General features: G+C 62.9%; 99 protein-coding genes and 1 pseudogene (1 of these 100 only partly in view). 38 read left to right on the forward strand and 62 right to left on the reverse strand.

All coding sequences use genetic code 11. The features are described from left to right. Positions 1–73: 73 nt before the first annotated feature. Complete coding sequence (locus ACP7BV_RS10520; protein ID WP_426103768.1) at positions 74–2,827, reverse strand: M16 family metallopeptidase; 2,754 nt, start codon at positions 2,825–2,827, stop codon at positions 74–76. A 191-nt stretch (positions 2,828–3,018) separates the two neighbouring features. Here ACP7BV_RS10520 and ACP7BV_RS10525 point away from each other — a divergent pair, with 191 nt between their 5' ends. Continuing rightward, positions 3,019–3,633 carry a hypothetical protein gene (locus ACP7BV_RS10525; RefSeq protein ID WP_426103769.1) on the forward strand — a complete coding sequence of 205 codons (615 nt, stop codon included), beginning with the start codon at positions 3,019–3,021 and terminating at the stop codon, positions 3,631–3,633. A gap of 90 nt (positions 3,634–3,723) precedes the next feature. After that, positions 3,724–4,104: a MerR family transcriptional regulator gene (locus ACP7BV_RS10530; RefSeq protein WP_426103770.1), complete on the forward strand. Its 381-nt coding sequence runs from the start codon at positions 3,724–3,726 to the stop codon at positions 4,102–4,104. A 21-nt stretch (positions 4,105–4,125) separates the two neighbouring features. Here ACP7BV_RS10530 and ACP7BV_RS10535 read toward each other — a convergent pair whose 3' ends face one another. The 13 genes from ACP7BV_RS10535 to ACP7BV_RS10595 form a co-directional block, all read right to left on the reverse strand. Next, positions 4,126–6,288, reverse strand: coding sequence for a putative bifunctional diguanylate cyclase/phosphodiesterase (locus ACP7BV_RS10535; RefSeq protein ID WP_426103927.1), 2,163 nt, complete (start codon positions 6,286–6,288; stop codon positions 4,126–4,128). A gap of 80 nt (positions 6,289–6,368) precedes the next feature. Then, the gene (locus ACP7BV_RS10540; RefSeq protein ID WP_426103771.1) at positions 6,369–8,591 is read right to left on the reverse strand and encodes an HDOD domain-containing protein; all 2,223 of its coding nucleotides are present in this window, start codon (positions 8,589–8,591) and stop codon (positions 6,369–6,371) included. Positions 8,592–8,810: 219 nt separating this feature from the next. Beyond that, positions 8,811–10,091 carry a multidrug effflux MFS transporter gene (locus ACP7BV_RS10545; protein ID WP_426103772.1) on the reverse strand — a complete coding sequence of 427 codons (1,281 nt, stop codon included), beginning with the start codon at positions 10,089–10,091 and terminating at the stop codon, positions 8,811–8,813. 11 nt (positions 10,092–10,102) lie between these two features. Next, the gene (locus tag ACP7BV_RS10550; protein ID WP_426103773.1) at positions 10,103–11,305 is read right to left on the reverse strand and encodes a THUMP domain-containing class I SAM-dependent RNA methyltransferase; all 1,203 of its coding nucleotides are present in this window, start codon (positions 11,303–11,305) and stop codon (positions 10,103–10,105) included. A 68-nt stretch (positions 11,306–11,373) separates the two neighbouring features. Beyond that, positions 11,374–11,973, reverse strand: a complete 600-nt coding sequence (locus ACP7BV_RS10555; protein ID WP_426103774.1) for a 2-hydroxychromene-2-carboxylate isomerase — start codon at positions 11,971–11,973, stop codon at positions 11,374–11,376. An 11-nt stretch (positions 11,974–11,984) separates the two neighbouring features. After that, complete coding sequence (locus ACP7BV_RS10560; protein ID WP_426103775.1) at positions 11,985–12,401, reverse strand: CopD family protein; 417 nt, start codon at positions 12,399–12,401, stop codon at positions 11,985–11,987. Between the two features lie 3 nt (positions 12,402–12,404). Beyond that, complete coding sequence (locus tag ACP7BV_RS10565) at positions 12,405–13,013, reverse strand: hypothetical protein (RefSeq protein WP_426103776.1); 609 nt, start codon at positions 13,011–13,013, stop codon at positions 12,405–12,407. 11 nt (positions 13,014–13,024) lie between these two features. Beyond that, a complete protein-coding gene (locus ACP7BV_RS10570; RefSeq protein ID WP_426103777.1) occupies positions 13,025–14,413 on the reverse strand; it encodes an AAA family ATPase in 1,389 nt (462 codons plus the stop codon). A 13-nt stretch (positions 14,414–14,426) separates the two neighbouring features. Further along, positions 14,427–15,692, reverse strand: coding sequence for a glutamate-5-semialdehyde dehydrogenase (locus ACP7BV_RS10575; RefSeq protein WP_426103778.1), 1,266 nt, complete (start codon positions 15,690–15,692; stop codon positions 14,427–14,429). 208 nt (positions 15,693–15,900) lie between these two features. Next, positions 15,901–16,917 carry a DNA polymerase III subunit delta gene (gene holA, locus ACP7BV_RS10580; RefSeq protein WP_426103779.1) on the reverse strand — a complete coding sequence of 339 codons (1,017 nt, stop codon included), beginning with the start codon at positions 16,915–16,917 and terminating at the stop codon, positions 15,901–15,903. 20 nt (positions 16,918–16,937) lie between these two features. Then, positions 16,938–17,450 (reverse strand): LPS assembly lipoprotein LptE, encoded by a 513-nt coding sequence (gene lptE, locus ACP7BV_RS10585; protein ID WP_426103780.1) that lies wholly within the window; start codon positions 17,448–17,450, stop codon positions 16,938–16,940. Between the two features lie 2 nt (positions 17,451–17,452). Continuing rightward, entirely contained in the window at positions 17,453–20,095 is a 2,643-nt protein-coding gene (leuS, locus tag ACP7BV_RS10590; RefSeq protein WP_426103781.1) for a leucine--tRNA ligase, read from the reverse strand. Positions 20,096–20,313: 218 nt separating this feature from the next. Then, positions 20,314–22,425 carry a carbohydrate-binding module family 20 domain-containing protein gene (locus ACP7BV_RS10595; protein ID WP_426103782.1) on the reverse strand — a complete coding sequence of 704 codons (2,112 nt, stop codon included), beginning with the start codon at positions 22,423–22,425 and terminating at the stop codon, positions 20,314–20,316. A gap of 587 nt (positions 22,426–23,012) precedes the next feature. Between ACP7BV_RS10595 and ACP7BV_RS10600 the strand changes: the two genes are divergently transcribed. Continuing rightward, the gene (locus ACP7BV_RS10600) at positions 23,013–23,378 is read left to right on the forward strand and encodes a VOC family protein (RefSeq protein ID WP_426103783.1); all 366 of its coding nucleotides are present in this window, start codon (positions 23,013–23,015) and stop codon (positions 23,376–23,378) included. A gap of 265 nt (positions 23,379–23,643) precedes the next feature. Here the strand turns inward: ACP7BV_RS10600 and ACP7BV_RS10605 are convergent, their stop codons facing one another. From ACP7BV_RS10605 to ACP7BV_RS10615, 3 genes are read right to left on the reverse strand one after another with little or no spacing between them, the layout of a single operon-like run. After that, positions 23,644–23,970: a barstar family protein gene (locus ACP7BV_RS10605; protein ID WP_426103784.1), complete on the reverse strand. Its 327-nt coding sequence runs from the start codon at positions 23,968–23,970 to the stop codon at positions 23,644–23,646. Further along, positions 23,957–24,355: an ExbD/TolR family protein gene (locus ACP7BV_RS10610; RefSeq protein ID WP_426103785.1), complete on the reverse strand. Its 399-nt coding sequence runs from the start codon at positions 24,353–24,355 to the stop codon at positions 23,957–23,959. Before ACP7BV_RS10610 ends, ACP7BV_RS10605 begins: the two co-directional genes overlap by 14 nt. Before the next feature lie 46 nt (positions 24,356–24,401). Continuing rightward, positions 24,402–25,070: a MotA/TolQ/ExbB proton channel family protein gene (locus tag ACP7BV_RS10615; protein WP_426103786.1), complete on the reverse strand. Its 669-nt coding sequence runs from the start codon at positions 25,068–25,070 to the stop codon at positions 24,402–24,404. A 518-nt stretch (positions 25,071–25,588) separates the two neighbouring features. Here ACP7BV_RS10615 and ACP7BV_RS10620 point away from each other — a divergent pair. Further along, positions 25,589–27,610 carry an acyltransferase family protein gene (locus tag ACP7BV_RS10620; RefSeq protein ID WP_426103787.1) on the forward strand — a complete coding sequence of 674 codons (2,022 nt, stop codon included), beginning with the start codon at positions 25,589–25,591 and terminating at the stop codon, positions 27,608–27,610. Between the two features lie 49 nt (positions 27,611–27,659). Here ACP7BV_RS10620 and dapB read toward each other — a convergent pair whose 3' ends face one another. Continuing rightward, positions 27,660–28,466, reverse strand: a complete 807-nt coding sequence (gene dapB, locus ACP7BV_RS10625; protein WP_426103788.1) for a 4-hydroxy-tetrahydrodipicolinate reductase — start codon at positions 28,464–28,466, stop codon at positions 27,660–27,662. A 14-nt stretch (positions 28,467–28,480) separates the two neighbouring features. Then, positions 28,481–29,041, reverse strand: coding sequence for an outer membrane protein assembly factor BamE (locus ACP7BV_RS10630; RefSeq protein WP_426103789.1), 561 nt, complete (start codon positions 29,039–29,041; stop codon positions 28,481–28,483). Positions 29,042–29,131: 90 nt separating this feature from the next. Between ACP7BV_RS10630 and fur the strand changes: the two genes are divergently transcribed. Continuing rightward, the gene (gene fur, locus ACP7BV_RS10635) at positions 29,132–29,560 is read left to right on the forward strand and encodes a ferric iron uptake transcriptional regulator (protein WP_426103790.1); all 429 of its coding nucleotides are present in this window, start codon (positions 29,132–29,134) and stop codon (positions 29,558–29,560) included. A 38-nt stretch (positions 29,561–29,598) separates the two neighbouring features. Here the strand turns inward: fur and hrcA are convergent, their stop codons facing one another. Beyond that, positions 29,599–30,612 (reverse strand): heat-inducible transcriptional repressor HrcA, encoded by a 1,014-nt coding sequence (hrcA, locus tag ACP7BV_RS10640; protein ID WP_426103791.1) that lies wholly within the window; start codon positions 30,610–30,612, stop codon positions 29,599–29,601. Positions 30,613–30,749: 137 nt separating this feature from the next. Continuing rightward, entirely contained in the window at positions 30,750–31,466 is a 717-nt protein-coding gene (locus ACP7BV_RS10645) for an HAD family hydrolase (protein WP_426103792.1), read from the reverse strand. Between the two features lie 214 nt (positions 31,467–31,680). On the opposite strand from ACP7BV_RS10645, the gene ACP7BV_RS10650 reads away from it, so the two are divergent. Both ACP7BV_RS10650 and ACP7BV_RS10655 read left to right on the forward strand, forming a co-directional pair. Further along, positions 31,681–32,289 (forward strand): hypothetical protein, encoded by a 609-nt coding sequence (locus ACP7BV_RS10650; RefSeq protein ID WP_426103793.1) that lies wholly within the window; start codon positions 31,681–31,683, stop codon positions 32,287–32,289. A gap of 35 nt (positions 32,290–32,324) precedes the next feature. Continuing rightward, a complete protein-coding gene (locus ACP7BV_RS10655) occupies positions 32,325–32,984 on the forward strand; it encodes a hypothetical protein (RefSeq protein WP_426103794.1) in 660 nt (219 codons plus the stop codon). Positions 32,985–33,202: 218 nt separating this feature from the next. Here the strand turns inward: ACP7BV_RS10655 and ACP7BV_RS10660 are convergent, their stop codons facing one another. Genes ACP7BV_RS10660 through ACP7BV_RS10670 form a run of 3 tightly spaced genes read right to left on the reverse strand, consistent with a single transcriptional unit; the run spans position 33,203 to position 36,746 of the window. Continuing rightward, the gene (locus ACP7BV_RS10660) at positions 33,203–33,868 is read right to left on the reverse strand and encodes a hypothetical protein (protein WP_426103795.1); all 666 of its coding nucleotides are present in this window, start codon (positions 33,866–33,868) and stop codon (positions 33,203–33,205) included. A gap of 1 nt (position 33,869) precedes the next feature. Next, positions 33,870–35,267: an alkaline phosphatase gene (locus ACP7BV_RS10665; RefSeq protein ID WP_426103796.1), complete on the reverse strand. Its 1,398-nt coding sequence runs from the start codon at positions 35,265–35,267 to the stop codon at positions 33,870–33,872. Between the two features lie 24 nt (positions 35,268–35,291). Beyond that, positions 35,292–36,746 (reverse strand): alkaline phosphatase, encoded by a 1,455-nt coding sequence (locus ACP7BV_RS10670; RefSeq protein ID WP_426103797.1) that lies wholly within the window; start codon positions 36,744–36,746, stop codon positions 35,292–35,294. A gap of 246 nt (positions 36,747–36,992) precedes the next feature. On the opposite strand from ACP7BV_RS10670, the gene ACP7BV_RS10675 reads away from it, so the two are divergent. After that, positions 36,993–37,598 (forward strand): PEP-CTERM sorting domain-containing protein, encoded by a 606-nt coding sequence (locus ACP7BV_RS10675; RefSeq protein WP_426103798.1) that lies wholly within the window; start codon positions 36,993–36,995, stop codon positions 37,596–37,598. A gap of 102 nt (positions 37,599–37,700) precedes the next feature. On the opposite strand, the gene rsmA is transcribed toward ACP7BV_RS10675, so the two are convergent. The 4 genes from rsmA to ACP7BV_RS10695 are packed head-to-tail and all read right to left on the reverse strand — an operon-like array spanning position 37,701 to position 43,286. Next, positions 37,701–38,489, reverse strand: coding sequence for a 16S rRNA (adenine(1518)-N(6)/adenine(1519)-N(6))-dimethyltransferase RsmA (gene rsmA, locus ACP7BV_RS10680; protein WP_426103799.1), 789 nt, complete (start codon positions 38,487–38,489; stop codon positions 37,701–37,703). Continuing rightward, positions 38,486–39,583: a 4-hydroxythreonine-4-phosphate dehydrogenase PdxA gene (gene pdxA, locus ACP7BV_RS10685; protein ID WP_426103800.1), complete on the reverse strand. Its 1,098-nt coding sequence runs from the start codon at positions 39,581–39,583 to the stop codon at positions 38,486–38,488. Before pdxA ends, rsmA begins: the two co-directional genes overlap by 4 nt. 1 nt (position 39,584) lies before the next feature. Further along, positions 39,585–40,952, reverse strand: a complete 1,368-nt coding sequence (locus ACP7BV_RS10690; protein ID WP_426103801.1) for a peptidylprolyl isomerase — start codon at positions 40,950–40,952, stop codon at positions 39,585–39,587. Between the two features lie 60 nt (positions 40,953–41,012). Further along, positions 41,013–43,286: an LPS-assembly protein LptD gene (locus ACP7BV_RS10695; protein ID WP_426103802.1), complete on the reverse strand. Its 2,274-nt coding sequence runs from the start codon at positions 43,284–43,286 to the stop codon at positions 41,013–41,015. 98 nt (positions 43,287–43,384) lie between these two features. Here ACP7BV_RS10695 and ACP7BV_RS10700 point away from each other — a divergent pair, with 98 nt between their 5' ends. The 5 genes from ACP7BV_RS10700 to ACP7BV_RS10720 all read left to right on the forward strand — a co-directional run bounded on the left by ACP7BV_RS10700 (position 43,385) and on the right by ACP7BV_RS10720 (position 48,750). Beyond that, positions 43,385–44,440 (forward strand): aminoglycoside phosphotransferase family protein, encoded by a 1,056-nt coding sequence (locus tag ACP7BV_RS10700; protein ID WP_426103803.1) that lies wholly within the window; start codon positions 43,385–43,387, stop codon positions 44,438–44,440. 14 nt (positions 44,441–44,454) lie between these two features. Then, positions 44,455–45,177: an N-acetylmuramate alpha-1-phosphate uridylyltransferase MurU gene (murU, locus tag ACP7BV_RS10705; protein ID WP_426103804.1), complete on the forward strand. Its 723-nt coding sequence runs from the start codon at positions 44,455–44,457 to the stop codon at positions 45,175–45,177. Further along, on the forward strand, positions 45,177–46,511 hold the full coding sequence (pepP, locus tag ACP7BV_RS10710) for a Xaa-Pro aminopeptidase (RefSeq protein WP_426103805.1): 1,335 nt from the start codon (positions 45,177–45,179) through the stop codon (positions 46,509–46,511). Before murU ends, pepP begins: the two co-directional genes overlap by 1 nt. Then, positions 46,508–47,650 carry a UbiH/UbiF/VisC/COQ6 family ubiquinone biosynthesis hydroxylase gene (locus tag ACP7BV_RS10715; protein ID WP_426103806.1) on the forward strand — a complete coding sequence of 381 codons (1,143 nt, stop codon included), beginning with the start codon at positions 46,508–46,510 and terminating at the stop codon, positions 47,648–47,650. The genes pepP and ACP7BV_RS10715 overlap by 4 nt, the downstream gene beginning before the upstream one ends. A gap of 185 nt (positions 47,651–47,835) precedes the next feature. Next, positions 47,836–48,750, forward strand: a complete 915-nt coding sequence (locus ACP7BV_RS10720) for a GGDEF domain-containing protein (RefSeq protein ID WP_426103807.1) — start codon at positions 47,836–47,838, stop codon at positions 48,748–48,750. Here the strand turns inward: ACP7BV_RS10720 and ACP7BV_RS10725 are convergent. From ACP7BV_RS10725 to ACP7BV_RS10750, 6 genes are all read right to left on the reverse strand, one after another. Beyond that, positions 48,743–49,699, reverse strand: a complete 957-nt coding sequence (locus ACP7BV_RS10725; protein WP_426103808.1) for a M20/M25/M40 family metallo-hydrolase — start codon at positions 49,697–49,699, stop codon at positions 48,743–48,745. The genes ACP7BV_RS10720 and ACP7BV_RS10725 overlap by 8 nt on opposite strands. 16 nt (positions 49,700–49,715) lie before the next feature. After that, the gene (locus tag ACP7BV_RS10730) at positions 49,716–51,086 is read right to left on the reverse strand and encodes a reverse transcriptase family protein (RefSeq protein ID WP_426103809.1); all 1,371 of its coding nucleotides are present in this window, start codon (positions 51,084–51,086) and stop codon (positions 49,716–49,718) included. 387 nt (positions 51,087–51,473) lie between these two features. Then, positions 51,474–52,937 carry an NAD(P)(+) transhydrogenase (Re/Si-specific) subunit beta gene (locus ACP7BV_RS10735; RefSeq protein ID WP_426103810.1) on the reverse strand — a complete coding sequence of 488 codons (1,464 nt, stop codon included), beginning with the start codon at positions 52,935–52,937 and terminating at the stop codon, positions 51,474–51,476. Continuing rightward, a complete protein-coding gene (locus ACP7BV_RS10740) occupies positions 52,934–53,263 on the reverse strand; it encodes a proton-translocating transhydrogenase family protein (RefSeq protein WP_426103811.1) in 330 nt (109 codons plus the stop codon). The genes ACP7BV_RS10735 and ACP7BV_RS10740 overlap by 4 nt, the downstream gene beginning before the upstream one ends. 36 nt (positions 53,264–53,299) lie before the next feature. Further along, positions 53,300–53,659, reverse strand: coding sequence for an aspartate 1-decarboxylase (gene panD, locus ACP7BV_RS10745; protein WP_426103812.1), 360 nt, complete (start codon positions 53,657–53,659; stop codon positions 53,300–53,302). Positions 53,660–53,727: 68 nt separating this feature from the next. Continuing rightward, positions 53,728–54,840 carry a Re/Si-specific NAD(P)(+) transhydrogenase subunit alpha gene (locus tag ACP7BV_RS10750; protein WP_426103813.1) on the reverse strand — a complete coding sequence of 371 codons (1,113 nt, stop codon included), beginning with the start codon at positions 54,838–54,840 and terminating at the stop codon, positions 53,728–53,730. 221 nt (positions 54,841–55,061) lie between these two features. Between ACP7BV_RS10750 and ACP7BV_RS10755 the strand changes: the two genes are divergently transcribed. The 4 genes from ACP7BV_RS10755 (at position 55,062) to ACP7BV_RS10770 (ending at position 57,651) form a co-directional block, all read left to right on the forward strand. After that, positions 55,062–55,565 (forward strand): NUDIX hydrolase, encoded by a 504-nt coding sequence (locus ACP7BV_RS10755; protein ID WP_426103814.1) that lies wholly within the window; start codon positions 55,062–55,064, stop codon positions 55,563–55,565. A 9-nt stretch (positions 55,566–55,574) separates the two neighbouring features. Further along, a complete protein-coding gene (mnmA, locus tag ACP7BV_RS10760) occupies positions 55,575–56,681 on the forward strand; it encodes a tRNA 2-thiouridine(34) synthase MnmA (protein ID WP_426103815.1) in 1,107 nt (368 codons plus the stop codon). Between the two features lie 122 nt (positions 56,682–56,803). After that, positions 56,804–57,142, forward strand: a complete 339-nt coding sequence (locus ACP7BV_RS10765) for a PadR family transcriptional regulator (RefSeq protein ID WP_426103816.1) — start codon at positions 56,804–56,806, stop codon at positions 57,140–57,142. Next, positions 57,139–57,651, forward strand: a complete 513-nt coding sequence (locus ACP7BV_RS10770; protein WP_426103817.1) for a DUF2812 domain-containing protein — start codon at positions 57,139–57,141, stop codon at positions 57,649–57,651. Before ACP7BV_RS10765 ends, ACP7BV_RS10770 begins: the two co-directional genes overlap by 4 nt. Here the strand turns inward: ACP7BV_RS10770 and ACP7BV_RS10775 are convergent. Genes ACP7BV_RS10775 through ACP7BV_RS10785 form a run of 3 tightly spaced genes read right to left on the reverse strand, consistent with a single transcriptional unit; the run spans position 57,648 to position 59,509 of the window. Then, positions 57,648–58,037 carry a response regulator gene (locus tag ACP7BV_RS10775; protein ID WP_426103818.1) on the reverse strand — a complete coding sequence of 130 codons (390 nt, stop codon included), beginning with the start codon at positions 58,035–58,037 and terminating at the stop codon, positions 57,648–57,650. The two genes, ACP7BV_RS10770 and ACP7BV_RS10775, sit on opposite strands and share 4 nt — an antisense overlap. Positions 58,038–58,053: 16 nt before the next feature. Beyond that, positions 58,054–58,830, reverse strand: coding sequence for a 5'-3' exonuclease (locus ACP7BV_RS10780; protein WP_426103819.1), 777 nt, complete (start codon positions 58,828–58,830; stop codon positions 58,054–58,056). Positions 58,831–58,837: 7 nt separating this feature from the next. Continuing rightward, entirely contained in the window at positions 58,838–59,509 is a 672-nt protein-coding gene (locus tag ACP7BV_RS10785; RefSeq protein WP_426103820.1) for a glutathione S-transferase family protein, read from the reverse strand. Positions 59,510–59,579: 70 nt separating this feature from the next. On the opposite strand from ACP7BV_RS10785, the gene ACP7BV_RS10790 reads away from it, so the two are divergent. From ACP7BV_RS10790 to ACP7BV_RS10800, 3 genes are all read left to right on the forward strand, one after another. Further along, complete coding sequence (locus ACP7BV_RS10790) at positions 59,580–61,202, forward strand: FMN-binding glutamate synthase family protein (protein ID WP_426103821.1); 1,623 nt, start codon at positions 59,580–59,582, stop codon at positions 61,200–61,202. Positions 61,203–61,267: 65 nt separating this feature from the next. Continuing rightward, positions 61,268–63,187 (forward strand): CocE/NonD family hydrolase, encoded by a 1,920-nt coding sequence (locus ACP7BV_RS10795; RefSeq protein WP_426103822.1) that lies wholly within the window; start codon positions 61,268–61,270, stop codon positions 63,185–63,187. A 72-nt stretch (positions 63,188–63,259) separates the two neighbouring features. Further along, positions 63,260–64,159, forward strand: coding sequence for a DUF72 domain-containing protein (locus ACP7BV_RS10800; protein ID WP_426103823.1), 900 nt, complete (start codon positions 63,260–63,262; stop codon positions 64,157–64,159). Positions 64,160–64,335: 176 nt separating this feature from the next. Here ACP7BV_RS10800 and feoB read toward each other — a convergent pair whose 3' ends face one another. Further along, positions 64,336–66,285 (reverse strand): ferrous iron transporter B, encoded by a 1,950-nt coding sequence (feoB, locus tag ACP7BV_RS10805; protein WP_426103824.1) that lies wholly within the window; start codon positions 66,283–66,285, stop codon positions 64,336–64,338. A 4-nt stretch (positions 66,286–66,289) separates the two neighbouring features. Beyond that, positions 66,290–66,556, reverse strand: a complete 267-nt coding sequence (locus ACP7BV_RS10810; protein WP_426103825.1) for a FeoA family protein — start codon at positions 66,554–66,556, stop codon at positions 66,290–66,292. A 235-nt stretch (positions 66,557–66,791) separates the two neighbouring features. On the opposite strand from ACP7BV_RS10810, the gene ACP7BV_RS10815 reads away from it, so the two are divergent. The 3 genes from ACP7BV_RS10815 to bfr all read left to right on the forward strand — a co-directional run bounded on the left by ACP7BV_RS10815 (position 66,792) and on the right by bfr (position 68,324). Continuing rightward, positions 66,792–67,004, forward strand: coding sequence for a (2Fe-2S)-binding protein (locus tag ACP7BV_RS10815; RefSeq protein ID WP_426103826.1), 213 nt, complete (start codon positions 66,792–66,794; stop codon positions 67,002–67,004). 5 nt (positions 67,005–67,009) lie between these two features. After that, positions 67,010–67,762 (forward strand): energy transducer TonB, encoded by a 753-nt coding sequence (locus tag ACP7BV_RS10820; protein ID WP_426103827.1) that lies wholly within the window; start codon positions 67,010–67,012, stop codon positions 67,760–67,762. An 85-nt stretch (positions 67,763–67,847) separates the two neighbouring features. Beyond that, positions 67,848–68,324 carry a bacterioferritin gene (gene bfr, locus ACP7BV_RS10825; RefSeq protein ID WP_426103828.1) on the forward strand — a complete coding sequence of 159 codons (477 nt, stop codon included), beginning with the start codon at positions 67,848–67,850 and terminating at the stop codon, positions 68,322–68,324. 82 nt (positions 68,325–68,406) lie between these two features. Here bfr and ACP7BV_RS10830 read toward each other — a convergent pair whose 3' ends face one another. The 8 genes from ACP7BV_RS10830 to ACP7BV_RS10865 form a co-directional block, all read right to left on the reverse strand. Continuing rightward, positions 68,407–68,862: a nuclear transport factor 2 family protein gene (locus ACP7BV_RS10830; RefSeq protein ID WP_426103829.1), complete on the reverse strand. Its 456-nt coding sequence runs from the start codon at positions 68,860–68,862 to the stop codon at positions 68,407–68,409. Between the two features lie 94 nt (positions 68,863–68,956). After that, positions 68,957–69,892, reverse strand: a complete 936-nt coding sequence (locus ACP7BV_RS10835; RefSeq protein WP_426103830.1) for a PfkB family carbohydrate kinase — start codon at positions 69,890–69,892, stop codon at positions 68,957–68,959. Further along, a complete protein-coding gene (locus tag ACP7BV_RS10840) occupies positions 69,858–71,222 on the reverse strand; it encodes an MFS transporter (protein ID WP_426103831.1) in 1,365 nt (454 codons plus the stop codon). The genes ACP7BV_RS10835 and ACP7BV_RS10840 overlap by 35 nt, the downstream gene beginning before the upstream one ends. 50 nt (positions 71,223–71,272) lie before the next feature. Beyond that, positions 71,273–72,241: a PfkB family carbohydrate kinase gene (locus ACP7BV_RS10845; RefSeq protein ID WP_426103832.1), complete on the reverse strand. Its 969-nt coding sequence runs from the start codon at positions 72,239–72,241 to the stop codon at positions 71,273–71,275. A 16-nt stretch (positions 72,242–72,257) separates the two neighbouring features. After that, the gene (locus tag ACP7BV_RS10850; RefSeq protein ID WP_426103833.1) at positions 72,258–74,090 is read right to left on the reverse strand and encodes an alpha-amylase family glycosyl hydrolase; all 1,833 of its coding nucleotides are present in this window, start codon (positions 74,088–74,090) and stop codon (positions 72,258–72,260) included. A gap of 54 nt (positions 74,091–74,144) precedes the next feature. Continuing rightward, positions 74,145–76,427, reverse strand: a complete 2,283-nt coding sequence (locus ACP7BV_RS10855) for a TonB-dependent siderophore receptor (RefSeq protein ID WP_426103834.1) — start codon at positions 76,425–76,427, stop codon at positions 74,145–74,147. Positions 76,428–76,698: 271 nt separating this feature from the next. Continuing rightward, positions 76,699–77,742, reverse strand: coding sequence for a LacI family DNA-binding transcriptional regulator (locus tag ACP7BV_RS10860; protein WP_426103835.1), 1,044 nt, complete (start codon positions 77,740–77,742; stop codon positions 76,699–76,701). Positions 77,743–77,755: 13 nt separating this feature from the next. Next, positions 77,756–78,364, reverse strand: a complete 609-nt coding sequence (locus tag ACP7BV_RS10865) for a glutathione S-transferase family protein (RefSeq protein WP_426103836.1) — start codon at positions 78,362–78,364, stop codon at positions 77,756–77,758. Positions 78,365–78,541: 177 nt separating this feature from the next. Here ACP7BV_RS10865 and purB point away from each other — a divergent pair, with 177 nt between their 5' ends. Then, entirely contained in the window at positions 78,542–79,921 is a 1,380-nt protein-coding gene (gene purB, locus ACP7BV_RS10870; RefSeq protein ID WP_426103837.1) for an adenylosuccinate lyase, read from the forward strand. 186 nt (positions 79,922–80,107) lie between these two features. Here the strand turns inward: purB and ACP7BV_RS10875 are convergent. Together ACP7BV_RS10875 and ACP7BV_RS10880 are read right to left on the reverse strand one after the other, a co-directional pair. Further along, positions 80,108–81,502 (reverse strand): annotated as a pseudogene (locus tag ACP7BV_RS10875) (TonB-dependent receptor plug domain-containing protein). A gap of 66 nt (positions 81,503–81,568) precedes the next feature. Then, positions 81,569–81,904, reverse strand: a complete 336-nt coding sequence (locus ACP7BV_RS10880; protein WP_426103838.1) for a TonB-dependent receptor plug domain-containing protein — start codon at positions 81,902–81,904, stop codon at positions 81,569–81,571. Between the two features lie 373 nt (positions 81,905–82,277). On the opposite strand from ACP7BV_RS10880, the gene ACP7BV_RS10885 reads away from it, so the two are divergent. Genes ACP7BV_RS10885 through ACP7BV_RS10895 form a run of 3 tightly spaced genes read left to right on the forward strand, consistent with a single transcriptional unit; the run spans position 82,278 to position 83,984 of the window. Beyond that, a complete protein-coding gene (locus ACP7BV_RS10885; RefSeq protein ID WP_426103839.1) occupies positions 82,278–82,808 on the forward strand; it encodes a cytochrome b in 531 nt (176 codons plus the stop codon). 20 nt (positions 82,809–82,828) lie between these two features. Then, the gene (locus tag ACP7BV_RS10890) at positions 82,829–83,383 is read left to right on the forward strand and encodes a YceI family protein (RefSeq protein WP_426103840.1); all 555 of its coding nucleotides are present in this window, start codon (positions 82,829–82,831) and stop codon (positions 83,381–83,383) included. 25 nt (positions 83,384–83,408) lie between these two features. Further along, positions 83,409–83,984: a YceI family protein gene (locus ACP7BV_RS10895; protein WP_426103841.1), complete on the forward strand. Its 576-nt coding sequence runs from the start codon at positions 83,409–83,411 to the stop codon at positions 83,982–83,984. Positions 83,985–84,166: 182 nt separating this feature from the next. On the opposite strand, the gene ACP7BV_RS10900 is transcribed toward ACP7BV_RS10895, so the two are convergent. Beyond that, positions 84,167–85,489 (reverse strand): hypothetical protein, encoded by a 1,323-nt coding sequence (locus ACP7BV_RS10900; protein WP_426103842.1) that lies wholly within the window; start codon positions 85,487–85,489, stop codon positions 84,167–84,169. A 287-nt stretch (positions 85,490–85,776) separates the two neighbouring features. Between ACP7BV_RS10900 and ACP7BV_RS10905 the strand changes: the two genes are divergently transcribed. The 3 genes from ACP7BV_RS10905 to ACP7BV_RS10915 all read left to right on the forward strand — a co-directional run bounded on the left by ACP7BV_RS10905 (position 85,777) and on the right by ACP7BV_RS10915 (position 89,725). Continuing rightward, the gene (locus ACP7BV_RS10905; RefSeq protein ID WP_426103843.1) at positions 85,777–86,046 is read left to right on the forward strand and encodes a GlsB/YeaQ/YmgE family stress response membrane protein; all 270 of its coding nucleotides are present in this window, start codon (positions 85,777–85,779) and stop codon (positions 86,044–86,046) included. A gap of 62 nt (positions 86,047–86,108) precedes the next feature. Further along, positions 86,109–87,386 carry a phospholipase D-like domain-containing protein gene (locus ACP7BV_RS10910; RefSeq protein ID WP_426103844.1) on the forward strand — a complete coding sequence of 426 codons (1,278 nt, stop codon included), beginning with the start codon at positions 86,109–86,111 and terminating at the stop codon, positions 87,384–87,386. 179 nt (positions 87,387–87,565) lie between these two features. Beyond that, positions 87,566–89,725 (forward strand): S46 family peptidase, encoded by a 2,160-nt coding sequence (locus ACP7BV_RS10915; RefSeq protein WP_426103845.1) that lies wholly within the window; start codon positions 87,566–87,568, stop codon positions 89,723–89,725. Between the two features lie 358 nt (positions 89,726–90,083). Here ACP7BV_RS10915 and ACP7BV_RS10920 read toward each other — a convergent pair whose 3' ends face one another. After that, a complete protein-coding gene (locus tag ACP7BV_RS10920; RefSeq protein ID WP_426103846.1) occupies positions 90,084–91,529 on the reverse strand; it encodes an APC family permease in 1,446 nt (481 codons plus the stop codon). A 138-nt stretch (positions 91,530–91,667) separates the two neighbouring features. Next, positions 91,668–92,576: a DUF2167 domain-containing protein gene (locus ACP7BV_RS10925; RefSeq protein WP_426103847.1), complete on the reverse strand. Its 909-nt coding sequence runs from the start codon at positions 92,574–92,576 to the stop codon at positions 91,668–91,670. Between the two features lie 300 nt (positions 92,577–92,876). Here ACP7BV_RS10925 and ACP7BV_RS10930 point away from each other — a divergent pair, with 300 nt between their 5' ends. Then, positions 92,877–94,064: a globin domain-containing protein gene (locus ACP7BV_RS10930; RefSeq protein ID WP_426103848.1), complete on the forward strand. Its 1,188-nt coding sequence runs from the start codon at positions 92,877–92,879 to the stop codon at positions 94,062–94,064. A 31-nt stretch (positions 94,065–94,095) separates the two neighbouring features. Here the strand turns inward: ACP7BV_RS10930 and ACP7BV_RS10935 are convergent, their stop codons facing one another. From ACP7BV_RS10935 to ACP7BV_RS10980, 10 genes are all read right to left on the reverse strand, one after another. Beyond that, a complete protein-coding gene (locus tag ACP7BV_RS10935) occupies positions 94,096–94,968 on the reverse strand; it encodes a head GIN domain-containing protein (RefSeq protein ID WP_426103849.1) in 873 nt (290 codons plus the stop codon). A gap of 119 nt (positions 94,969–95,087) precedes the next feature. Continuing rightward, positions 95,088–96,077: a succinylglutamate desuccinylase gene (locus ACP7BV_RS10940; RefSeq protein ID WP_426103850.1), complete on the reverse strand. Its 990-nt coding sequence runs from the start codon at positions 96,075–96,077 to the stop codon at positions 95,088–95,090. Between the two features lies 1 nt (position 96,078). After that, positions 96,079–100,791, reverse strand: a complete 4,713-nt coding sequence (locus ACP7BV_RS10945) for an NAD-glutamate dehydrogenase domain-containing protein (RefSeq protein ID WP_426103851.1) — start codon at positions 100,789–100,791, stop codon at positions 96,079–96,081. 120 nt (positions 100,792–100,911) lie between these two features. Beyond that, a complete protein-coding gene (gene astB / locus ACP7BV_RS10950; RefSeq protein WP_426103852.1) occupies positions 100,912–102,255 on the reverse strand; it encodes an N-succinylarginine dihydrolase in 1,344 nt (447 codons plus the stop codon). A 20-nt stretch (positions 102,256–102,275) separates the two neighbouring features. Next, positions 102,276–103,745, reverse strand: coding sequence for a succinylglutamate-semialdehyde dehydrogenase (gene astD / locus ACP7BV_RS10955; RefSeq protein ID WP_426103853.1), 1,470 nt, complete (start codon positions 103,743–103,745; stop codon positions 102,276–102,278). After that, a complete protein-coding gene (gene astA, locus ACP7BV_RS10960) occupies positions 103,738–104,772 on the reverse strand; it encodes an arginine N-succinyltransferase (protein ID WP_426103854.1) in 1,035 nt (344 codons plus the stop codon). The genes astD and astA overlap by 8 nt, the downstream gene beginning before the upstream one ends. Before the next feature lie 22 nt (positions 104,773–104,794). Further along, positions 104,795–105,826 carry an arginine N-succinyltransferase gene (locus ACP7BV_RS10965; protein ID WP_426103855.1) on the reverse strand — a complete coding sequence of 344 codons (1,032 nt, stop codon included), beginning with the start codon at positions 105,824–105,826 and terminating at the stop codon, positions 104,795–104,797. Positions 105,827–105,935: 109 nt separating this feature from the next. Continuing rightward, positions 105,936–107,171 (reverse strand): acetylornithine/succinylornithine family transaminase, encoded by a 1,236-nt coding sequence (gene astC, locus ACP7BV_RS10970; RefSeq protein WP_426103856.1) that lies wholly within the window; start codon positions 107,169–107,171, stop codon positions 105,936–105,938. A 336-nt stretch (positions 107,172–107,507) separates the two neighbouring features. Continuing rightward, positions 107,508–108,473, reverse strand: a complete 966-nt coding sequence (locus ACP7BV_RS10975; protein ID WP_426103857.1) for a GlxA family transcriptional regulator — start codon at positions 108,471–108,473, stop codon at positions 107,508–107,510. A 13-nt stretch (positions 108,474–108,486) separates the two neighbouring features. Next, positions 108,487–109,389, reverse strand: coding sequence for a DMT family transporter (locus ACP7BV_RS10980; RefSeq protein ID WP_426103858.1), 903 nt, complete (start codon positions 109,387–109,389; stop codon positions 108,487–108,489). 114 nt (positions 109,390–109,503) lie between these two features. Here ACP7BV_RS10980 and ACP7BV_RS10985 point away from each other — a divergent pair, with 114 nt between their 5' ends. The 7 genes from ACP7BV_RS10985 to ACP7BV_RS11015 all read left to right on the forward strand — a co-directional run. Next, positions 109,504–109,971, forward strand: a complete 468-nt coding sequence (locus tag ACP7BV_RS10985; protein WP_426103859.1) for a MarR family winged helix-turn-helix transcriptional regulator — start codon at positions 109,504–109,506, stop codon at positions 109,969–109,971. Beyond that, positions 109,968–110,249 (forward strand): hypothetical protein, encoded by a 282-nt coding sequence (locus tag ACP7BV_RS10990; RefSeq protein ID WP_426103860.1) that lies wholly within the window; start codon positions 109,968–109,970, stop codon positions 110,247–110,249. The genes ACP7BV_RS10985 and ACP7BV_RS10990 overlap by 4 nt, the downstream gene beginning before the upstream one ends. A 95-nt stretch (positions 110,250–110,344) precedes the next feature. Then, positions 110,345–111,178, forward strand: a complete 834-nt coding sequence (locus ACP7BV_RS10995) for an HDOD domain-containing protein (protein ID WP_426103861.1) — start codon at positions 110,345–110,347, stop codon at positions 111,176–111,178. A 302-nt stretch (positions 111,179–111,480) separates the two neighbouring features. Beyond that, positions 111,481–112,329 carry a transketolase gene (locus ACP7BV_RS11000; protein ID WP_426103862.1) on the forward strand — a complete coding sequence of 283 codons (849 nt, stop codon included), beginning with the start codon at positions 111,481–111,483 and terminating at the stop codon, positions 112,327–112,329. Next, positions 112,326–113,357, forward strand: a complete 1,032-nt coding sequence (locus tag ACP7BV_RS11005) for a transketolase family protein (RefSeq protein WP_426103863.1) — start codon at positions 112,326–112,328, stop codon at positions 113,355–113,357. The genes ACP7BV_RS11000 and ACP7BV_RS11005 overlap by 4 nt, the downstream gene beginning before the upstream one ends. Then, positions 113,354–114,127, forward strand: a complete 774-nt coding sequence (locus tag ACP7BV_RS11010; RefSeq protein WP_426103864.1) for a hypothetical protein — start codon at positions 113,354–113,356, stop codon at positions 114,125–114,127. The genes ACP7BV_RS11005 and ACP7BV_RS11010 overlap by 4 nt, the downstream gene beginning before the upstream one ends. Positions 114,128–114,131: 4 nt before the next feature. Then, a protein-coding gene (locus ACP7BV_RS11015; RefSeq protein WP_426103865.1) for a sterol desaturase family protein crosses the window boundary here: on the forward strand, positions 114,132–114,573 show its start. Its footprint extends 677 nt past the window's final position; only the first 442 of its 1,119 coding nucleotides appear in the window; the start codon lies at positions 114,132–114,134; its stop codon lies off the right edge, out of view.

Here is a 114,573-nt window from a genome sequence, read left to right on the forward strand (position 1 = left end):
GTTGTGTTTCTTGATAACTCCCATTTTATCAATCACTTACGGCATTCTTGCCCTTTTTTATGCAAAATTCAGGCTAGCGCGCTACCGGATCGCCTTCGGCATTGAGCACCGTCACCTCGCCCCAGCCCAGACTGCGTACGCCCGCTTCGATCTTTTTCAGGTCGCCCAGCACCAGCCACACCACTTCGCCGGGATACACGTACTTCGCTGCCGCTGCCGCCAGCTGCGGCTCGCCCAGGGCGCGGATATTGGCCGCGTAGCGCGGCCAGTAGTCGTCCGCCAGGTTCAGGTTAATCGACGTGATGGCGGCCCCCTCCAGCGCGGAGATGGTTTCGAAGCGCCCCCCCAGGCGCGACGTCATGTTGCGCATGATGCTCGCGTATTCGGCGCCGGCCAGGGGCCGGGCGCCGGCCACGCCGCCGATCTCCTTGGCCACTTCCTGCATCGCTTCGCGCGTCTTGTCGGTCTGCACCGGGGCGGTGACGATGAAGGCGCGCTGGCCGCGCACACCCGTTAACTGGCCGTAGGTGCCGTAGCTCCAGTGCTTGTCGAGCCGCAGGTTGCGGTTCAGGCGCGAGGTCGCCATGCCGCCGAAATTTTGCATCACCGGTTCCATCGCCAGGTCTTCCGGCTGGCCCGCCGGCTGCGAGATGTGGGCCGCCATGATGGTCGACTGCGGCGCATCCGGACGGTCGATCAGGAACACGCGCTTGCCTGCCGTGGGCGCGACCGTGACGGCCGGCTTGGCCGGCGCCGCGCCGCCCTTCCAGGCGCCGAAACGCGCTTCCAGGGCCGGCATCACCTTGGCCAGCGTGGTGTCGCCGGTGACCACGATGGTGGCGCTGCCCGGCTTGAACCAGGCGCCGTGCCAGGCCAGCAAGTCCTCGCGCGTGAGCGGGGCGATGCTGGCCTGGGTGCCGGCGGCCGGCTTGCCGTAGGCATGGCCGGCGCCGTACAACAGGGCGGGCATCACGCGCTGGCCCAGGCCGGTCGGGCTGGCCTGGTCTTGCGCGATCTGCGCCAGGCGGCGCTGCTTTTGCTTGCTGAACTGGTCGGCGGCAAACACCGGGTTGAGCGCGGCGTCGGCCAGCAGCGCGATCGACGGCGCCAGATTGGCCGCAGTGGCCTGCAGGCGCACGAAGGACAGGTCGGCGCTGGTGCCGGTCGACAGGCTCGCGCCGAGCGACTCGAGCGCGTCGGACAGCGCGAAGGTGTCGCGCGTTCTGGTGCCCTTGTCGAGCAGGTCCAGCGCCAGCGAGGCTACGCCGCCCTTGCCCGCGTTGTCGGAGGCGGCGCCGGCGTCCAGCGCCAGCGCCACGTTGACAATCGGCGCCGAATGGCGTTCCAGCAGCACCACCTTGACGCCGTTTTTCAGCTGTGCGCGCTGCATGGCCGGGAATGCGACGTCGGGCGCGGCGCCCAGCGCCGGCACCAGCTTGCGGTCGAGCGTGGCGGGGCCGGCCGCCAGCTTGGCAAGCGGGCGCACGGTCATGGTGTAATGCGGCGCGCGCAGCCAGTTCAGGCCGGCCTGCCTGACCTGCGCGGGCGTTGCGGCCTGCATCTGCTCGAGCTGGTCGAGATAGAAGTCCGGCTTGCCGCCGTAGGTCATGCTCTGGGCCAGCACGTCGGAGCGCCCGCCCATGCCGCCCAGGCGCTCGATGGCGCGCGAAAAGCCGGCCAGGGACGACGTTTTTACACGTGCCAGTTCCCCCGCCGTGGGGCCTTTGTCGAGCAGCTCGGCCAGCACCGCATCGAGTTCGCTCTCGACCAGCGCCGGGTCCACGCCCGGCTTGACGGTGGCGGTGAGCATGAAGGTGCTGCCAAGTTCATTGTCGTCGATTCCGGCCGACACCGCCGTGGCCAGGCCTTTTTCGTAGACCAGGCGCCGTTCCAGGCGCGCGCTCTTGGCGCCGGCCAGCACGCCCGACAACAGGCCAAGGCGCTGCAGTTCCGCGTCGCGCGTGGCCGGCGCATGCCAGGCGCGGTAAATGCGCGCCTGCGGCACCTGGTCTTCCATCTCGTCGCGGATATTGCTTTCCAATTTGGGGATCCAGGTGGCCAGCCGCGGCAGCGCCGGGCCGGGGGGAATGGCGCCGAAGTACTTGGTCACCAGCGCAAGCGCCGCCTCCGGCGTCACGTCGCCGGCCAGCACGATGACCGCGTTATTCGGACCGTAAAAGGTGCGGTACCATTCCTTGATGTCGGCCAGCGAGGCCGCGTTCAAGTCGTCCATGGAGCCGATCACGGGCCACGAATACGGATGCGAATACGGATACATCTTGGCGCCGATTTCACCCCACACCTTGCCGTAGGGCTGGTTCTCGCCCTGGCGCTTTTCATTCTGGACCACGCCGCGTTCGCGCTCGAGCATGTCCTTGGAGATATAGTTGGCCAGGTAGCCCATGCGGTCCGACTCGAGAAACAGCGTGCGCTCGAGCGCCGACACGGGCACGTCTTCAAAGAAGTTGGTGCGGTCGTTGTTGGTGGTGCCGTTGCGGTTGTTCGCGCCCAGGTCGTCCATCGCTTCGCGAAAGCCGAAGGGATGGTTTTCGGAGCCATTGAAGAAGAAGTGTTCGAACAGGTGGGCAAAACCGGTCTTGCCGCGCTTTTCGTTGCGCGAACCAACGTGGTACCACAGGTTCACGCCCACGATCGGCACGCTATGGTCTTCGTGCACGATCAGCGTCAGGCCGTTCGAGAGCACGAATTTTTTATGCGCGATGGTGTAGGCATTGCGGTCGAGCGGCACTGGCGCGGGGCTGGCACCGTGTGCCGGAAGGGCCGACACCAGCATGGCGATGGCAAGGGGGACGAGAAGTTTTTTCATGGTGGCCTGGGCGTGGGGTTGACCGCTCATTTTGCCAGAGGCGGGGGGCCCGACCGGCGACCGCGGGAGTTATTTTTGATATGCATGCGTCACGCGTGGCGCGTGTTTTCTGCTTGACCATGACACTAGTGTCAGACCTTACCCTGGCCAGGCGTTAGGCAATCCGGCCTGATGCTACACAAGGCAATCAAATGAACATACTGAGAAACCTCGCAGGCGTCATCCCTGCACGATGGACCGCCCCGCTGTTGTTGCCTGGGTTGCTGCTCGGCTTGCTGAGCGCCTTGCCGGCCGCATGCCGCGCTGAAGACGCAACACGCGCCGAGCAGAGCGCCTGCGGCGCGCAGCGCGCTGACCCCGCCGCGGCAAGCCCAGACAGCTTGGTCAAGGCCCTTTACGACACCGTGTCGGGACCGGCCAACAGCGCGAAGAACTGGGCGCGCCTGGAAGGCTTGCATGCGCCGGGCGCCCTCATTACACCGACCCAGCATCGCCCTGCCCTTGGCTTTGCAGCGGCGCCGCAAACGCTCCCCGCATTCATCGCGCTGAACGAGCGACTGTTCGCCAAGGTAGGTTTCTATGAACGCGAGATTTTTCAGCGCGTTCAACAGTTCGGCCACATTGCACACGTCTGGAGCGGCTACGAAACGCGCGAGCATCCTGGCGGCGTCGTTAACAGCCGCGGGGTCAACAGTTTCCAGCTCTTGCACGATGGGCGGCGCTGGTGCGTTCTATCGGCAACCTGGGACACCGATACCGCGGACCATTCAATGCCTGCGGGCGGCGACGGGGATCCGTTCAAATAAGTGGCGCCGACTAGGCTACACTTTGGCACATTGGAGCGCCCCCCAACAGGGGGATCGCCTTGGCCTTGAAAACGTGATGGAGCAATGTTGATGTTAATTGGTGTGCTGGCGAAGAAAACCCAATGCAGCGTGCGCGTCATTCGTCACTACGAACAGTGTGGCCTGTTGGTGGCCACGCGAAGCAGCAACGGCTATCGCCAGTTTGACGGGGCCGCAGTGGAACACGTCCTGCGCATTCGGGTGCTGCTTCGCAATGGCTTCACCCTCGATGAAATCGGCCCCGTGGCATTGATGCTCGATCCCCGCCCAAGGCAACGCATCTGCGCAGACGTGATCGGTCTTTACCAAAGCAAGGTGGGCGAAATCGAAAGGCGCATTGCCGAACTGTCCGACATTCGCGATCGTGCACAGCGCCGTTTGTATGGCCTGCTTGAACAACGCAATCAGGGTGGACCCGCCGAGCCGGAGTGACCCGTGGCGTGACGGACAGTATCACGCCACGCGCGCAGCCGGGGCGGCGCTGTCGGGCACCGCAAAATGCTCTTCGAGCACGCAGATGAACGACGCCAGCGTCACCGGAAAGTGAAACAGATAGCCCTGCATCGTCACGCAGCCGTGCGACTTGAGGTAGCGCGCCTGCACGTCGGTTTCGACGCCCTCGGCAATCAAATGCAGGCCAAGCCCGCGCGCGATCGAGATGATCGCCAGGATCACCGGATAATGGCCATGCTCGTCGTCGATCTCCCTGACGAAGGACTGGTCGATCTTGATGGTATGGATCGGGAAGCGGTGCAGGTAGGACAGCGACGAGTAACCGGTGCCGAAATCGTCGATCGCCACCGACACGCCCAGCTGGCACAATTTATTGAGCTGCTCGATGGCGTACTGCGGGCTGCGGATACAGATGTTCTCGGTGATTTCAACCTCGATCTGGGCCGGCGAAATCCCGTAGCGCACCAGCGCGCCGCGCATCTTTTCGAAGAAATCACCGCGGTCCAGGTATTGCGGCGACAGGTTCAGCGACAGCCGGATCGACTGCCCGCCGGCCGCATTCCAGATCTGCATGTCGCGGCACAGGGCGCCGAGCATCCAGTCCGAAATGGGCAGCATCAAGCCATTGTCCTCGGCGAACGGCAGGAACTCGCCTGCCGTCAGCAGGCCGCGCTGCGGATGGTTCCAGCGCATCAAGCCTTCGGCGCCCACGATGCGCCCGGTGACCATGTCGATCTGCGGCTGGTAGTACATCTCCAGTTCGTTCTGCTCGAGCGCCTTGCGCAAGCTCTGTTCGAGCGCGATCTTTTGGTGCGACACGTCGAGCATCGAGTCGTGATAAAAACTGTGGCCGTTCTTGCCCAGCGCCTTGACCTGGTACATGGCAATGTCGGCGTGGCGCAGCAGTTCGTCGATCGACTCGCCGTCATGTGGATAGACCGCGATCCCGATCGAGGCCGAGATGTGCACTTCATGGCCGTCAAGGTCGAACGGCTGGTGCAGGCTTTCCAGGAATTTCTGAGCGATGGCGCTGGCGTCCTCGCGCTGCACCAGTTCCGGAAGCACGATGGTAAATTCGTCGCCGCCCTGGCGCGCCAGCGTGTCGCCGCGGCGCAGGCATTCCTTCAGGCGCAGCGCCACCTGCTGGAGCAGTTCGTCGCCCTTGACGTGGCCCAGCGTGTCGTTGACCAGCTTAAAGCGGTCAAGGTCGATGAACATCACGGCCAGCTCGGCGCCCTTGCGCTTGGCCTGGATCACGGCCAGCCCCAGGCGGTCCTTGAACAGCATGCGGTTGGGCAGGTCGGTCAGGATGTCGTGGTAGGCCTGGTACGAGATCACTTCCTCGGCGTGCTTGCGGTCGGTGATGTCGCGCGCCACGCCGTAGGTGCCGAAGAACTCCAGTTTGCGCACATCCTCGTCGGGCACGTGCATGCCGATCGCATTAAGTGAGATCGTCATCAAGGTATTGCTGAAGGTGCGCTCGGCGCCGTGGCCGCTGCCGTTCCTGCATTTCAGGCGCAGTTCGACATTGCGCGAGGCCCGTTCGTCCACCCGCCGCTCATTGAACACGTAGCGCGCGCGCTCCTGGTCTTCGTCGTGCACCAGGATCGTGTAATGCTTGCCGATCAGCTCCTCGCGCGCGATGCCCAGCAGCTGGTAGGCGCGGTCGTTGATGAACGTGAAGCGCCCTTCGTGATTGAGCGTGTAGATAATGTCGGGCGAACTGTCGACCAGGTAGCGGTACAGCTTTTCGGAGTTTTCCAGCTGCGAGGCGATGCGCCGGTTGGCGTGCTGCAGGCGGCGCTGCTGCAGCGCGTTGGTCACCGTCTTGAGCAGCTCCTCGCGGCTGTACGGCTTGCGCAGGTAGCCGTAGGCGCCGCGATTCAAGGCGCCGATGGCCGCCTCGATGCCGACGTCGCCGCTCATCACGATCACGTCGGCGGCAATCGCCTGCTCGTTGATGAAGTCCATGATCGCGTGCCCGCTCATGTCGGGCAGGCGCAGGTCGAGCAGCACCAGGTCGAAGCGCAGGCTGGAGATCAGACCGAGCGCATCCTTGCCGGTGGCGGCCGTATGCAAATGGTAGCCGCGCTCGCGCAGCAGGTCGTGCAGCGAGGCGAGCTGGCGCGGTTCGTCGTCGACCAGCAGCAGGCGCGGCAACATCTCCAGCTCGAACTGGGCCGGCGCGCCGACCGCGTCGTGCAGCAGGGCCGAAGGGTCGATCATGCCCGGGTGACGTGGCGTCATTGGGCGCTAGCCGCGTCGAACGCGGGCGAGGTAAAGGCCACGCTGGCCAGCGCGCTAGCGGCCACCGGCAGCAGCATCTCGAAGACGGTGCCGCCCGGGCCGCTGCGGCAGGCCACCATGCCGCCCACCTTGGTCACCAGGGCGTGCACGATCGACAGGCCAAGGCCGCGCTGCCGGCCACCCTTGGCGCCACCGGCGTTCTTTGTGCTCTTTGTGCTCTTTGTGCTCTTTGTGCTCTTTGTGCTCTTTGTGCCTCCGGTGCCCGCGGCCGTAAACAGCGTGGCCAGCACGTCCGGCGGCAGGCCCGGACCGTCGTCGCTGACCACTAGTTCCACATACAGGCGATGGTCGCGGTTGACATGATTGCGGTCGGCGATCTCGATCTTGCCGCCGTCCGGCATGGCTTCCACCGCGTTCTTGATCAGGTTGACCAGGATCTGCTTGATCACGTCGGCGTCGCACGCGATGTCGCCGCACACGCTGCTCATGGTGGACGTCAGCGCCACCTGTGCCGGCACAAAGCCGGTGGCGTGAAACAGGCGCAGCACATCGTCCACCACGCGCGCCAGGCTGGTGCTGCGCGCGCCGTCTAGCATCGGCACCTCGGTCAGGCCGTTGATCAGGTGGCCGACGCGGTCGATTTCCTCGTTCAGGATCGACATCTCGCCCACCACCGGTTCCTGCCGGTTCAATTTGTCGTCCAGCACGCTCAGGTAATTCTTGATGATCGACAGCGGGTTGTTCACTTCGTGCACCACGCGGCGCGACGCTTCGCGGTATTCCTCGGCCACGTGCGCCAGCTGGCGGCGCGCGTGGCCGCGCCCGGCCATCGCCGTTTCAAGCGCGTTGGCCGCCTGCGCGCCGAACGCGTGCAGGAAGCGCTCGCGATTTTTGCACGCGGCTGCCTGCCATAGCGCGACGCCGCCCACCAACACGCCCAGGCAGCGCGTGCCGGCCAGCAGCGGCACGCACAGCATGGCGTCGGTGCCCAGGATGCGCAGCAGCTGCTGCTCGGCCAGGCCGATCTGATGCGCCTCGCCGGGGATCAAGGCCAGGCGGCGTTCCCGCGCGGCGTCGGCCAGCGCGCCGCCCTTGTCGAGCGGGACCGAGAACTCGGCCACGCGCTGCTGCTGCCCGCTCGGGGTGCCCACCAGCGCATGGCCGCTGGCGTTTTCAAGCAGGATGATGGCGTTGTCGAAGTCGAACAGGATGCGCGCCGAGCGCGTCATCGCTTCGAGCAGCGCGCTTTCGCCCTGCTGGCGCGCAAAGGCCTGGCCCACTTCGGACACCAGCACCAGGCTGCGCACGTCGTCCGACAGGCGTTGCTGAACGGGGTCGCGCAGCGTTGGCGCGTACGCCGGCGGCGGATCGATCTGGTCGGCGCCGGCCAGGTCGATGCCCAGGTCGGCGGCGGCCTTGCCGACTTTTTGCGCGGCGGCGGCGCACATGGCGGCGGCCTGCTCCAGGTCCACCCCGCACAGCGGCAAGCCTTCGGCCACGTCGGCGCCGTCGATACCGTGGGTGGCCAGCAGGTGCGCCACGCGCACGATGCGGATCAAGGGATGGCTGTCGGCCAGCTTGCTGCTCGGCTCGTGGTGGTACAGCACGGCGTCGGCCAGAAAGGAGTCGAGGTGCCAGCGTTCGATCAGCCAGGCGCCCGCCTCGGCGTGCGTGATGTGCAAAGTGCGCTGCTCGACCGCGCACAAGTCTTCGTCGTCGCGGGCGGCAAAGTTAAAGGCGTATTCCTGGGGGGCCGTGGCCAGCAGCGCGAGCCGGCCCACGTTATGCAGCAGGCCGGCCAGGTAGGCTTCCTCGCCCTGCGCGTAGCCGATGTGATCGGCCAGGTCACGCGCGATCATGGCGGCGCACAGCGAGTGCTTCCAGAAGCTGCGCAAATCGGTACTGCCGGAATGGGGGAAATTGCTGAAGGTCTGGAACACCGATTCGCCGATGACCAGCAGCTTGATCATGTCGGTGCCCAGCGTGATCAGGGAGTGTTCCAGGCCGATGGCACGCGCGCTGCGGTGATAGGCTGAACTGTTGGCAACGGCGAGGATCTTGCTGGCCATGCCGGGATCGTTTGACACCAGTGCCGCCAGCGCTTGCATGCCAAGGTCGTCGGCCTGCAAATGCTCGATCAACTTGATCAACATCTGCGGCATAGCCGGCAGACGGGCAATCAGCAACCGATTGCGAATATCATTGTCTGATTGATGCATCGTCTCGAAAAGCCGCCAACGTACGTTATTTTGGAGGTGGCGCCCAACGGCAACGCAGCCACGACAATATTTTTTTATGCAGCCCGGACGCGGCTTGCGGCCCGCGCCTGTGGATTTGGAAAAAACGATATTAGCATAACTACACCAAAGTTAACTCTAAGAATATGCATAAATGCAATCTTGCTCTTTTGTCGATATCGCAGCGGGGTTACAGCGCGGTCACAGTGCCGGATTGCGGGCCAGCGAACGCCGATACAGACGCGACGCGATCCATAGCGCCAGCGCCAGCAGGGCGAAGCAGGCTTGCCCGATAGCCAGCCAGAGCACCGAGTGCGACAGGAAAGGCGCGATCACGCCGGCCACCAGCGCGCCCAGCAAAGTGAGCGCGAACGACTGGCACGAGGCGACAGTGCCGCGGATGTGGGGAAACAGGTCGAGCGTGAGCAGCGTGGCGCCCGGGGCGATGACGGACATGCCAAAGGTGTAGATGAACATCGGCGCGACCGACCAAGGCAGCGCTGGCGGAAACAAACTGTGATAGAGCACGTTGACGGCGCAGGCAAACAGCAAAAAGCCAAAGCCGATGCCGATCTGGCGCGCATACGTGATTTTTCCGGCAATCCGGTTGGCGGCCAGCGCGCCCATGAAAATGCCGCTGACCGACGGAATGAACAGCCAGCCGAACTGGTCCGGCCCCAGGTGCAGATGCACCGGCAGCATCACCGGCGCGGCCGTGATGTACAGGAACAAGCCGGCAAAATTGAGCGCGACCACCCCGGCCTTCATGTGAAACAGCGGCGAACTGAAGATGGCGCTGTAGCTTTGCCACAGAAAACCGGGGTTGAAGGGCTGGCGCTTGTCCGGCGGCAGCGTTTCCGGCAAGCGCTTGTAGCAATAGATAAACAGCAGCACCGTGTAGCCCAGCAAGGCGAGGAAGATCGTGCGCCAGTCGGAATAGGCCACGATCCAGCCCCCCAAAATGGGCGCGATGGCAGGGGCGATGGTGAAGATCATCGTCACCAGCGACAGCAGGCGCACCGCCGCCGCGTCGGCATACAGATCGCGGATGATCGCGCGCCCCACCACCACGCCGGCCCCCGCGGACACGCCCTGCATGATGCGAAAGATCCACAGGTAGTGCACGGAGTGCGAGGCGGCGCAGCCAAAGGTGCCGATGGCGAAGACCACCAGCGACACCAGGATCACGTTGCGGCGCCCGAAAGCATCCGACAGGGCCCCATGCCAGAGCACCATGGCGGCAAAGGCCAGCATGTAGGCCGTCAGGGTTTGCTGGACCTCGATCGGCGTGGCCTTCAGGTCGGCCTGGATGTTGGGAAAGGCCGGCAGGTAGGCGTCGATGGAAAACGGCCCCAGCATCGACAGCCCCGCCAGCAGCGTGGCAAGCATCACCGTTCCCGGCAGCGCCATCTGGTGCACCGGCCGCAGCGGCACCGGGGTGACCGGGTCCGGCGGCAGGTTCGATGGCGGGCTGGGGAACATGACAACGCTCCTTATGGCTGCTTGGGCTTGGCTTCTTCGCGGCGGTTGTAACCGGCCACCATGTCAAACCTGAACAGGCGGCATTCGAGCGCGCCATTGAAAAACGGCGTCTTGCGCGCTTCTTTCAGGCGCAGCAGTTTTGGCAGCGACAGGTCGGCCGTGAACAGGAACACGGTCCAGCCGGCGAAACGCTGCTTGAGCGTGGTGCCCAGCGCCGAGTAGAACGAGACCGACATTTCATCGGCCGGCACCGTGCTGTCGCCGCGCACGCCGATGCGCTCGCCGTAGGGCGGGTTGGTGAGCAGGATGCCCGGCTGCTCGGTGGGCGGCTTGACTTCCTGCGCCTCGATCTGCTTGAGCGGCACCTCGAAGCGGATGCCGGCAATTTTCAGGTTGTGGCGCGTCATTTCGATCATGTCGCCCGAAATATCGCTGCCGAAAATGGTGGGTTCTGCCGGCAGTGCGCTTGGCGCAATGGCGTTCTTCATCTCTTGCCAAGGGCCGGGCACGAAGGTGTTGAACTTTTCAAAGGCAAAGCGGCGGCTCGCGCCTGGCGCAATGCCCTGCACCATTTGCGCCGCTTCGATCAGGATCGTGCCCGAGCCGCACATGGGGTCGAACAGCACCATGCCAGGCTTCCAGCCGGCCACGCGCAGCATGCCCGCAGCCAGGTTTTCGCGCAGCGGCGCGTCGCCCGTTTCTTCGCGCCAGCCGCGCTTGAACAGCGCCTCGCCCGACGTGTCGAGGTACAGCGTGAAATTGCGCGCGTCCAGAAAGCCGACGATGCGCATGTCCGGCTCGCGCGTATTGACTGACGGGCGCTGGTCGAACTGGTCGCGGAAGCGGTCGCAGATCGCATCCTTGATCTTGAGCGTGGTAAATTCCAGGCTGCGCAAGGGGGACTTGACGGCGGTGACGTCGACCCGGATCGTGTGGTCCACGCCGAACCAGTCTTCCCACGGCTGCGCCAGCGCCAGGTCGTAGATGTCGTTCTCGTTCTTGTAGCTCTGGTGGGCGATGCGCATCAGCACACGCGAAGCGATGCGCGAATGCAGGTTGATGCGGTACGAATCGGTGATGTCGCCCGAGCAGTGCACGCCGCCCGGCACTTGATTGTGCACTTTCATGGTGGTGCTGGTGAGCGCGATTTCGCCCAGTTCCTCGGCCAGCGCCGCTTCCATGCCGCGCGGGCAAGGACAAAAATATGAAGCCATGGTGTACCCTTTATCCGTTGTGTAAAAAATGCTGGTATTGCTGGTATTGCTGGTATTGCTCAATTAATTTAGCTTATTGCCCGTTCCACGAAATCAAGCCGGTCCTGGCCCCAGAACGCTTCGCCATCGACCACGTACCATGGCGCGCCGAAGACGTTGGCGCCGATCGCTTCGTCCGTGTTCTTGTCGTACTGTTCCTGCACGCCGGCGGTTGCGGCGGACTTAAGCAGCATGCGCCCGTCCAGGCCGCACAAATCGGCCACCTGCACCAGCGTGGCCTCGTCGGCGATGTTTTTTTCTTCGGCCCACAGGGCGCGCATGATGGCGCCTGCGACCGCCAGCGAAATATCCTCGCCCAGGCTGGTGCGCGCGGCGATGATCATTTTGCCCGCCTGCTCGGGCGGCACCGGGAAAAACTTCGGTTGTACGTTCAGTGGCAAATCAAGCTGCGTGGCCCAGCGCGCCATCTCGGCCAAGCGGTAAGCCTGGCGCTGCGGCGCGCGCTTGGCCAGCGGCAGCCCGCCCGAGACGCTGAACACCTTGCCCAGGTCGAAAGGCTTGATGTCGATCCTGGCGTCATGCATTTTTGCCAGTGCCACCAGGCGTTCATGGCCCAGGTAGGTCCATGGCGACTGCGGTGTCAGATAATAAGTGACGGTCTTGCCCATGCTTGTGCCAATCAGAAAGGTTTGACGACCACCAGGATGACAATGACCAGCAGCAGCACGACCGGCACCTCGTTAAACCAGCGAAACCAGGTGTGCGAGCGCGTATTGACGCCTTTTTCAAACTTTTTAAGGATGGCGCCACAGGCATGATTGTAGCCAATTGCCAGCACCACCAGCGCGATCTTGGCGTGCAGCCAGCCGCCGGTGAAGATTTCGCGCCAGCCCAGCCATAGCGCCACGCCAAGCAATACCGCGGGAATCGACAGGTAGTTGGTAAATTTGTAGAGCTTGCGCGCCATCAGCAGCAGGCGGGCAATGGCGGCCTTGTCGGTTTCCATCGCCAGGTTGACAAAAATGCGCGGCAAGTAGAACAGGCCGGCGAACCAGGACGCGATGAAGACGATGTGCAGAGCTTTAATCCAGAGCATATTTTAGAAATCCATAAGAACGTTGAGCAAGCTTGTTTCGAGCGCGTCAAACGACGCAAGCCCACGCAAGGGTGAAAAATCGGTCGTCCACGCAGCGACCATGGCGCGGGCTTTAGGAAGTGAGAACCTGGCCTGCGCCCGCCGCGTTTTTCCGCTGGCAAGCACCAGTGCATCAAACAGTACTTGTTTGGGATTGATCACTGTTTCCCACTCCCGCTTGGGCGGCAAGTCGAGCCTGACATGGCCATACTTGTTTTCCGCAACGGCGCGGATCGCAATTTCATCGGACAACAACCACGCTTCCGTCATGCGCGCCGGCACCACCGGCACCCAGTGCGAATGCAAGGGCCGCGCCGCCTCGTCAATCTCGCGCACGCGCTCTGCGATAGCGACTCCTTCGGTATCGCGGTGCACGAAAAGCATATCACACGGATATAACGTGAGCGCTGCCGGCAGACGATCCGACAATCGGCTCCCGACCCTGCCGAGATCGCGGGCAAAGCTGCCAGTTACTGCCAGATCGGGCCTGTGAAAAGCAATCAGCCAGTCGATGACGTGCATCGGCAACTGGTCGGAACTGCCGTCGGCGACAAGCGTATAGCGAAGAATCATCAGCCGCTGACCTACGTCGACGGCAAGTGGCGATATGAGCGCAAAACGCTGGCCGGACTGTCCGCCTCGACTGCGTCCCCGTCCCCTGATTCCAGGTAAGAGAGCAAGGCGCCGAACCCCACCGCACTCGGCACGCCGCTCCGGGCGCGCCAGCTACCGGCCAAGGGGCTGAATATGCTAAAGCGCGCGCCATCACGATTATACGTTGCCGCGACCAGCACATCGTCGATACCGGCTGCCTGTACGATATTGGGGGCATGCGTAACAAGCAAAATTTGCCGTAATGGATTATCCGCATCAACCGGGAATCTCGCGTCCACAACCGTCTCGCCGATCAGATTAACGAGCAGGCGCAGCGCGCTCGGGTGCAAGCTGTTTTCCGGCTCTTCGATACAGATCAGACCGTCCGGGTCCGGGTCCATTGCAATCGCGGCAAAGGCGAGCATACGCAGTGTGCCGTCAGAAAGCGAAGCGGCATCGATGCGTCCTTCCCCGACGGTCTCGACATGGAAGGTTTTGCTTCCCGCCAGTTGGTCGATATCGACGGTGATATGGGTCACGCGGGGCACAAGGGCTGCGAGCCGGTAAACCATGGCTTCATCGCAATTGAGCCGTTCCAGTACCGACGGCAAATGCGCGCCATCCGGCGCGAGATAGGGCGAAGCATGCAGGCCATCCGGCCGGCGCAGCGCTGCAACTTCCAGCCGCATGACGCACCAGCGCTGCATCTCGCGCCGGGCCGCAAGCGCCGTTGGGCGCTCGATCGTCTCGCATGTACTAAGGAACGTGCGCGCCGATGCGCCCAGCGCAAAGCGGGTGGGCGGTGCGCCCCGCTCTTCAGCGGCCACCAGCAAGGTACCGGGATGGTCCGCATCCATCGACAGGAAATGCTTACTGCTCGCGCCGGCATGCAGAGACTCAAGAAATGATGGAGCCATGTCAAAGCCGATGTGATCGGCAAGTTCAGCACTGCTGATGCCCTCTAGCGTTTCGGACTCGATCACGATGCCGGCCGGCGCCGCTGCCGCTGCCGTTTTAAGCTGACGCCTCAAGCAGACTTGATAACGCAGCGCGGTAGCGGCGCTCGTTCCCCTGTGCCCCTGATGGTCCGCCACCTGCTGATCGACCAGGAAGTCGGCGGTAAGCGTCATGGTTTCCGCCCGGCCATGGCGCGTCACGGAGAAAATGGAAACCGCATCACGCGACAACGCAGCCGAGGGACGCACGCCGGCCGCCGCATCGGCTACAGATCCATCACACAGCCGCGACAGGAAATTGATCGCATCAAGCACGTTCGACTTGCCCGAATCGTTGGGCCCGACCAGCACGGTCAAGGCGCCAAAACGCAGGTCCACATCTTCAAGACTCTTGAATCCCTTGATGCGAAACCGGATCAGCATGCTCGATACCTCATCAGTTGCGAATTTCGCCGTGGCCGAAGACGACGTACTTCAAGGATGTTAAACCTTCCAGGCCAACCGGGCCGCGCGCGTGCAGCTTGTCGTTCGAAATGCCGATCTCGGCGCCCAGGCCGTATTCAAAACCGTCGGCAAAGCGGGTCGATGCGTTGATCATCACCGAGGCCGAATCGACCTCGCGCAAAAAGCGCATGGCGGCGCTGTAGTCTTCGGTGATGATGGCGTCCGTGTGCTTCGACGACCAGGTGTTGATATGGTCGATCGCTTCGTCCATGTTCTCCACCGTCTTGATCGCCAAAATGGGGCCGAGATACTCGGTGCTCCAGTCCTCGTCGGTGGCCGCAACCAGGTGCGGGTAGCCGGCCAGGAGCGCGAACGCTTCCGGGTCGGCGCGCAGCTCGACTTCCTTGGTCGCGTACAGCGCGGCCAGCTGCGGCAGCACGGCCGGCGCAATCGCGCGCGCCACTAGCAGCGTTTCCATGGTGTTGCAGGTGCCGTAGCGCTGGCACTTGGCATTGAAGGCGATCGCCAGCGCCTTGGCGATCTCGGCCTTGGCGTCGATATACACGTGGCAGATGCCGTCCAGGTGCTTGATCATCGGTACCGTCGCTTCATCGATCAGGCGCGCGATCAAGCCCTTGCCGCCGCGCGGGACAATCACGTCCACGTACTGCGGCATCGTGATCAGCGCGCCCACGGCGGCGCGGTCGGTGGTGTCGACCACCTGCACGCCGTCGGTCGGCAGGCCGGCGCCGAGCAAGCCTTCGGCCACGATTTTGGCCAGCGCCCGGTTGCAGTGGATGGCTTCCGAGCCGCCGCGCAGGATGGTGGCGTTGCCGCTCTTGATGCACAGGCCCGCCGCGTCGACCGTGACGTTGGGGCGCGATTCATAGATGATGCCGATCACGCCGAGCGGCACACGCATCTGGCCGACCTGGATGCCGCTGGGGCGATATTTCAGGTTCGAGATTTCGCCGATGGGGTCGGACAGCGAGACGATCTGGCGCAGGCCTTCGACCATCGTGTTGATGGCCGATTCGGACAGCGCAAGGCGCTCGAGCATGGCGGGGGCCAGGCCGGATGCCCGGGCGGCGTCGAGGTCGAGTTGGTTTGCGGCGCGCAGCAGTGGGGCGTCGCGCACAATGGCGTCGGCGATCAGCAGCAGCGCACGGTTGCGGGTGGCGCTGTCGGCACGGGCCATGGCGCGCGAGGCGACTCGGGCGCGTTGGCCGACGGATTGCATGTATTCGGTAATGTTCATTTGTTTGCTTTTTCTATGTGCTGGCATTGGCGGAATGCGAGGGGAACTCAGAGCCCGAAGCTTTTCCGCCCTACGTTAAGCAGGCGGCAATTTGCGTAGGGCGGAAAAACGCAGTGCATTCCGCCATGCGTCGCCGTGGACGGCGAACCGCAGGGCCGAAAAACGTCGGGCTCGGCTCTGAGTTCAGATGCATTGCCCCAACCGTCGATCAGCCGCGTGCGACCTTCAATGCCAGATGCAGCATCGCATCCCAGACATCGCCCGCAAACGCTTTCGCGCGCAGGCCCTTAATCATCTTGTCCACCTGCGCTGCATCCTGCAGCGCCTTTTCCAGCGCCGCCAGCGAGATACGCCTGAGTGCCGGTTCCATCATGCGCTCCTTCGGGCCCCAGATCCGGGCCTCCTTGAGCAGCAGTCCGAGCGGCCTTCCTTGGGCCATCCCGGATTTCAATTTTAACAGCGTCCTGATTTCCTCGGCGACGGCCCACAAAACCAGCGGCAGCGCCTCGCCCTCGCCTTTCAAACCCTCCAGCATGCGCACCAGGCGCGCCGGGTCACCCGCCAGCATGGCTTCGGACAGCTTGAACACATCGTAGCGCGCCACGTTGAGCACCGCTTCGTGAATCTGCTCGTACGTCAGCTTGCCCGGTTCATGCAACAGTCCCAGCTTCAGGATTTCCTGGTGCGCCGCCAGCAAGTTGCCCTCGACCCGGTCGGCGATGAAGTCCAGCCCCTGGCGCTCGGCGCTTTGCCCCTGCGCCGCCAGGCGCGTACCGATCCAGTTGGGCAGCGCGGCGCGCTCGATGATGGGAATCTCGATGTACACCGCGGCCTGCTGCAAGCTGCCAACCCAGGCCGCCTTGGCAGTTTGCCAGTCCAGCTTGGGCAAGGTGATCAGGGTCACATTGTCGGGGCTGAGCGCCTTGGCGTACGCCTGCAGCGCGGCGCCGCCGTCTTTGCCGGGTTTTCCGGTCGGGATGCGCAGCTCGATCAGTTTTTTGTCGCCGAACAGCGACATTTCCTGGTTGGCCGCCAGCAGCTCGCCCCACTTGAAGCTGCGCTCCACCGTCAGCACATCACGCTCGGAAAAACCGTTGGCGCGCGCGGCGCGGCGGATCTTGTCGGCAGCTTCCAGCGCGAGCAGATGCTCGTCGCTGCTGATCACATACAACGGTGCGATCGCCTTTGCCAGGTGGCCTTCAAGTGCATCAACGCGCAGCTGCATCGTTCGGTCTCAGTCCGGTCTCAGTTCGGTTTGACCGCGGCCAGGCGGCGCATGATCTGCTGGACCAGGTCGGTCTGCATGTCGCGGTACAACAGCGCTTCTTCCGCTTCCTTGGCCAGTACCTGGCTTTCATTGAAGGTCAGCGGGCGCTTGAGTGCGATTTCGGTCGGGGTCAACAGCTCGTCGCCCTTGTTGTCGAGCACCCGGAACACCAGCGTGTAGTTCAGCAGGTATTCGCGCACCCGGCCCTGGGCGTTGAGCGAGAGAATCGACTTGGACCGTTTTTCGGACAGCACCTCGAAGCGCGCCTCGGCCTTGCCGATGTCGCTGACCACATCGACCCGGTCGCCGCCGCGCAGGTTGCGCCCCAGCTCAGTGCCCAGCGCCGATGTCTCGGCAAAGCCCAGGTAGATGCTCTTGAACGGCATGCTGTAGGTGCCGCCCGAGCCGCGCAGCGTAAAGCCGCAGGCCGACAGGCTTGCCAGCATCAGCACTAACAGCGGCACCAGCGCGAACCTGCGAAAGGCGCTCATGCCTAGACCACGATGCTGATCAACTTGCCGGGAACGACGATCACCTTTTTCGGCGGCGTCTCGATGTACTTTTGCACCGCTTCGCAGGCCAGCGCCTGCGCTTCGATCGACGCCTTGTCGGCATCCTTGGCGACCTTAATCGAGCCGCGCAGCTTGCCGTTCACCTGGATCATCATCTCGATCTCGGCCTGCTCCAGCGCTGCCGGGTCAACCTGCGGCCACTGCACGTTGAGGATGTCGCCGTGCACGCCCGCGTAGCCCAGCTCTTCCCACAGCACGTGGGTGATGTGCGGCGCAACCGGGTTGAGCACGCGCAGGAAGATCGACAAGCCTTCGGCGATCACGGCGTCGGTGGCCGGGCCGTCTTCCAGCTTGGCCGACTCCATCGTGTTGAGCATCTTCATGCAGGCTGACACGACGGTGTTGTACTGGATACGTTTCAAGTCGTAGTCCGCCTGCTGCAGCAGCTTGTGCAGTTCGCGGCGCAGCGTCTTGTGGGCTTCGACGCCTTCCCTGGCCTCGCCGGCGACCAGGGCCGCAGTAACGCGCGGCGCCTGCGCAAAGGCAAACGCCCACACGCGGCGCAGGAAGCGCGACGCGCCTTCGACGCCGGTGTCGGACCACTCGAGCGTTTGCTCCGGGGGCGAGGCGAACATCGTAAACAGGCGCGCGGTGTCGGCGCCGTACTGGCCGATCTGCGCCTGCGGATCGATGCCGTTATTCTTCGACTTCGACATCTTCTCGGTGCCGCCGATGCACACCGGATTGCCGTCGGCCTGCAGCACGGCGCCCAGCGGACGGCCCTTGTCGTCCAGCGTCAGGTCGACTTCAGCCGGGTTGTACCAGCTCTTCTTGCCCGCTGCATCGTCGCGATAATAGGTCTCGTTGAGCACCATGCCCTGCGTGAGCAGATTGACAAACGGCTCGTCGAACTTGACCAGGCCCATGTCGCGCATGACCTTGGTGTAAAAGCGCGCATACAGCAGGTGCATGACGGCGTGCTCGATGCCGCCGATGTACTGGTCCATCGGCATCCAGTAGTCGTTGCGCTCGTCGACCATGGCGTTTTTGCTGCCCGGCGATGTATAGCGCATGTAATACCACGACGAATCGACAAAGGTATCCATGGTGTCGGTTTCGCGGCGCGCCGGTTTGCCGCACCGCGGGCAGGCGCACTGCAGGAACGCTTCGTACTTGTTGAGCGGGTTGCCGCTGCCGTCCGGCACGCAGTCTTCCGGCAAAATCACGGGCAAGTCTTTTTCGGGGACCGGGACCACGCCGCAGTCCGCGCAGTGGATCATCGGGATCGGCGTGCCCCAGTAACGCTGGCGCGAAATGCCCCAGTCGCGCAGGCGGAAGGTGACCTTCTTGTCGCCCAGGTTCTTGGTGGCCAGGTCGCCCGAGACGGCGTTGACGGCAGCGATGTGGTCAAGCCCGTCGTAATTGCCCGAGTTGATGCACATGCCGTTTTCCTTGTCGCCGTACCATTCCTGCCAGCCTTCCAGCGAGAAAACCTTGCCTTCGACGGCCACCACCTGCTTGATCGGCAGGTCGTATTTTTTGGCAAAGGCAAAGTCGCGCTCGTCGTGCGCGGGCACGCCCATCACGGCGCCGTCGCCATAGGTGATCAACACGTAGTTGCCGACCCAGACCTGGATCTGCTCGCCGCTGACCGGATGGGTGACGAACAGGCCGGTGGGCATGCCCTTCTTTTCCATGGTCGCCATGTCCGCTTCGATCACGCTGCCAAGCTTGCACTCGGCAATGAACGCGGCCAGTTCAGGATTGGTTTGCGCGGCATGCTGCGCCAGCGCGTGTTCGGGCGCCACGGCGCAAAAGGTCACGCCCATGATGGTGTCGGCGCGGGTGGTAAAGACGTACAGCTTGCCGTCGCTGATCGCCTCGCCATTGGCGGCGGCGATCGTGTGCGGGAACGCAAAGCGCACGCCGACCGACTTGCCGATCCAATTGGCCTGCATGGTGCGCACGCGCTCGGGCCAGCCGGGCAGCTTGTTGTCGACATAGTCGAGCAGTTCGTCCGCGTAGTCGGTGATGCGCGCGTAATACATGGGGATTTCGCGCTTTTCAATCGGCGCGCCGGAACGCCAGCCACGCCCATCGACCACCTGCTCGTTGGCCAGCACGGTCTGGTCGACCGGGTCCCAGTTCACGGTGCCCGTTTTTTTGTAGATGATGCCTTTTTCCAGCATCTTGAGGAACATCCACTGGTTCCACTTGTAGTATTCGGGGGTGCAGGCGGTCATTTCGCGCGACCAGTCGATCGCCAGGCCCATCGACTCCATCTGCTCCTTCATGTGGGCGATGTTCGAGTACGTCCATTGCGCCGGCGGCACCTTGTTCTGCATGGCCGCGTTTTCGGCGGGCATGCCGAACGCATCCCAGCCCATGGGCATGAGCACGTTGTAGCCGTTCATGCGCAGGTAGCGGTACATCACGTCATTGATCGTATAGTTGCGCACGTGGCCCATGTGCAGCTTGCCCGATGGGTAAGGCAGCATCGAGCAGGCGTAATACTTGCCTTTGGGGAAACGTGGGTCGTTTTCCACCGCTTTGTAGGCATCGATCGCCTTCCAGTGGGCTTGGGCGGTTTGTTCGACGTCGGCGGGACTATATTTATCTTGCATGGTGATGGGCGGGCCGGAAATGAATATGAACCGGTGATTATACCGGTTCAGCCTTGCGGCGGGAGGAGCGAGGGAGGCGATTGGCTGGACGACGGGGCAGCGGCGTTCAATGCGATGCCGGGCGGGCGTCGCGACCGCCGATGCCGGCATCGTGACCGCCGATGCCGGTGCCAGCCGCAACCGGTCAGGACAGACCGGAATGCGCATTCATGCTGCTGTTACTGACGGAAGCTGGTCAACGCCACGGTCACCGCTGCGCTGCCACAGGCCGGCACGGCAAGCGCCCGGTTCACGCCCGCTTCCCACTGCAATGCCCGGACACCTTTTTTGAGGTATTTGTATTCATAGGTAGTGCCCGCGTTCAGGTTGCGCGAGACAGTCCAGAGCGGCCAGGCCGCGCCCGACAGTTTGGTTGCCAAATCGGAACTCCAGTTGTTCAGCTCGGCCCCACTGCCGGTCACGTAGACGTCCTGTCCAACCACGGTCGTGTTGTCGCTCACCTGGAAATTGACTTGCACCGTACACACGCTACCAGTCTGGGTCTTCACGGGAAGCGGCGCCGTCAAGGCCGAGCTGTTACCGGCAAGGTCGAGCGCCGAAACCGTATAATTGTACGTCGTGTTGGCCAGGCGACCTGCGTCGACATAGGTGGTGCCCGTGGTGAAGATCGGGGCGCCGTTGTCGCGCACGACGTTATAACCTTTCATGCCGCTGCCGCCCGCATTGTCGCTCGATGCATTCCAGCTCAAGGTCACCGAGCTGCTGGTGCTCGTGCCCGTCAGGCCCGCTGGCACCGACGGCGCGGTGGTGTCGCCCGACGGGCCGATTTTTTGTCCGGCGTGAATGGCGACGGCGGGAATCCCGGTCGCGCTCATCGATGCAATCGTCAGCGTCGCCGTGGTGTCGCTATTGACGGTGACGATATCGCCGCTGCAGGTCGTCTTGTCAGCGCTCAGCGTTCCGTTGATCACGTTGCAATAGCGGCCAGCCGCCATGCCGGTGCGGAAGGTGCGCGACCAGGCATTGCCATCATCCCGGTTAATGGCCAGAAAGCCCCGGTCGTCGCGGTGGAAGGCAATCCGGTCATTGCCGTCGGTAACCCAGTCGTCGATCTGCCATTTGCCCTGTGTCTGGTTGCGAAATTCCACCATGTTGCTGATTTCGCGCCAGCGGTGTTGCTGGTCCCAATTGGTGAAGTTCGGCACGCCGTTGGTGTAGATGTTCCCGCTGGGCACAAGGGTCGCGTCATCAGCCTGATTGCCGGTGAGCTTGAAGCCCGATTGCAACTGGGTCTGGCCGTACGGATAAGCCAGCATGAAAATATTGGCCAAGTTAAACAGTTTGCCGCTGTTGCGCGATGTGAGCGACGCGTTGTGGCGCTCAAGATCGTGATTGCTGACAAAAACGGTAGCATTGCGGCTGGCAAACAGACCGCGCGGATTCGGGCTGGTGTCATTGATCGGCAACAGGGACGCCAGTTGCGAGATCGAGCTGCCGTTGCGGGTGAAGGTATCGCGCATGACTTGCGGATATTTAAATTCGTTCATGCTGCCGAGACCGAAATACACACTGCGCTGGTCCTCGCCAACCGGGCCGAAGCCGCCGAAGATTTCTCCGGTGAGCCATGGCTTGGTCATGCCAAACGCCGACGCCGTGGCGCTGTTGAGTCCCCCGGCCTGGTCAACCATCGACTTCAGGTCGTTGGCGTTCATGTGCTTGGCTGCATCGACGCGGAACCCCGCGATACCCAGGCCCAGCAAGTCCCTCAGATAGGCTGCTCCCGCCTGCCGCACTTTGGCCGAGTCGGTGCGCAAGTCCGGCAAATCGCCGCCCAGCCAGCATTCCTGCACATTCTGGGCGCTGCTGTCATTGACCGTGCAACGCGGGTGAAAATCGGAGCTGAAATAGCCGGGGCCAGGGTAATTGTTGGCGCTGTTGTAGGTCGAACCGGCCTCGCCCGTGCCCGTGCCATTGGCCATGTGATTCAAGACCACGTCGGCGTAGATGGCAATGCCGGCGCTGCGGCAGGTAGCGACCATGTCGGCCAATTGCTGGCGGCTGCCAAGGCGGCCGTCGAGTTTGTAGCTGGCCGGCTGATAGCGTTCCCACCATTGATTGGTGTTCGCCTTCGCCTCTGACGGCACCGAGATTTGCACGGCGCTAAAGCCGGCCGGCTTGAGCGCCTGGTTGCACTCTTGCGCGATGTCGGTGTACTTCCATTCAAACAGGTTGACATAGACCTGGCCTGGGGCGGCGCGGGCAACGGTCGGGCTGGCAAAGCAGGCGGCTACGCTGGCGGCCAGAAGCAACTTCTTGGTTGTGGTGTTCAATCGAATCTCCTTTATGTTTTTATGAAAGCTGCCGTTCAGCTGCGATCGGCAGGGGCGTGACGGTTCAATACGGCCGCAAAGCGGTCGGTGCAATATCGCCAGGGCGCACTTCGCCCGCAACCGACGGAAAGCTCGGTCGCCTGCTCGGTGAAGGCATGCAGGCGAGAAGCCTGCATGCGCGGCGCGTGGCCGTGGCAATACGGGTGCTGCCAAGTGGTGCGAGTTGATGCGATACAAGTCTTGCGGCACGCGACCTGTTGGCATGCTGAAGTCAGTCAGCAGGCGGCGGGCAGCGATGTTGGCAAGGTAAGAACGTCTCCGTGCGGATGCCTCTTTGCGAGGTCATATAAGTCTAGCAACTGTATTTATACTACAGCTATTTTACGGGGCAACTATGCTGTCGCCCTCGTAGGTTTATAAATCTACGCTTAACTGAAAATACTGTCAATACGTAAACAATAAAATCTCGTAGTTTTGCTACATGCACGTCAGTACGTGCTGGTGCGCTTCAGACTTCCTGCCATCTTCCATGTGACACGGGCGGCGTGCAGTGGCACACTCTGGTTTTTGCAAACGAGGAGACCAGCATGATTCACGGAATGCGTACGACGGTGTACCCGGTGGCCGACCTGGCCAAGGCCAAGGACTGGTTCACGCAGGTGTTCGGCAAGGCCCCCTACTTTGACCAGCCGTTTTATGTGGGCTTCGAGATTGGCGGCTTTGAACTGGGCCTGGTGCCGGACGGCGAGCCAGGGACCGCGGGCGCGACGGTGTACTGGGGTGTGGACGATATCGAGGCTGAAACGGCGCGCATTGTCGCTCTTGGCGCAACGGTGCACACAGCAATCCAGGAAGTAGGCGACGCGATCAAGGTGGTGGATCTGCGCGACCCGTTCGGGAACTTGCTGGGACTGATTTACAATCCGCATTTCGACTTGAAGGCAGTGCGATAAGCACGTTTTGCCACGATGTGGCTGCGAAAAAATCGTAACATGTGGTAACGCGAACAACCGACATCGTCCTCGCGCGTGCCCGAGGACGCTGCGACGCTGCTGCAGCCTAGTGTCCCGAGTTGGAAGTTCGTTGTATAAATATTCCGACAATCCCCACGATGCTGCGTCAAAAATGCTCGCAAGGCCTCGGCCTTGCTCCGGTTTTGTTCCTTGCCTCATGGCGATTTCGGAACATTTATGAACAACGAACTTCCAATTCAGGACACTAGCGCAGCACCAGCGCCAGCGCCGGCTTCTCGCCGTAATCCTCGTAGCGCTCGTTGATCCCGGCCACGCAAAACGTGATCTCTTCCAGCAGATCGGGCAAGCGCTCGCGCAGCGCGGCGGCGTCCTTGACGACAATGTCCAGCACTTCATTCGGTTTCAGCCGAAACTTGCTCATGCCATCTTCGTCACGCAGGTAGCTCAGGCAATCGACCCATGCATCCATGGTGTTGCCGTAGGTCTCGGGAAAGCCGAACGCTTGCCGGCATTCGCTGTGGAAGCTATCCCAGCTGATAATCGAAGAGCCGTTCAGTTCAGCGCTGGCCATGTTGTTTCTCCTTGTGTGGTTCTGTGATAAAGCCGATCTTGGTCAAGCCGTGCATCTGGGCCGCCGCCATGACCTGCGCCACTACTTCATAGCGGGTGCTGCGGTCGGCGCGCAACTGCAGCTCGGGCGCCGGCACGGCGGCGCCCGCCAGCGCCATGCGCTCGGCCAGCTGCGCCAGGTCGACCTTGTCTTCGTCCCAGTATACGGCGCCGCCGGCGTCGATGGCGATCATGATGCTCCCTGGCAGCGCGCCCGCTTGGGCCGCCGCCGCCGCCGGCAATTGCAGCTTGACGGCATGCGTGAACATCGGCGCGGCAAGGATGAAGATCACGAGCAGCACCAGCATCACGTCCACCATGGGCGTGACGTTAATGTCGCTTAACATCGACTGCTGCCGCTGCGGATTAAAGCTGCCGAAAGCCATTGCTCGCTTATTTGGTGAAATAGGAATGCAGGTCGTAGGCAAAGCCGTCGAGCTCGGCAAGCACCACCCGGTTCAGCCGGTTAAAGCCGTTAAATGCCAGTACAGAGGGAATGGCCACCACCAGCCCGAAGCCAGTCATGATCAACGCTTCGCCCACCGGGCCGGCCACCTTGTCGATCTGCAGCACGCCCGCGGCCGACACCTTTGCCAGCGCATGGTAAATCCCCCATACGGTGCCAAGCAGGCCGACGAAGGGCGCGGTGGCGCCGATCGAGGCCAGCACCGTCAGCCCGCTTTCAATGCGCTGCGTGGAGCGGGTGATTTGTTGGCGCAGCACGCGCGTGATCTGGTCGCTGCGGCTGACCTGGCCGCCCAGACTGGACGCGCTCGCCGCTTGCGCCAGGGCGCAGGCCGGCAGCGGGGCGAAAACAGCTTCGCTGTCGGCCAGCGCCAGCAGGGTAATACCGTCGGTGACCGTGGGCGCGGCCCAGAACAGGTGGAGCGCGCTCGCCGCGCCGCGCAGGCGCCAACTGCTGTAGGCCCTGGCGAAAATGAAAAACCAGCTCGCCAGCGACATTGCCAGCAGTACGCAAGCCACGAGGTGGCTGACGGCGTCGCCCTGCTCCCAGTAGCGCGCGATGCTGAAATGCTGGTCGGGCGGCAGCATGTCCGGCATGCCTTCGCTTAGCACGTGAGGGCCCGAACAAGCAGCGTGGTGTGCCGTAACCGAACTCTACGGTTTAATCCGCCACAATCAAATTTCCCACTTTCTACAATCACACGGACCCTCTTGTCGGTCAACTTCATTCATCAACACCAGTCAATTTCAGCAATTTTCAACGGCACCGGATTGTATCCATCACATCAACTATGCATCCCCGAACGAAAGCCTACACGCAATCCATAACAACCGGGCTCATGATGCGAGCAGCCAACAGTGGCGTCAGGTCGGGAACTGTTCAATACCGGATTATCCACTACCCGAGCTTTGTCCGCGCGACCTACGCTCGATACTATGAAGCACATTGCTCATGTTGCCAGCCCAGCTTTGCCCGACTGGGGCAGCGTTGCCAGTACGCCGCTCATCCGACGTAAATATCGCCGTGCATTTCGTAGCCACTGTGCAACAATATGACTTTATTGTCGGGCAATCGGGCCACGATTGATACTTCAAGAGGCCAAGGATTATTTCGAGTGAATGCAGGAACATATCCCCACCGACATCTGAAGTACCGACCTGATATAGATGGCCTGAGGGCTCTTGCGATCCTGTCTGTCGTGTTGTATCACGCCTTTCCGACCACCATGCGTGGCGGCTTCATTGGCGTCGACATCTTCTTTGTCATTTCCGGGTATCTGATATCCAGTATTATCTTTAAGGGCTTGCGCGCAGGTGATTTCAGCTTTACTGACTTCTATCAACGTCGTGTCAACAGGATTTTCCCCGCATTGATGCTGGTACTGGTGACCTGCTATGTGGTCGGCTGGTTCACCTTGATTTCAACCGAATTCAAGATGCTGGGCAAGCATCTGGCAGGGAGCGTCGGATTTGTTCAGAATCTGGTTTTGTGTGAAGAAGACGGCTATTTCGATACCGCTTCCGATTTAAAACCGCTTCTGCATCTATGGTCGCTCGGCGTCGAAGAGCAGTTCTATATCTTGTTCCCGCTGGCGGCTTGGGCTTTGTGGCGATGGCGAATTGCCGCTTTGCCCATCATTGTCGGAACTGTCCTGGTTTCTTTTTGTGCCGGTGTCCACATACTGACGGTTAGTCGTTCGGCAGCTTTCTACATGCCGCAATACCGATTTTGGGAGATACTCGTCGGTAGCATTGCCGCTTACCACGGCATCTTTCATGGCATATCTTCATCGCGGATACATAATTCTGCCGCTGCCCGCAACGTATTATCGTTGTCGGGCGGGGTTCTGTTAATTGCATCGGTCGTGGTAATCGACAAAGATAGCGTGTTCCCAGGCTTCTTGGCCCTATTGCCGGTGTCTGGATCAGTGTTAATGATCGTAGCCGGCCCGCAAGCGTGGCTTAACAAGCACGTGATGGCCAACAGAATGCTGGTGTCGACAGGACTGATCAGCTACCCGCTCTATCTTTGGCACTGGGTAGTTATCACGTACATGAGAATCGTCGGAGCCAACGAACTGGACTTTATCGGCGCTATGCTGGCCATATTCATCAGTCTGATTCTCGCCGTGCTTACCTACAAATTTGTAGAATTGCCATTTCGAAAAGCAAGGATCAGAGTGCCGAAGGCTGCACTTTTGCTCGCTTTTGGTGTCACGGTAGGTGCCGCTGGTGTATGGACGTTTGTCCAGAACGGACTCCCTTTTCGGCCCGGCACCGACGTCGATGAGCGGGCCGAGTACGCCCAGTATTTCGAAAACTCCTTGCCTGACTGGGCGTACGCCACCAAGCAGGGGCTTCTTGAAGCTTACCGGATAGAATGCGACTTTTTCGACGTGGAAAGCTACAGGGCAGGCAAGATAACGATGGAACCACGCAAGGCAATCAATACGGATTGCTATATCCCGAAAACCGGTATCAAGGTCATGATCTGGGGAGACTCCCACGCCCAACAGTACAACTTCGGACTGCGCAAAGTGTTACCGACCTCGATCTCCATTCTCCAGGTGGCAAGTTCTGGATGTGTGGCGAATTTTCCGAGCAGCACGCCCGGCAGCCGCAAGTACTGCAACCGATCCAATGCGTTTGCTTTTCAAGTAATGGAAAAAGAAAAGCCGACGGTTCTAGTCATCGGGCAGAGCGAAGGGCACGATACGGCCAACAACCTGACGGCGCTGACCGCGCGCGCGAAATTGCTGGGCGTCAAAGCAGTGATTGTCGTCGGCCCTGTGCCGCACTATGCACCGTTCCTGTATCAGGTGGTTGTTCGCAAATATTGGAACCATACGCCGAAGCGGACCAAGGAAAATCTGATGGTCGCCGCGTCAAGAAGAGATACGGCCTTGCAGCACAAGTATGTTCGCGGTGCGGGTGGTTTTGACTATCTGTCGGCGATGGATGCATTTTGCAACAAGGAAGGCTGCATGATCTACGTCGGCGATGACCGGAAGGCTGGGCTGGTGACGTACGACTACGGCCACTTGACGCCGCCAGCATCCTTGTATTTTGCTCAAACGGCATTAGCGCCGCTGATCATGCGGCACCTCGATCCTCTATTGGCTGGACATCATCCATAGTCGGCAGCCCCCCGTCGTCGCTCCTGCTCTGCGCATCGCACTGCTGCGATTACGACAGATTCAATACATCCTGCATGTCGTACAGCCCGCGCGTTTTGCCGGCCAAAAAGCGCGCGGCGCGCAGGGCGCCGTGGGCGTAAGTGACGCGGCTGCTCGACTTGTGGCTGATCTCGATCCGCTCGCCCGTGCCGGCAAACAGCACGGTATGGTCGCCCACGATGTCGCCGCCGCGGATGGTGGCAAAGCCGATGGTGGACGGGTCGCGCTCGCCGGTGACGCCTTCGCGGCCGTACACGGCGCACGACTTCAGGTCGCGCCCGAGCGCGTCGGCAATCACTTCGCCCATCTTCAGGGCGGTGCCGGATGGCGCGTCGACCTTGTGCCGGTGGTGCGCTTCGATAATTTCGATGTCGTAGCCTTCGGCCAGGCTTTTGGCGGCCATCTCCAGCAGCTTGAGGGTGACGTTCACGCCCACGCTCATGTTTGGCGCGAGCATGATGGCGGTTTTTTCCGCCGCCGCCCGAATTGCCGCCTTGCCTGCCTCGTCAAAACCGGTGGTGCCGATGATCATCTTGATGCCATGCTCGGCGCAATACGCCAGGTGCTTGAGCGTACCTTCGGGACGGGTAAAGTCGATCAGGAAATGCGATTGCGCCAGACCTTGCGCCAGGTCGGCGGCAATCGCCACACCCGTGGGCTTGCCGGAAAACGCCCCGGCGTCCAGGCCCAGGCTGGCCGAACCGGCCATGTCAAGCGCGCCGCTCAGCAGCATGTCGGGCGCCTCGGCGATCGCTTCAATCAGCATCCGCCCCATGCGCCCGTTGGCGCCGGCTACCGCAATTTTCAGTTGGTCCATCGCGCCACCCGCCTTTATTTGTTGATCTTGATGGACGCGGCGCCCACTTCTTCCTGCTTCGGCACGTCTTTTTCGCGTTTCAGCTTGGCCGGACCGGCGATGCGGGCAATGTACTCCTGCTCGCTCGGCAAGTTACCACCTTCGAAACGCTCGACTTTGTCGTCCTTGAAGAAGATGACGACCTTGGCGGAGGTCAGTTCACCATTGCCGCGCGCCATGTAGAACGGATAATCCCAGCGATCCTGGTGGAAGACGTCGGTCAGCAGCGGCGTGCCGAGGATGAACTTGATCTGGTCGCGGGTCTGGCCGACCTGCACCTGGGCCAGCATTTCCTTCGACACAAAGTTGCCCTGCTGAATATCCGGACGATACGGCGAGAAGACCCAGAAGAACTTTTGCAGCTTGGTCGTCGTCACCGTCTGGGCGCCGGCGCTGGGGGGCGTGGCCGGGGCAGCGGGACCGGCGCGCGAGCCGAAAGTGCCGCATCCGGCCAGCGTCAGCGCGGCCAGGGCCAGGGCCGCTGCGCGCGGCGCGCAGATGCGCAAACGGTTCAAAACAACAGTATCGACACGCATAGGTAACCTCAAAACGTTAAACGGAAGGTTGGGCACCTCCGCCAGAAACGCTATATGATAAAGCACTCCGCCAATCTACGAGTAACAAACATGAGTAACAACCCCAGCGACCTGAAAGCCAGCGGCCTCAAAGCGACTTTGCCGCGTCTGAAAATCCTCGAAATTTTCCAGAACAGCGAGGTGCGCCACCTCACGGCCGAGGACGTCTACAAAATGCTGCTGACCGAGAATATGGACGTCGGCCTGGCCACCGTGTACCGCGTGCTGACCCAGTTCGAGCAAGCGGGCTTACTTAACCGCAACCATTTTGAGACGGGCAAGGCAATTTTCGAGCTCAACGCCGGCTCGCACCACGATCACCTGGTGTGTCTCGATTGCGGGCGCGTGGAAGAGTTTTACGATGAAGAAATCGAATCGCGCCAGCACAAGGTGGCCGTCGAGCGCGGCTTTAAAATTGCCGAGCATGCGCTGGCCATTTACGGCAATTGCGTCAAGGAAGAGTGCCCCCACCGCAATTAAGGGCGCGACTGCGCCAGGCCCCTTTGGGCTGTTGCGCTCTACAAGCTCAAGGCATTCGACAACAGCTTGGCCGTAATATCCACAATCGGAATGACCCGCTCGTAGGCCATGCGGGTGGGTCCGATCACGCCCAGCGTTCCCACGATCTTGCCATTGACTTCGTACGGGGCCGTCACCACGCTCATTTCGTCCATCGGCACCAGGTTCGACTCGCCGCCGATGAAAATCTGGACCCCGGTCGCCTTGCTCGACACGTCGAGCAATTGCATCAAGCCCGTCTTTTGCTCGAACATGTCGAACATCTGGCGCAGCGACGTCATGTTCGACGACAGGTCCGACACGCTGAGCAGATTGCGCTCACCCGAGATGACCATGTCGTCCGACTGGTCTTCCATCGCTTCGCTGCCGGCCTCGACCGCAGCCTGCATCAGCCGGCCCATGTCGTCGCGCAACTGGCGCAGTTCGCCCTTCAGGCGCAGGCGCACGTCGTCAAATGACAGGCCGCCGTAATTCTGGTTGATGTAATTGGCCGACACGATCAGCTGGCTGGGCGTGTAGTCGGACTCGGTGAGCAGCAGCCGGTTTTGCACGTCGCCGCGCGGGTCGACAATGACGAGCAAGATGCGCTTTTCGGACAAGCGCAAAAACTCGATCTGCTGGAACACCGACTCGCGCCGGGGACTGAGCACCACGCCGGCGAACTGCGACAGCGACGAGAGCATTTGCGCCGCGTTGGCGATCAGCTTTTGCGGCTGCTGCGACGGCAAGCGCATGCGCGACTGCACCGCGTGCTCGTCGATGTGCTGCACCGTGAGCAGCGTGTCGACAAAGATGCGGTAGCCGCGCGGCGTGGGCACCCGCCCGGCCGACGTATGCGGGCTGGCGACATAGCCCATTTCTTCCAGGTCGGCCATGATGTTGCGAATGGTCGCCGGCGACAGATCGAGCCCGGAAATCTTGGACAGCGCGCGCGAGCCGACCGGCTGGCCGTCGGCGATATAGCGTTCCACCAGTGCCTTGAGCAGCGTTTGAGCCCGGATATCGAGGGACATGATGTTCTAACTAGTGCGCGCGTAGTGTCATGGACATATTATGCACGTTCGCCGCAGCGACGGGGACAAGTTCGCACTCAGCCACGCACTGAGCCACGCACTCATCCACGCACTCATTCACGCACTTATTCACGCAGTTATTCATATTCCCGCTGCAGCCAGTCGAGCAACTCGTCAAAGTTGCCGCAAATGGCGTCCGGCGCGACGCCGTGCGCCAAGTGACCCGTGCTGCCGGTCCGGTTCAGCCAGACCGCGCGCAGGCCGGCCCGCTGCGCAGCCTGGACGTCAAGCAATACGTCATCGCCCACGTACAGCGCCTCGGCCGGCGCCACGCCCAACTGGGCGCAGGCGGCGTGAAAAATGGCGGCGTCAGGCTTGGCGCAGCCGAGCTGGTGGGCCGCGACCGATACCTGGAAGTGGTGCGCCAGCCCGATCGCCTGCAAGTCGGCGTTGCCGTTGGAAATGGAGCCGATCAGCGTGCGGCCCTTCAGGCGCAGCAGGCCCGGCATCACATCGTCATACGGAATGACGGCATTGCGCGCGGCAAAAAAATGCACCATGGCGTGCTCGACCAGGTCCAAATCCTCGCCTGCCTCCTCGAACGCCGAGATCAGGCCGGCGCGGCGCAGCGCTCCCAGGTCGAGGTGGAATTCGGGTTTGCTCGCGAGCAGCGCCAGCCTGGCCAGGCGCAGGTGGTCGATCGAGAAACGCTCGGCCACGCGCGGCGTATGCTGCTGCAGCCACGCGTGCAGCGTTTGCTCGGCTTGCACGATGACGGGCGCGATCGGCCACAGCGTGTCGTCGAGGTCGAACAGGATGGCCTTGGGCCAGGGGCGGCGTGGCGGCGTCGGCATGGTGCTCTTCGGTTGCAGGGAAGTGCCTAGCATAGCGAGCCGCAGGCGGAAAATCAATCCGCCGGGGCCGATGCCTATTCGTCAAGCCGCTTACATGATGAAACAAGCCAATGAGCCGCCATGATACGAAATGCACTAAAATGACGACCAATTCAGTCACGCGGCGCCCGGCGACAGGCTTGCCCGCCCACATCAGTTTGTTTTCGGAGAAGTCATGAAAAAAAGTTACCTGTGTACCGCCCTTGGGTTGGCGTGCGCCCTGGGCCTTGCCGCCTGCGGTGGCAGCGGTCAAGGCGAATTGCAAATCTCGATGGGACTCAGTGGCGTCACCCGCGACGGCCTGAAGATCAGCAATATGGGCCGCCCGGCCGTCGCCGTCCCGCCCGGGGCCCTGTACATCTTCCCCGACCTGGTGCCGATCGACAGCGACTATGACATCGTCATTATCGACCGTCCGCCCAACGTCGACTCGTGCACGGTCCTGAACGGCAAGGGCAATACCGGCGCCGTCAGCCCGGGACGCATTTTCATCGGCTGCGTGGTCACCACGTTCCCGCTGGGCGGCACCGTGAAGGGGCTAACTGGCGAACTGATCATTAACAATGGCAGCCAGAAGGTGACGATTCCCGCCGGCGCGACCACCTTCAGCATGACCGCCCCGACGGTTGACAACCCCAAGTTCGGCCAGGTGGCCGAAGGCACGCCATACGGGCTGACCGTTCTCCAGCAGCCGCCAGGCAGCACCTGCACGATCGACAAGTCGGCCGGCACTATGCCCAAGGCGGCGGTCAATGACATTGCCATCAGCTGCAAGCCGAATTGAGCGCGACCGCCACTCACCATAATACTGGAGAACACATGACATCATCTTTTTTGCGCCCCGCCATCCTCATCGCGCTGGCTGCGGCCAGCCTGGCAGCTTGCGGCGGCAAGGCCACGTTCGACATCACCGGCCAGATCTCGAACCTGCGCTACGACAGCCTGGTGCTGGTCGAGACCGTGAGCGGCCAGACTGTTACGGTTGGCAAGAACGCGACCACGTTCGCATTTCCCAACACCATTGAATACGGTGCGCAGTTCAAGGTGGCGGTGCGCGAAACGCCAAGCGGCCAGCCGCCGCACCAGACCTGCACGCCCAACTTCCTGGCCACCGGTACGGCCGGCCAGCGCGCCTCGATCACCATGGGCATCGTTTGCACCGACAATCCGCACACAGTGACTGGCAGCATCACCGCCAGCGGCACCGGCGCCAGCTATGTTGGCTTGAAGCTGATCAACGGCAGCAATGACCTGGCCCCGTTCACCGTTACCGACGCCGTCGCACAGACCGCCTATTCGTATCCAAATATCACGTATGGCACGTCATACGGCATTACCATCCTCCAGCAGCCAACCGACCTGGTCACCATGTGCAAGCTGGTGCCCAAGGTGGCAACCCCCGGCGCCCTGCCGACCATGGTGGCCGGCGACATGGGCGACGTCGATATCGTCATTGATGTCGTGTGCGCGAAACCTTGATTGACGGAGATATTTGCTGCGAAGATATCTGATATTCCAAATATAAATTAGATTTATATTTTGCGCTGCAGCATACTGTACTTGTCTCCTCCAACTCTCCTCAAAAGAATTGGATTTCAAGCCCGCTTCTAGCGGGCTTTTTTTTGGCCGCAAAATTCTGGCCGCAAAAAAGCCCGGTGCGCGCACCGGGCTGTTGGCGTGGCATGCGGAGCGGCGTGCTAGTCGAGGAAGTCGGCATACTCCTTGTGCGCGTAACCGGCCAGCGTGGTCCATGGCAGGACCGGCGCTAAGCCCGGCTGCACCGTCACCTGCACCCGCTTGAACACCGTGGCGGCCTTGTCGCCACTCTCGATGACCAGCGCCAGCTCGCGCGCCGCATCCCACAGCACGCGCTCGAACATGCCGTCGCGCTCCCGTTCGCGCCACTGCGCCCCGGCCACCGGCGACGGCCGCGCCGACAACGGCAGCGACATCACGCGGCGCGGATCGAGCAGCGAGGCCGCATTCTCCCACGAACCATCAAAGCCGACGTTGGCGTATTCCGCCGGCGGCACCGCCACGCGCTCGCGCCCCCGCCGATCGACAAACTCGACACTGACCTTGCCCTGCTGGAGCATCACATGCCGCGCCAGCAGCACCGGATTGAATTCGGCGTGGGCCGGCCGGGCCGGCGCGGGACCGGCCGGCAGCACCCGCGTGACCCAGACGTGGCCGGGCCGGCGCAGCATGCTGTCCTGGTAGCGCGCCTCGCGCGTGACCCCTTCCGGGGTGGTCACGCGGCTGTAGTAGGCGATCGACAAATCGAGCGGCGGGGCCGCCTGCGCCGCCTGGCAGCAGGCGCCCGACAGCATAGCGGCGCCGAGCAGTAGCTGGACGGCGCGCACTTTAGAATCCAAAGGCGGTTTTGAGCAGGCCAAACACGGTCGTGTTGTCGAGCGTGCCCTTGAATGCCTTGGCGCCGGCGCCCGTGGCCAGCAGCTTGACGTCGCCGCCGCCATGGGTTTCGCTGGCCAGGCGCACACCGGTTTCCTGCAGGTAGTTGTCGCCCATGACGGTGTTGCTGTCCAGGCTAGCGCGCACGGCGGGCCGGTTCGGTCCATTGCCAAACACCAGCGTGGTGTAGGTGTTGCCGTCGGCATCCTTGCTCGGCTGGCCATCCTTGTAGTTGCGCGTGACGTCCAGCACCGAACTGCCGCGCTTGCCGTAACCGTTAAAGGCGAGCGTGTGGTCATGGTCGGCAGTGACGACGATCAGCGTGTTGGCCAGCGTCGGGTCGGTCAGCTTGGCCTTGTCCAGCGCCGCCTTGATGGCGTCGTCGAAAGCGATGGTGTCGGTCAGCGCGCGCTTGGCATTGGTGCCGTGCAGCGCATGGTCGATGCGCCCGCCTTCGACCATCAGGAAGTAACCGTTCGTATTTTGCGACAGCAAGTCCATGGCCTTGACCGTCATCTCGGCCAGGCTCGGCTGGCTGGCGCCCTCGCCCAGCGGCACTGCCGCGCTGCGGTCGAGTTCATATTCCAGGTGGCTCTTGCTGCTGTACAGGCCGATGAATTTCTTGCCCGCTGGCGCTGCCGCCATGTCCGCCTTGGTGGCGGCCACGGTATAGCCCTTGGCCGCCAGTTCGGTCAGCAGGTTGCGCCCGTCGGCGCGCCCGGCCTTGTTGGCGACGGCGTCAAACGGCGTGAAATGGTTGCGCCCGCCACCCATCAGGACGTCCACCCCGTCACCGAGCGCGGCATTGTAGCCGGCGCCGCCCGGCACGGCCTGGGCCGCGATCGCATACTGGGCGTTGCGGTTGCAGATGTGCGAAAACGTCGTGGCCGGCGTGGCATGGGTCAGTTCGGTGGTGGTGATGGCGCCCACGGCCTTGCCCTTGGCCTTGGCCAGTTCCAGGATGCTGGGCACGGCCACGCCGTTGCCGCTGGCGGCGCAGTTGTTCACGCCCAGGTTGCCGTTGGCGTCTTTGCCCGGCGGCGTCGCCTGGGTGGCCGCCGACATCGAAATCACCTCGTTGTTCATTTTCACGCCCGTCATGTAGGCGGCCATCGACGGTGCGCTGTCGGTGGTCTGGGCGTCGTTCGAGTACGTCTTGATGCGCGCGCTGCGTTCCAGCTTGTCCATGGTGAGCGAGCCATCCTCGCCGTACTTGTAGATGCGCGAAGCGGTGACGGTGGTCGGCCCCATGCCGTCGCCCAGGAAAAAGATCACGTTTTTCGCTTCGCCGGCCGCTTGCGCAGCGCCAAAGGAGAGCAGCAAGGCCGCCGATAACAGGGTGCGTTTCATGTGTAGGTTCCTTTGCATAATCAGTTACAGACCGGCCGCGGTCTTGACCAGGCCGAATACTTTGGTGTTGTCGATGGTGCCGCTGAAGGTGTCGGCGCCCTTGCCCACCGCGCCCAGGAAGACGTCAGCGCCGCCGTGGGTTTCGCTGCCCACCGCCATGCGCACCACGGCTTCCTGGTGATAGGTGGCCGCGCCGGTCACGCTCTCGTCCATGGCTGTCACGGCAGCGCGGCTGGACTGGGTCCGGTTCTCGCCATTGCCAAAGCCGATGATCGAATACGGCGCGCCATCGAGGTCTTTTTCAACGGCGCCGCTGACGTAGTTCTTGACCACGCCCAGCACGCCCGGATTGCCGGCCGCGGTCTTGCCGGTGCGTTTGGCGTAGCCGTTGAGCACCAGCGTATGGTCATGGTCGGCGGTAACGACCAGCAGCGTATTTTTCAATTCAGGGTCAGTCACGCGCGCCTTGGCCAGCGCCGCCTTGATGGCGTTATCGAACGCAACGGTGTCTTGCAGTGCCTTTTTTGCCGTGGTTTCGTGCAGCGCATGGTCGATGCGTCCGCCTTCGACCATCAGGAAGTAACCCTTGCCATTCTTTTGCAGCACGTCCATCGCCTTGGTCGTCATCTCGGCCAGGCTCGGTTCCTTGGCCGGGTCGCGGTCCAGGTCATAGCTCATGTGGCTGGAAGTGAACAGCGCCAGTACGCGCTCGGCCTTGGCCGGGTCAATCGCCGTGAACTCGGTGCTGTTACTGGCATACGCGTAGTTTTTCGCCTTCATCTCGGCCACCAGGTCGCGCCCGTCGGCGCGCTTGCCGCCATCTTTGAAGGGGAGGAAGAACTGGCGTCCGCCGCCGATCAGCACGTCCAGGCCGGTGCTGCCGAGCGCGGCGTTGTAGCCGGTCCCGCCGGGAACGGCAGCGGCGGCGATATCGTTTTCCAGGTCGCGGTGGCAAATATGCGCATAGGTCGCCGCCGGCGTGGCGTGGGTCACGCGCGCGGTGCTCACCACGCCGGTCGACAAGCCCTTGGCCTTGGCCAGTTCGAGCAGCGTGGTCACGGGCGTGCCGTTCTTGCTGCCGCAGTTGTTCGTCAGTTTGTTGCCGTTGGCGTCAGGCAGCGGGTCCAGCGCGAGCGTGTCGGCCGACATCGACAGCACTTCATTGTTCATCTTCACGCCGGTCATGTAGGCGGCCATCGACGGGGCGCTGTCGGTGACCTGGGCGTCGTTCGAGAACGTCTTGACGAAGGCGGTTTCCGGCAGCGTGTCCATGGTCAGCTCGCCATCTTCGCCCACGGCGTAGATGCGCGCGGCCGTCATGGTCGTCATGCCCATGCCGTCGCCGAGGAAGAAGATGACATTCTTGGGGGGAGCGACGGCGACAGGCGGGGCCTGGGGTGCATCGTTTGGCGAACAGGCGCCCAGCAGGGCTGCGGTTGCCGCGCCGACGGCGGCGATGAGAAGTCCATTGCGTAACATGTTGTCAGTCCCGGAGTTGAAAACCGGGAGTCTGACAAGGCTATGTTACGGGCTGATGAAACGCAGCTGCGCACGCGCGGCTGCCTGCCGCAGGCTGGCCGAGACGCGGGATGCTGTCGGAAAACTTTACATATGGGACCGGCAAATTATTGCCGCTTGGCCCAAGCCGTTGATTTTTCGAAACAATTTTTAACCGGCACGTTAATTGCTTATAGTAAATTATCTTTATCTATCCTGGAGCATCACATGTTGTTGAAAAGTCTGTTCGCCGCTCTGAGCCTTACCGCTGCCGTTGGCGCGACCGCCGCACCGATCGTGAACGGCGACTTTGAAGCCGGCCTTGCCGGCTGGACCACCACCGGCAATGTGGCGCAGGCTTACCAGGTCGGCGGCGCCTTCTGGTTCGGCGCGGGCAGCAGTGCCCAGAACGGTAACTTTGCAGTGGCGTTCAATGCAGGCGACCAAGCCCCGAACGGCACGCTTGCGCAAAGCTTTGCCACCAACAGCGGCGCCACCTACGTGGTCAAGTTCGACTTTGGCGCGAGCAACTGCGGCGCGTACAGCTGCGGTCAATCGCTGCGCGCGTCGGCCCTCGGCAACGACGGCGTTGCCCTGCTGTCGTCGATGACGGCGGTCGGCGCGTCGGCAGGTCCACTGGCGTCGTACACCTTTGATTTTGTTGCCAACGGCGCCACGACCACCCTGCGCTTTTCAGACATTGCCGGCAACGACACCGTCTGGCTCGACGGCGTTCTGGACAACGTCAACGTGCAAGCAGTACCGGAACCGGGATCGCTGGCCTTGCTGGGCCTGGGTCTGTTCGCCATTGCTGCCCGCCGTCGCCGCAAGTAAGTAAGTAAGTAAGCAGAACGCAAGGCCGGCGCTTGCGCGCCGCGACAAAAAACCCCATGGCCCGCCAAGGACCATGGGGTTTTTTTATCGCCCGCGCTGCGACTAAGGTGCAGGTTGCACCGGCTTGAGCAGGTTCGCCAGCGCCACGTACTGCGCCAGAGCCACCGTCTCGGGCCGGGTCGACGGATCGACGCCGCAGTCCGTCAGCTGCTGCTCGGTGAACATCCCGGCCAGGCAGTTGCGGATCACCTTGCGGCGCTGCGAGAAAGCTTTCATCACCACCGCCGCCAGCGTGGGTCCGTCGCACGCCATGCGGGTCGCGACCGGGATCATGCGCACGACGGCCGACTCCACCTGCGGCGGCGGATCGAACGCGGTGGGCGGCACGATGAACATCAACGTCATGTCGTAGCGCCACTGCAGCATCACCGACAGCCGCCCGTACGTCTTGCTGCCCGGCGCGGCCACCATGCGTTCGACCACTTCCTTTTGCAGCATGAAGTACTGGTCTTCGATCAGGTGCGCAAAGTCCGCCAGGTGAAACAACAGCGGGCTCGAGATGTTGTACGGCAGGTTGCCCACCACGCGCAACTTTTGCCCCGCCGGTACGGGAATCAGGCCGTAGTCGAACTTGAGCGCGTCGCCCGAGTGGATGGTCAGCTTCTCGGCCGGGAACTGCTGCTGCAGGCGCGCCACCAGGTCGCGGTCCAGCTCGACAACGTGCATGTGGCCCAGATGCTTGAGCAGCAGCGCCGTCATGGCCGCCAGGCCCGGGCCGATTTCAACCATGGTCTGGCCGCTGTGCGGTCCGATGGCGTCGATGATATCGTTGAGGACCATTTTATCGGTCAAAAAATTCTGGCCAAAACGCTTGCGTGCTACGTGTTTCATGATGTGCTTTTCTTGGTGCTGCTTTTGATGTTCAGGGCCATGGCAAGCGCGGTGCGGATCGCTTCTTCCATGCTGGTGCAGTCGGCCAGGCCAAAGCCGCGGGCGGCCAGGTCAAGCGCGGTGCCATGGTCGACCGAGGTGCGCACCAGCGGCAAGCCAAGCGTGATGTTCACGCCGCGCCCGAAGGTGGCGTGCTTGAGCACCGGCAGTCCCTGGTCGTGGTACATGGCCAGCACGCAGTCGGCGTCCTCCAGGTACTTGGGCTGGAACAGCGTGTCGGCCGGGTACGGGCCGCGCGCATCGATGCCGCGCGCGCGCGCCGCATCGATCGCCGGCCCGATGGTGTCGATCTCCTCGCGTCCCAGGTAACCGTGCTCGCCCGCGTGCGGGTTCAGGCCCGTGACCAGGATGCGCGGCGCGCCAATCCCGAACTTGGTCTTGAGGTCGGCGTCGATGATGTCGAGCACGCGCCCCAGGCCATCCCGGGTGATCGCCGCCGGCACATCCTTGAGCGCCAGGTGGGTGGTGGCCAGCGCCACGCGCAAAGGCGGCAGGCCGGGAGCCGGGGCGCCGGCCAGCATCATCACCACTTGCGCGGCGGCGGTCTTCTCGGCCAGGTATTCGGTATGCCCTGAAAACGCGACGCCGGCGTCGTTGATGGTGCTCTTTTGCAGCGGCGCGGTGACGATGGCGTCGAACCAGCCGGCGCGCGCGCCTTCGATGGCCACGTCGAGCGTGGCCAGCACGCTGCGCCCGTTCTCGGCATTCAAGGTGCCGGGCACCACGTGCGCGGCTAGCGGCACGTCGACCACGGCTACGCGCTTGGCGCCGAAATGCGGCAAGCCATTGTTGCGCAGCGCCTGCACCGACAGCGCCACCAGTTGTATGGCGGGGTCGATCAGGCTGGCCGTGAGCGCCAGGAAGGCGGCGTCGCCCACCAGCACGCAATTGACCTGCTCGCGCAGCGCCCACGCGGCCACGATCGAGATTTCAGGCCCGATGCCGGCCGGTTCGCCAACGGTGACGGCGATTGCAGGACGCAGGACAGGCCGCAGTGCGGGTGCAGCCACCGTAGTGGCCACTGGGGTGGCCACCTTATTTCTCGTCGCGGAACTCGACGTAGGCGCGGTCGCGCACCTGGCGCTGCCACTCTTCGGTCGCTTCGGCCAGCTTGCGGTCGCGAATGACCTGGCGCGCGGCATTGCGTTTCTTTTCCTTGGACTGGTCTTCGCTCTTGCGCTCGAGTACTTCGATCAAGTGGATGCCGTACGGCGTTTCCACCACGCCGGATATTTCACCCGGCTTGAGCGCAGCCATGGCCGTTTCAAATTCCGGCACGGCGTCGCCGGGGAACAGCCAGCCCAAATCGCCCCCCTTGGTGGCCGAGGCGTCGTTGGAAAACTGGCGCGCCAGGTCTTCGAACTTGGCGGCCTTGTTGTCGAGGCGCTCTTTGAGCTCGGTCAGCTTTTTCTTGGCCGCTTCGGCCGTCATGGTCGGCGACACCTTGAACATGATGTGGCGTACGTGCGTTTGCTGCACGATGGTCTTTTCGTCGGACGCGGCCAGGCTGCGCTTGTCGACCAGCTTGAGGATGTGAAAGCCGGCCGTGCTCTTGATCACCGGCGTGCTCTGGCCGGGCTTGAGCTTGGAGAGCGCTTCGGCGAAGATCGGCGGCAGGCGGTCCGGATCGCGCCAGCCGATGGCGCCGCCGGCCAGCGCGTCGGGCGCATCGGAATAGGTGCCGGCGATCTTGGCAAAGTCGCCGCCCACGCGCAGCTGGCGCGACACTTCATCGGCGCGCGCCTTGCGCGCGGCAATCTGTTCGGGCGATGAATTCTCGGGGATGCGCACCAGGATCTGCGCGATATTAACCTCGACCTTGTCGACCGCGGCGGCCTGCTCGGCGGCCAGATAGGTATCGACTTCGGCGTCCGAAATCTGGATCTTGTTGTCCACTTCATGTTCGCGCAGGCGCTGCATGGTGATCTCGTTGCGGATCTCTTCGCGGAAGGCGGCGAACGGCATGCCATCTTTTTCCATCGCATTGCGCATGTCCTGGACCGACAACTTCTGCTGCTCGGCGATGCGGGTGATGGCGCGGTCAAGTTGGCTGTCGTCGACCGCGCGCACGCCCATCTCCTTGGCCAGCTGGAACTGGGCGCGCTCGACGATCATCGCCTCAACCACCTGGCGCTGCAGGTCGGCCGCCTCGGGCATCTGCGCATTCTGGCCCTTCATGCGCTGTTCGATGCTGCGCACGCGGGCGGCCACTTCGTTGCGGGTGATGACTTCGTCGTTGACGACAACGGCGATCGAATCGATCACATTGCCGTCGGCAGACGCCGGCGGAATGGAGCCGGCCGACGGCGCCGCCTTGGCGGGGGCAGGCTTGGCCTGGGCGGCAGCCTGGCCGGCGGCAGTAGCGGCGCACAACACGAAAGCGGCGATCTTAACTTGGTGCATACTGATTTTACGCATAATCTGGGAAGCACTTATTCAGGTGAATAAAAATGAAAATCTTGGCTAGCGGCCGGCGCCAGGGTTCAGGCGGGAATAGCCGGGGATACTCTTGTAGAACGATTCCAGCGGGCTGCCTGTGCCCAGCTTGGACAGGCCGTTCAACTCCAGTTCAAAGAAAATCGGGGTCGATGCGTCGCGCGTGGTGACGACGAAACGCTGCGCCCCCATGCGAAACACCCAGCAATCAGCCTTGTATTCCAGGCCGATCAAGCTTTCCAGCGTCTTGTGCTGGCTGAGCGAATAACTGACCCGACCCACGCCATACCAGCGCCGCCCGATCGGCCACTGCGCCGACAGGTCAAGGTTCTTGACCTGGTCGCGCACGAAACGGTATTCGGCGTTGATGACTTTTTGTTTGCCCGGAATCCATTGCACGCCATAGTTCGAGCTCACCACGCTGCTGGTGTTCGCATTGTATTGTACTGCGCTGTCCACGCTCCAGGTTTCGGAAACGCGCCCGCTGGCGGCCAGCAGCACGTCGGAACGGCTGTCGGCGCCGGGCGAATTGCCCAGCAATTGCACGCGCTGGTCGGACAGGTAAAAGCGCTGGCCCAGCGACAGGCGCAAGCGCTCGGCGCCATTCGACTCCAGGAAGCGCGAGACCACCGCGGCCGTCACCTGGTTCGCGTCGGACACGCGGTCCGAGCCGATAAAACGGTTTTCGGTAAAGATTTGGGCGAAATTGAAACCCGGCTCGGCCGTGTCGAACAGCGGGAACCGGCTCTGGTCCTTGTACGGCGTGTAGACGTAGAACAGGCGCGGCTCCAGCGTTTGCGTGACGGCGCGCCCGAACAGGCGGGCACGCCGCTCGAACACCAGGCCGCTGTCGACCGAGAAGGTGGGCAGCACGCGCGAGAGCGAACCGGGGGTGCCGGGCACGCTGCCGTCGCGCTGACTGCCGAGCGCGCTATCGGGCTTGCTGTCGGGCTTGCTGTCAAGCTGATACGCGCTGGCATGCAGCAGCAGCTTGGGCGTTACGTAATAGCCGGGGCGCACCACCGGGTAACTTACCTGGGGCGTCACCACCGCGCGGTTGCCGCTGATCAGGTCCGGATGCGAAAAGCGCGTCGCCTCGGCATTCACGGCCCAATCGAAGCCGCCCACGTCGTAGCGCCCGGCGCGCAGCAGGATTTCGGGTAGCCGGTTGTACGGACGCGGCACGAACAGCGCCGGGTTGGTCAGCGCCGCCGGGTCTTGCAGCACCTGGTAGTTTTGCACGCGCGCCGTCAGGCTCCAGTACTTGCCGTACAGGTCGGTGCGCACTTCGCGCAGCAGTTGCCGTTCGGCGCTGCTCGAGACCGACTTCGAAAAGTCGCTCGGGTACTCGTCGTCGGAGGCGGCGTTCAGATTCCAGCCGAACGACCAGTTGCGCCGCAATGCCTGGGCGTGGGTCGACTTGACCAGCCAGCGGTCCGACTTGGTGATCTGGTCATGGAACAGCGCCTCGAGGTGGGTCTGGCCGGCATAGGTTCCGGCGTCGGTCTCGCCCAGGTAGCGCCCGGTGGCGCCCAGTTGCAGGCCGCGCCCGATCATCATGCGCGGAAACACGGTCAAGTCGCGGTTCGGTGCGATGTTGACATAGTAGGGCACCATCACTTCGGCGCGGCCCTTGGCGCCCAGGCCGATCGACGGCGGCAGCCAGCCCGAACGACGCGCGCCCGACAGCGAGAACGACATGCCGGGCGCGCCCATAATCGGCACGCCCTTGAAATAAACGATCGTCTTGCCGGCCACGCCCACATCGCGCCCGGCGTCCAGGCGCAGCGTGGACGACTTGAGATACCAGTCGGGATTGGGGCCTTCGCAGGTGCTGTAGGTGCCGTTGGTGATGAGCGCTTCGTCTTCGCTGATGAAATCAAGGCGCGCGGCGCGGCCCTGCGCATTGTTCAATTCCATCTTGTATTCGGGGCGCAAGACCCAGCCCTTGCCCGAGGCCAGGTTCAGCTGCAGTTCGTCGCCCTTGTAGCGGTCGCCAAAGCGCGCCATGTTGACGTGGCCTTGCGCGGTCACTTCATTTTCCACTTGCTTGAAGCAGGCGACGTCGGCCGTGAGGCGGGTTTCGCCGCGGATCAGTTCGACATTGCGCTTGAGCGTGACGTCGCGATCGGGCCGCCCGTCGATCTCTTCGGCTTCCACATACACGGTGGGATTGCTTTCCTCGATCCGCAATTTGTTTTGGGGAGGCTGGGCGAACGCCGGCACCGCGGAGGCGGTCACGAGCGCCGTCAGGGCATAGGCCCAACGCTGCGAAGGAGGAGAAGCTGCAAACCAGCTCATGAAAAGACGGGGAGAAACGCCATGGAAAGCGATTTTTTGAGTTGAATCCCTTATTATATGGGAATTGTCACCTTTCACCGGATTCCACGGCTCGCAACATGTCATCAATATCAATAACTCCCCCCATCGCCACCCCAGAGCAACGCGTAGATCAGCTCACCAACTGGCTGGGCTCGCTTGGCCTGGTCGACGTGGCTTCGCGCCGCCCGGCCTCGGCCGACGCCAGCTTTCGGCGCTATTTCCGGCTCGACGTCGCCCCAGCGCTGCGCGCCAGGCTGGGCGACACCCTGATCGCCATGGACGCCCCGCCCGAGCGTGAAAACGTGCCGGCCTTTCTCCACGTGCAAGGCTTGCTGATGGCAGCGGGCGTGACGGTGCCGGCCATCGTCGCCCAGGACGTGCCCAACGGCTTCTTGCTGCTGGGCGACCTTGGCAGCACCACTTATCTGCAGCGCCTGACGGTCGACAACGCGCCCATAATGTATTCCGACGCCGTCGATACACTGATCAAGTTTCAGCTCAGCAGCGAACCGGGCAAGCTGCCGGAATACGATCGCGCCTTCATCATGCGCGAATTAAATTTATTCCCTGAATGGTTTATCGGCAAGCACCTGGGCATCACCATGACCGACGCCCAGACGGCCACGCTGAACGGCGTGTTCGACGCCATCGCCAGCAACTGCCTGGCGCAGTCGCAAGTGTTCATGCACCGCGATTTTCACTCGCGCAACCTGATGTTCGTCGAGCAGGGCAACCCTGGCGTGCTCGACTTCCAGGATGCCGTGTTCGGCCCCGTCACCTATGACCTCGGTTCGCTGCTGCGCGACGCCTATGTGCAGTGGGACGAAGAAATCGTGCTCGACTGGGTGGTGCGCTACTGGCAGCGCGCCAAGCAGGTGGGTTTGCCGGTCAACCCGGACATCGACGCCTTTTACCGCGATTTTGAATTCATGGCGCTGCAGCGTCACTTGAAAATCCTGGGCATTTTCTGCCGCCTGAATTACCGCGACGGCAAGAGCCACTACCTGGGCGACCTGGCCACCGTGAGCAGCTACGTGCGCAAGACGGCCGGGCGCTACGGCATCCTCAAGCCGCTGGTGCGCCTGCTCGACACCTTCGAAGACACCGCGCCGACCGTGGGCTACACCTTTTAATTCAAGGCTCGAACATGAAAGCAATGATTCTGGCCGCAGGCCGCGGCGAGCGCATGCGCCCGCTGACCGACACCTGTCCCAAGCCCCTGCTCAAGGTCCGCGGGCGTCCGCTGATCGTCTGGCATATTCTGAACCTGGTGCGCGCCGGGATCACCGAAATCGTCATCAACCACGCGCACCTTGGCCACATGATCGAGGAAGAACTGGGCGACGGCAGCAAGTACGGCGCGACCATCGCCTATTCGGCCGAAGCGGTGGCGCTGGAAACGGCGGGCGGCATCGCCAACGCGCTGCACCTGCTGGGCGAGGAGCCCTTCCTGGTGCTGTCGGGCGACATCTACTGCCCCTACTTCGACTTCGAGCAAGTCAAGGATGTTTTGCACGACAAGGACGTACTGGGCAACGCTTACACGAGCGAGCAGCGTGACGCCTGCTGGCTTTACCTGACCCCCAACCCGTGGCACAACACCAAGGGCGACTTTGCGCTCAACATGTTCTCGGTCGCGAACGACGGCGAGCCGAAATGGAATTTCTCGAACATCGGCGTGTACCGCGCCGAGATGTTCAAGGCGATTGAACCGGGCCAGCGCGCCGGCCTGGGCTTGTTGATCCGCGCGTACGCGGCCAAAGGCCTGGTGGGCGGCGAACTGTATGAAGGGCCGTGGGTCAACGTGGGCACCGTGCAGCAGCTCGAGGAACTGAACGCCCCGCTGTCGGGCAAGGTCAAGGGCGCCTGATGACATCTTTCAGCGCGCGCCGCGCGCGCCTGTGCCAACGGATGGCCCCGGGCGCAGTGGCGATCCTGCCGACGGCGCCTGAAGTCAGCCGCAACAGCGACAGCGACTACCCGTACCGGCACGACAGCTATTTCTATTACCTGACCGGCTTTACCGAGCCAGGCAGCGTGCTGGTGCTGGTCGCCGCGCGCGGCAGCGCACCCGCGCAGGCGGTCCTGTTCTGCCGCCAGAAAAACGCCGAACGCGAAGTCTGGGATGGCTTTCGGCACGGGCCGGACGGCGCGAAAGCAGCCTTCGGATTTGACGCCGCCTTCCCCATCGACGAACTCGACACCGAAATGGCGCGCCTGCTGGCCAACGCGCCGGCCACCTACCATGCGCTGGGCCACAGCGCCGCGCTCGACCTGCAAATGAAGACGTGGCTGGGCAGCGTGCGGCGCCAGGCGCGCAGCGGCGTGACCGCGCCCACCGTGGCGCATGACCTGCTCGCGCTGCTCGACGAAATGCGCCTGTTCAAGGACGACGGCGAACAGGCGCTCATGCTGCGCGCGGCGACCATCTCGGGCCAGGCGCACGCACGGGCCATGCGCGCCTCGCGCGCCGGCATGTTCGAGTACGAAATCGAGGCTGAACTGCTACACGAGTTTCGCCGTAACGGCGCCCAGTTCCCCGCTTACACGCCAATCGTGGCGGCCGGCGCGAATGCCTGCGTGCTGCACTATACCGTCAACAATGCGCAAAGCCGCGACGGCGACCTGATCCTGATCGACGCCGGCTGTGAACTGGACAGCTACGCCGCCGACATCACGCGCACCTACCCGGTCAACGGCCGCTTTACGGAGCCGCAGAAAATATTGTACGAACTGGTGCTGGCGGCGCAAGCGGCCGCGCTGGAGCAGGTCCGCCCCGGCACCATCTACACCGCCATCCACGACGCGGCCGTGCGCGTGCTGGCGCAGGGCATGCTCGACACGGGCTTACTCGCCAAGCAAAAGTTCGGCAGCGTCGACGACGTCATCGCCGAACGCGCGTACCAGCAGTTTTACATGCACGGCACCGGCCACTGGCTGGGACTGGACGTGCACGACACCGGCGCCTACCGCGACGTGCATGCCGAAGGCAAGCCGTCGCGCGCGCTGCAGCCTGGCATGGTGCTGACGGTGGAACCGGGCATCTACGTGCGTCCCGCACAAGGCGTGCCGGAACAGTTCTGGCATATCGGCATCCGCGTCGAAGACGACGTACTCGTCACCGCCGCCGGCCACGCCATTCTCAGCGAGGCGGCGCCCAAAACCGTGGCCGCCATCGAACAGACCATGCGGCGCGCCCCATGACGAACACCACCTTTGATGTCGCCATCTGCGGCGCCGGCCCGGTGGGCATGGCGCTGGCCGCCCTGCTGGCCCGGCGCGGCATGCCCGCCCGGCGCATTGGCCTGATCGACGCCAAGTCGCTCGGTGCGGCGATGACGGACCCGCGCTCGATCGCACTGTCGTACGGCAGCCGCTTGCTGCTCGAAGAAATCGGCGCCTGGCCGATTGCCGCCACCGCGATCCACGAGATCCACATCTCGCGCCGCGGCCACTTTGGCCGCAGCGTGATCGAGCGCAGCGAACACGCTGTGCCGGCGCTCGGCTACGTGACGCGCTACGGCGAGCTGGTCACCGCCTTGTCGCTGGCCTGCGAGCGCGCCGGTGTCGGTGTGATCCGGCCGGCGCGCGTGACCGGGCAGCTCGAGCACGCCGACGGCGTGGGGATCAAGCTTGACGACGGGCGCGACCTCGACACCTTGCTGATGGTACAGGCCGAAGGCGGCCTGTTCGGCGCCCAGGACGACAAGGCCGTCACCCGCGACTACGGGCAGACGGCGGTGATTGCGCGCGTGAGCGCCAGCGCGCCCATTGCGCACCGCGCCTATGAACGCTTCACCGATGAAGGGCCGCTGGCGCTGCTGCCGCAAGAAGGCGACGACCACCGCCAGTACGCGCTGGTGTGGTGCGTACGTCCGGAAACGGCCGCGGCGCTGCTGGCGCTGGACGACGCAGCCTTTCTGGCGCGCCTGGGCGAAGCATTCGGGACCCGGCTGGGGCGTTTTACAGCGACCGGCGCGCGCGCGGCCTATCCGCTCGGCTTGAATGCGGGTGCGGCCGGAACGGCGCGCACGGTGGCGATCGGCAATGCAGCGCAGACGCTGCATCCGGTGGCCGGCCAGGGCTTTAACCTGGGGCTACGCGACGCGGCCGTGTTGGCGCGCTTGCTGGCGTACGAAGCCACGCCGGCGGCGCTTGGCAAGTTTGCGCTGGAGCGCAGCGCCGACCGCCAGCTGGTCGTGGGCCTGACCGACGCCATGGCGCGCGCGTTTGCCGGCGCGGGGCCGGTACAGGCGCTGCTCGCTCTGTCGCTGGGCGTGCTCGACACGGTGGCGCCGGCGCGCACGCTGCTGGCCGAGCTGATGATGTTCGGACGGCGCTGAAACACCACACCGGCGTCCTCGCTGGCGCTGGTGCCGCTAAAGGGGCGACGGTGCAGCAGCGTTACATCGTCCTCGCGAAACGCGGGGACGATGTTGGTCAAGGGCAGTAAATCAATTGCCCGTGCGGCGCCATTTCTGAACTGGTGGGACAATACCGTCATCTCCATCAATGAGTCTCCCGCCACATGCTCGGTACCCTCCCCGCCGCCATCGTCTCGCGCCTGATCGAGGAGTCCCTCGATGCGGTGCTCGTGGTCGATGCAAGCGGCGCCATCCGCTACATGAACGCGGCCATGCAGGCGCTGTCCGGCTATTCTCCCGCCGAAGCGATCGGCCAGCCGCTGGCCGGCTTGCTGCCTGAATCGTTCGGCGATGGGCATCCCGGCTCGGTTGCCAGTCTCCTCAAAAAAAACGACTGCGACGCGCTGCTGCGCGCACCGCGCGAATTTGTGATCCGGCACCGTACCGGCGACATGATCCCCATCGAAATGAAGGCGCTCGACCTGGGCGTGGTCGACACAGTGCGCTATTTCGGCGCCTTCATGAGCGACTTGCGCGCGCGCCGCCAGGCCGAAGCGAAAAACGCCGCCCTGCTCGACCAGCTCGAGCGGCAGGCCATGAGCGACACGCTGACCGGCCTGCCCAACCGGCGCGCGTTCGAAGCCGAAGCGACGCGCATGGTGGCACGCGCAAAGCGCGGCGGGTCGGTCATTACGGTCGGGGTAGCCGACATCGACCACTTCAAAAAGGTCAACGATCAACACGGCCATGCGGTGGGCGACGAGGTGCTCGGCGCCGTCAGCGCCGTGATCGCGCAAGCGGCCCGCGCGACCGACTTCGTGGCGCGCATCGGCGGCGAAGAATTCGGTCTGCTGTTCCCGGACGCCATGCCCGATACCGCGCGCGCCGTGGCCGAACGCATGCGCCACGCGGTGGCCGACTTCCCGGTCTTTACGTCCAATGGCGAGCAGCTGCACGTCACGATCAGCATTGGCTTGGCGCCATTTGAGGGAGAGCTGACCGCAGCGCTGTCCAAGGCCGACAGCGCCCTGTACGCGGCCAAGAACGGCGGGCGCAACCGGGTCGAACAGGCTACTTGAGCGTGTCCAGATTCTGGTCCAGGATCGCGGCGGCCGACACCAGAAGGCGCGCCACCTCGGCAAAGAAGGTCGGATCGATTTTCTCGAAAGAGTCGCTCGGCTGATGGTAGTCGGCGTGATCTTCGACACCAAAATACAGGAAGGCAATGCCGGCCTCGTGGAACACGGCGTGATCGGACTGGCCGGTCCAGTCGTCGTCCGGCGGCGCGCCAGGGACCTTGCTGTCATGCCCGAGCCTCACCTTCACGCTGCTGCTCGCGGCCGCCTTGGCGACCAGCGGCTTGAGCGACGGCGTGTAGCGCGTGCCGGCTGCGTAAATCTCGTTCTTGTCGTTGCGGCTGACCATGTCGAAATTCAGGTTCAGGGCCACTTTCGCGATCGGAAAAGGGGCCGCCTTGACCAGCGCGCGCGCCCCATGATGGCCGAGTTCTTCAGCATCAAAGGCGGCGAAGACAATGGTGTTTTGCGGCGGGTTCTGCTTGAAATAGGCCGCCACGGCCAGCATCGCAGCAACTCCGGACGCGTTGTCGTCGGCTCCCAGGTAGGCGGCGCCCTTCTGGACGCCCAGGTGATCGTAGTGCGCCGACACCACCATGTAGCGTTCTGGATGGACGCTGCCACGGATATGGCCGACCAGGTTGAGCGCTGCCGGATACTCCGTCTTGACCTGGCCGCGCAGGCTGGTAAAGGCAAACGGCATCGCGTAGTTTGCGCCAAACGGCTTGATGCCGATCTGTTCGAAACGGCGCGCGATGTAGACCTGCGCCATCTTGCTGCCCTCGCTTCCCGTGCGGCGGCCAGCCAACTCGGGTGCGGACAGGGTGCGTACGTCGGCGAGCAAGGTTGCGCTGTCGAGTGGTGCGGCGCCGGCGAGCGGTGTGGCGCTGGCGGCGAAAGCACCCGGGGCGAATAACGAGATGAGACCGATGAGCGCCAGCAGATTTTTCATGAACGCGACTTCCTATTTACACGATGGATAGCTGCCCTGCCGCCCAGTCAATGGACTGAAACAGCCGCTGCAGCTTGCTTGCCCGGTGCGGGTTCACCATCATCACATAAGATATCTTGCCCGCCAAGTAATCGCGATAGTTAGATCGATTCTCGTGGTTTTGCGACATGGGCCCGTGCCGCACGCAGTTGGTCAGCGTGGCCTTGAGAATGTCGTACTCGTCGCGCGCGATATTCGAATGGCGGTTCACCACCACGCCGGTGACCTGCTGGCGCACGCCTTCGCGCATCACGCGCGTCTTGCGGGTATTGACCCGGAAGCCTTCTTCGATGGCGATGGCCGCCACTTGCACATGGAAGCGCTCGGCGGCGCGTTCGAGGTCGGGCCCGCCGGAAAACACCAGATCGTCGGCATACCGGCTGTAGGTCGCGCCGAGCGCGCCCGCCAAGGCTTCGAGGCGGATGTCGAGGCGGTAGGCGCACAGGTTGGCCAGCGCCGGGGAGCTTGGGGAACCTTGCGGCAAGTGTGGCGTTTTCAGGGCCTGGCGTTCGGCCCACGGCAGCGAGCCGCCGGTGTGCCGGTCACTGAAGGCGCCGGCCGGCGTGCGGTTGACGCAGATGCGCGCCAGCGTTGCGGCGACGCCTGGCGGGTAACCGAGTTTTTCAAATAGCCCATGGATGCGGGACACCTGGATGCTCGGAAAAAAATCCTTGAGGTCCATTCGAATGACGACGCGCCGGCACGCATGCAGCGCCGCGTGCGTGACGCTGGAGCGACCGCGCCGAAAGCCGTGCGCGGCCGCGTGCGGCGGCACCAGGTCGAGGATCTGGCGCAAGATCTCTTGCTGGATCAGGCGCAGGCGCGACTTGGGTATCTCGATCAGGCGCCAGCCGCAACTGCGCTTTGGCAGCCAGCGATAGTGGTAGTGCTGCAGCGGCGAAGATGCGTCGGACCCGGGACGCCATTGGTCGGCAAACCAGTCGACGGCGCCGACGGGTTCACCAAGCCACGCGGCCAGTTCGCCAATTGTCGGCAAGCCGGGCAAGCCGAGTGCTGCCAGCCATGCAGGTGCGGGCGGTCGCAGCGGGGGCGCGATGCAGTAGCGCCGCACTGCGGGCAGTGCGATCCAGGGAGCGGCCGGGACGTCGTCGGGCGTGGCGTGGCCGCCCCTGCCGACAAGTTCGAGGAGAATGGCGGCCAGCTCATGGCGGCTGAAGTAGTGGAAATTGTCGCTAGTGCGCGCCAGGAGCGCCGCGCACACCCCTGGGGCCCAAGGCAGCGCGGCATCGAAGACGTGCGCGACGCACGCAACCAGGCTAACCAGGCTGGCGTCTGTGGCCAGCATGGTGTCGGCAAGCGCCAGCGCAGCGTGTTGGTCAAGGTTCATGAGCGGCAAGGGGGCGCAGAGCCTTCAACGAGTCTCGTGATGCGTGAGCAAACGTACGCGCAAGCGCACTGCCGCTCATGCGGTGGAAGTGCTGAACACTGAATTTCCCACGGGGTAACCCCGTAGAGGCAGTCTTTACACGAGGCAAAGACCAACCGGCTTGAAGGATCCGCCCCGGGGAACACAGTAGGCGAATTTTAAGGAAAGGTCAATATGAGCAAAAACATAAATCCCCCTTCGCGTTTGATCGTGTCGCAAAAGCTCCACAGGAGCAGGCTTTGGCCGGCGGTCGGAAAAGCCCCGCGCTTTTTCCACAGGCAGCTTGCAGGCCGCAGCATAAAAAAACGCACGGGCAAGCCGTGCGTTGTTGGCGACAATGAACCGGACTTAGTCGACAGCCTTGACCATCGATTCAATCACTTTCTTCGCGTCGCCAAACACCATCATGGTATTGGCCTGGTAAAACAAATCATTATCCAGACCCGCGTAACCGGACGCCATCGAGCGCTTGTTGACGATGATGCTCTTGGCCTTGTACGCCTCCAGGATCGGCATGCCGGCAATGGCCGACTTCGGATCCTTGGCCGCCGGATTGACGACGTCGTTCGCGCCCAGCACCAGCACCACGTCGGTCTGGCCGAATTCGCCATTGATGTCTTCCATCTCGAACACCTGGTCGTACGGCACTTCGGCTTCGGCCAGCAACACGTTCATGTGGCCGGGCATGCGCCCTGCCACCGGGTGGATCGCATACTTGACGATCACGCCCTTGTGGGTCAGCTTCTCGACCAGTTCCTTGAGCGAGTGCTGGGCACGCGCCACGGCCAGGCCGTAGCCGGGAACGATGATGACGGTTTCCGCATTGCTCATGATGAAGGCCGCGTCTTCCGCTGAACCTGCCTTCACCGGACGCTGCTCGGCAGAACCGGCCGTCGCCGTCGCCGCCGCATCGCCGCCAAAGCCGCCCAGAATCACGTTGAAGAACGAACGGTTCATCGCCTTGCACATGATGTACGACAGGATGGCGCCGGACGAACCGACCAGGGAACCGGCGATGATCAGCATCGAATTATTCAGCGAAAAACCAATGCCGGCCGCCGCCCAGCCCGAATAGCTGTTGAGCATCGACACCACCACCGGCATGTCGGCGCCGCCGATCGGGATGATGATCAGCACGCCCAGGATAAAGGCCAGCACCGTCATGATGATGAACGGCGTCCATGCCGGTTCAACGGCATCGGAAAAACAGAACACCAGGCCCAGAGCAACCAGCGCCACGGCGATGACCAGGTTGACCAGGTGCTGGCCGGGGAAGCTGACCGGCGCGCCCTGGAACAGGCGGAATTTGTATTTGCCCGACAGCTTGCCGAACGCGATGACCGAACCTGAAAAGGTAACGGCGCCGACAAAGGTACCGATGAACAGTTCAAGACGGTTCCCGAAAGGCAGCTTCATGCCCGCTTCGGCGATGTGGAAAGCGGACGGCTCCGACACCGCGGCGACCGCGATGCACACTGCCGCCAGGCCGATCAGCGAGTGCATCGCCGCGACCAGTTCGGGCATCTTGGTCATCTCGACCGTCTTGGCGGCAAAGGTGCCGATGGCGCCACCGACCACAACGCCGATCAGCACCAGGCCGTAGCCGAGCGAATTGCTGCCGTCCGTTTGCAAGCCCTTGATCTTGAGGATCATCAGCAGCGTCGTCACGGCCGCAATGGCCATGCCGATCATGCCAAAGGCATTGCCCTTGCGCGCCGTGGCGGGCGAGGACAAGCCCTTGAGCGCCTGGATGAAGCACACCGACGCGATCAGGTAGAACATGGTGACCATGTTCATGGTGATGTAACTCATGCGTGCTCTCCCGTCTTTGGAGCGGCAGCCTTGGGCGCCTTCTTCTTGAACATTTCGAGCATGCGCTGCGTGACCAGGAAGCCGCCAAACACGTTGACGGCCGCCAGTGCCACGGCCAGCGTGCCGCTGACCTGGCCGACCAGGGTCGTGGTGAGGCCCGCGGCGAGCATGGCGCCGACGATGATGATCGCCGAAATCGCATTGGTGACCGCCATCAGCGGCGTATGCAGTGCCGGCGTCACGGTCCATACGACGTGGTAGCCGACGTAAATTGCCAGCACGAAGATGATCAGGTTGATGATGGTGTGGCTGACTTCAAATTCCATGTTGCCTCCCTCTTTTCAATTTTTTTGGGCGAAGAATTACTTCTTCGTTGAAGTGATTTTATTGTTCGCGTCGACGAAAACCAGCTTGGGGGTGTGCTCCCGCGCCGCCTCTTCGCTCATCGGCGCGTAGGTGCAGATGATCAGCAGGTCGCCCAGCTGGGCCTTGCGGGCCGCCGCACCATTGAGCGAGATGCAGCCGCTGCCACGCAGGCCTTCGATTGCATAGGTCGCAAACCGTTCACCATTGTTGATGTTGTACAGTTCGATTTTTTCGTTCACCAAGATATCGGCCGCTTCCAGCAGATCCACATCGATCCCGCACGAGCCTTCATAGTGCAGGTCGGCCTGGGTGACGGTGACGCGGTGGAGTTTGGAGCGCAGCATTACTCGTTGCATGGACATCGTCTACATCTTTCCTAAAGTTGGTACTCAAGTTGGTATTCGGTTCGCTTGACCTGCAGGCGCTACTTGCGCAGCACTTCGCCGCCGGCGCAGACCAGGGTCGGCTTGAGGATCTCGTCCTCGCGGTCGATCACCAGGTTCTCGTCCTTGTCGATGATCAGCTTGAGAAAATCGAGCACGTTGCGCGCATACAGCGCCGACGCGTCGGCCGCCACCAGCGTGGCCAGGTCAGGCTCGCCCACAATGTGCACGCCGTGCTTGATGACGGTCTTGTTCAATTCCGACAGCGGGCAGTTGCCGCCCTGCGACACAGCCAGGTCGACGATCACCGAGCCGGGCTTCATGGCCTTGACGGTTTCCTCGGAAATGAGAATCGGCGCGGCGCGGCCGGGAATGAGCGCGGTGGTGATGATGATGTCGGCCAGCTTGGCGCGTTCGTGCACCAGTTCGGCCTGGCGCCGCATCCAGTCCGGCGGCATCGACTTGGCGTAGCCGCCCGAACCCTTGGCGATTTCCTTTTCTTCGTCCGTCAGGTACGGCACGTCGATGAACTTGGCGCCGAGCGACTCGACCTGCTCCTTGACGGGCGGTCGCACGTCGGACGCTTCGATGACGGCGCCCAAGCGCTTGGCCGTGGCGATCGCCTGCAAGCCGGCCACGCCCACGCCCATGATCAGCACGCGCGCCGCTTTCACCGTGCCGGCGGCCGTCATCAGCATCGGCATGAAGCGCTGGTAAGTATTGGCGGCCACCATGACGGCCTTGTAGCCGGCGATGTTGGCCTGCGACGACAGTACATCCATCGACTGCGCGCGCGTGATACGCGGCACCGCTTCGAGGGAAAACGCCTGCAGGCCGGATGCGGCCATGGCGGCGATGTTTTCAAGGTCGAAAGGATTGAGCATGCCGATCAGGACTGCGCCCTGCTTCATCAGTGCGCGTTCGTCGGCGCTCGGCGCGCGTACCTTGAGCACGACGTCGCAGCCGAAAGCGTCGGCGGCGGTGCCGACGGTGGCGCCGGCGGCGGCGTACGCTGCATCGATCACGGAGGCATTAATGCCCGCGCCCGACTGCACTACCACTTGATGCTTGGCTGCGAGCTTCTTGACTGTTTCAGGCGTTGCTGCAACACGGGTTTCACCCGGCCGCGTTTCGGCCGGTATGCCTATTCTCATGACGCCTCCTAAATTATTAAACTGGCTGGAATCTTACACGGAAACCTCAAAATAGAACTATCGTTCTTTTTTTCTAGACTCAATCCTCGATTTTCAAACCGGTTATGCTACAAACCTAGCGTTATTCGCAGTTTCTTTGTATCAGATCAATGTGGCTTTCCGGCACATCGGCATGGCCCGCAACACCAAGGTAAAATGGCGGCACTTTTTCGAGGAGTCGCATGCCGCACATCTGGAAGCCGTCCGTAACCGTTGCCGCCATCATCGAACGCGATGGCCGCTACCTGCTGGTGGAAGAAGAAACCAGCGAAGGCATCCGGCTCAACCAGCCGGCCGGCCACCTCGATCCGCTCGAAACGCTCGAGCAGGCGGTGGTGCGCGAAGTGATGGAAGAAACGGCGCATGACTTCACCCCGACCGCGCTGGTGGGCATGTACATGTCGCGCTACAGTTCCAAGCGGCGCGGCACCGACGTGACGTACCTGCGCTTCACCTTTTGCGGCACGCCGGGCAGACAGTACGACCAGCCGCTCGATCACGGCATCTTGCGCACGCTGTGGATGACGCGCGAGGAACTGGCCGCCTGCCCCGAACGCCACCGCAGCCCGATCGTGCTGCAATGCGTGGACGATTACCTGGCCGGCAAGCGCGCGCCTTTGGAGCTGCTGCATACCCACTCGTCGGTGTTCGAGGGTGGGCTCACATTGAAAACGGATGTCACGTAATGACGAATTATGAGTAAGCAGCGAGTCGTGATCGGCATGTCGGGCGGAGTCGACTCCTCGGTCGCGGCGTGGATGCTCAAGGAACAGGGATACGAAGTGATCGGCCTGTTCATGAAGAACTGGGAAGACGACGACGACTCCGAATTCTGCTCGTCGCGCCAGGACTGGATCGATGCGGCCAGCGTGGCCGACGTGGTGGGCGTGGATATTGAAGCGGTCAACTTCGCGTCCGAATACAAAGACCGGGTGTTCGCCGAATTTTTGCGCGAGTACCAGGCCGGGCGCACGCCGAACCCGGATGTGCTGTGCAATGCCGAGATCAAGTTCAAGTCTTTTCTGGACCATGCGATGCACCTTGGCGCCGACCTGATCGCCACCGGCCACTACGCGCGCGTGCGCAAGAATGAGGCGGCCGGCAAATTCGAGCTGCTCAAGGCCTTCGACCATACCAAGGACCAGAGCTATTTTTTGCACCGGCTGAACCAGGCGCAGTTGTCCAAGACGCTGTTCCCGCTGGGCGAAATTCCCAAGACCGACGTGCGCCGGATTGCCGAAAAACTGGCGCTGCCCAATGCCGCCAAAAAGGATTCGACCGGGATCTGCTTCATCGGCGAGCGGCCGTTCCGCGACTTTTTGAACCGCTACCTGTCGTACAAGCCGGGGCCGATGAAGACCGACGACGGCACCGTGGTGGGCGAGCACGTGGGCCTGTCGTTCTACACGCTGGGCCAGCGCAAGGGCATCGGCGTGGGCGGCATGAAGAAGTACAGGAACGACGACGGCAGCAGCGACGCCTGGTACGTGGCGCGCAAGGATATTGAGAACAATACGCTGTACATCGTGCAGGGGCATGACCATCCGTGGCTGCTGTCAAGCACCCTGGTGGCGGCGCAGGCGAGCTGGGTGGCGGGCGCGCCGCCCGAGGCGCGCGAGCTGGCCGCCAAGACGCGCTACCGGCAGGCTGACGTGGCCTGCCGCGTGGACCCGAGCTCCATGAGCGCCTTTGCGCTCGACTTCACCGATCCGCAATGGGCAGTCACGCCCGGGCAGTCGGCCGTGCTGTATGACGGCGACGTATGCCTGGGCGGCGGCATCATCGACAGCTCCAAAGCATAAGAGAAATGTAGGGCGCAATGCGCTGTCGCTGTTGCGCCCTACGTTTCGGTTGACGCGTCCATCAATTCGCCCTACTATATCGACTGTCGATATACCGACTAACGATGCAAAAGGAGCCAGGGTTGGACATCAACTATTCAAAATTCCTGCCGCTGTCCGAGGCCACGTTTTACGTGATGCTCGCGCTCGACGAGCCGCTGCACGGCTACGCCGTCATGCAGAAAGTCGAGACCATCAGCGAGGGCAACGTCGTCATCGGACCGGGCACTTTGTACGGCGCCTTCACGACGCTGGAAAAACAGGGCCTGATCGAAAAAATCAGCGAGGAAGAGCGCCGCAAGACTTACGCGCTGACCGCCAAGGGAAGGCTGGTACTGGCCGAACACGTGCGGCGCCTTGCCATCATGGTGCGCAATGGTCAGGCGGCACTTAACTATCTTTCGAAGGGAAACGCAACGTGAGCGAAATCACCGTCACCAAATACAAATGGTTTTGGGCCGACCAGGACCTCGAACAAGAACAATGGCTGCGCGAGATGGCCCGCAACGGCCTGCACCTGACAGGGGTTGCCATGATCCGCTGGACGTTCGTGAAAGGCGAGCCGTCCGACGTCGTCTACCGGGTCGACTACAGCAGCAAAGGGCGCCATTCGGACTACAACCGCCTAATCGAAGACGCGGGCTGGGAATGTGCGGCGACGGCGGCCGGTTGGCATTACTGGCGCAAGCGGGTCGTTGCGGGGCAGGCGCCGGAGATTTTCACCGATAACGAATCGAAAATCGCAAGATTTCGCCTGCTGCTGGCCGTATTCGTGATGCTGAGCATGCCCTCGGTGATGATGCTGGGGACCGGAAATTCGACGCTCCAACCGCGCGACCTTGTCTGGCTCGTCGGCTTCGTCGCATTTTTCCTGTATTCGGCCGTGCGCCTGCTGCTGCGGATCCGCCGGCTGCACAACGCAGGCTGCTAAGTCTGCGCGCTCTGCTGCTGCTTGATCATGGCGATCACGGTGGCGCGAATGGTGCGCAGCACCTTGTCGGCGTTGAACGGCTTGACGATAAAGCCGGACACGCCGCGCGCCAGGGCCTTTTGCAGCGTGGGCGCGTCGAGCGCGCCGGACATCATGAAGACCAGCGTTTTGGGATGATTGGCGCGGATCTGTTCGACGACATCGGCGCCGTCATCGACCTGCTCGAGGGCGATGCAAAACACATGCGGTCGGTACTTCTGCACCATCAGGTAGCCCAGCGCCGCCGTGTGCGTGATGCCCGCCACGCTGTAGCCGCCTTCGGTCAGCACGGTGTTCAGCAGGCCGCGTGAAAGCGCACTGGGGTCGACGATCACTGCCTTTAGCATGGCGCTATCCTTCACGCTAAAACGTCTCGTAAGCGAGCATATTCCAGGTGACGCCGAGCTTGACGTCGCACTTGAGTTGCACCAACTGGCGCGACAGGTACAGCACGTCGCGCTCGGCGCGCAGGCGCTCGCCGACCGGCGTCTTGAGGATGCCGGCACCGGCCATCACCGCATCGAGATTGCCATAGGCGTTGAGCAGCTTGGCGGCGGTCTTCATGCCGACCTTGGAGACGCCCGGCACGCCGTCGGTCACGTCGCCCATCAGCGCCAGCAGGTCGACCAGCAGCTCGGGCGCCACGCCGAATTTGGCGCGCACCCAGGCGTCGTCATGCCACTCGCCCTTGAAATGATCCCACACCAGGGCGCCGTTGGCGACCAGTCCGTGCAAATCCTTGTCGGTGCTCGCGACGATCGCCGCGCCGCGCCCTTCGGCCAGCCAGCGCAGCACGGCCGTGCCGATGACGTCGTCGGCCTCGACTTCCGGGATACTGAGTACGTGCAGTCCTTCGGCGGCGAGTTTGCCGTAGAAGGCGGGCAGCGCGTCGCGCAGGTGCGACGGCATGGGCGCGCGCTGTTCGCGGTAGCGCGGATACAGCGCATGGCGCCAGGTCGGGCCGCCATAGTCGAACGCGGGCAGCACGTGGGTCGGCGCATGGGTGGCCAGCAGCTTGCGAAACGACGAGAACGCGTTGCGCAGCGCCGTCTCGGCCTTGTCGGGCGAGTCGTCCTCGGGACTGGCCTCGTAGACGCGCCGGACAATATTGAGGCCATCGATTGCAAGCAGTTTGCCCATGCCGCGCTTACTTGATCAGCGCATACGGGCCGCCGCGTTCAAGGCCGCGCTGGTACGCCGGGCGCGCGTGGATACGCTTGAGAAAATCAAACAGCTTGGGATATCTGTCGCCCAGGCCGCCGCGCGCGGACGCCGCTTCAAGCACGAAGCTGACCTGGATGTCGGCGCCGGAAAATTGTTCGCCGGCGAACCAGGTGCGCGTGGCCAGCTCTGACTCAAGATACTGCAAGTGCTGCACGATCTGCGGCATGATGTAGCTTTTCTTGACCTTTTGCGCGATGCCCCTGGCGATCGGCTTGGCGAAGAACGGCATGGGACTGGTCTCGACCTTGTCGAACACCAGCTTCATCAGCAGCGGCGTCATGGCCGAGCCTTCGGCATAATGCATGAAGTAGGTGTAGCGCAGCTTGTCTGCGGTGCCGGCGGCGGGAATGAACTGGCCCTTGCCGTAGCGCTCAATCAAGTACTCGATAATCGCGCCCGACTCGGCTACCATGGTGTCGCCGTCGGTGATGACGGGCGATTTGCCCAGCGGATGAATGGCGCGCAGCTCGGGCGGCGCCAGCATGGTCTTGGGGTCGCGCTGGTATTTCTTGATCTCGTAGTCCAGGCCCAGTTCTTCAAGCAGCCACAAGATGCGCTGGGAACGGGAATTATTCAAATGGTGGACAATGATCATTGGGTTCTTTCGCCGGTAAGTAATCGGCGTTAGCTTAGCATTGTTGAAGGCGATTCGCCACGGAGTGAACTTGAGACTATACGCCCCCCGCTACCTGCCGCTGATCGTGTCGGCCGTGGTCTTTCCGCTGTCGGCCTATCAGGCCTACAACCACGAGGGCCCCGGCTGGTGGCTGGTGGCCATCAGCGGCGCGCTGACCGCGGTGGGCATCGGCGACCTGCTGCAAACCCGGCATGCGCTGCGGCGCAACTACCCGCTGCTGGCGCACTTCCGCTTTTTCTTTGAATCGATCCGCCCCGAGATCCGCCAGTACTTCCTCGAAGACGACATGCAGGCCGCGCCCTTTTCGCGCAACCAGCGCAGCATCGTCTACCAGCGCGCCAAGCAGGAGACCGACAAGCGCCCCTTCGGCACCCAGCTCAATGTCTACGAAACCGGCTACGAGTGGATCAACCACTCGATTGCGCCAGTCAAAATCACCGACACCAATTTCCGCATCGAGATCGGCAACCACCCCGATTGCCCGCGCGCCCAACCCTACCGCGCCAGCGTCTTCAATATATCGGCCATGAGTTTCGGCTCGCTGTCGGCCAACGCCATCTTGGCGCTGAACGGCGGGGCCAAGCTGGGCGGCTTCATGCACGACACCGGCGAAGGCAGCATCAGCCGCTATCACCGCGAAAACGGCGGCGACCTGGTATGGGAAATCGGCTCGGGTTACTTCGGCTGCCGCACGGCCGAAGGCACGTTCTCGGAAGAGAAATTCGTCGCCAACGCGGCCCTGGCTCAAGTCAAGATGATCGAACTGAAAATGTCGCAGGGCGCCAAGCCCGGCCAGGGCGGGATCCTGCCGGCGGCCAAGGTGACGATCGAGATCGCCTCGGCACGCGGGGTGCCGGTGGGCCGGGACTGCCTGTCGCCGTCGTCCCATTCGGCGTTTTCGACCCCGATCGAGATGATGCACTTCATCGAACGCCTACGCACGCTCTCGGGCGGCAAGCCGACCGGCTTCAAGCTGGCGATCGGCCATCCTTGGGAATTTTTCGGGATCGTCAAGGCGATGCTGCTAACCGGGATCACGCCCGACTTTATCGTCGTCGACGGCGGCGAAGGCGGCACGGGCGCGGCGCCCGTGGAGTTTTCGGACCACGTGGGCGCGCCGCTGCAGGAGGCACTGCTGTTGGTGCATAACACGCTGGTGGGCGCCAACCTGCGCGAAAAAATCAAGATCGGCGCATCCGGGAAAATCATCACCGCGTTCGACGTGGCGCGCACCATCGCGCTGGGCGCGGACTGGTGCAACAGCGCGCGCGGCTTCATGTTTGCGCTGGGCTGCATCCAGTCGCAGACCTGTCACACCGACCGCTGCCCGACCGGCGTGGCCACCCAGGACGAGCTGCGCCAAAAGGCCCTCGACGTGCCCGACAAAACCACGCGCGTGGCGCATTTTCATAAAAATACCGTCAAGGCGCTGGGTGACTTGATTGCGGCGGCGGGGCTGTCGCATCCGTCCGAACTTAAACCCCATCACATCGTGCGGCGCGTCTCGCCCAACCAGGTGAAGCTGGCGTCGGCGCTGCTGCCCTACCTGGAGCCGGGCGAATTGCTCGATCCTGGCCAGCTCGATCGGCTGCCCCCGGTGTATGGCCTGTACTGGCCGGTGGCGCAGGCCGAGTCGTTTCATCAGCTTTGAAATTGCGCGCCGCGCACCCTGCTCGGGTAACCTTAACCTGCACCGACAACACCGTGGAGAAACCAATGTCGCGTACCACCTTTCCGCTTTTTTCCGCACTCTCCGTGCTGCTTGCAGCCTTGCACACCCCGGCTTGCGGCCAGACCGCCGCGATGGCCCCGGATATCGGCGCTGCCAAGTTCGAAGCGGTGATGCCGGGCGCGGACTACGAAAAACGCGTGGTGATGATTCCGATGCGCGACGGCGTCAAGCTGTACACGGTGATCGTGCTGCCCAAAGGCGCGCAGCGCGCGCCCATCATGCTCACCCGCACACCCTACAACGCCGCCACCCGCGCGCAGCGCAGCGTCAGCCCGCGCATGGCGTCCATCCTGCCCGAGGGCGACGACGGCTTTGTCGCCAATGGTTACATCCGCGTGTTTCAGGACGTGCGCGGCAAGCATGGCTCGCAAGGCGACTACGTCATGACGCGTCCTTTGCGCGGCAAGCTCAATGACAGCAAGGTCGATCACGCCACCGACGCCTGGGACACCATCGAGTACCTGGTCAAGCATACGCCGGAAAGCAATGGCAGGGTCGGCATGGTGGGCTCTTCCTACGAAGGCTTTACCGTGCTGATGGCGCTGGCCGACCCGCACCCGGCGCTCAAGGCCGCCGTCCCGATGAGCGCGATGGTAGACGGCTGGCGCGGCGACGACTGGTTCCACAACGGCGCCTTCCGCCTGCCCAACCTGAGCTACTTCGCGGGCCAGACCGGTGCGCGCGGTCCCGGCCCGGCGCTGGCAACCGGCGTGTACGACGACTACGATTTCGCGCTGCGTGCCGGTTCGACCGCCGACTACGCCAAGTTGTTCGGGGTCGACCAGCTCACCTACACCAAAAAGATTTTCGAGCATCCGGCTTACGACAGCTACTGGCAAGAGCAGGCGCTCGACCGCATCCTGGGCGCGCGAGCGCTCAAGGTGCCGACCATGCACGTGGTGGGGCGCTGGGACCAGGAAGACATTTACGGCCCCTACGCCGCGTACGCCGCGACCGAAAAGCGCGACACGCAAAACAATATGAACCACCTGGTGGTGGGCCCGTGGCGCCACAGCGGCGTCAATTACAACGGCTCCAGCCTGGGTCCGCTGCGCTTTAACGGCGACACGGCAGCGCAATTTCGCAGTGAAGTGATGCTGCCATTTTTCAACCAGCACTTGCGCGACGATGCGCCCCAGGCTGCCACGCCGCCGGTCTGGTCGTACCGCACGGGGGCGGACAAATGGCAGCGCCTGGACAAGTGGCCGCTGGCGCAGTCGCTGCAGCCGATCTACCTGAAGGAAGGCTTCAAGCTTGGTTTCGACAAGCCGCTCGCCGGGGCCGCGTTCGAGGAATACGTATCCGACCCGGCCAAGCCGGTGCCGTTCGTGCCGCGCCCGGTGCGCGCGCATGAAGGCAATGTCTGGAAACCGTGGCTGGTGAGCGACCAGCGCGGCTACTCGGACCGCCCCGATGTGCTGACCTATGTCACCGAGCCCTTGACGGCGCCGCTGCAAATTTCCGGCCAGCCGATGGTCAACCTGTATGCGTCCACCAGTGGCAGCGATGCCGACTGGGTCGTCAAACTGATCGACGTGTATCCGGACGAGATGGCGTCGCAGCCTGAAATGGGCGGCTACCAGCTTGGCATCGCCATGGATATTTTCCGCGGGCGCTACCGGCATGACTTGAGCCAACCAAGCGCGATTCCAGCGGACAGCGTGGAGCGCTACCGGTTCGCACTGCCGAATGCCGATCACGTGTTTTTGCCGGGCCACCGCGTCATGGTGCAGATTCAATCGAGCTGGTTCCCGCTGTACGACCGCAACCCGCAGACCTACGTGCCGAATATTTTCTTTGCCAAGGCGGGGGACTACCGCAAGGCGACCCAGAAAATCTATCATGCGCCGGACATGGAAAGCGCGATTGAGCTGCCGGTCGTGAAGTCAATTGAGGTGAAGTGATCTGAGCTGGATCAAGGCGCCAGCGTTGGATACCGAACAGAGCGTCGCCACGGTCGGCCGTATCGTCGCTGCATGGGCACAATCCACATCGGCATTTCCGGCTGGCGCTACGAACCGTGGCGTGGTGTTTTTTATCCTGACGATCTGAGGCAGGATGACGAACTTGCGTTCGCCTCGCGCGCGCTCTCGTCGATTGAACTGAACGGCTCGTTTTACGCACTGCAAAAGCCGGAAAGCTACGCGCAGTGGTACCAGGCGACGCCGAAGGGGTTTGTCTTCAGCGTCAAGGGCAATCGTTTCATTACCCATGTCAGGCGGCTCAACGACATTGACGGTCCGCTCGCCAACGTGCTGGCGTCCGGCGTTTTTAACTTGCGCGAAAAGCTCGGGCCTTTCCTGTGGCAGTTCCCACCCAACTTCAAGTTCGAGCCGGATCGGATGGAGCATTTTTTGAGCCTGCTGCCGCACGACACCGATGAAGGCCTGGCGCGCGCCCGCCAGTACGAGGCGCGCATGGAGGGCAAGGTGGCGCTGGACGTGGACAAAAAGCGCAAGCTGCGCCACGCCGTGGAGATCCGGCACGACAGTTTTATCGACGAGGCCTTCATTGCGCTGCTGCGCAAGTACAAGGTGGCGCTGGTGGTGGCCGACACGGCGCGCAGCTGGCCGTATTACGAAGACGTGTGCGCCGACTTCATGTACCTGCGTCTGCATGGCGACAAGGAGCTGTATGCCAGCGGGTACTCCGACGAAGCGCTGGACAGGTGGGCGGAGCGGAGCGGCGCGTGGAGCGCTGGTGCGCAGCCGGACGATGCGCGCCTAATATCGGGCAAGGCCGGGCCGAAGAAAGCGAGCCGCGATGTGTTCTGCTATTTTGACAATGACGTCAAGGTCAGGGCGCCGTTCGATGCTCAGCGGCTGATTGAAAAGCTGCGCTTACTGAGCGGCACTACGACTGCACGTGAATCCTGATCACCCGCTGCTTGGGCAGCTCCACCGGCGTACTGGGCTCACTGCACGCAGTGCACGTGTCGCACCCGCTGCCCGAGCCGCTGCCGCAGCCAGCCTTTTTCCCGGGCCGATACCTGGCCCACGCCGACCATCCGGCCGCAAGCACAATCAATGCAACAATCAGATTTTCAATCATCTCAAACTCCGATCAGGGCCAGCGAAATGCGGTACGTCAGGAACGACGCCACATACGCCAGCGCAAACATATACCCGGCCATCAGCAGCGGATAGCGCCAGCCGTTGGTCTCGCGCTTGACCACCGACAGCGTGGACAGGCACTGCGGTGCGAACACATACCAGGCCAGCAGCGACAGCGCGGTCGGCAAACTCCACGAAGCGGCAATGATCGGCGTGAGCGACGTGGCCAGCTCGTCGCCCGTTTGCGACAGCGCATACACCGTCCCCAGCGCACCGACCGCCACTTCGCGCGCCGCCATGCCCGGCACCAGCGCAATGCAGATCTGCCAGCCAAAGCCGATGGGCGCAAACACCACTTCCAGCGCGCGGCCCAGCAGGCCGGCGATGCTGTAATAGATCGGCGGATGGGTGGCGCCTTCCGGCGCGCCCGGAAAACTCGACAGGAACCACAGCAGCACCATCAGCGTCAGGATGATGGTGCCCACGCGCGACAGGAAAATTTTGGCCCGCTCCCACAGGCCGATAGCCAGGTTGCCCAGGTGCGGCCAGTGATAGCTTGGCAGCTCGAGCATCAGCGGCTGGTTGCGGCTGGCCGACATTGAACGCTTCATCACCCACGCTACCGCCATGGCCGAGGCGATCCCGGCAAAATAGAGCACGAACAGCACCAGCCCCTGCAGATTCATCAAGCCCCACACCTCGCGGTTGGGAATGAAGGCGGCGATGATCAGCGCATACACCGGCAGGCGCGCCGAACAGGTCATCAGGGGCGCGATCATGATCGTCACCAGGCGGTCGCGCGGATTCTGGATGGTGCGCGCGGCCATGATGCCGGGGATGGCGCAGGCAAAGCTGGACAGCAGCGGAATAAAGGCGCGCCCGGACAGGCCCACCCCGCCCATCAGGCGGTCGAGCAGGAAGGCCGCGCGCGGCAGGTAGCCGCAGTCTTCCAGCGCCAGGATAAAGAAGAACAGGATCAGGATCTGGGGCAGGAACACCAGCACGCTGCCCACGCCGCCGAAGATGCCTTCGACCAGCAGCGAACGCAGCAAGCCGGCGCCCATGTGCGAGGTGACCCAGGCGCCCGCCGCTTCGACGGCGCCGGTGATCAGTTCCATGGGCACTGCGGCCCAGCTGAACACGGCCTGGAACACCAGGAACATGATCGCCGCCAGCAGCAGCGGCCCGACCAACGGGTGGAGCACGACTTCGTCGATTTTTTCGGTCAGGTTGCCGGTGTCGTTGGCGTAGCTGATGCACAGCGCCAGGATGCGGCGCACTTCGCGCTGGGTGTCTTCGACCGATACCGCGTCGATCACCGACAGCGGCAGCGACTTGAAGGTTTGATGGCGCGGCATGCGGTCGAGCGCTTCGAGCAGGGCCACTTCGCCGCCGCTTTCCACCGCCACCGTCTCGATGACGGGCATGCCAAGTTCGCGCGCCATCTGCGCGCTGTCGATCTCGATGCCGCGCTTGCGGGCCACGTCAACCATGTTCAGCGCCAGCACCATCGGCAGGCCAAGGCGCTTGATTTCGAGGACCAGGCGCAGGTTCAGGCGCAGGTTGACGGCGCTGACCACGCACACGATGGTGTCGGGCGCCTCTTCGCCTTCGCGCAGGCCGGCCACCACGTCGCGCGTGATCGCTTCGTCGGGCGTGGTGGCCGCCAGGCTGTAGGCGCCCGGCAGGTCCAGTACTTTATAAGGATGCCCGGCGGGCGAGGTGAAGCTGCCTTCCTTGCGCTCGATGGTCACGCCGGCGTAATTGGCGACCTTCTGGCGCGCGCCCGTGAGACGGTTGAACAGGGCCGTCTTGCCGCAATTGGGGTTGCCCAGCAAGGCGATCAGCGGCGTGCGCGCGGCACCCTGGCCCGGCGTTGCGACGCTCGTGGGCTTGAGGCTCGTGGGCTTGAGGCTCGTGGGCTTGAGGCTCGTGGGCTTGGTGCTCATCGGCTTATTCCGGCCGGATCGAGATCAAGGCCGCCTCGAAACGACGCAACGCGAAGGTCGATTCGCCCACCCGCACGGCCAGCGGATCGCCGCCCGGCATGCCGCGCCTGAGCATGCGGATGCTCTCGCCCGGGACAAAGCCGAGTTCCATCAGGCGGCGCGAAACGTCCACGCCGGCATCGGCCTGGTCGCCGGGCGCGAGGTGGATCACGATGCCGCTCTGGCCTACCGGTAAGGCGTCAAGCGTTGTGAGGGTCGGAGCTAAGGTCATGATCGGCTTCAGTCACTAATGGAAGAAATGGGACGAGATGGGAAGAGATGTTTCGTGTTGGATATTAGCATCATAAACGCAAATGCGAACTATTTGTATTCAGGTTTTGCTTAAATCGCTTGCAATCGTCGTCGAGTTCCGACAAAATATGAATCTAAGTGATAATGATTCTTATTATAGAACGAGCGGTCGGCAAAATGCTGACTTCACACAAATTTACCTGGAAGGTGTATCAATGATTGTTTGTGTCTGCAATAACATCTCCGACAGGGAAATCCGCCAGGCAGTCGATCTTGGCCTCTCGTCCATGGCAGAACTGCGCCGCGATCTGGGCGTGGCTACCTGCTGCGGCAAGTGCGCCAGCTGCGCGAAGGAAGTGCTCAATGCCCACCTGGAGCGCAAAATCCAGGTCACCGAACTGTCGTTCCGCTCGGTCCAGGCGGCCTGAGCATCATGAACACGCTCGCTTACTCCTGCGCGCCGGACCTGGGCCAAGCCCGTAGCGCCATGGACAAGCTGCGCGCCCAATGCGGCCCGGTGACCATGGTAGTGGCGGTGCATGCGGTGCTGTTCTATTTCGCTTACAGCGGGATGATGAGCCGCATGGTCGACGCTGCGCTGCCGCAGGCGGTGCTGGTCAGCTTTGTCGCCCAGGTGCCTGAAGCGCCGCCGCCGGCCGCACCGACGCTGGTGCCGTTGGTGCCGTTGGTGCCGTTGGTGCCGTTGGTGCCGTTGGTGCCGCCGGTGCCGGTGGTGCAGCCGCTCCCGCCCGTGGTACTGCCCACGGTGCCGGCGCCGGTGCCGCAGATCGCAACGCAGCCACATAGCGTCACGGTCGAGCAAACGTCGGTGCCGGCCGAGCCAGGCCAGGTCGCCGCCGTCGCAGCGCCGTCCGCGCCGCCGGCTGCTGCCTCCGGCACGCCCAAAACCATCACCAGCGGCGTTGAGTACATCCAGGCGCCGCAGCCGATCTACCCGCAAATGTCCAAGCGCATGGGCGAGCAGGGCCGCGTCATGCTGCGCATCCTGGTCAATGAAAAAGGCATGCCCGACCAGGTTGTGGTGCAGACGTCGTCCGGTTCGGCGCGGCTTGACGAAGCGGGCCGCCAGGCCGCGCTGCGCGCGCAGTTCAAGCCGCACATGGAAGACGGCCACGCAGTTGCCGTGTATGTCATCGTTCCGCTTAACTTCCAGCTGTCCAGCTGAATTAGCCCACGCCAGCCGCAACATTGAGCATGGCGCCGCAAGCGATGTAAAATGACACGCTACCACCACTCTAGAAAGAACACCCATGAAGGGCGATAAGAACGTCATCCGGCTGCTCAATGCGCAGCTGACCAATGAACTCTCCGCGATCAACCAGTACTTTTTGCACGCGCGCATGTATCGTCACTGGGGTCTGGAAAAGCTGGCCAAGAAGGAATATGAAGAGTCGATCGGCGAAATGAAGCACGCCGACAAGCTTATCGACCGCATCCTCACGCTCGACGGCCTGCCCAACCTGCAGGCGCTGCACAAGTTGCTGATTGGCGAGTCGACCCAGGAAATGCTGGAATGCGACCTGAAGCTGGAACAGGCGGCGCAGGTGACGGTAAAGGAAGGCATTGCCGCTGCTGAAATCGCCGCCGATTATGTGTCGCGCGATTTGCTTTTGTTCATTCTGGAAGATACTGAAGAGCATATCGACTGGCTGGAAACCCAGCTTGACCTGATCGTCAAGGTCGGAATCCAGAACTATCTGCAGAGCCAGATGGGAACTGCCGGGTAAGAAAGAAGCACTGGCTGCGAGCATTGGCTGGGAGCATTGACTGGAAGATGGTTCGCGGTTACGGAACGCCCTTTTGCTCGGGCTAGGGCGGCCGTACCCCGGTGTACTGCGCCGACACCATCTTCCACTCGCCGCCGCGCCGGTGCGCCACGAGCGTAGCGCGCAGCGACATCTTGCGCTGCTCGCCACCGGCCATCATGGTGTAGGTCAGCTTGACCGTTTGAATGCCCACATCGCCAAAGACCCGCGTCAGTTCATTGTCGACCGTCAGGGGCGGCGCCTGCGTCTTTTTTTCAGGCGCATAGAAGCCCAGCATTTTCTCGCGGTCATCAAGCTCCCCGGCCGGCGACACCTCCACATAATTTTCGGCAGTCAGTGCGCGGATCGCGGGCAGGTCAAAACTGCGCTGCGCTTCCAGGAACTTGCCGGCAAGCGCGGCAACCGCCGCCCCCGCATCGTCGCGCGCCGCTGCGCCCCCGGCCATGGACAGCAACGAGAGCAAAGACAGCGAAACAAGCACAGCACGGAACGGCAACATGAGAGACCTCCGGAAAATGGCAAAAGTTCAATGTAAGCCACGTCGCGCCGGCAAGTCAACTTTGTGCATACATCCGGCGCCAGCGCCGTGCTGCCTAAGCGCGCCAGAGGCTTTCCCATTTGTCGTAGAACGCCAGGTCGCGCGGCACGGCGCCGGGCACGGCGCAGATGGCGCCGGCAAACTCGTTGGCGCGCGCCAGCGTGCGCTCGAGCGGCCAGCCGCGCGAGCGCCCCAGCAAGAAAATAGCCGCAAAGGCATCGCCCGCCCCGACGCTGTCAATCACAAAAGGCGGCGCCGGATTGTCGCGGTTGGCGACGATATCGCCATCGGCGCCAAAGTACACCGAGCCGCGGTGCCCGAGCGTGACGATCAACCCTTGCAGCGCAAACATCTGCACCAGGGCTGCGCAAGCGGCACGGACCTCACCGGCCGGCATCGGCGTCGCGCTCGTCGCGCTCGTCGCGGGCCGCACATCGACATACCAGCCGAACAGATGTTGCAATTCTTCTTCGTTGACCTTGGCAATATCGGCCGCGTGCAGCGAGTGGAAGACGCAGCGTTCGTCGAATTGCCCTGCACGCAGATTGAGGTCGAGAAAGCGGGTGGCGTCGGTGGCATCGAGCAAGGCGTGCAAGGTGTCGCGCGAGCGCGGCCCGCGCTGCGCCAACGTGCCGAAGTACAGTGCTGCCGGCTCGACCATGTCGATCGCGGACAATGCCTGTTCCGGATTGATGAAGTCGTACGCTTGCCCCGGCAAAATCGTGAAGCGGTGCCCGCGCGTGCCGCGCTCGACAATGACGCGTCCAGTCTCTTCCATTTTATCGATCTGCAAGCCCGCGTCCGACATGGCAAAGCGCTCGAATTGGGCATGCACCACCGCGCCGTTCCTGTCGTTGCCGATGCGCGTGATCATCAGCTGCGGCGACAGGAACGCGGCCAGGTGGCGCGCCACGTTGAAAGGCGCGCCGCCGACCACTTGTTCGGTCACGAAATCGTCAACCAGCGCTTCTCCGAATACCACGGTTGTCATCAGCATGCTCCCCGGCGTCGCTACCACTTTGCCCTTTGACCTTCACGCGCAGGACGGCCAGCGCCGCGCACAGCATGAGGACTCCGGCGAGCATTATAACGTTCCCCGGTTGACCGCCAAGCAGACTGCGATAGTAGAGCGGCAGCGTGAAAATCTGGATGATCATCGGGATCACGATGAACATATTGAAGATGCCCATGTAGACGCCCGTACGCTCGGCAGGAATGCTCCCGGCCAGCATCACGTACGGGTTGCCCATGATACTGGCCCACGCCAGCCCGATGCCGATCATCGGCACAAACAGCAGCGCACTGCTATGGATGTGCGGAATCCAGAGCATGCCCAGACCGGCCAGCGCCAAACACACGCTATGCATGTACTTGGGGCCGTAGCGACGGGTGAACGGCACCAGTGCAAAAGCGGCAATGAAGGCGACAAAGTTATAGAAGGCGCCGATCTGCCCGTTGAGCAGTCCCGCGTCGCGAAAGCCGTCGGTGGCCGGATCGGTGGTGCCGTAGATGGTGCTCGCCACCGACAACGAGATGTATTGCCAGTAGCAGAACATGGCGTACCACTGGAACAGTTTGACCAGCGCCAGCTGGCGCATCGTCGGCGGCATTTCGCGCACGGCGCTGGCGATGTCGCCAAGGGTGTGGCGCCATCCCGGCGGCTTGGCCTTGATGGTGGCAATTTCCCGTGCCGACAAGGGATGCTCGGCCGTCGTTTTGAGCGTCCACAGCACGGTGGTAATCGAGAACACCGCGCCGATGATAAAGGCCGCGATCACAATGTGCGGTATGTTGCTGGCGTTGACCGCGTGCTGGCTCATCCCGCACAGCACCAGCAGCGAGGGCGTCAGGTAAGCGAGCGTCTGCCCAAGACCGGTAAAGGCGCTTTGCGTGAGAAAGCCCAGCGAATGCTGGTCCGGAGCCAGCTTGTCGCTGACAAAAGCGCGGTACGGCTCCATCGTCACATTATTGGCCGCGTCGAGTATCCACAGCAGGCTGGCGGCCATCCACAAGGTGGAGCTGAACGGCATGAACAGCAGCCCGATACTGCACAAAATGGCGCCGATCAAAAAGTACGGCGTGCGCCGCCCCCAGCGCGTGAGCGTGCGGTCGCTCATGGCGCCGATGATCGGCTGCACGATCAGCCCCGTCACCGGCCCGGCCAGCCACAGGTACGGCAAGCTTGCCTCATCCGCGCCAAGGTATTTGTAGATCGGACTCATGCTGCTTTGCTGCAGGCCAAAGCTGAACTGGATCCCGAAAAATCCGATGTTCATGTTGACTATCTGCCAGAACGTGAGGTGCGGCTTGTGAAGCGCCATGATGTGCTTTCGAAGGTTCAGCGAAGGTTCAGCGAAGGTTCAGCGAAGGTTCAATCAACAAGCCAGCGCGACAGCCACGGCTCATAGAATGCCAGATCGGCCGGGACCGCGCCACGGATGCCGCACACCGCGCCGGCAAATGCATTGGCGCGCGTCAGCGTGGTGTCCAGCGGCCAGCCGCGCGCCTGCCCAAGCAGGAATACGGCAGAAAACGCGTCGCCCGCGCCGACCGTGTCGACCAGGCGAGCCGGCCCCGCAGTGTCGTGCGCGGTGACGACGGCGCCGTCGGCGCCAAAGTACACCGCGCCGCGCGGGCCGAGCGTGACGATCAAGCCTTGCAGCGAAAACGTGCGGATCAGCGTGGCGCATGCGCTGCGTACTGCCACGCTGTCCATATGCTGCGTGGCGTGGCGGGTATGCGTGTACCAGCCGAACAGGTTGCGCAACTCGTCCTCGTTGACCTTGACAATGTCGGCCAGGTGCAGGGACTCGAACACGCAGCGCTCCGTCACCTGCCCTTCGCGCACATTCAGGTCAAGGTAGCAGCTCGCCGTGCTCGCTGCCAGCAGCGCGCGCAGCGCACCGCGCGAAGTCTCACAGCGCTGTGCCAAGGTACCAAAGTAAATGGTGGCGGGCGGCGGCCCGGCAACGGCGGCCAGTGCGGCTGCCGCGTCGATATGGTCGTACGCCTGGTTGGGGAGAATGACAAAGCGGTGCTCGCCGTGCGCGCGCTCGACCAGCACGCGCCCGGTCGGCTCGGCCGCGTCAAGCTGGAGGCCATCCTGGCGCATGCCGAAGCGCGCGAACTCGGCGCGCACCAGCGCGCCGGCCGGGTCATTGCCGGTGCGGGTAATGAGCAGCGGCGCCAGGCCGAAGGCGGCAAGGCTGCGCGCCACATTGAAGGGGGCGCCGCCCACCACTTGCTCGGTGACGAAGTCGTCAACCAGCGCTTCGCCAAATACCAGCAACGGCCCCGTGTCCGCTTTGACGCCAGGCGTCGGGGTAAGTGAATTTGTCATCGATGCGCGCCTCAGGTTAGCGTTCGAGCCACAGCATGGCCCACGGTTGCAGCACCACCTGATCGGCGTAGCCGGGCCAGGCGCCGGCCTGCAGAGCGGCGAGGCTGACCACGAGCGGCAGGCCGGAAAAGTTGGACAAGCTCAGGAAGCGCTCGCCGCGCGCCAGCGCCAGCAAGGCCGGGTCCGCGGCCGCCAGCACGCTGCGCGGCGCGTCGGCCGCCAGCGCGGGCAGGCGACGGCGGGCGGCGATCAGTTCGCCCAGGCGCCGGTACAGCTCACCCGTCACAGCGCTGGCGTCGGCGCGTTCGGCAAAAAGCCGTTCGTCAAAAGGGGCGCGCTGGACCCAGCGCGTGTCGTGCGCACGCGAGGCGTCCAGAAGATAGGTGTGGTCGTTCTGCATGCCCAGTTCGTCGCCCATGTACAGCACCGGCAGGCCGCCGAACGACAGCGCCAGAGCGTACAGCAGTAGCAGACGGCGCACGCCCAGTTCACGCTGTTCGGCGTTGATCGCGGTCTCGATGCCGGCCAGCGCCGCGGCGCTGCCGTTGGTGCCGTGCACGGCGCGCGTGCCGCTGGTCTGAAAGGCGACACCGGCGGCGAAACTGTCGCCGTCGGCATAAAAGCGTGCGATGGACGCCAGGCGCGCATCGTCACCGGCTTCCGCGCGCAGCACGTTCCAGCCAATATCGTCATGGCAGCGTACATAGGTCAGCCAGCTCGCCCCCGGCGGCAGCGCCGGGGTGGCGTCGATCACCGCTTGCAGCAGCGCGGTGTCCTGCTCGGCCAGCGCCGCCCAGCCGGCCGTCATCAGGGTGCTGTGGTACGCCAGGTGGCACTCGCGCTGCGCGCCGCTCCCGAAGTAGGCCGGCAGCGCGCGCGTGGGGACAATGGCTTCCGCCTTGAGCAGCACGCCCGGCGCGGCAATGTCGACCAGCGCGCGTATCACTTGCAGCAACTGATGCGCCTCGGGCTGATTCATGCAGCTGCTGCCTTCCCGCTTCCAGAGAAAGGCGGTGGAATCGAGCCGAAACACTTCCACGCCGCGGTTGGCAAGGCGCAGCAAGGCGAGCACCATCTCGCCCAGCACAGCCGGGTTGGCGTAGTTCAGGTCCCACTGGAACGGATAGAAGGTAGTCCAGACCCAGCCTTGGACGGCGTCGACATACGTGAAATTGCCGGGGGCAGCTTGCGGGAAGACTTGGCCGAGCACCTGTTCGTAACGCTCAGGGACGCTCTGGTCGGGAAATATATGAAAGAACTGGCGCAGCGCCGGATCGCCGGCTGCAGCGCCCAGCGCCCACGGATGGTCGTCGGCCACGTGGTTGAGCACCAGATCCGAGCACAGGCTGATGCCCGCTTCGCGCAACGCCGCAGTGAGCGCCAGCAAGTCGTCGGTGCTGCCCAGCGCCGGATCGACCTCATCGAAGCTGGCGACGGCAAAACCGCCATCGTTCTCGCCGGCGCGCGGGCGCAGGAAGGGCAGCAAGTGCAGGTAGGTCACACCGAGTTCGCGCAGGTGTTCGATGCGGCCGATCACGCCGCTCAAGGTGCCGCCGAACTGCGGCACGTAGGCGCTGTAGCCAAGCATGCTCTGGCGGGTGAACCAGCCAGGTTCGGCGCTGCGCGCCGCGTCCAGCGCGTGCAGCGCGGCGGGACGCTGCCCGTGCAGGCGTCCGATCGTCTCCATCAAGGTGCTGAACCAGGCGTCGAGCGCGGGATCTGCTCCGTACAGCGCTGCCAGGTGCTCGCGCAAGGCTTCCTCACGCTCGGAAAAACGCTGCGAGGCGGCCGCGCGAAGGCGCTCGGGCAGCGCGCTGAGCATGCGCGCGTGTGCATTGGATAGTGTCATGGAAAAATCGCATCAGGTAAGGCACGGCCGCGCGCGGCGGCCGTGCGGGTCGGATTAAAACGAGTACTTCAGCGTCGCCTTGACCGAACGGCCGCCAATCGAACGCGCCGCATGGCCGTCGCCTTCAACCTCGGTATAGCCGGTCTGGTTGAACAGGTTGTTCGCGCTGAATGCCACCAGCACGCGCTGCGAGAACTGATAATTCAGGTAGCCGTTGACGGCGGCGTAGGCGCGCATATTGATGGTATGGGCGTCGTCGGCCCACGCCTTGCCGGTGCCAATCACCGACGCGCCGAAGCTGACGTCCCCGATCGTGTAGCTTGGCGAGACCTGGTACACGGTTTTTGCCTGGCGCCGCGGCGTGTTGCCGATGACCGCTTCGGCGCCGGGCGCGGTAGCGGTGATCTCGGCGTCGGTGAGGGTCACGCCGCCCATGATCCGCAGCGGTCCCGCGTTGTACGCCGCCTCGATCTCCACGCCCTTGGCGCGGTAGCTGTTGGCCGTCGTTTTCTGGGTCGTCGCTTCGAAGTTGGTTTCCTTGGTCCGGGCCTGGAACAGCGTCACAAAACTGCTGATGCCACCGCGCCGCCACTTCACGCCGCCTTCAAGCTGGCGCACGGTGTTCAGACTGATCGGCACGCTGCCGTCGAGCGGGGTACCGAACAGGATGCGGTCGGCGTTGAACGAGACGCCGTCGCTGACGCGGGCGAACAGCGCCACGCTTGGCGAAACACGGTAGTTGCCGCCGACCGAATACGAGGTGTGACCGAGCTCATAATCCACCGACTGCAGCGTGGCCGGATCGTAGCGAATGCCCCGCGTTGCAATATTGGCCGTGCCGGAGGCGCTTTGGCGGTCGTGCCGCACGCTGGCGTCGACATTGACCGGACCCTGCTCGAAGCCGACGTTGACGTAGGGCGAAAGCAGCTTGTACTGCATGTCGACGGCGCGCGAGCAGCAGCCGCCGAAGGCTGGCCCCACCAGGCCAGGCGTGCTGCTGGCAGTTTGCAGCAAGGCTGGCCGGTCGCCGCTGGCCTGCATCAGGTACTCATTGAAGTTCCAGGTCAGCGCGAGGTTTTGGGTGGAGGCGTACAGGCCGCCGGTGGCAGTGACCTTGGCGCTGCCGGCAGCGAACGTCTTGGCCAGCTTGGCATCGTTGAAGGTAGCGCCGGCGTCGTCGATCGCGGTATTGAACACAACGGCGGAAAAAGCGCGGCCGTTATAGGCTTGACCTGCGTTCGGTCCGGTAGCAAATTTGTAGCTGCCGACGGCGCCGTTATTGCCCGGGAATACACCGACGAAGCGGCCCGAATTGTTGGCGTGGCGGAAGTTTTCGCTCAAGGTCCAGCCCTCGCCAAAGCGCAGCGACGCTTCCAGGCCGATGGTGTTGCTCTTGACCGCTAGGCCGTCGTTGACGTCGCTCGTGACGGCGTTGTTGCCCTTGCCGAGCGAGACGTCGCGCACCCAGTACGGCGAATAGAACGTGGCGGTGCGCGGATCGATGCCGGGCAATGCCGACACCTGTTGATTGGTCACGCTGACCGGCACCGGCAAGGCAGTCGGGGTCTGGTCGTTGAGGTGTTTGAGCGACAGGCGTACAAAGCCGTTTTCGAATTCATGGGTGATATTGGCGCGGATCTGGCCACCTTTTTCGGTGTGCATGCCGGTGTTGCGCACGCCTTCGCCGCTGCGGTAAAAGCCGGCCACGAAATAGCGGGTCTTGGCCGACAGTGCGCCGCCAAAGTCGGCGTCAAAACGCGTGGAATGGTAGTCGAGACCTGTGGTGATGCCGACGCTGCCGCCCTTTTCAGCGCCATTTTTGCTGATGAAGTTGATGATGCCGCCCGGCGAATTGCTGGCCAGGGTGGAGGCCGAACCGCCGCGCACCACTTCCAGGCGGTCGAGACCGCCGTCGATCTTGACATACGCATCCGGCGTAATGAAGTTGAAGTCGCCCGACTGCAACACCGGCAGCCCATCTTCCTGGATCTGTACATAGCGCGCGCCGCCGGCCGAGATTGGCACGCCGCGCACCGTGATGTTGGCGTTGCCTTCACCGCCCGACGACTCCGAGCGCACGCCCGGGATGGAGCGCAGCACTTCCGCAGCGCTGGTCGGCGCACCGTTCTGGATCGACTCCAGACTCATTGTGCTCAGCGAGACGCTCGACTTCATCTTGGAAGTGCCGCCGGTGCTGCCGGTGACGACGATGCGCTCCATGTTCAGTCCGTCCGCGACCGGCGCGTCGGTTGTAGGGGCTTGCTGGGCAGCGGCGCCGCCCATATGCAACAGTGCGACGGACACTGCCGCCGCCATGCGTTTGACTGGGAAATTCATGTGCTCTCCTCCGGTGGGTTGCCGCCGTACTGCATGTCGGCGGTTATAGTTGGTTTAGGTACAAGACGAATCAAGTATGGAACAGATGCGCGGCTTATGCAATCGATTGCATCTTTTTTGCTAAAATGAGAATTTGAGGTCAAAAAGAGGGCGACAAAAGAGGAAAATCAGGCTAACGCGCGCGAATTGGCGTCGGCGCGCCGGCAGTGCAAGAAAAATGAGATGAGCCGAGGAACGAATTGCAACCGATTTCAGCGCGCCAAAAAGCTATTTAATCGCCGGCAGTGGCGCGCACGATTAATTCGGTTGGAAGCTGGCGCGAACCAGGCGCTTGCCCGTCGACCAGCGCCAGCAGTGCGTCGACCAGCGCATGCCCGGCCGCGCGGATCGGCTGGCGAATCGTGGTCAAGGGAGGATGGAAGTACGTCGACAGTTCGATATCGTCATAGCCGACCACGGCAACGTCGCGCGGCACGCTTTTACCCACTTCACGCAGGGCGTTAATAGCCGTCATGGCCAGCAGATCGCTGCAGGCGAAGATGGCGTCGTATCCGAGCGCGCGGCGCTCGATTTCCTGGACGGCATGCGCGCCACTTTCCGGCAGAAAAGACACCGATACGCACAGTTGTGGATCGACCTGCAGTCCATGCTTGCCCAGCGCATCGCTGTAGCCGCGGTAACGCTGGGCCACTTCTGGCAAGTTGATGTCGCCGAAAAAAGCAATCCGCTTGCGCCCCTGCTTGAGCAAGTGTTCGGTGGCAAGCATGCCGCCGCTGACGTTGTCGCCGCCGACAGTGACGTACAGTTGTTGCGCCAATTGTGCGCCCCACACCACGATCGGCACATGGCGCGCGGCCAGCTGGTTGAGTTGGTCATGCTGGCGCCACTGGCCGATCAGGATAATACCGATCACGCGCCCGGTGTCGAACGGTTGCGCCGCAGCGTCAATCTGGCGCGCATCGACGCGCGAGAGCAGCATGTCGAAACCGCGCTCGGTGAGCGCGTCCGCCAGGCTGCCGAGCATGCTGAGGAAAAACGGGTCAGACAAATGCTGGCGCGTGGCGGAATCAAACGGCACGACCACGCCGACGGTGCGGTTTTGCTTGAGGCGCAGGTTTTGCGCGCCGATATTGATGGTGTACTTGAGCGAAGCGGCCAGCTCCAGGATGCGGGTGCGCGTTTCGTCGTTGACCAGGGGACTGTGGTTGAGCGCGCGCGACACGGTGGCCTTCGAGACCCCGGCAAGACGCGCGATATCGGCCATCTGCAGGCGTTTTTGTGCCGCCCCGCCGGTGCTTTCCTCAGAACTGCCCATCGCCGCGACCGCCTTACTGGGGCACAGTATCTTTGAACGACTGGCGCTCGGACAGTTTGTCGTACAGCTTGGCCAAATTGGCGTAGTCGTCGCGCCAGGCAATGTCGGGGAAGCGGAAATCGAGCCAGCCCAGGCAGCAACCGACAGCGATGTCGGCCAGCGTGTAATGGTTGCCCTTGCAAAAAGGCGACTCGCGCAAATTGGCCGACATGACGGCCAGCCCCGCGTGAACCTTGCCCATTTGACGCTCGATCCAGGCCGGGCTTTGCTGCTCGTCGGGGCGCAGCGTGGTTTCCAGGCGCACCAGCACTGCAGCGTCGAGCACGCCGTCGGCCAATGCTTCCCAGACCTTGATGTCGGCGCGGTCACGCGCATTTGGCAGCAGCAATTTGCACACGGGCGTGAGCGTATCGAGGTACTCGACGATCACGCGCGAATCGTACATGCTGCTGCCGTCTTCCATCAGCAGGCAAGGAACCTTGCCCAGCGGATTCGAAAGATGAATTTTTGTTTCGGCGCCCCACACATTTTCGATTTCATAGCCGTAATCGAGCTTTTTTTCGGCCAGTACCACACGAACTTTGCGCACGTACGGGCTGGCCAGGGAACCGATGAGTTTCATAGACGCTTTGAATAGAAGATTGGATCACAGTATAGCATCGCGTTTCGCGCCCATGGAGGGCAAGCAGGCTGCTGCTGTGCGGCCACAACATCGGCTTGACATTGGCGCCGGTGGTAAAATTGCGCTCTCTGCGGCACGCGCGCGACATTTTTTCCCCTCTTCATAAAAGCCCTCTCCATGACCTCTACCGTCCCCTACTCCACGCTGTCGGCCCTGTCTCCACTGGACGGCCGCTACGCTGCCAAGACCGACAAGCTGCGCCCGATCCTGTCCGAATCGGGCTTCATGCATCACCGCGTCAAGGTCGAGATTTCGTGGCTACAAGCGTTGTCCCAGGCCGGCTTTGCCGAGATCAAGCCATTCTCCGCAGAAGCGACCGCCTTGCTGGAGCGCATGGCAGCCGATTTTTCCGAGAACGATGCAGCGCGCATCAAGGCGATCGAAGCGGTCACCAACCATGACGTCAAAGCGGTCGAGTACTGGCTCAAGGAGCAGGTCAAGGACGTGCCGGAATTGCTCTCGGCAACCGAGTTCATTCATTTCGCGTGCACCTCGGAAGACATCAACAACACCTCGCACGGCATGATGCTCAAGGCGGCGCGCGACACGGTGATGTTGCCGGCCCTGCAGGGCCTGGTCGAGAAGCTGACCCAGATCGCGCGCGACAACGCTGCCGTTCCGATGCTCTCGCGCACCCACGGCCAGACCGCCAGCCCGACCACGCTGGGCAAGGAAATGGCCAACGTCGTCGCGCGCCTCAAGCGCGCCATCGAGCGCATTGCCGCCGTTGAGATCATGGGCAAAATGAATGGCGCCGTCGGCAACTACAATGCCCACCTGTCGGCCTACCCGGGTTTCGACTGGGCGAATTTTTCCAAGAACGTGATCGAGCAGCGCCTGGGCCTGACGTTCAATCCGTACACGATCCAGATCGAGCCGCACGATTACATGGCCGAACTGTTCGACGCCTTCGCGCGCACCAACACCATCTTGCTGGACTTGAACCGCGATATCTGGGCGTATATTTCGCTCGGTTACTTCAAGCAGACGACCAAGGCCGGCGAAATCGGTTCCTCGACCATGCCGCACAAGGTCAACCCGATCGACTTTGAAAACTCCGAAGGCAACCTGGGCCTGGCCAATGCCGTGCTCAAGCACATGTCCGAAAAATTGCCGGTTTCGCGCATGCAGCGCGACCTGACCGACTCGACCGTGCTGCGCAACATTGGCGTGGGCCTGGGCTACGCCTTGCTGGCTTACGACAGCTGCCTGCGCGGCTTGAACAAGCTGGAAGTGAACCGCGCGCGCCTGGAACAAGACCTCGATGCGAACTGGGAAGTGCTGGCCGAGCCGGTGCAAACCGTGATGCGCCGTTACGGCATTGAAAACCCGTACGAACAGTTGAAAGAACTGACGCGCGGCAAGGGCATTTCAAAAGATGCGCTGCGTGAATTCGTCACCACGCTGGCCATTCCCCAGGATGCGAAAGACTTGCTGCTGGCGATGACGCCGGCAAATTACCTGGGCATTGCCGAAAAGCTCGCGCGCGAGATTTGATGGTCTAGGGAAGCACTGATTTATTCTGAGGGATGGAATCGGCCAGTGAAAAAGGCGGCCGGTAAGGCGCAAATTCGCAGGGCGTCTTTTTTCATGGCCGAGTCCGCCCTCATGAATTAATCAGTGCTTCCCTAGCGGCATCTCGGACTGATCGGCGCCAGTGGCGCCGGCTATCCTGCTGTTGCCTTACCTCTGCCACACCAGCTTGACGCCCAGCGCGCGCCCCACGTGCGTCCTGGTCGCCAGCGGCCCGTACTCCCCTTGCGCGCCGTTCAAATTCTGCCCGAACACCGACAACTCCACCGCGCGCCGCAAGCGCCAGCCAAAGCGCGCGTCGAGCGCCGTATAGCCGGGCACGTCCGGTTCGCTCAGCGCACCGACCTTGCGCAGCATGAGGTCAAACTCTTTGTCGTCGCCCAGGTTGAAACTCGATCGCAGCTGGAGCGTATGGGACGGGTCTTTGCCCACCGTGCCCGGCCCGGCCGCGTCATTGCTGAGCGCCGTCAAGGTCATGCTCTCGTGCAGCGCCATCAAGCCTGCGCTCAGGCGCCATGCCGGCGTGGCTTGGTAATTGCCCCACATTTCGATGCCGTCCGCCTTGCCTTGCATCAGATTGCCAAAGGTGACAAAGGTGCCGCCGGGATCGACTTCCTGCGTGCGCAAATGATCGTAATCATGGTGAAACACCGTCATCGAATACGACAGCTTGGCCAGCGGCTGGCCGCGGTAGCCCAGTTAGAACACGGTGGCCACTTCGGAACGGATCCGCGGGCCGCCGCGCAGCAAGTACGGCGGCTTGCCGGGGATAAAGGCGTCGGCGTCTAGCCTGGACGGCGCGCGCACCGTGCGCGAGGCGCTGGCCCACAGCGTGTGCGCCGGCGCCATGGTCCACGCCAAGCGCAGCGTGGGTAAAAATTCCGTGCCCGTGTACCCATTGCGCTCAATACGCGCGCCAGTCACCGGGCGCAATGACTTGCCCAGCGTAACTTCGTCCTGCGCAAACAGGCTGGACCAGTTCTGGTTGGTCTTGGCGGGCAGAAAGGCAATGTAGTCGCTGTTGCGCACATCATCCCAGGTACGGCGATAGTTCGCGCCCCACACCAAAGCATGCGCGCCGATCGCCGCCAACGCATGCTGGAACTGCAGGTCGGCAATATCGAGCGACTCGCCAAAGGTGGGCGGCACGTCGCGCCGCGTATGGTCCAGATAGCCTTGCAGGCTGACGCCGGCGCCCTCGCCCAGCAGATAGTTCCAGCGTCCGGTCAGGTTCACGCCCGCCGTATCGATCGGCCCAAGCGCGAGCGGCACGCCGGTTTGCAGTGCGCCCGGTTCCGGCTGGTCGGCCTGGCCGCGGTAGGCGTTGCCGTGCACGCTGAACTGGTGGGGGCCGCGCTCCCAGTCGGCGCGAAAGCCGCGCTGGGCTTGCTGGCGCGCGTCGTTGACCACTTGGACGCTCGCCAGTTGCGTGCGCCGTTCCTCAAGATACTTGCCGTAGGCGCGCCAGTGGCCGCCGCCGGCCAGCGCGCCGCCCTGGCGAAACGCCACGTCGTAGCCGCGCTCGCCAGCCGTCACAACGCCCATCGCGCCCTGGATGTCGCGCGCCGACCGGGTGGTAATATTGATCACGCCATTGACCGCGTTGGCACCTCACAGCGTGCCGCCGGGTCCGCTGATGACTTCGATGCGCGCGATATCGTCGAGCATCAAGTCCTGCGCATCCCAGAACACACCCGAAAACAGGGGCGCATACACCGAGCGCCCGTCCACCAGCACTTGCAGCTTGTTCGGTGCGCTGTCGTTGCTGCCGTTCAGGCCGCGCGCGGTGATGGCGTAGCCCCCGTTGGCGCCCTGCGCCACTTGCAGGCTGGGCGCCAGGTGCAACACGTCGGCCAGGTTTTGGAAGTTTGAACGCCGGATATCGTCGGCAGTGATGACGAACACCGAGGCGGCGGCGCCCGATAGTGTCTCGGCTTTTTTGGACACCGAGTAGATCTGGATGTTGGCCAGTTCCTCGATTGACAGGTCGGCGATCTCGGGCGACGCCGGTTCGCCCGCGCGGGGCAGGCAGCGCCAGCAGTGGCAACAGCGGCAACAGCGGCAACAGCGGCAACAGCGGCAGCAGCGGCAACAGCGGCAACAGCGGCAGCAGCGGCAACATTACGGCCAGGCGCAGGATTGCTGTTTTCATGAGAGTCTCCCGGCAAACGTCACTGCATGGTTAGTATGATCAGATCGCTTACCGATTTTTACAATAGCAGACCCGTTGGCCCGTTTTCAACCGTGTTACTCTCGCGGCAAGCACAAGCAGGTTTTTTTTGGTATATTGGTTCTAACACGTACTAATTTAGAGGCGTCAATGCAACAGCGCTACACCAACGTCGCGATCATCTTCCACTGGCTGGTTGCGCTGATGATCATCGGCGCGTTCAGCATGGGACTGTTCATGACTGATATGGCCGTGTCGCCCGCCAAGCTTAAATATTACTCCTGGCACAAATGGACCGGGGTCACGATCCTTGCGCTCGCCACATTGCGCCTGTTGTGGCGCCTCGGCCATCCCGCGCCCGCCTATCCCGCCAGCATGCCCGCGTGGCAAAAATCGAGCGCCAATATCTTGCATGGCATGCTGTATGTGCTGATGTTTGCGGTGCCCGTGTCCGGCTATTTCTACACGCTGGCGGCAGGCTACCCGGTGGTTTATTTCGGCTTGTTCAAGCTGCCTGTGCTGATCGAGAAAAACGCAGAACTCAAGCCGGTGCTGCAAGCGGTGCATTTCTGGCTCAACATGACGCTGGCCGGCGCGGTCGGCGTCCACATTGCCGCTGCACTGAAGCACCAATTTATCGACCGCGACGGCGTGCTCAAGCGCATGCTGCCCAAGGCGTAATTTCACCTCCCGGAGAATGTATGAAACGAAACAGTGGCACATTGTTTGCAGCGTTGCTTGGCGTTAGCCTCGTTGCCGGGGCCGTTCCGCTCAAGACCGATCCGGCCAAGAGCCGCGTCTCGGCCGTCTTCAAGCAGATGAACGTGCCGGTTGAGGCCCCCTTCAAAAAGTTCGCGGCGGCGATCGACTATGATGCCGCCAAACCGGAACTGGCCAAGGCCAGCGTCGAGATCGATACGGCCAGCCTCGATGTGGGGGACGCCGACATGAACAAGGAAGTGGCCAAGAAAGACTGGTTCAATTCCGCCCAATATCCAAAGGCGAGCTTCGTGTCCTCGGCGATCAAGCCGGCCGGCGCCGGCAAGCTCAGTGTCATCGGCAAGCTGACGATCAAGGGCAAGAGTACCGAGGTAAATTTCCCCTTGACGGTCAAGACCGAGGCCGGCAAGCAAGTGTTCGAAGGCGCGCTGCCGATCAAGCGGCTGGCCTACAACATCGGTGAAGGCGACTGGAAGGATACGGGCATAGTCGCCGACGAGGTCGTCATCAAATTCCGCGTCACTGCGGCGCAGTAACATCCATTCGAAAAAAAGGAATTCCATGAAACTGAAGCAACTGTTTATTGCACTGCTGGCCTCCGGCGTTGCCGCCACCGCCTTTGCTGCCGCCGATACGTACAACATCGACCCGAACCACACCTTCCCGAGCTTTGAAGCTGATCACATGGGCCTGTCAGTCTGGCGCGGCAAGTACAAGAAGACCAGCGGCACCGTGACGCTCGACCGCGCGGCCAAGACGGGGTCGATCGACATCCTGATCGATGCCGCCTCGATCGACTTCGGCCTCGACGCAATGAACACGCACGCAAAAAAGGACGACATTTTCGACGTCGCCAAATTTCCGAACGTGACTTACCAGTCGAAGACGATCACCTTCACGGGCGACACGCCGACGTCGATCGCTGGCGAGTTGACCTTGCACGGCGTCACCAAGCCAGTCACGCTGACGATCAATAAATTCAAGTGCGTGATGCACCCGATGCTCAAGAAGGAAGTGTGCGGCGCCGATGCCAGTGCCACCTTCAACCGCGGCGACTTTGGCGTGACCAAAGGCTTGCCGATGTTCTCGCCGGAAGTCAAACTGGCGATCCAGGTCGAAGCCGTCAAAAGCAACTGATCGCAATCACTATAATGAAAGCCCCGCTGCCGCAAGGCACGGGGCTCTTTTCATACCGTAACCATCTCCCCCGGGGGAGGTTTTGGAAACATTTTGGTGGGAGATGAAGAAAGCCCCGCTTTCCTTAAGGAAGCGGGGCTTTTTGGGGCTGCGATGGCAGCGTTGCTGCCAGGCGGTGCTGGTTAGCGGCCGTCGCGGTCGAAGTCGCCAGGCATGGCGCGCTCAACCTTGTCCCACGCCGCACGCGAAGCGGACTTGGCTTGCTGCCAGTTCAGGCGCGAGCTGCCTTTGACGCGATCCCATTCGGTTCCCAGGTCGTTTTCTACTGAATCGAACTGCTGGCCAACATAACGGCCGCGGCTGTTGTAGCCCAGTTCGTAGGCAGGACCGTAGTCGTCGTAGGTGTAGCCTGGCGAATAGTACGGAGCCGTCTGGTACGAAGAACGCCAGTAAGCCGACTCTTCCTCTGGGTTGACCAGCGATCCAGCGGCGTGACCTGCCATGCCGCCCGCAACGGCGCCAATACCTGCGCCCACGGCCATGCCGACCGGACCGCCTACGGCGCCAACGGCGGCGCCCATTGCCGCGCCGCTGCCGGCGCCCACGCCTTTGGCGAGGTGGTGATCATGCAAGTCGTCGCCCGGGGTCGGGTTGACGACTTCGCCTGCACCCTTGCCTGCCAAGCCACCAGCCAAGCCGCCGATGGCAGCGCCCGCCGCCATGCCGATAGGACCGGCAACGGTACCGGCCATGGCGCCCGCTGCCGCGCCGCTACCTGCACCCATGCCTTTGGCAAAGTGGTGTTCGGGCAGTTCGTCGCCTGCCTTGGGATTGATAACTTCGCCCACACCCTTGCCTGCCAGGCCGCCGGCGATACCGCCGATTGCAGCACCTGCCACAGTACCGATAGGACCGGCGACCGAACCGATGGCCGCACCGGTCATGGCGCCGCCTGCGGCGCCCACGCCGGTACCGATGATGTGCTCGCCGGCATTGTCGGTCCAGCTGCGCTCGATATGCATGGCATCGTCGTCGCTGCGTGGATTTACGCCCATCAGGATGCCGCCGCTCTTGATGCCTTCTTCGTAGTGCACGACGCGCTCTTCAGGAATGCCGGCGCCGATCAGCGCGCCAACCAGGCCGCCTGCCAGACCGCCGGCGCCGGCGCCGGCCAGTGCCGCTGCGATTGGACCGGCCACAACCAGGCCAATGCCTGGCAGTACCAGCGTGGTGCCGACGGCGGCGATGCCGGCCAGCACTGCGCCAATGGTGCCGCCGATGCCGGCGCCGACGCCTGCGCCTTCGGCAGCTTTGCTGCCCAGCTCCGTGTCGGTATCGTTGAAATGGGTCTTGCGGGTGTCGTCAGACATCATCAAGGTGACGTCGTCACGGCTGTAGCCGCGGTCTGCCACGGCGTTGTAAGCGCGCTCGGCGCTTTGGCGGTCACGGAACAGGCCAGTAACCATACGATCGTTTTTTTGGGTGGTGGTGTCGTAGTTGCTCATTGGAATTTCCTTTCGAATTTTATTCATGTTCATGTGCGGGGCTCGCAGATAAACCTGGAAATATTTTGCCAGTGGTGCAACGATAAATCGACCGTAGAGCACCTTCCGTACGGTGACGCACGTTAACTTATACATTCTCCGAGGTAACAAAAAAATAATAAAAACACAATGCGTTTTTTGGTACGTTGCCGCACCGACCATGAAACGAGCGACCCTTAATCTGCTTCCACGGCCCAGCAATCGGCAATGCGCTCGGGGTCTTTTTTAACTAATAGGAGGAATCAATCATGTTATTCATCATCTGGATCGTGGTAGGTGGTATTTTGGGTTGGCTGGCAAGCATGGTCATGAAGACGGACGCTGAACAAGGCATGATCCTGAACGTTGTCGTCGGTATCGTCGGCGCCTTCCTGGGCGGCTGGCTGCTCTCGCCGCTGTTTGGCACCGGCACCATCAATCGCGATGACTTCAGTATCACGTCACTGCTGGTGTCGTTCCTCGGCGCCGTGATTCTGTTGGCCATCGTAAATCTCTTGCGTCGCGGAAAAGCGCGTTAATATGCTTTACCCCAACTAACCAACGCCCTGGGCGTTGGTTTTTTTTTGCCCGAAAGTTAGTCATGAGAACGAAATCCCTCAAGGCCGCCCTGATCGCCACCGCGTTAACGCTGCTTGCCGTCTTTCTGACGTTTAACTTCATGCCAAGCGAGAAGAAAATTGAACGGCAATTGCAGCGCCTTTACAACGTGGACGACCCCCAATTTCGTCGCTCCATGGGTGTCTTGCTCGGTCCGCCGATCATTGAAGGAAACCAGGTGGAGGTGCTGCTCAACGGCGACCAGATTTTCCCTTCCATGCTCAAGGCGATCCGCGAAGCGAAACAGACGATCACGTTCGAAACCTATATCTACTGGTCGGAAACGATCGGGAAGGAATTTTCCGACGCACTGATTGAACGCGCGCGCGCGGGCGTCAAGGTGCATGTGCTGCTCGACTTTATCGGAAGCATGAAGATGGACGATGCGGCGATGGACGCGATGAAATCGGCCGGCGTCAAATTCCATCGTTATCACAAGCCGGTCTGGTGGAAATTTACAAAATTGAACAACCGCACGCACCGCAAAGTGCTGGTGGTTGATGGAAAAATCGGCTTTACGGGCGGCGTCGGCATTGCCGACCAGTGGCGTGGCAATGGCCAGGACAAGGAACACTGGCGCGACACCCACTTCCGGATCGAGGGTCCGGTAGTGGGCCAAATGCAAGCCGTGTTTGCTGAAAACTGGACCAAGGCCACCGGCGTCGTGCTCGACGGCCAGCCGTACTTTCCCGCGCTGGCGGCGAAAGGAAGCCACGCTGCGCAAATGTTCAGCAGTTCACCCAGCGGCGGCAGCGAAAGCATGCTGTTGATGTACCTAATGTCGATCACCGCAGCCCAAAGCACGATTGAACTGTCGAGTTCTTACTTTGTGCCGGACGAGCTGACCATCAAAGCACTCGTTGCCGCAGCAAAACGCGGCGTAAAAGTGCGCATCATCACGCCCGGTGACACAATTGACTCGCGCATCGTCCGTGCGGCATCCCACGACACGTGGGGGCCGCTGCTTGCCGCCGGTATTCAAATTGCTGAATACCAGCCGACCATGTACCACGTGAAGGCGCTCGTTGTCGACTCACTGATGGTTTCAGTAGGTTCGACCAATTTCGACAACCGATCGTTCAGTTTAAATGATGAAGCAAACCTGAATATTATCGATGCAGTCTTCGCCAAGGAACAGGTTGCGGTGTTCAACAACGATTGGAAGCTGGCCAAGCCGATCACCTACGGCGCCTGGCTGGACCGGCCGTTCCTCGACAAGGCGGCCGGCAAGCTCGCCGCGCTGGTGGGCGACCAGTTGTGAGTTGCGCCGTCGGGACGCCGCCGCGCAGCGTCCATACAACATGCATATATTGCACATAAATCGCGCTTCAACGCTGCCATGGTCAAAATCTGATTGACTAAAATATGGGCGCTGCGGATACTCTAGGGCGCTCAAAAGGCGTGCCCTGTTCCGACTGACCATAATGAGACGAAACGCGAATGAAAAAGACCCTGATCACGCTCGCTATCCTTAGCAGCGCAAGCGCCCATGCCGACGAAGGTATGTGGATGCCGCAACAGCTGCCGCAAATTGCCAAGCAGCTCAAAGCCGCCGGCTTGAAACTCGACCCGGCAACGCTGACCAAGCTGACCGAATTCCCGATGAACGCGATTGTGAGCCTGGGCGGATGCTCGGCTTCCTTCGTCTCGCCGATGGGACTCGTTGCCACCAATCACCACTGCGTGTACAACAGCGTGGCCGTCAACTCGACGCCTGAACGCGACCTGCTGGCCAACGGTTTCCTGGCCAAGACACTGGCCGAAGAATTGCCGGCTTCGCCTGGCAGCCGCATCTATGTCACCAAGGGCGTGACCAACGTCAGCGACAAAATCATCAGCGCCGACGTTGCCAAGCTGAGCGGCAAGGCACGGGTTGACGCGATTGAAAAGGCCCAGAAGAGCCTGGTTGCCGAGTGCGAAAAAGACGCCGGCCACCGCTGCACGGTCTCGAGCTTTTACGGCGGCCTGGAGTTCTACCTGATCAAGCAACTGGAAATTCGCGACGTGCGCCTGGTGCATGCGCCGCCGGCGGGCGTGGGCAAGTTTGGTGGCGACACCGACAACTGGATGTGGCCGCGCCACACCGGCGACTACGGCTTTTATCGCGCCTATGTCAGCAAGGATGGCAAGGCTGCCGATTTTTCCAAGGACAACGTCCCCTACCAGCCGGCTACGCACTTGAAAATTGCCAAGGAAGGCGTCAAGGAAGGCGACTTCATCATGGCTTTGGGGTATCCGGGCGCCACCAACCGCCACCGCCTGCCGTCCGAAGTGGCCAACACCTTCGGTTGGAACTATCCCGCGTTCGTGCAACGTTCGGCTGAAACGCTGGCCACCATCGAGAGCGAGACCAAGACCAATCCTGATGCCAAGCTCAAGTACGCGGGCCAGGTTGCCGGCGTCAACAATTACTACAAAAACCGCAAGGGCATGCTGACCAGCTACGCCGGCAGCGACTTCCTGGCGCGCAAGACGCAGGAGCACAAGGATCTGAAAGCCTGGGTGAATGCCAATCCAACCCGCAAGGCGCAGTACGCCAACGACATCGAGCAAGCCGAACAATTGATCGCGCTGCGCGACGCCAAGGCCAAGCGCGACTTCTACCTCGGCACGTCAGCGCCGCGCCTGCTCAACAGCGCGCGCGTGATGTACCGCCTGGCCAATGAGAGCGTGAAGCCGAATGCCGAGCGGCGTGCCGGCTTCCAGGAACGCGACCTCAAGCGCTTCCAGGCAAGCGTGGCCGGCATCGACCGCACCTACGACGAAAAAGTCGACAAGGCGCTGGTCATGAACAGCCTCGTCAAATACGCCGCGCAGCCGAAAGACCAGCGCGACGCCGGCTTCGACAGCGCCATGGGCATTCGCGACGGCATGACCGCGACCGAACTGCGCGCCTTGCTCGACACCCTGTACGCCGGCTCCAAACTCGGCGTTGCACCCGAGCGCGCCGCGTGGCTGGGCAAGAAGCCGGAAGACTTCAAGACCAGCAACGACAGCTTCATCAAGGTAGCCGTTGCCATGTACGAACAAGGCTTGAAGGATGAAGCGGAAGAAGAGGAACTTGGCGGCAAGATCCAGCAATCCTACGCCAACTATATGAAAGCGAAGATTGCCTACATGACCAGCAAGGGCCGCGCCGTCTACCCGGACGCCAACGGCACCTTGCGCGTCACCTACGGCAACATTGCAGGTCGTCCATATGGCGCCGATGGCACCGGATCCTGGACCGCCTTCACCACCGTCAAGGGCGTGGTGGCGAAAGCGACGGGCGAAGGCGAATTCAACGCACCGCAAGCGCAGCTGGCCGCGATCCAGTCCAAGGATTTTGGCAAGTATGTCGATGCCAAGCTCAAGACGGTGCCGGTCAACTACCTGGCCACGTTGGACATCACGGGCGGCAACTCCGGTTCGGCAGCGCTCAACGCCAAGGGTGAATTCATCGGCTTGGCATTTGACGGCACGCTCGACTCGATCATCTCCGACTGGGACTTCAACAAGACCAACACGCGCGACATCCAGGTCGACGTGCGCTACATTCTGTGGAACATGAAGCATGTCGACAAAGCCGACAACCTGCTCAAAGAAATGAACGTGGAATAAGCAGCGCAGCCACAACCGAACGCCACGTCGCCGCAAGGCCGCGTGGCTTTTTTTCGTCCCAACAATGTTTTTTAATTGGGGTCAGACCTCGTCATTAAAATTGTTTTTTAATTGGGGTCAGACCTCCGTTTTGGAGCAACAAATTGCCGGCATCCACGAATACCTTCCGCATTGGCAGAGAAATCGCCCTGAATCATTCCTATAATAAAAAGAACGGGTTCAAAAAAGACGTGACGGCAATTTTTACGGCGAAAAGCAATGCAAAATCGGGGTCAGACCTCAGCGATGCAACTATTGCATCACTGTGGTCTGACCCCGAAGTGGGGGGGTCGCGGATGGGGTAGTTTGCTGGGGAAACTCAGGCGTCGTTCAGTTTGGAGTGGTGGATGCTGTACAGGAAGTAGGTGGCCAGCGCCAGACCCATCACGACAGCAAACACGGTGTAGGTGGTGCGCGACAGACCGTGCATGATGTACAGGCAGGCGGCGATGCTCATGCCCGGCACCAGGTAGGGACCGAACGGTACGCGAAAGCCCTTGGTCAGCGCTTCGCCTTCGCGCGCGCGCAGCACCGGTACGGCAACCGATACCGCAATGAAAGCGGTGAGCGTTCCCATACTGACCATGTCCCACAGAAAGCTCGAATCGACCAGCGCCGCCACCAGCCCCACCACCAGGCAGACAATGACGGTGTTGCTGACGGGCGCCTGGGTGCGCGCGCTAACGTGCTGGAATGTTTTCGGAATCAGCCCGTCGCGGCTGATGGCGTACAGGATCCTGGTCTGTCCGTAAATCGTTACCAGCGTCACGCTAAATACGGAAATGACGGCTCCGGCCGACAGCACCAGCGCCGGCCATGCCTTGCCGGTCACGTTTTGCAGAATCACCGACAAGCCCGCCTCCTGGCCCTCGAACATGGACGCCTTTTGCGCGCCGATCGCCGCGAACGCAACGAGCATGTAGAACACTGTCACGATGCCCAGTGCGGCCAGGATTCCGATCGGAACGTTGCGCGTCGGATTTTTCACTTCCTCGCCGGCGGTGGCCACGGTATCGAGCCCGATGAACGAGAAAAAGACCAAGCCGGCGCCGGCGGCCACGCCCGCCATGCCGCCCATCCCCTTGCTGTCATCGGTATTGAAAAAAGGCGTGAAGTGCGACGCGTCAAAACCGGAAAACGCGATGACGACGAAAAACAGCAAGATCGCCAGCTTGATCAGCACCATCACCGCGTTGGTCGTGGCCGATTCCTTGGTGCCCCGGATCAGCAGGAAGCCACACAAGATGACCAGCAGCACGGGCGGCAAGTTGATGTGCCAGGCGTGAATTTCCAGCCCATACTTGCCGGCGACAAACAATGGCGTGCGCAAGGCTTCCATGATTTGCAGGCCGAAGGCATTTTCCAGGAAATTGTTCAGGTAAGAGGACCAGCCGATTGCCGTGGCGCTTGCCGCCAGGCCGTACTCGAGCAGCAAACAGGCGGCCATGATGAAGGCGGCGAATTCGCCCAGCGTTGCGTAGGCGAACGAATAAGACGAGCCCGAGGCGGGGATGCGGAACGCCAGCTCGGCGTAGCACAGCGCCGTGAGGCCGGCCGTCAGCGCGGCGATCAGGAACGACAACACGACCGCCGGGCCCGCCTTGGGCACCGCTTCCACCATCGTGAAGAAAATCCCGGTGCCAATGGTCGCCCCCACGCCAATCATTGTCAGCGGGAACAGCCCCATGGTGCGGGCAAGGCCGCCTTCGTGATGCTTGCTTGCCGTTTTGGTGCGGAACAGCTTCTGGCCCAATGTCTGATTCACGGATCAATCCTTAATATGGTGCAATGGTCAATGGCAGCAGCGATTATAGGTGCTAATGCCATTTACTTATACACATCTTTGAGGACGGAAACGGGGCTGACTCTTGCCCGCAACGCCATGCCGCACGCACCCTTGTGCTTACTTCTCGAGATTGACTTTCGCTTCCGATTTGCCCTTGAAAAAGCGCGCAATCGCCACGCCGATGCCGCCCACGCCGAGGATGATCAGTTTCTTAAATGCCAGCAAGAGCGCGAACAGCTTGCCGAACAAACCCAGCTTGGCGGCAACGCCACCGGCCACCAGTGCCGCCAGCCCGTATTCAGCTGTCTTGTCCGTCGATGCGTTGAAATCAGCGTAGCGGTTGCCGGGCGTGAAGTCGGTAAACGCCGTGACGTGCTTCATTTCCTGTTTGATGGCCGCGATCTGCTGCATGTTAGCAATGGCATTGAGGACCAGCACGCCCTGGCGGCCGAGCACGCGGATGTTGTAGTTGAGGTCAGTCCCGGTGCTGCCTGCACTCTTGAATTCCTTGGCCCAGTACATTTTCTTGTGAACCTTGTCGTAGCTCGGCGCTTCCGCCCAGCCCACCAGCGTCATCGCCGCATAGCCCTGCTCCTTGCGGGCGACATTATTTTCCACTACCTCGGCCTGCATATCCTTGAGCAATTCGTCGTACTTGATGGTGTCCGCATCGCTATCGGCGACATGGCCGTCGCCTTCGTAAGTAATCAAGACGCCCCACCCGGCCTGGCTCAGCGGGCTGGCATTGGCTGGCACGATCATGCCCAGCGTCTTGTCGTTGTCGGGCGGATTGCCCCATCCCTGCACCAGCACGCGGTCGGCGTCAGCCGGGCTCAGGTAGCGAAAGCCGGCCGGCAAATCCAGCGTGGCCAAGCCGCCGGGCAGCGCGATCTTGCCGGTCTTGTAGGTCAGCGACGCTTCGACTTGCTCCGCTGTCATCACGGCTGCCTCCGATTCCTGCGCGAAAGCCGTGCCGGTGCAGCCGAGGACCAGCAACAGCAGGGAAAGTTTGAGGGCGTTGAACATGATGGACGGTCGGTAGTTGGGGGAAGCAATCATTCTACCGGGAATTGTTGCACATATCTTAATTAATTAATGCATCAGCCACATGTTGGCCGCGCCCGCAGGCGAGCGGCGCGCGCCGGTCCAAGGTGCAAGCTGAGCAACAGGCGCACGGTTCACCCAACGATATGTTGCATGTTAAATGCATCTTTTGATAGAATTCTTTTTCTTTCGGGTTCGCCGTCGCGCCCTTCACGTCTTTTGCCGAAGCTGAACATGCAGGCAAGCGCCAATAGATCTGCACCAATATAGGACACAACCACAATGATTTCCCCAGCCTCCCGCGTCTATATCGACGCCAGCGTGCCGGTGCTGCGCGAGCACGGCGTTGCCATCACCACGACTTTTTACAAGAATATCTTCGCCGAAATTCCGACGCTGACCAACCTGTTTAACATGGGCAACCAGGCCAATGGCTCGCAGCAGCAGTCGCTCGCCTCGGCCGTATTCGCCTACGCCGCCAACATCGGCAGCCCCGACAAGCTCGGCCCCGTGATCGAGCGCATCGTGCACAAGCATGTCTCGGTGGGCGTACGCGCCGAGCACTATCCGATCGTGGGGCGCCACCTGCTCGGCGCCATCGCCCACACGCTCGGTGAGGCGGCCACGCCGGAGCTGCTCGCTGCATGGGCCGAAGCCTACGGCGCCCTGGCCAATATATTCATCGCCGCCGAACAGAAAATGTATGCCGCCGCCGGCATCGAACCCGGGCAACAGCGCGCCATGCGCGTAACGAGCGTGGTGCGCGAAAGCGAGGACGTGCTGGCGATCCGCATGACGCCGGTGGACGGCGGATCGGCGAGCGCATTTCACGCCGGGCAGTATCTGAGCGTGTCCGTTCCCCTGGCCGATGGCCGCAGCCAGATTCGCCAGTACAGCCTGTCGGACGCGCCAGCCACCGACAGCCTGCGCATCTCGGTCAAGCGCGAACACGGCAGCGGCACGCCGGCCGGCGAGGTATCGCAGTGGATTCATCAGAATGTGCGCGAAGGCAGCGTGCTACAGGTCTCGCCCCCATGCGGGGACTTTGCCATCGATACCGAGTCCGACCAGCCGCTGGTGCTGCTGTCGGCCGGCGTGGGCATCACACCGATGATCGCCGCCCTGAACCGGATTGCGCAGCACAATCCGCAGCGCCGCGTGATCTTCGCCCACGCCGCCCGCAGCCAGGCGCACCACGCGCACCAGGCCGACCTGCTGGCAGCCGGCGCGCTGATGCCGCATCTGCAAGTAATAACCTTCTATGAGGAAGGCGGCGGCGCGCTCGAAGGCCGGATGGAAGTCGCGCGCCTGCCCGCGTGGGAGCGCACCGGGACCGATGTTTTCCTGTGCGGACCGCTGCCGTTCATGCAGGCGCAGTGGCAGGCGCTGCTCGCCTGCGGGGTGCCGGTCGCGCGTCTGCATCGCGAAGTGTTCGGCCCGGAAGCGCTTGAGCATATCCTCACGCAGTAAGTCCGCGGGTACGACGGGCCTTGTCGCTCGCCTAGTTCGCCACCACGTGAACATGCTTGCCGCTGATGCTGCGCTGGGCCGGATCGCCATACACGGTGATGCTGCCCGAGCCATTGGTCTGGGCCACCAGCGCCTGCCTCACGCGCGCGCTGATGTCGCCCGAGCCGTTGGTGCTCAAGTCGGCGCGCTCGCTGGCCAGCGCCATCAGGTTCACGCCGCCGGATCCGAATACGCGCGCATTGACGTTGGTCGCCGCGCCGCTGGCGAGCATGTCGCCCGAGCCATGCACCTTGACGTTGAGCGCATCGGCCCTGACCTCGCCCATGGTCAGGCGCCCGGAGCCGTTCAGTTCAAGATTGGCGTTCCCGCTTTGCAGGGCGCTCGCATTGACGCTGCCCGAGCCGCTCAGCGCCATGTTCAGGCTTCCCACTTTCCCCGACAGCTGGCTCTCGCCGGAACCCGATTTGGTCAGCGTCAGCGCGCCGCCGTTAAAGCCGCTAGCCACCAGGCGCCCGGAGCCCGACGCCCGGATCTGGCCCAGTTGCGGCGTGGTGTAGATGATGCGCAGGCTGTTATTGGTGCGCACGCCGCCCTGCACCCAGACCCGCATCGCAGCGCCCGTGTTTTCGGTGCGGATCAGCGGCAGCAGGTTGCTGTCCGCTTCCACTTGCAGCGACGGCGCCGGGCCCACCCGCAGCTCGACCTGCAGCGGTCCGCTCATGTCAAATTCGGTCAGGCCGGCTGACGCCGCGCGGCGCTCCAGCATCACCTTGCCGTCGCCAACCACGGCATCCTTGCCGAAGACGGTATGCAGCGAGACGTCGCCGTCATTGGGCGCAACGATGATGGCGCAGCCGGCCAGGGCGGCGGCGGCAACTAAAGTGAGGGCGAGCAGTGGACGCATGATGTGCCTTTGTTGAGGTGGGAAAATCGACGCCGTTGCGTCAGTGGTCTCACCTTAACAAAATGCCTATGTAGCGCCCCCCGCAATGCGACGAACTGCATAAAACGGGCAATGAGCCGTCAGCTGCGCACCACCATCAAGCCGGCGCGCAGGCCAACCCGCACGTCCGGATTGGGAAACACGACCAGTTCTTCGGCGTGTTGGACGCGATAGACGGTCTCGCCGTCGGTGGCAATCACGTCGCCTTGCTGCAGCGCGGTAAAGTTTTGCGTGCTGCGGTCGAAGGCCATCTGAAAACCGCTTGATAGCTTCATGATTTCCTGCGCCACCTTGAAGACATGCGGCTCCACCTTTGGCGCGGCCGGCGCAGCGCCGCGCAGCAGGTCTTCAAGCGCCGCCTGGACGTCGGCAAACAGCGACAAGTCGTTCTGTCCCAGCGTACCAACGCGCCCCAGCTCCACCGTGCTGGCGGCAGCGCCATGAAACTCGGCCGAATAATAGCTGTAGGTGCCGGCCGACTGCGGATTCATGATGATGGCGCCGATCGCCGCCTGCCCCAGCCACCCAATCAGCGCGCTCTTGGCGCCGGCGGCGATCAGGTCGGGCACGATGGCAAAGGTTGGATAGACGGACGGCCGAATCGCCGTATGCAGGTCCAGGTGCCAGCGCTTTGGGCCGGCGCCGTCGAAAAACGCGTCGGTGGCGGCGATCATCGCGTCCGCCCGCCCCGCTTCCGCCGCGTCGGCCAGCGCGCCGCGCACCGGACGGAACATCCGATTCAGGTCCGCATCAATAAAGCGCTTGCCGGCCGCGATGGCGTCGATATTGCCAACGCAAACCATCAGGTCCACCGCCAACGCATGCGGCTCCTGCGACAGGGCCTCGAGCACCTGGGCCACCACTTCGATCGGCCCCGTTTCATCCCCATGCACGCCGACCGACAGCACCACGGCGGCGCGCGCCGCCGCAGCATCGCCCTTGATGCTCAGGATGCCCTTGGCGCTCTGGAGCACGGTGAAACCGGCGGCGACAAAGCGCTGCGCGACGGCGCCGAAATCAGCTTCGGCCAGTGCGCGCACGGCCTCTGGCAATGCTCCCGGGGTAGGCATCTTATGCCGCCACCGGGACCGACGTGGTGGCCTCGGACAGCGCCCACACGTCCAGCATCGCCTGCTCCAGTTCGAGCGCAGGCGCGTAGCCGGCCAGGCCCATGCTGTTGGTGACCAATTCCACCGCTTCCATGGCGTCGCCGCCGCTCGACGAGCGGCCCAGCACCTGCAGCAACAAGCGCTGCTGCGTGCGGCGCAGCGCTTGCGTGGCGTAGCTGCGCAACTGTTCCTGCGACTTGGAGTGGGCGGCCAGCTTCAGGCCGCGCTCCAGCGTGTCGATGCCGGCCTGGCCGCGCAGCGCCATGCCAACTTGCAGGAACTGGGCCAGCGACATGCCGGCCGGGCGCTGCACCGACACCGCCGCAAACAGGAATGTGGCGACCGCTTCGATCGCATCCACCGCTTTCCACGCCTGGGTGAACGAAGACGCCAGCGCCGGGTATTCGTCCGCCTCGGCCTTGAACGGCATCAGCTGGCGCAGCATTTCCGGCTCGGCAAACAGGCGTGACAGTTCTTGCATGCCGCCGGCGCCGCGCTGCAAATCCACGGGAACCGACAGCACGCCTTCGATGATGGCCTTGAACAGTACGCGGGTGCGGGCGTCGACCTTGATCGACACTGCCCGCGGCACGTTGAGCGCGTCCGCGTCGAGCGCGGCGAACACCGGCGCCAGGTGCAGCGCCGACCACGACTGGCCCCAGGCCTTGACCACATCCGACTCGTCCACCGAATGCTCCACGGCCAGGTCGCGGATCATCAAAGGGCCGCAGCGGTTGACCGCTTCATTGGCCAGCACCGTGGCCAGGATGGTATTGGCCAGCGGATGCGCCAGCGCGTTGCGGGTGGCCACCAGCTGGGTCGGGAAATAAGGCTTGAGCACCGACTCGGCCCATGGCAGTTCGGTCAAAGGCAAGGTCGCCATGATGCGCTTGAAACGGTTCTTGACGTTGGCAATGACGACCGCCAGTTCCGGCGCCGTCAGACCAATGCCGCCCGCCTTGCGGCGCTGCAGTTCGGCGTCGCTTGGCAGCTGTTCCAGTTCGCGCGAGAGCGCACCCTCCGCTTCAAGGCTGGCGATCAGCGCCGCGTAGCCATCCACCACTTCAGGATGCACCTGCGATTGCACTTCGCGCGTGAGCAAGTGGGTCTGCTGCTTGTTGTCGCGCAGGACCAGCTCTTCGATCTCGCTGGTCATGTCGTTGAGGATGCGGTTGCGGTCCACTTCCGGCAACTGGCCGGCGTTCACTTCGGTGTCGAGCCAGATCTTGACGTTCACTTCATGGTCAGAGCAATCCACGCCGGCCGAATTGTCGATCGCGTCGGTGAAGATACGGCCACCGGCCAGCGCAAACTCGATCCGGCCGTTCTGCGTGGCGCCCAGGTTGCCGCCTTCGGACACCACCTTGCAGCGCAGCGCGTTGCCATTGACCCGGATATGGTCGTTGGCGCGGTCCTTGACCTGCGCGTTGGTTTCGGTCGAGGCCTTGATATAGGTGCCGATGCCGCCGTTGTAGAACAGGTCGACGGGCGCGAGCACGATGCGGTGCATCAGTTCTTCCGGCGTGAGCACGCTCTCTTCGATGTCGAGCGCGGCGCGCACCTGGGGCGTCAGTTCAATCGAACGGGCGGTGCGCGGAAATACGCCGCCGCCCTGCGAGATCAGCGCCTTGTTGTAGTCTTCCCACGAAGAGCGTGGCAGCGCGAACATGCGCTCGCGCTCGGCGAACGAGACGGCGACGTCCGGCGCCGGGTCAAGGAAGATATGCCGATGGTCGAACGCGGCCAGCACCTTCAGCTGGCGGCACAGCAGAACGCCGTTGCCGAACACGTCGCCCGACATGTCGCCCACGCCGACCATGGTGATCGGGGTGGTGTTCATGTCATGGTCCATCTCGTAGAAGTGGCGCTTGACCGCTTCGAACGCGCCCTTGGCGGTGATGCCCATTTTTTTATGGTCGTAGCCGTTCGAGCCGCCCGACGCAAACGCGTCACCCAGCCAGAAGCCGCGCTTGACGGCGATGCTGTTGGCAATGTCGGAGAACGTTGCCGTGCCCTTGTCGGCGGCCACCACCAGGTATGGATCGTCCTGGTCGTAGCGCACGGTGTCCTGCGGCGGCACAATCTCGCCGCGCACGCGGTTGTCGGTCACTTCCAGCAGGCTGGAGATGAACAGGCGGTAGACGGCCTCGCCTTCAGCCGCGATGGTTTCACGCACCGCGTCTTTCGGCATCTGCTTGCAGACAAAGCCGCCCTTGGAACCGGCCGGCACGATGACCGCGTTCTTGACCATCTGCGCTTTGACCAGGCCCAGTACTTCGGTGCGGTAGTCTTCCATCCGGTCCGACCAGCGCAGGCCGCCGCGGGCGACCGGGCCGCCGCGCAGGTGCAGGCCTTCGAAGCGGCGCGAGAACACGTAGATTTCGCGGTACGGACGCGGCTCGGACACCAGCGCCAGCTTGCTGGTGTCGAACTTGAAGATGATCTTGTCGCCCTGCTGGTCGTTCTGGAAGTAGTTGGTGCGCACGGTGGCGAGCATCAGGTCGACCAGCGCGGCCAGGATTTCCTCGGTGTCGGCATGGTTGACCGCGGCCAGGCGCTTCTTGACGGACCGGATCTTGTCGGCCGTGGCGACGCGCTCGGCTTCAGGCAGCGATGGGTCGAAGCGGGCGATGAAGTATTCCACCAGCTCCTTGACCATGCCCGGCTGGCGGCGCAGCGTGTCGGCCATGTAGCGCACCGAAAACTTGCTGCCGGTCTGGCGCCAGTAACCGATGTAGGCGCGCACCAGCTGCACTTCACGCGTCGACAGCCCGCCTTCGATGACCAGGCCATTCAAGCGCCCGTCTTCGGCTTCATCGTTGAACAGCGACGCAAACAGCTCCTGCGCCACTTCCACAATGTTCGGCCTGGCCAGCTTCGCCGCGCTGTCGGCATCCACCGCCAGGCTGGTGACAAAGCGCCTGGAACCGTCGGCCAGCACGATCGAGTAGGTCTGCTCGCGGTCGATCGCCACGCCGGCATTTTGCAATGCCGGCAGGATGCGCGAGAGCGACGGCACAGCGCCCACCGAATACAGGCGCACGGTGGCGCTGCCGGCGTCGTCGGCCAGCACGCGCACGGCAACGTGGCCTTCATGGCCGTTGTGCAGCAGCGCGTTCAGGTCGTGGAAGGCCACTTCCGGCGCGGTCGCGGTGACATAATTGACCGGCAGCGTGGAGCACAGTTTGCGCAGGCTGCTGCGGGTGCCCATGTCGAACACATTGTCGGTCAGCGCGGCGAACTTGTCGTGCCAGCCGTCGAGCACCGACAGCAGCGGGCGCTGGATGTCCGTTTCCAGGTCGAGCGGGTAGCGCGCGGCGTGGGCGATCAGGTAGACGCGGGCCAGCGGGCCGTCGGCCACCAGGGTCTGCGAACGCACGTCCAGCGCGCCCGAGCTTTCCTTCAGGGCGCTGGCCAGGGCGGCGGCCACGGCGGCGCTGTAGCGCTCGCGCGGCAGGTAGACCAGCACGTTCAGGTGGCGCGCATACACGTCGCGCCGCGCGAACACCTTGGCGCGCGGTTGCTTGTACAGCGACACGACCGAGCTGCACACTTGCGAGAGCCATTCGGGATCGGACTCCAGCGCTTCGGTGCGCGGCAGCGATTCGAGAATTTCGAGGAATTTTTCGGCGCGAAAGCCTTCCTGGCGCACGCCGGCCAGGCTCAGGACCTTGGCCACGCGGCCGCGCGCAAACGGCAGGCGCGCCAGCGGCGTTGCGGTGGCGGCGCGGGTGAACAGGCCGACAAAGCAATGCTCGCCGCGGATATTGCCCTGGGCGTCGGTGTCGCGCACGCCGATAAAGTCGAGCGGCTGGTCGCGGTGCAGCGTGCCTTCGACGTCGGCCTTGACGATCGAGAGCGTGTCGGCGCGCTTGGACAGGGTTTCAAAGTCGCCCGGGATGTTGGCGATGCAGGTCCCGTAGACCGGGTGCGCCGTGTCTTGCAAGACGCCGATGCGGCTCGGGATGTCGCGCTCAAGTTCGCGCACGCCCGGCTTGACGACGTAATACGCGTAGCCGAACAGCTCGAAGCCTTCATTTTTAGCCCACTCGAGAAACGCCGCCGCTTCCTGGCCTTCGGTGCCGTTCATGGCGGCCGCTGCGGCCACGGAGGTCAGGCGGTCAGCCATGGCCACCGCATCGCGGCGCACGACAGCCGCGTCGCGCGCGACCATCTGCAGGCGCGCGACCAGCGCGGCCAGTTCGTCGGCCAGCAAGTCTTCGGCCAGCAGGCACAATACATACGATTCCAGCGGTGCGCCGGCTTCACCGACGGCCACTGCAGCGCCCGCCGCATCGCGCCGCACGGCCAGCACGGAATTCATGACGCCGGTGACAGCCACGCGCTGCTTGCGCATTGCCATGACGATCGAATCGACCAGGTAAGGCATGTCGTCGTTCAGGATGAGCAAGGCAGTAGCCATGCCGCCGCGGCCATCGGAGTGGCGCAACTGGGCGATCTGGCAGCCCTGGACGGTGCGCCCGGCCGCCTGCGTGAAGCCGTCGTGCAGCACCGGCGCGAGCGCGTCGGGGGAGGTGCCGGACAGGTCTTCATCGTCCAGCGATGCAAGCCAGGCGCCGATCAGGGCTGCGACCGGGCTGCCGTCTGCGGCGCCATGGTTGGCGTTGATCAGGTCAAGCGTCTGTTTGCGCAAATCTTGTGGCATCTGTTTCATCTTGCATCTCCAATACTTGGTTGTATTCGTCGCATGCGCGCCTGCTTGTGGCGGTACGTTTGCGCATTTATTGGCGAACGGGGTTGGCCCGTCCAGTCATAATTTTCGAGTGGGCGTATTCTACGTCAGGTCGTAAAGTCCAGGCAGCGCGAGAATGCGCATCAGTTCCTCCAGCGCCAGCTGGCATTCGATCGCCAGCTGCGGGTCGGCCAGGTCCTTGGGGTCGAGCTGGTCGCGGTAGTATTTGCCGACCCACTCGACCAGCGTGGCGTACAGCGCCTCGGTCATGATCACGTTCTGGTGCATGGCGCCCGCTTCCAGTTCGGTAAGCGCCACGCGCAAGCGCAGGCACGCCGGTCCGCCGCCGTTGCGCATGCTCTGGCGCAGGTCGAAGTGAATCAGTTCATCGATCGGACCGTCGCTGGCGACGAGCTGCTCGAGGTAGCGCGCCACGGCCAGGTTTTCCTCGCACTCCTGGGGAATGACCAGTGCCATCTTGCCATCCGGCTTGGTGAGCAACTGGCTGTTGAACAGGTAACTGGCCACCGCGTCGCCGACCGACACCACGCGCGTATCGACGCGAATCGGGTTGAGTTGCGCGCCCACGCCGTCCAGCGCCGCGCGCAGTTTATTGAGCACGGCCGCTTCATCGTGAAACGCCTGCTCGTGATAAAACAGCACGTTGCCGTTGCCGACCGCGATGACGTCATTGTGGAACACGCCCTGGTCGATCACATCCGGATTCTGGGACGCGAACACGGTGCGCGCCGCATCCAGGCCATGCAGGCGCGCGATGGCTTGCGACGCTTCCATGGTCTGGCGTGCCGGGTATTTTTTCGGGCTTGGTGCGGACGGGTCGAATTCGACCTTCCCGTAGGTGAAAAATTCGACACCCCTGGCGCCATGTTCGGCACACAAGCGGGTGTGGTTGGCCGCGCCTTCATCGCCGAACGCCGGCGTCGACGGCAGCGGCGCGTGCACCGCAAAGTGCTTTTCGTCGCTGAACAAGGCGCGCAGCGTGCGACTCGACTGGGCATGCTCGTCGGCGCGGTGCAGCTTGTTGTTCAGGTTGGCGGCGGTGAAGTGGGTGCGTCCATCGAAGGTGTCGGCGGACGGGCTGACGGTTGCCGCGTTGGCGGTCCACATGGGCGAAGCAGAGTAGGCGCAGGCCAGGATCACGGGTGCCTCGCGGTAGGCGCGCGCCAGCACGTCGGCGTCGGTGCCGCCAAAGCCGATCGAGCGCAGCAGGCGAAAGTTGGGACGCGACTGCGGCGGCAGCAGCGCCTGGGCAAAGCCACGCGCGGCCAGCGCGCGCATCTTGGCCAGGCCCTGCAAGGCGGCCTGCCTTGGATTGGACGCGCTTTTCACGTTGGAGAACGAGGCCACGTTACCGAACGACAGGCCGGCGTAGTTGTGGCTGGGGCCGACAAGGCCGTCGAAGTTGTATTCGCGTGCTGATGGCATGATGGTGTTGTCCTGTAGTCCTAGAACGTGAGGCCTGGAGACAGCTTGGCCGGCATTTCGAGTTCACTCGTTTCGATCGACGCGACCGGATACGCGCAGTAGTCGGCCGCATAGTAAGCGCTGGGACGGTGGTTGCCCGATTTGCCCACGCCGCCAAACGGCGCGCTGCTGGCCGCACCGGTCGTCGGCCGGTTCCAGTTGATGATGCCGGCGCGCGCCTGCACCGCGAACTGCTTCCACAATGCCTCGTCGTTCGACAGCAGCGCCGCGGCCAGGCCGAATTCGGTGTTGTTGGCGACCTTGATCGCGGCGTCAAAGTCGGCCACGCGCACGATCTGCAGCAGCGGGCCGAACCACTCTTCGTCAGGGATGCCCTTGGCGTTGGTGACGTCGACGATGCCGGCCGTGACAAAGCCCGCCTTTGGATCGCGCTGCGTCATTTGTAGCAGCACCTTGCCGCCCTTGGCGGCCATGTCGGCCTGGGCTTGCACCAGGCGCGCGGCCACTGCTGCCGAGACGACCGGGCCCATGAAAGGCTGCGGTTCGGCGTTCGAGGCGCCAACGCTGAGCGTCGCCGCCACTTCGACCAGGCGCTCGATGAAGGCGTCGCCTTCTTCGGTATCGGCCACCACCAGCCGGCGCGCGCAGGTGCAGCGTTGGCCGGCCGAGATAAACGCCGACATGATGGCGTGGTGGACGGCGGCGTCGATATCGCGCACGTCCCACACCACCAGCGGATTATTGCCGCCCATTTCCAGCGCCAGCATCTTGCCGGGCTGGCCGCCGAACTGCTTGTGCAGCGCCACGCCGGTCTGGCAGCTGCCGGTGAACAGCACGCCGTCGAGCCCATCGTTTTTGCCCAGCGCGATGCCGGTGTCGCGCCCGCCGTTGACCAGGTTGATCACGCCGGCAGGCAGGCCGGCCTGTTGCCACAGCTGCACCGTCTTGATCGCGGTGCGCGGCGCGTATTCGCTGGGCTTGAAGACCACCGTGTTCCCGGCGATCAGGGCCGGCACGATATGCCCGTTGGGCAGGTGGCCGGGGAAGTTGTAGGGACCGAAGACGCCGAACACGCCGTGCGGGCGGTGGCGCAGCACGGCATTGCCGTCGGCGACCTTGGCCGCCACTTCGCCGGTGCGCGCGCCGTAGGCCTGGATCGAGATGTCGACCTTGTTGGCCATGATCGCCGCTTCGCTGCGCGCTTCCCACAATGGTTTGCCCACTTCCTCGGCAATGGTCTGCGCCAGCTCTTCCGCGTTTTCCTTGAGCAGGTCGCGATAGCGCGTGCACACGGCGATGCGCTCTTCCAGGGGCGTCAAGGCCCAGGCATCGAACGCTGCGCGCGCTCCCTGCACCGCGCTCTGCACGTCCTGCGCGGTGGACTCGTTGCTTGACCAGGTCTGCGCGCCGGTCGATGGATCGATCGTCACCAGTTCCTGGCCGGTCCCGGCCAGCCATGCGCCGTTGATGAAATTGCTGAGGTTAGACATGTACATTCTTCCTTACGCTAAGTGACAGCGTGCGAATCGAATCGCCGCTTTGGCAGTGCAGTAATGCCAGCTCCGACGCCGTCAAGGCGATCTTGCCGGCGACGGGATTGGCGTGGGTGACGATCATGCGGAAGTCTTCCAGCCTGGTGTTCGACACCAGCAGCGGCTCGGCATCAGTTGACACTGCAGATGGGTCGGCAATCGCCACCGTGCTGTCGCGCAGTGCGCGCAGCTCGGACACGCGCGCCTGCAGCACCGGGCCGGCGTCAAAAATATCGACGTAGCCTTCAAAGTGCATGCCTTCCTGTTCCAGCAACCGGCGCGCGGGCGCCGTCGAACGGTGCACCTTGCCGATCACTTCCTGGGCGTCGTCCGGCAGGTATGCCACGTACATCGGCTGGCGCGGCATCAGCTCGGCGATGAAGGACTTCTTGCCTATCGCCGTCAAATGGTCGACATGGTTGAAATCCATCTTGAAGAAGTGGCGGCCCAGGCCTTCGTAGAAAGGCGAGCGGCCGTCTTCTTCCTGGTAGCCGCGCATTTCGGCGATCAGCTTTTCGGTGAACAGATGCGGGAACTGGGCGATGAACAGGAACCGGCTTTTCGAGAGCCACTTGCCGTTGTTGCCGCTGCGGTAATCGGGGTGCAAAAACAGCGAGCACAGTTCGGTCGCGCCGGTCAGGTCGTTGGACAGGTAGAGCGTGTCCATCCGGCTGAACACGTTCAGCTCGTGGCTGGAATGGACCAGGGTGCCGATGCGGTAGTTATAAAACGGCTCATCCAGGCCCACCGCGCCCTTGATCGCGCAGATGCCGGCCAGGCGGCCACTGGAAGTGTCTTCCATCACGAACATGTAATCGCGCTGCTCGGGCGGGATGGTGCCTGCGAACGAAGCCACGGCTACCGTCACGCGGTCGCCCAGCATCTTGCGGTCCGGCTTGAGGGTGGTCATGCCGCTGCCGACCTGCTTCGCCAAGTCGATCAGCGGGTCCAGGTCCGCTGCGGTGATTGCGCGTACAACTAGCATAGGGTTCTCTCTTTTTTCTCTGTCAGATTCTGACGCAGATGACGTTTTCGCCCGGCACCACCATCAGCGCGTCCTGGACTTCCTGGGTCAGGCTGACGGTCTCGCCGCTGTCGGCGGCCGGACACGACGCGGTGACGGCGCGGAAGTTTTCCTCGCAGCTGGCGGCAATCGCATAGGTGACCATCAAGTCCGACGAATTGCCAGGTTCGGCATGCAGCACGCGGCGCAGCATGGAGCCGGAGAACGAGCGCAGGCTGTTTTTGTGGGCTTGCAGGATCGGGCCGCCGTCGAAAATGTCGACGTAGTCGTCAGCTTCGAAACCTTCCTCGGTCAGCAGGCTGAAGGCAAGTTCACCGTCGGCATGGATCTGGCCCATGGCGGCCTGGGCGTCGCCAGGCAGCAGCGGCACATAGACCGGATAGTGCGGCATCAGTTCGACGATCAGGGTGCGGTTGCGCGCCCCGCCGATGACTTTTTCAGCATCTAGAAAATCCATCTTGAAGAACTTGCGGCCCAGCGCCTCCCAGAACGGCGACTGGCCGTTGGCGTCGGTGACGCCTGCCAGCGGCACGAAAAAGCGGTCGCCAAAGCGGTGCGGCGCGAGCACCGCGAACAGCAAGCGCGCGCGAGAGAGCAGGCCCGCTTCAAGGCCGGCGTGGGCGCGGTCATTGAGGTAAAAACCGGACAGCTGCGAATACGCGGTCAGCTCCGAACAGAGCGTGAGCGCATGCACGCTGTGGCTGATATTGAGGTCGCGCGAGACTTGCTGGATGACGTCGTTGCGAAACGAAAAATAGGTGCCGTTGGAACCGGCCGACGCGAAAATGGCGGCGGTGCCGACGATGGCGCCGCTCGACTGCTGTTCCAGCACGAAGACGTACGACTCTTCGCTTGGAATGTCGACATGGGCGGCAAACGATGCGATGGAGCGCTCGACCGCGACGGCGATTTTCTCGCGCGTCCTGGGGAGCGTGTGCACGCCGCGCGTGGCCCCGGCCAGCAGCGTTTCGAGGGCGTCGATATCCGTAAGTTCAACCGGACGAACAACAAACATGGGAGCTCCCTAAAGGACTAGCGACTTGCTTGAACTTGCTTGAACCAGCTTGAACGACCAGCCCCGCGCGTGCGGGGCAGGCCAGTTGGGCTTACTTGGCAGGCGCCGTTTACAGCATGCCGGCGACGGCGGCGCGCATGATGCGGTCCGCTTCGTCAATTTGCGCGTCGGTGACGATCAGGGCGGGCGCCAGGCGCACCACATCGGGGCCGGCGATCAAGAGCATCAGGCCCATCGCTTCGCACGCCTTGGTGATGTCCTTGGCGCGGCCCTTGAACGGCTCGGCGACCGGCAGACCAATGAGCAGGCCCGAACCGCGCACTTGGCCGAACACCTGCGGAAAGTCGACCGCGAGCTGGGTGAGGTTGGCAAAGATCTTGGCCGACGCTTCTTTTACGCGCGCCAGGAAAGCTGGCTGGTTGATCATGTCGATCACGTTCAGCGCCACGGTGGCGGCCAGCGGATTGCCGCCGTAGGTGGTGCCGTGCGAACCGACGCCGAAGTGCGCGGCGATCTCGTTGGTGGTCAGCATGGCGCCGATCGGGTAGCCGTTGCCGAGGGCCTTGGCGGTAGTCAGGATGTCGGGCGTGACGCCCTTGTCCATGTACGCGTACAGCGCGCCGGTGCGGCCCACGCCTGACTGGACTTCGTCGAAAATGAGCAGCGCGCCGACCTTGTCGCAGCATTCGCGCAGCGCCTGCAGGTATTCCGGATTGCCCGGAATGACGCCGCCTTCGCCCTGGATCGGTTCCACGATCACGGCGCAGACATCGTCGCCAATGGCGGCGCGCGCAGCGTCGATATCGTTGTAGGGAATGTGGTGAATTTCTTGCGGCAGCGGCTCGAAGCCCTCGGTGTACTTGGGCTGGCCGCCGACGGACACGGTAAACAGCGTGCGGCCGTGGAACGACGACAGGCACGAAATGATGCGCGACTTGTGGGGGCCGAACTTGGTGTGGGCGTACTTGCGCGCCAGCTTCAAGGCGCCTTCGTTCGCTTCCGCGCCCGAGTTGCAAAAGAAAGCGCGGTCGGCAAAAGTGGCTTCGGTGAGCGCGAGCGCCAGGCGCAGGACCGGCTCATTGGTGTAGCCGTTACCGAGGTGCCACAGGCTGTTGATCTGCTGGGTCAGCGCGGCGACCAGGGTCGGGTTGCAATGGCCGAGCGACGAGACAGCGATGCCGGACGTGAAGTCGAGGTAATGCTTGCCATTTTGATCCCACAGGTCGAGTCCGGCGGCGCGCACGGGCACCATCGCGGCGGGCGCGTAGGTTGGCACGAGGACGTCGTCGAAAGTCTGCCTGGTAACAGGGCGGGTTGTCGTAGCGGAATCAAGCTTAGCGTTCATGGCAATCCTCATCCAATGTTAGGGGGGCGCATCCGGCCGAAACCGCTGGATGCATCGACCCATTATAAGAACGCCGGCCCCAAACATCTTTTGAATACGCGACAAGCATTTTCATTTTTGCCCACCACCAACAGCCCCCCCCCCCCGGGGTCAGACCTCGATTAAAGAATTTCTTCAAACTGGAGGTCTGTCCCCATTGTTTTTATTGTTTGATCGCGACCGGCCGACATTCGCATTTCCAGACACGCCATTGATCTCCGAAGACGAACAACGAAGCCCATTTTTCGCCAAATTCGTTGCTTAATTGGTGTCAGACCTCCAATTTCAGGAAATTTATTAATTGAGGTCTGACCCCGATGGGGGGGTGGCGAGTTTGCGCTGGCGCTCTTCGCGGGGGGTGTGGCCGAACAAGGCGCCAAATGCGGTCGAGAAATGCGAGCCGCTCGAGAAGCCACACATCAGCCCCACCTGGACGATTGAATAGTGGGTGTCAAGTAGCAACTGGCGGGACCTTTGCAGTCGCAGCTCCAAGTAGTAGCGCGACGGCAGGCTGCCAAGATATTGTTTGAACAGGCGTTCAAGTTGGCGCCGGGAAATGCCGACCAGGTTGGCAATGTCATCCGTCGATAGCGGCTCTTCAATGTTCGACTCCATCAGCGTCACCGCTTCCGTCAGCTTCGGTTGCAAGGCGCCAAACCGCGCCTGCAGTGCCACCCGCTGCCGCTCTTCCTTCCCGCGCACCCGGTCCACGCACAGCGTTTCCTTGATCTGGGCCTGCACGCCGGCGCCAAACAGCGTTTCCACCAGCGTCAAGGCAAAGTCGATGCTGGCCGCGCCGCCGCAGCAGGTCAGCCGGTGCTCGTCCACTTCATACAGATGCGGTGTAAACAGCGCATGGTCGGCGATGCTGTCGACATCCACATACAAGGCCCACGGCAGCGCCGTGCGCACGCCGTTGAGCACGCCCGCGTCGGCCAGCCACAGCACGCCCGCCCCCACCCCGCCCCAAAACGGCGCGGCGCGGCAGCGCTCGATCAGCTTGCGGCTGTTGGCCGGTTTCAGCGATGCCTGCGCTTCGTCAGCCACCAGCAACACCAGGTGCCAGTGCGACTGGTCGCCGCCGACAAATTTATCGGGGCTGCGCACGTCCACGTGCAGCCGCTCGGGGCCGACAATCTTGGCGGCCAGGCGCAGCGGCTGGTACAGGCCCGACCAGGTCAGCGTGTCCGGCTCGCCGGCGTTAATCAGCAGCACGCGCAGCGGCTTTTCCTGGGCAAGGCGGGAGAGTTTGGTAAGTGGCATGCGGCTTGTCGGCTTACTCGGGCACCAGCGCGCCGGCAGGACGCCGTTCGCTGTTCCATTGACTCACTATCATACCGGAGATCAACAACGCCGCGCCGATCCAGCCGCGCGCCGTCATCGTTTCGCCGAGCCAGAAAAACGCGAAAAACGCGGCGGCCGCCGGCTCGAAGGCATAGATCACGGCCGCTTCATTGGCGCTGCTGTGACTCTGCCCCCAGGTCTGCAGCGAGATGATGGCCGCCGTGGCCACCACGCCGAGGTAGACAATATTGTAGGCGCCGCCCTCGAGCGCCGTAGCAATGTTTTGCGCGTAGACGTCAAAGGCGGGCCTTGCAAACGGTACTTCGGTCGCCAGCAGCCACAGCGCCGCGCAGGCGGCCACGGTGGCAATCTGCATCGCGGTGATGGTCATCAGGCGCGTGGCGGCGCGGGTGTGCACTTCCATCATCTTGACGTACAGCCCGAAGCACAGCGCCGCGCCCAGCGCGAGGGTGTCGCCAAAGCCCCACGCGCCGCCATCCCACGACAGCGCGCCCAGCCCGGCCACGGCCAGCGCCAGCGCAATCCAGATGCGCGGCTCGGGAGCGCGCCCGGCCACGATGCCCAGCAGCGGGACGATGAGTACATTGAGCCCGCAAATAAAGGCGTTGCGGTTCGAGCTGGTCAGGTTCAAGCCTTCGACCTGGAACACGTAGCAAAAAAACAGCAACAAGCCCAGCAGCAGGCCGGAACGCAGGTCGGCGCGCGCGCCGCGCACCAGAAAGGGCGCGAGCAGCAGCGCCGCCAATGCAAAGCGGGTGAACACGATCCAGGCCGGCGAGACGGCCGCCGTCAGCGCTTTCATGGCGGGAAAGGTGGTGCCCCAGACCAGGGTGACGACCAGCAGGGCCAGAATGCCCCGCAACTGGTAACTCATGTGCTTCCTTTTGACGATTGGCGCGTGGAATCAGGGCGCTATGGTACCTGTCCACCGGGCAAAACGCGAATGTGGCCGGGGCAAATTCGGCGTAGCCAGCTATAATCAATGCCTATGGGGGAACGTTATCTAAAGAGTGTGCGCTTGCTGGCGGAATGCCTGCAAGGCTTCGAGCGGTTTTCCGGCGAGGCGGTGCGCCGCTGCGGCCTGACGCATGCACAGTTCGACATTATCGCCACGCTGGGCAATACGCCCGGGATGACGTATAAGGAGCTGGGCGACAAGACATTGATCACCAAGGGCACGCTGACGGGCGTCATCGAGCGCCTCGACAGCAAGGGTTTGGTGGAAAGAATCCGCTCGAGCGAAGACAAGCGTTCTTTTTCGGTGCGCCTGACGGTGCAAGGCGAAAAAATCTTTGCCGACGTCTTTCCGACCGTCGTCGCCCAGGGCAAGGCGCTGTTCGCGCCCTATTCCGATGCCGATTTCGATGCCATGGACCACACGCTGCGCAAGCTCAAGCAACTCCTGGCCGAGCGTTCCACCTGCCCCACAACACAACAACAGAAGGAAGAATTTTGAAAACCACCCTGCTCGAAGGCCAGACTCCCGCCAAATTTGACAAGAACATCATTGGCAACTTGCTATTGAACGTGGCCACGCCCGACGAAGTGCGCCAGGAAAAAATGCTGATCGGCGTGCGCAACGAAGAGGGCGACATTTACCGCCTGATCGGCGCGACCAAGGTCAACAGTTTCATGAATGCGGTGGAGGAACTTTTCGACCTGGGCCTGGTCGATGAGCTGAAGGATACGGAAGCACCGCAAGATGGCTACGACGCCATTTTCAGCGAGCCTTAATCTGCTGCACAAACGCGCAGCACAGGCGTAGAATAATGCTTCGAAGCACTCTTTGGCGGCAAGTTTTGACCAACTTATAGGGGTATAAATTTCTCATGGACAGACTTGAAGCCTTCAAGAGCATTGCTGCTCAAGCAAGCCGCGGCGAGCTTACCTTTCCCACCAACGTGGATGCCACGCTCAAGCTGCAACGGGCGCTGAACGATCCCGATTGCCATGCCGAGGTCGCCGCGCGCCTGGTGCAGTCCGAGCCGCTGCTGGCCGCGCGCACCGTCGCCATCGCCAACTCGGTCGCCTACAACCGCTCCGGCAACGAAATCACCAATGTGCGCAATGCCGTGCAGCGGGTGGGTTTTCGCACGCTCAATGCGCTGGCGGCGGCCGTCATCGTGCGCCAGCTCGACAGCAAGATCACCCAGCCCGCCCTGCGCGCCAAGGCCGATCAGTTGTGGAAACATTCGGCGCACGTGGCTGCGCTCTCGCAGGTGATCGCCAAACGGGTGGCGCACCTCGACCCTGAAACGGCGCTGTTTGCCGGCATCGTGCACGAAGTGGGCGGCTTTTACCTGTTGTCGCGCGTGGAAGAGTTTCCGGGCCTGTTGGACGGCGACCCGGAGGAATGGGTCGAGTACGGCGAAGTGCAGATTGGCCGCTGTGTGTTGCAAAAATTGAATGTGCCTGCGGCTGTCATGCAAGCCATTGAAGGCTTGTGGGCGGGCATGCGCGCCTTGCCGCCGGAAACCTTGGGCGACACCCTGTTGCTGGCCAACGATCTTTCGCCGATCGCCTCCCCGCTGCATGAGCGCGCGGGCGCGACCAGCATGCAGTCTGCTTCGACGATCGACTTCGTGATTGGCGAAGGCACCTTGAACAGCATCCTCGAAGAGTCGGCCGAAGAGGTCAAGACGCTCACGGCGGCACTGCTGTAAAAGCGCTGGACAAAAAAACGCCCGCTGGTAAGAGCGGGCCAAGTCCAAAACTAGGGATGTCCTGAAAGAGACAACTGAACTATAGTTCCTCGTGTATTTTCTTTCTGTGCGTTGCCACACACAAGCAAAAGATTCCACGAGGAAATACGAATTAATTGATTTCCAGCACGTTTGGAAGCTTCATCATGCGCTTTTTTTCCCTCTTCGGTACCTGACAACGAGACTAGTTGCCACCGCGCTGCGCACGTATTAGTATCGCAAACTTAGCGATTACCTAATTCGAAAGCCCGGATGCCGACTTCATGTCAAACAGCGTGCTGACCGCCGCCGAGCGTACCAGCCTGCGCGACGCCTCCATGCGCGTGCGCGAAAGCATCCTCCAGATTGTCTACGACGCCGGTTCCGGCCACGTGGGCGGCGCCCTGAGCCAGACCGACATCCTGGTCGCCCTGTATCACCGGGTGCTGCGCTTCGACCTTGCGCGGCCCGACTGGGCGCAGCGCGACCGCTTCATCCTGTCCAAGGGCCACGGCGGGCTTGGACTGGCTGCGGTGCTGGCCGATTGCGGCCTGCTCGAACCTGCGCTGCTGTCCAACTTTGGCGACACCGGCAGCGCGCTGGGCATGCACATGGACCACCGCCAGGTCAGCGCGATCGAGACGGCCACCGGTTCGCTCGGCCACGGCCTGGGCATCGCCACCGGCATGGCGCTCGGCGCGCGCCTGCACCGCTGGCCTTCGCGCACCGTGTGCCTGCTGTCGGACGGCGAATGCTACGAAGGCTCGACCTGGGAAGCGGCGATCGCGGCCTCCAGCCAGCGCCTGAACAAGCTGATCGCCATTGTCGACCGCAACCGGCTGACGATGGATGGCTTCACCGAACAGGAAGTGCCGCTCGAACCGCTGGCGCAGAAATGGCAGTCGTTCGGCTGGCGCGCCGTCACCTGCGACGGCCACGACCACGACGCGCTGGCCGACGCGCTCGCGCAGGCGTGCGCGCCGTGCGAAGCGCCCAGCGTGATCATCGCCGACACCGTCAAGGGCAAGGGCGTGGCCTTCATGGAGGACCAGGCGCGCTGGCACTACGGCGCGCTCGACTCGCAGATGCTGGCCGTGGCGCTGGCGTCGGTGCGCGCGGGAGCGCCGGCATGAGCACGAGCCACGCAAGCGCCAAGATCCAGGGCTTCACCTGGACCGTCGAAGACGTCAACCTGATCAGCGAGGCCGAAACCTGGGGCGAGGTGCTGGTCAAGGCCGGGCATGCCGATCACCTCATCGTCGCCCTCACCGCCGACCTGGGCAACTCGACCAAGATCGGCCGCTTCAAGGCGGCCTTCCCCGAGCGCTATTTCAATGTCGGCATCGCCGAGCAAAACCTGATGGCGGTGGCGGCCGGCCTGGCCGCGACCGGCTTTACGCCCGTGGTGTGCAGCTACGCGACGTTTGCCACGCTGCGCGCGGCCGAATTCGTGCGCACCGATATCGGCTACGGCGCGCGCAACGTCAAGATCATCGGCACGCTGGCGGGCGTGGCCTACGGCCAGGGCGGGCCGACCCACCACGCCGTCGAGGACCTGGCCATCATGCGCGGCATTCCCGGGATGGTGGTGCTGGCCCCCGCCGACGGCCATGAAATGGGCGCCGCGCTGCTGGCCGCGCTGGCGCACGCGGGGCCGGTCTACCTGCGCCTGGGGCGCGGCGTGGAACCCGACCTGCCGGCCCTGCACGGCCTGCCCTTTGAAATCGGCAAGGCGCGCGAACTGGCGCCTGGCTCCGACGTGGCGCTGTTGGCCATCGGCCCGTGCGTGCACGAAGCCTTGCGCGCCGCGCGCCGGGCCGCGCGCCACGGCGTGAGCGTGCGGGTGCTGAACGTGGCATCGGTCAAACCGCTCGACCGCGCCGCCGTGCTGGCCGCCGTGCTCGAGGTGGGGCGGGTGATCACGGTCGAAGACCATTCCATCGTCGGCGGCCTGGGAACCGCGGTGGCCGAAGTGATCGCCGAATCGGGCCAGGGCTGCAGTTTCCGGCGCCTGGGCCATCTGGACACTTTCCTGCCGATGGGCGTGCCCGAAGACCTGATGCATATCGGAGGCTTCGATGAAGACGCGATCCTGGCCGCCATCGCCGCCATGATGGGCGCCGACTTTACCGAGCGTGTCGATTGGGAGAACGCCCCGTGAGCGCGCGCGAGGAACTGCGCGCGCGCGTCTTCCTGCGCGCCCTGGTGCCGCTGCTGGAACTGGTGGTGCGCGACCTTCCCTCCATGGCCGGCGCGTTCGCCAAGGTGGAGGCGAGCGTGCAGATCGCGGTAGCGAATTCGCCGCTGGCCGCGCGCCTGGTGTTTGCCGGCGGCGCGCTGCAGGTCACCCACGACATTGGCCCGGCCGAACTGGAGTTCACGTTCAAGGATGTCGCCGCCCTCAACGCGTTTTTCGGTGGGGCGCTGGTGCTGCCATCGGTGTCAGGCGCTCTGCGCCATCCGGTGCTGTTCACGCGCGTGGCGCGCCTGTTCGCCACGCTCAACATGCTGCAGCCGCAAGCGGCGCCGCTCGAACCTGCACAACGCAGCTTGCGCGTGACGCTGCTGCTGCAGCTTGTCACGCGCGCGCTGGCCGAGCTGCAGCATGGCGCTCACCCCGGCATGACGGCGCTCACCGCGGCAAGCCCCGACCGGCTGTACCAGTGGACCGTGGCGCGCGAAGGCATCGTGTGCTGGCTGCGCATGAAGGAAGGCAAAGTACTGACCGGGCGCGGCGCCTGCACCGCTCGCGAGCCGTTCGTGCATTTCGTGTTCCCCGATGTGGACGCCGCGCTGGCGGTGCTGACCGCCACCGGCAGCCAGATGGACGGCGTGCGCGGCGGCGCGGTCGAAGTGATCGGCAGCCCCGAGTACAGCCGCAAAATCAGCCTGCTGATGCAGCAGGTCGACCAGCTGCTGGTGGAGGGTTGATTGCATGAAGGCGATGGAGACGACTGCGTATTATTCGTTCGGGGTGCCGCTGTATTTCCTGCTGATCTGGCTTGAAGCACGGCGCGCAAAAAAGCGCGGGATGCCCGCCATCACGCTGCCCGTATCGATCAACAATCTGTCCACCGGCCTTGGCACGATGGTCATCGGCCTGTTTCTGGGTCCCGCGCTGATCCTCCTGTACGAGTGGGCGTTTCGCCATTTCGCGCTGCTGCACTGGGGCGCGGGCAGCTGGCAGCCGTGGGTGCTGGCGCTGGTGCTGGCCGACTTTGGCCACTACTGCCACCACCGGTTCGACCACCGCGTGGCGGCCTGCTGGACGGTGCACGGCGTGCATCATCAGCCCGAGCAGATGAACTATACGGTCGCAATGCGGCACGCCTGGTTTTCAGATCTGTATTCGTTTCCGTTCTATGTGTGGCTGCCAC

The sequence above is a fragment of the Massilia sp. TSP1-1-2 genome, from assembly GCF_049896185.1.
In the GTDB taxonomy this organism is placed as follows: Bacteria; Pseudomonadota; Gammaproteobacteria; order Burkholderiales; family Burkholderiaceae_D; genus Telluria_A.

Excerpts from the sequence above, each read along its gene's own strand:
- ACP7BV_RS10520 (WP_426103768.1), bottom strand. The coding sequence starts at position 2,827 with ATGAAAAAACTTCTCGTCCCCCTTGCCATCGCCATGCTGGTGTCGGCC.
- ACP7BV_RS10525 (WP_426103769.1), top strand. The coding sequence starts at position 3,019 with ATGAACATACTGAGAAACCTCGCAGGCGTCATCCCTGCACGATGGACC.
- ACP7BV_RS10530 (WP_426103770.1), top strand. The coding sequence starts at position 3,724 with ATGTTAATTGGTGTGCTGGCGAAGAAAACCCAATGCAGCGTGCGCGTC.
- ACP7BV_RS10535 (WP_426103927.1), bottom strand. The coding sequence starts at position 6,288 with ATGTTGCCGCGCCTGCTGCTGGTCGACGACGAACCGCGCCAGCTCGCC.
- ACP7BV_RS10540 (WP_426103771.1), bottom strand. The coding sequence starts at position 8,591 with ATGCATCAATCAGACAATGATATTCGCAATCGGTTGCTGATTGCCCGT.
- ACP7BV_RS10545 (WP_426103772.1), bottom strand. The coding sequence starts at position 10,091 with ATGTTCCCCAGCCCGCCATCGAACCTGCCGCCGGACCCGGTCACCCCG.
- ACP7BV_RS10550 (WP_426103773.1), bottom strand. The coding sequence starts at position 11,305 with ATGGCTTCATATTTTTGTCCTTGCCCGCGCGGCATGGAAGCGGCGCTG.
- ACP7BV_RS10555 (WP_426103774.1), bottom strand. The coding sequence starts at position 11,973 with ATGGGCAAGACCGTCACTTATTATCTGACACCGCAGTCGCCATGGACC.
- ACP7BV_RS10560 (WP_426103775.1), bottom strand. The coding sequence starts at position 12,401 with ATGCTCTGGATTAAAGCTCTGCACATCGTCTTCATCGCGTCCTGGTTC.
- ACP7BV_RS10565 (WP_426103776.1), bottom strand. The coding sequence starts at position 13,013 with ATGATTCTTCGCTATACGCTTGTCGCCGACGGCAGTTCCGACCAGTTG.
- ACP7BV_RS10570 (WP_426103777.1), bottom strand. The coding sequence starts at position 14,413 with ATGCTGATCCGGTTTCGCATCAAGGGATTCAAGAGTCTTGAAGATGTG.
- ACP7BV_RS10575 (WP_426103778.1), bottom strand. The coding sequence starts at position 15,692 with ATGAACATTACCGAATACATGCAATCCGTCGGCCAACGCGCCCGAGTC.
- holA (WP_426103779.1), bottom strand. The coding sequence starts at position 16,917 with ATGCAGCTGCGCGTTGATGCACTTGAAGGCCACCTGGCAAAGGCGATC.
- lptE (WP_426103780.1), bottom strand. The coding sequence starts at position 17,450 with ATGAGCGCCTTTCGCAGGTTCGCGCTGGTGCCGCTGTTAGTGCTGATG.
- leuS (WP_426103781.1), bottom strand. The coding sequence starts at position 20,095 with ATGCAAGATAAATATAGTCCCGCCGACGTCGAACAAACCGCCCAAGCC.
- ACP7BV_RS10600 (WP_426103783.1), top strand. The coding sequence starts at position 23,013 with ATGATTCACGGAATGCGTACGACGGTGTACCCGGTGGCCGACCTGGCC.
- ACP7BV_RS10605 (WP_426103784.1), bottom strand. The coding sequence starts at position 23,970 with ATGGCCAGCGCTGAACTGAACGGCTCTTCGATTATCAGCTGGGATAGC.
- ACP7BV_RS10610 (WP_426103785.1), bottom strand. The coding sequence starts at position 24,355 with ATGTTAAGCGACATTAACGTCACGCCCATGGTGGACGTGATGCTGGTG.
- ACP7BV_RS10615 (WP_426103786.1), bottom strand. The coding sequence starts at position 25,070 with ATGCCGGACATGCTGCCGCCCGACCAGCATTTCAGCATCGCGCGCTAC.
- dapB (WP_426103788.1), bottom strand. The coding sequence starts at position 28,466 with ATGGACCAACTGAAAATTGCGGTAGCCGGCGCCAACGGGCGCATGGGG.
- ACP7BV_RS10630 (WP_426103789.1), bottom strand. The coding sequence starts at position 29,041 with ATGCGTGTCGATACTGTTGTTTTGAACCGTTTGCGCATCTGCGCGCCG.
- fur (WP_426103790.1), top strand. The coding sequence starts at position 29,132 with ATGAGTAACAACCCCAGCGACCTGAAAGCCAGCGGCCTCAAAGCGACT.
- hrcA (WP_426103791.1), bottom strand. The coding sequence starts at position 30,612 with ATGTCCCTCGATATCCGGGCTCAAACGCTGCTCAAGGCACTGGTGGAA.
- ACP7BV_RS10645 (WP_426103792.1), bottom strand. The coding sequence starts at position 31,466 with ATGCCGACGCCGCCACGCCGCCCCTGGCCCAAGGCCATCCTGTTCGAC.
- ACP7BV_RS10650 (WP_426103793.1), top strand. The coding sequence starts at position 31,681 with ATGAAAAAAAGTTACCTGTGTACCGCCCTTGGGTTGGCGTGCGCCCTG.
- ACP7BV_RS10655 (WP_426103794.1), top strand. The coding sequence starts at position 32,325 with ATGACATCATCTTTTTTGCGCCCCGCCATCCTCATCGCGCTGGCTGCG.
- ACP7BV_RS10665 (WP_426103796.1), bottom strand. The coding sequence starts at position 35,267 with ATGAAACGCACCCTGTTATCGGCGGCCTTGCTGCTCTCCTTTGGCGCT.
- ACP7BV_RS10670 (WP_426103797.1), bottom strand. The coding sequence starts at position 36,746 with ATGTTACGCAATGGACTTCTCATCGCCGCCGTCGGCGCGGCAACCGCA.
- ACP7BV_RS10675 (WP_426103798.1), top strand. The coding sequence starts at position 36,993 with ATGTTGTTGAAAAGTCTGTTCGCCGCTCTGAGCCTTACCGCTGCCGTT.
- rsmA (WP_426103799.1), bottom strand. The coding sequence starts at position 38,489 with ATGAAACACGTAGCACGCAAGCGTTTTGGCCAGAATTTTTTGACCGAT.
- ACP7BV_RS10690 (WP_426103801.1), bottom strand. The coding sequence starts at position 40,952 with ATGCACCAAGTTAAGATCGCCGCTTTCGTGTTGTGCGCCGCTACTGCC.
- ACP7BV_RS10695 (WP_426103802.1), bottom strand. The coding sequence starts at position 43,286 with ATGAGCTGGTTTGCAGCTTCTCCTCCTTCGCAGCGTTGGGCCTATGCC.
- ACP7BV_RS10700 (WP_426103803.1), top strand. The coding sequence starts at position 43,385 with ATGTCATCAATATCAATAACTCCCCCCATCGCCACCCCAGAGCAACGC.
- murU (WP_426103804.1), top strand. The coding sequence starts at position 44,455 with ATGAAAGCAATGATTCTGGCCGCAGGCCGCGGCGAGCGCATGCGCCCG.
- pepP (WP_426103805.1), top strand. The coding sequence starts at position 45,177 with ATGACATCTTTCAGCGCGCGCCGCGCGCGCCTGTGCCAACGGATGGCC.
- ACP7BV_RS10715 (WP_426103806.1), top strand. The coding sequence starts at position 46,508 with ATGACGAACACCACCTTTGATGTCGCCATCTGCGGCGCCGGCCCGGTG.
- ACP7BV_RS10720 (WP_426103807.1), top strand. The coding sequence starts at position 47,836 with ATGCTCGGTACCCTCCCCGCCGCCATCGTCTCGCGCCTGATCGAGGAG.
- ACP7BV_RS10725 (WP_426103808.1), bottom strand. The coding sequence starts at position 49,699 with ATGAAAAATCTGCTGGCGCTCATCGGTCTCATCTCGTTATTCGCCCCG.
- ACP7BV_RS10730 (WP_426103809.1), bottom strand. The coding sequence starts at position 51,086 with ATGAACCTTGACCAACACGCTGCGCTGGCGCTTGCCGACACCATGCTG.
- ACP7BV_RS10735 (WP_426103810.1), bottom strand. The coding sequence starts at position 52,937 with ATGAGTTACATCACCATGAACATGGTCACCATGTTCTACCTGATCGCG.
- ACP7BV_RS10740 (WP_426103811.1), bottom strand. The coding sequence starts at position 53,263 with ATGGAATTTGAAGTCAGCCACACCATCATCAACCTGATCATCTTCGTG.
- panD (WP_426103812.1), bottom strand. The coding sequence starts at position 53,659 with ATGCAACGAGTAATGCTGCGCTCCAAACTCCACCGCGTCACCGTCACC.
- ACP7BV_RS10750 (WP_426103813.1), bottom strand. The coding sequence starts at position 54,840 with ATGAGAATAGGCATACCGGCCGAAACGCGGCCGGGTGAAACCCGTGTT.
- ACP7BV_RS10755 (WP_426103814.1), top strand. The coding sequence starts at position 55,062 with ATGCCGCACATCTGGAAGCCGTCCGTAACCGTTGCCGCCATCATCGAA.
- mnmA (WP_426103815.1), top strand. The coding sequence starts at position 55,575 with ATGAGTAAGCAGCGAGTCGTGATCGGCATGTCGGGCGGAGTCGACTCC.
- ACP7BV_RS10775 (WP_426103818.1), bottom strand. The coding sequence starts at position 58,037 with ATGCTAAAGGCAGTGATCGTCGACCCCAGTGCGCTTTCACGCGGCCTG.
- ACP7BV_RS10780 (WP_426103819.1), bottom strand. The coding sequence starts at position 58,830 with ATGGGCAAACTGCTTGCAATCGATGGCCTCAATATTGTCCGGCGCGTC.
- ACP7BV_RS10785 (WP_426103820.1), bottom strand. The coding sequence starts at position 59,509 with ATGATCATTGTCCACCATTTGAATAATTCCCGTTCCCAGCGCATCTTG.
- ACP7BV_RS10795 (WP_426103822.1), top strand. The coding sequence starts at position 61,268 with ATGTCGCGTACCACCTTTCCGCTTTTTTCCGCACTCTCCGTGCTGCTT.
- ACP7BV_RS10800 (WP_426103823.1), top strand. The coding sequence starts at position 63,260 with ATGGGCACAATCCACATCGGCATTTCCGGCTGGCGCTACGAACCGTGG.
- feoB (WP_426103824.1), bottom strand. The coding sequence starts at position 66,285 with ATGAGCACCAAGCCCACGAGCCTCAAGCCCACGAGCCTCAAGCCCACG.
- ACP7BV_RS10810 (WP_426103825.1), bottom strand. The coding sequence starts at position 66,556 with ATGACCTTAGCTCCGACCCTCACAACGCTTGACGCCTTACCGGTAGGC.
- ACP7BV_RS10815 (WP_426103826.1), top strand. The coding sequence starts at position 66,792 with ATGATTGTTTGTGTCTGCAATAACATCTCCGACAGGGAAATCCGCCAG.
- ACP7BV_RS10820 (WP_426103827.1), top strand. The coding sequence starts at position 67,010 with ATGAACACGCTCGCTTACTCCTGCGCGCCGGACCTGGGCCAAGCCCGT.
- bfr (WP_426103828.1), top strand. The coding sequence starts at position 67,848 with ATGAAGGGCGATAAGAACGTCATCCGGCTGCTCAATGCGCAGCTGACC.
- ACP7BV_RS10830 (WP_426103829.1), bottom strand. The coding sequence starts at position 68,862 with ATGTTGCCGTTCCGTGCTGTGCTTGTTTCGCTGTCTTTGCTCTCGTTG.
- ACP7BV_RS10835 (WP_426103830.1), bottom strand. The coding sequence starts at position 69,892 with ATGACAACCGTGGTATTCGGAGAAGCGCTGGTTGACGATTTCGTGACC.
- ACP7BV_RS10840 (WP_426103831.1), bottom strand. The coding sequence starts at position 71,222 with ATGGCGCTTCACAAGCCGCACCTCACGTTCTGGCAGATAGTCAACATG.
- ACP7BV_RS10845 (WP_426103832.1), bottom strand. The coding sequence starts at position 72,241 with ATGACAAATTCACTTACCCCGACGCCTGGCGTCAAAGCGGACACGGGG.
- ACP7BV_RS10850 (WP_426103833.1), bottom strand. The coding sequence starts at position 74,090 with ATGACACTATCCAATGCACACGCGCGCATGCTCAGCGCGCTGCCCGAG.
- ACP7BV_RS10855 (WP_426103834.1), bottom strand. The coding sequence starts at position 76,427 with ATGAATTTCCCAGTCAAACGCATGGCGGCGGCAGTGTCCGTCGCACTG.
- ACP7BV_RS10860 (WP_426103835.1), bottom strand. The coding sequence starts at position 77,742 with ATGGGCAGTTCTGAGGAAAGCACCGGCGGGGCGGCACAAAAACGCCTG.
- ACP7BV_RS10865 (WP_426103836.1), bottom strand. The coding sequence starts at position 78,364 with ATGAAACTCATCGGTTCCCTGGCCAGCCCGTACGTGCGCAAAGTTCGT.
- purB (WP_426103837.1), top strand. The coding sequence starts at position 78,542 with ATGACCTCTACCGTCCCCTACTCCACGCTGTCGGCCCTGTCTCCACTG.
- ACP7BV_RS10885 (WP_426103839.1), top strand. The coding sequence starts at position 82,278 with ATGCAACAGCGCTACACCAACGTCGCGATCATCTTCCACTGGCTGGTT.
- ACP7BV_RS10890 (WP_426103840.1), top strand. The coding sequence starts at position 82,829 with ATGAAACGAAACAGTGGCACATTGTTTGCAGCGTTGCTTGGCGTTAGC.
- ACP7BV_RS10895 (WP_426103841.1), top strand. The coding sequence starts at position 83,409 with ATGAAACTGAAGCAACTGTTTATTGCACTGCTGGCCTCCGGCGTTGCC.
- ACP7BV_RS10900 (WP_426103842.1), bottom strand. The coding sequence starts at position 85,489 with ATGAGCAACTACGACACCACCACCCAAAAAAACGATCGTATGGTTACT.
- ACP7BV_RS10905 (WP_426103843.1), top strand. The coding sequence starts at position 85,777 with ATGTTATTCATCATCTGGATCGTGGTAGGTGGTATTTTGGGTTGGCTG.
- ACP7BV_RS10910 (WP_426103844.1), top strand. The coding sequence starts at position 86,109 with ATGAGAACGAAATCCCTCAAGGCCGCCCTGATCGCCACCGCGTTAACG.
- ACP7BV_RS10915 (WP_426103845.1), top strand. The coding sequence starts at position 87,566 with ATGAAAAAGACCCTGATCACGCTCGCTATCCTTAGCAGCGCAAGCGCC.
- ACP7BV_RS10925 (WP_426103847.1), bottom strand. The coding sequence starts at position 92,576 with ATGTTCAACGCCCTCAAACTTTCCCTGCTGTTGCTGGTCCTCGGCTGC.
- ACP7BV_RS10930 (WP_426103848.1), top strand. The coding sequence starts at position 92,877 with ATGATTTCCCCAGCCTCCCGCGTCTATATCGACGCCAGCGTGCCGGTG.
- ACP7BV_RS10935 (WP_426103849.1), bottom strand. The coding sequence starts at position 94,968 with ATGCGTCCACTGCTCGCCCTCACTTTAGTTGCCGCCGCCGCCCTGGCC.
- ACP7BV_RS10940 (WP_426103850.1), bottom strand. The coding sequence starts at position 96,077 with ATGCCTACCCCGGGAGCATTGCCAGAGGCCGTGCGCGCACTGGCCGAA.
- ACP7BV_RS10945 (WP_426103851.1), bottom strand. The coding sequence starts at position 100,791 with ATGAAACAGATGCCACAAGATTTGCGCAAACAGACGCTTGACCTGATC.
- astB (WP_426103852.1), bottom strand. The coding sequence starts at position 102,255 with ATGCCATCAGCACGCGAATACAACTTCGACGGCCTTGTCGGCCCCAGC.
- astD (WP_426103853.1), bottom strand. The coding sequence starts at position 103,745 with ATGTCTAACCTCAGCAATTTCATCAACGGCGCATGGCTGGCCGGGACC.
- astA (WP_426103854.1), bottom strand. The coding sequence starts at position 104,772 with ATGCTAGTTGTACGCGCAATCACCGCAGCGGACCTGGACCCGCTGATC.
- ACP7BV_RS10965 (WP_426103855.1), bottom strand. The coding sequence starts at position 105,826 with ATGTTTGTTGTTCGTCCGGTTGAACTTACGGATATCGACGCCCTCGAA.
- astC (WP_426103856.1), bottom strand. The coding sequence starts at position 107,171 with ATGAACGCTAAGCTTGATTCCGCTACGACAACCCGCCCTGTTACCAGG.
- ACP7BV_RS10975 (WP_426103857.1), bottom strand. The coding sequence starts at position 108,473 with ATGCCACTTACCAAACTCTCCCGCCTTGCCCAGGAAAAGCCGCTGCGC.
- ACP7BV_RS10980 (WP_426103858.1), bottom strand. The coding sequence starts at position 109,389 with ATGAGTTACCAGTTGCGGGGCATTCTGGCCCTGCTGGTCGTCACCCTG.
- ACP7BV_RS10985 (WP_426103859.1), top strand. The coding sequence starts at position 109,504 with ATGGGGGAACGTTATCTAAAGAGTGTGCGCTTGCTGGCGGAATGCCTG.
- ACP7BV_RS10995 (WP_426103861.1), top strand. The coding sequence starts at position 110,345 with ATGGACAGACTTGAAGCCTTCAAGAGCATTGCTGCTCAAGCAAGCCGC.
- ACP7BV_RS11000 (WP_426103862.1), top strand. The coding sequence starts at position 111,481 with ATGTCAAACAGCGTGCTGACCGCCGCCGAGCGTACCAGCCTGCGCGAC.
- ACP7BV_RS11005 (WP_426103863.1), top strand. The coding sequence starts at position 112,326 with ATGAGCACGAGCCACGCAAGCGCCAAGATCCAGGGCTTCACCTGGACC.